Source organism: Corynebacterium sp. MSK019, from assembly GCF_030232425.1.
Taxonomy (GTDB): domain Bacteria; phylum Actinomycetota; class Actinomycetes; order Mycobacteriales; family Mycobacteriaceae; genus Corynebacterium; species Corynebacterium jeikeium_D.
The window spans coordinates 57672-167410 of record NZ_JASPJT010000006.1 but is presented as its reverse complement, the minus strand read 5'-3'; the positions used below and the strand labels follow the sequence as shown (position 1 = coordinate 167410).

101 protein-coding genes, 2 tRNA genes, 1 pseudogene and 1 riboswitch (1 of these 105 only partly in view) are annotated in these 109739 nt (G+C 59.0%); of the genes and pseudogenes, 37 read left to right on the top strand and 67 right to left on the bottom strand.

What is annotated here, in order from left to right; genetic code table 11:
* Positions 1-243 precede the first annotated feature (243 nt).
* The 6 genes from QP982_RS06140 to QP982_RS06115 all read right to left on the bottom strand — a co-directional run bounded on the left by QP982_RS06140 (position 244) and on the right by QP982_RS06115 (position 5965).
* Complete coding sequence (locus QP982_RS06140; RefSeq protein ID WP_016422383.1) at positions 244-1428, bottom strand: acyl-CoA dehydrogenase family protein; 1185 nt, start codon at positions 1426-1428, stop codon at positions 244-246.
* A 107-nt stretch (positions 1429-1535) separates the two neighbouring features.
* Complete coding sequence (locus QP982_RS06135; protein WP_070429526.1) at positions 1536-2381, bottom strand: YdcF family protein; 846 nt, start codon at positions 2379-2381, stop codon at positions 1536-1538.
* The gene (locus tag QP982_RS06130; RefSeq protein WP_070566832.1) at positions 2381-2896 is read right to left on the bottom strand and encodes a nucleoside/nucleotide kinase family protein; all 516 of its coding nucleotides are present in this window, start codon (positions 2894-2896) and stop codon (positions 2381-2383) included. The genes QP982_RS06135 and QP982_RS06130 overlap by 1 nt, the downstream gene beginning before the upstream one ends.
* Before the next feature lie 19 nt (positions 2897-2915).
* Positions 2916-3734 (bottom strand): energy-coupling factor transporter transmembrane component T family protein, encoded by an 819-nt coding sequence (locus QP982_RS06125; RefSeq protein ID WP_070566834.1) that lies wholly within the window; start codon positions 3732-3734, stop codon positions 2916-2918.
* Complete coding sequence (locus QP982_RS06120) at positions 3731-5347, bottom strand: ABC transporter ATP-binding protein (RefSeq protein ID WP_070546454.1); 1617 nt, start codon at positions 5345-5347, stop codon at positions 3731-3733. The genes QP982_RS06125 and QP982_RS06120 overlap by 4 nt, the downstream gene beginning before the upstream one ends.
* Before the next feature lie 9 nt (positions 5348-5356).
* The gene (locus QP982_RS06115) at positions 5357-5965 is read right to left on the bottom strand and encodes an ECF transporter S component (protein WP_069359579.1); all 609 of its coding nucleotides are present in this window, start codon (positions 5963-5965) and stop codon (positions 5357-5359) included.
* A gap of 157 nt (positions 5966-6122) precedes the next feature.
* Between QP982_RS06115 and QP982_RS06110 the strand changes: the two genes are divergently transcribed.
* Both QP982_RS06110 and QP982_RS06105 read left to right on the top strand, forming a co-directional pair.
* Positions 6123-8174 carry a DUF2339 domain-containing protein gene (locus QP982_RS06110; protein WP_070546452.1) on the top strand — a complete coding sequence of 684 codons (2052 nt, stop codon included), beginning with the start codon at positions 6123-6125 and terminating at the stop codon, positions 8172-8174.
* Positions 8175-8262: 88 nt separating this feature from the next.
* Entirely contained in the window at positions 8263-8460 is a 198-nt protein-coding gene (locus QP982_RS06105; protein WP_038628285.1) for a hypothetical protein, read from the top strand.
* 168 nt (positions 8461-8628) lie between these two features.
* On the opposite strand, the gene QP982_RS06100 is transcribed toward QP982_RS06105, so the two are convergent.
* The 3 genes from QP982_RS06100 to QP982_RS06090 form a co-directional block, all read right to left on the bottom strand.
* Positions 8629-9972: an alpha-amylase family protein gene (locus tag QP982_RS06100; protein ID WP_070546451.1), complete on the bottom strand. Its 1344-nt coding sequence runs from the start codon at positions 9970-9972 to the stop codon at positions 8629-8631.
* Between the two features lie 4 nt (positions 9973-9976).
* Positions 9977-11392, bottom strand: coding sequence for a M20 metallopeptidase family protein (locus QP982_RS06095; protein ID WP_049193643.1), 1416 nt, complete (start codon positions 11390-11392; stop codon positions 9977-9979).
* 135 nt (positions 11393-11527) lie between these two features.
* Entirely contained in the window at positions 11528-12910 is a 1383-nt protein-coding gene (locus tag QP982_RS06090) for a M18 family aminopeptidase (protein WP_070595824.1), read from the bottom strand.
* A 282-nt stretch (positions 12911-13192) separates the two neighbouring features.
* Here QP982_RS06090 and QP982_RS06085 point away from each other — a divergent pair, with 282 nt between their 5' ends.
* A complete protein-coding gene (locus QP982_RS06085) occupies positions 13193-13390 on the top strand; it encodes a hypothetical protein (RefSeq protein WP_049180842.1) in 198 nt (65 codons plus the stop codon).
* 2 nt (positions 13391-13392) lie between these two features.
* On the opposite strand, the gene QP982_RS06080 is transcribed toward QP982_RS06085, so the two are convergent.
* The 3 genes from QP982_RS06080 to thiC form a co-directional block, all read right to left on the bottom strand.
* Positions 13393-14868: a glycosyltransferase family 87 protein gene (locus QP982_RS06080; protein ID WP_284870309.1), complete on the bottom strand. Its 1476-nt coding sequence runs from the start codon at positions 14866-14868 to the stop codon at positions 13393-13395.
* Between the two features lie 180 nt (positions 14869-15048).
* The gene (locus tag QP982_RS06075) at positions 15049-16032 is read right to left on the bottom strand and encodes an HtaA protein (RefSeq protein WP_224784255.1); all 984 of its coding nucleotides are present in this window, start codon (positions 16030-16032) and stop codon (positions 15049-15051) included.
* A gap of 380 nt (positions 16033-16412) precedes the next feature.
* Positions 16413-18119: a phosphomethylpyrimidine synthase ThiC gene (gene thiC / locus QP982_RS06070; RefSeq protein ID WP_070595825.1), complete on the bottom strand. Its 1707-nt coding sequence runs from the start codon at positions 18117-18119 to the stop codon at positions 16413-16415.
* A riboswitch (TPP riboswitch) is annotated at positions 18118-18239 on the bottom strand. Its footprint overlaps the gene before it by 2 nt.
* A 383-nt stretch (positions 18240-18622) precedes the next feature.
* Here thiC and QP982_RS06065 point away from each other — a divergent pair.
* Together QP982_RS06065 and QP982_RS06060 are read left to right on the top strand one after the other, a co-directional pair.
* Positions 18623-19153, top strand: coding sequence for a hypothetical protein (locus QP982_RS06065; RefSeq protein ID WP_284870308.1), 531 nt, complete (start codon positions 18623-18625; stop codon positions 19151-19153).
* Entirely contained in the window at positions 19150-20997 is a 1848-nt protein-coding gene (locus QP982_RS06060) for a hypothetical protein (protein WP_070607617.1), read from the top strand. The genes QP982_RS06065 and QP982_RS06060 overlap by 4 nt, the downstream gene beginning before the upstream one ends.
* Here the strand turns inward: QP982_RS06060 and QP982_RS06055 are convergent.
* From QP982_RS06055 to QP982_RS06035, 4 genes and pseudogenes are all read right to left on the bottom strand, one after another.
* Entirely contained in the window at positions 20979-21458 is a 480-nt protein-coding gene (locus QP982_RS06055) for an SDR family oxidoreductase (RefSeq protein WP_070546444.1), read from the bottom strand. The genes QP982_RS06060 and QP982_RS06055 overlap by 19 nt on opposite strands.
* Before the next feature lie 121 nt (positions 21459-21579).
* Entirely contained in the window at positions 21580-22818 is a 1239-nt protein-coding gene (locus QP982_RS10665) for a methyltransferase domain-containing protein (protein ID WP_083280599.1), read from the bottom strand.
* A 249-nt stretch (positions 22819-23067) separates the two neighbouring features.
* Positions 23068-23550: a pirin family protein gene (locus tag QP982_RS06040; protein ID WP_048732946.1), complete on the bottom strand. Its 483-nt coding sequence runs from the start codon at positions 23548-23550 to the stop codon at positions 23068-23070.
* A gap of 125 nt (positions 23551-23675) precedes the next feature.
* A pseudogene (locus QP982_RS06035) lies at positions 23676-24882 on the bottom strand (IS110 family RNA-guided transposase).
* A gap of 385 nt (positions 24883-25267) precedes the next feature.
* Here QP982_RS06035 and QP982_RS06030 point away from each other — a divergent pair.
* Positions 25268-26764 carry an MFS transporter gene (locus tag QP982_RS06030; protein WP_284870307.1) on the top strand — a complete coding sequence of 499 codons (1497 nt, stop codon included), beginning with the start codon at positions 25268-25270 and terminating at the stop codon, positions 26762-26764.
* On the top strand, positions 26751-27296 hold the full coding sequence (locus QP982_RS06025; protein ID WP_070439472.1) for a TetR/AcrR family transcriptional regulator: 546 nt from the start codon (positions 26751-26753) through the stop codon (positions 27294-27296). The genes QP982_RS06030 and QP982_RS06025 overlap by 14 nt, the downstream gene beginning before the upstream one ends.
* A gap of 6 nt (positions 27297-27302) precedes the next feature.
* Here QP982_RS06025 and QP982_RS06020 read toward each other — a convergent pair whose 3' ends face one another.
* Positions 27303-28505 (bottom strand): alpha/beta hydrolase, encoded by a 1203-nt coding sequence (locus tag QP982_RS06020; protein WP_070439467.1) that lies wholly within the window; start codon positions 28503-28505, stop codon positions 27303-27305.
* Positions 28506-28894: 389 nt separating this feature from the next.
* On the opposite strand from QP982_RS06020, the gene QP982_RS06015 reads away from it, so the two are divergent.
* Together QP982_RS06015 and QP982_RS06010 are read left to right on the top strand one after the other, a co-directional pair.
* Positions 28895-30484: a Re/Si-specific NAD(P)(+) transhydrogenase subunit alpha gene (locus QP982_RS06015; RefSeq protein WP_284870306.1), complete on the top strand. Its 1590-nt coding sequence runs from the start codon at positions 28895-28897 to the stop codon at positions 30482-30484.
* Positions 30485-30490: 6 nt separating this feature from the next.
* Positions 30491-31966, top strand: coding sequence for an NAD(P)(+) transhydrogenase (Re/Si-specific) subunit beta (locus tag QP982_RS06010; protein ID WP_049172682.1), 1476 nt, complete (start codon positions 30491-30493; stop codon positions 31964-31966).
* 48 nt (positions 31967-32014) lie between these two features.
* Here QP982_RS06010 and QP982_RS06005 read toward each other — a convergent pair whose 3' ends face one another.
* From QP982_RS06005 to QP982_RS05985, 5 genes are all read right to left on the bottom strand, one after another.
* Positions 32015-32470, bottom strand: a complete 456-nt coding sequence (locus tag QP982_RS06005) for a GNAT family N-acetyltransferase (RefSeq protein WP_069359594.1) — start codon at positions 32468-32470, stop codon at positions 32015-32017.
* 87 nt (positions 32471-32557) lie between these two features.
* A complete protein-coding gene (locus QP982_RS06000; protein WP_049172680.1) occupies positions 32558-33442 on the bottom strand; it encodes a 5-oxoprolinase subunit C family protein in 885 nt (294 codons plus the stop codon).
* An 18-nt stretch (positions 33443-33460) separates the two neighbouring features.
* Positions 33461-34096 (bottom strand): 5-oxoprolinase subunit B family protein, encoded by a 636-nt coding sequence (locus tag QP982_RS05995; RefSeq protein ID WP_240593312.1) that lies wholly within the window; start codon positions 34094-34096, stop codon positions 33461-33463.
* 89 nt (positions 34097-34185) lie between these two features.
* A complete protein-coding gene (locus QP982_RS05990; RefSeq protein ID WP_049172677.1) occupies positions 34186-34959 on the bottom strand; it encodes a LamB/YcsF family protein in 774 nt (257 codons plus the stop codon).
* A gap of 91 nt (positions 34960-35050) precedes the next feature.
* Complete coding sequence (locus QP982_RS05985) at positions 35051-36262, bottom strand: NRAMP family divalent metal transporter (RefSeq protein WP_070862844.1); 1212 nt, start codon at positions 36260-36262, stop codon at positions 35051-35053.
* A gap of 148 nt (positions 36263-36410) precedes the next feature.
* Between QP982_RS05985 and QP982_RS05980 the strand changes: the two genes are divergently transcribed.
* Together QP982_RS05980 and QP982_RS05975 are read left to right on the top strand one after the other, a co-directional pair.
* Complete coding sequence (locus QP982_RS05980) at positions 36411-37097, top strand: GntR family transcriptional regulator (protein WP_070549497.1); 687 nt, start codon at positions 36411-36413, stop codon at positions 37095-37097.
* A 30-nt stretch (positions 37098-37127) separates the two neighbouring features.
* Positions 37128-38093: a quinone oxidoreductase family protein gene (locus QP982_RS05975; protein WP_284870305.1), complete on the top strand. Its 966-nt coding sequence runs from the start codon at positions 37128-37130 to the stop codon at positions 38091-38093.
* Between the two features lie 13 nt (positions 38094-38106).
* Here QP982_RS05975 and QP982_RS05970 read toward each other — a convergent pair whose 3' ends face one another.
* The 7 genes from QP982_RS05970 to QP982_RS05940 all read right to left on the bottom strand — a co-directional run bounded on the left by QP982_RS05970 (position 38107) and on the right by QP982_RS05940 (position 43184).
* Positions 38107-38628 carry a hypothetical protein gene (locus QP982_RS05970; protein ID WP_049172672.1) on the bottom strand — a complete coding sequence of 174 codons (522 nt, stop codon included), beginning with the start codon at positions 38626-38628 and terminating at the stop codon, positions 38107-38109.
* Positions 38625-38942 carry a hypothetical protein gene (locus tag QP982_RS05965; protein ID WP_126107947.1) on the bottom strand — a complete coding sequence of 106 codons (318 nt, stop codon included), beginning with the start codon at positions 38940-38942 and terminating at the stop codon, positions 38625-38627. Before QP982_RS05965 ends, QP982_RS05970 begins: the two co-directional genes overlap by 4 nt.
* A gap of 92 nt (positions 38943-39034) precedes the next feature.
* Entirely contained in the window at positions 39035-39727 is a 693-nt protein-coding gene (locus QP982_RS05960) for a metal-dependent transcriptional regulator (protein ID WP_038628213.1), read from the bottom strand.
* Between the two features lie 3 nt (positions 39728-39730).
* On the bottom strand, positions 39731-40549 hold the full coding sequence (locus tag QP982_RS05955; protein ID WP_070566431.1) for a metal ABC transporter permease: 819 nt from the start codon (positions 40547-40549) through the stop codon (positions 39731-39733).
* Complete coding sequence (locus tag QP982_RS05950; RefSeq protein WP_016422353.1) at positions 40542-41372, bottom strand: metal ABC transporter permease; 831 nt, start codon at positions 41370-41372, stop codon at positions 40542-40544. Before QP982_RS05950 ends, QP982_RS05955 begins: the two co-directional genes overlap by 8 nt.
* On the bottom strand, positions 41362-42057 hold the full coding sequence (locus QP982_RS05945; protein WP_070566429.1) for a metal ABC transporter ATP-binding protein: 696 nt from the start codon (positions 42055-42057) through the stop codon (positions 41362-41364). Before QP982_RS05945 ends, QP982_RS05950 begins: the two co-directional genes overlap by 11 nt.
* Positions 42054-43184 carry a metal ABC transporter substrate-binding protein gene (locus QP982_RS05940; RefSeq protein ID WP_070566427.1) on the bottom strand — a complete coding sequence of 377 codons (1131 nt, stop codon included), beginning with the start codon at positions 43182-43184 and terminating at the stop codon, positions 42054-42056. Before QP982_RS05940 ends, QP982_RS05945 begins: the two co-directional genes overlap by 4 nt.
* 275 nt (positions 43185-43459) lie before the next feature.
* Here QP982_RS05940 and arsC point away from each other — a divergent pair, with 275 nt between their 5' ends.
* The 8 genes from arsC (at position 43460) to QP982_RS05900 (ending at position 52625) form a co-directional block, all read left to right on the top strand.
* The gene (gene arsC / locus QP982_RS05935; protein ID WP_070566425.1) at positions 43460-43804 is read left to right on the top strand and encodes an arsenate reductase (glutaredoxin); all 345 of its coding nucleotides are present in this window, start codon (positions 43460-43462) and stop codon (positions 43802-43804) included.
* Positions 43805-44001: 197 nt separating this feature from the next.
* The gene (locus tag QP982_RS05930) at positions 44002-45399 is read left to right on the top strand and encodes an MFS transporter (protein WP_070566423.1); all 1398 of its coding nucleotides are present in this window, start codon (positions 44002-44004) and stop codon (positions 45397-45399) included.
* Positions 45400-45541: 142 nt separating this feature from the next.
* Positions 45542-45709 (top strand): antitoxin, encoded by a 168-nt coding sequence (locus QP982_RS05925; protein ID WP_101738983.1) that lies wholly within the window; start codon positions 45542-45544, stop codon positions 45707-45709.
* Positions 45710-45958: 249 nt separating this feature from the next.
* Positions 45959-46948 carry a FecCD family ABC transporter permease gene (locus tag QP982_RS05920; protein ID WP_284870304.1) on the top strand — a complete coding sequence of 330 codons (990 nt, stop codon included), beginning with the start codon at positions 45959-45961 and terminating at the stop codon, positions 46946-46948.
* Entirely contained in the window at positions 46945-47805 is an 861-nt protein-coding gene (locus tag QP982_RS05915; RefSeq protein ID WP_284827128.1) for an ABC transporter ATP-binding protein, read from the top strand. Before QP982_RS05920 ends, QP982_RS05915 begins: the two co-directional genes overlap by 4 nt.
* 112 nt (positions 47806-47917) lie before the next feature.
* Positions 47918-48943 carry an ABC transporter substrate-binding protein gene (locus QP982_RS05910; protein WP_284870303.1) on the top strand — a complete coding sequence of 342 codons (1026 nt, stop codon included), beginning with the start codon at positions 47918-47920 and terminating at the stop codon, positions 48941-48943.
* 21 nt (positions 48944-48964) lie between these two features.
* Positions 48965-50797: an ATP-binding cassette domain-containing protein gene (locus QP982_RS05905; protein WP_284870302.1), complete on the top strand. Its 1833-nt coding sequence runs from the start codon at positions 48965-48967 to the stop codon at positions 50795-50797.
* Between the two features lies 1 nt (position 50798).
* Positions 50799-52625 (top strand): amino acid ABC transporter ATP-binding/permease protein, encoded by a 1827-nt coding sequence (locus tag QP982_RS05900; RefSeq protein WP_284870301.1) that lies wholly within the window; start codon positions 50799-50801, stop codon positions 52623-52625.
* A 7-nt stretch (positions 52626-52632) separates the two neighbouring features.
* Here QP982_RS05900 and QP982_RS05895 read toward each other — a convergent pair whose 3' ends face one another.
* The 3 genes from QP982_RS05895 to QP982_RS05885 all read right to left on the bottom strand — a co-directional run bounded on the left by QP982_RS05895 (position 52633) and on the right by QP982_RS05885 (position 55787).
* A complete protein-coding gene (locus tag QP982_RS05895; protein ID WP_284870300.1) occupies positions 52633-53277 on the bottom strand; it encodes a class I SAM-dependent methyltransferase in 645 nt (214 codons plus the stop codon).
* 104 nt (positions 53278-53381) lie between these two features.
* A complete protein-coding gene (locus tag QP982_RS05890) occupies positions 53382-54677 on the bottom strand; it encodes an alpha/beta fold hydrolase (protein WP_284870299.1) in 1296 nt (431 codons plus the stop codon).
* Positions 54678-54692: 15 nt separating this feature from the next.
* A complete protein-coding gene (locus QP982_RS05885) occupies positions 54693-55787 on the bottom strand; it encodes a trimeric intracellular cation channel family protein (RefSeq protein WP_016422340.1) in 1095 nt (364 codons plus the stop codon).
* Positions 55788-55844: 57 nt separating this feature from the next.
* Between QP982_RS05885 and QP982_RS05880 the strand changes: the two genes are divergently transcribed.
* From QP982_RS05880 to QP982_RS05870, 3 genes are all read left to right on the top strand, one after another.
* Complete coding sequence (locus tag QP982_RS05880) at positions 55845-56441, top strand: HD domain-containing protein (protein WP_284870298.1); 597 nt, start codon at positions 55845-55847, stop codon at positions 56439-56441.
* Between the two features lie 170 nt (positions 56442-56611).
* Entirely contained in the window at positions 56612-57646 is a 1035-nt protein-coding gene (locus tag QP982_RS05875) for an NADP-dependent oxidoreductase (RefSeq protein ID WP_016422338.1), read from the top strand.
* Positions 57647-57675: 29 nt separating this feature from the next.
* Positions 57676-58275: an LURP-one-related/scramblase family protein gene (locus tag QP982_RS05870; protein ID WP_016422337.1), complete on the top strand. Its 600-nt coding sequence runs from the start codon at positions 57676-57678 to the stop codon at positions 58273-58275.
* 29 nt (positions 58276-58304) lie between these two features.
* On the opposite strand, the gene QP982_RS05865 is transcribed toward QP982_RS05870, so the two are convergent.
* A complete protein-coding gene (locus QP982_RS05865; protein WP_222865698.1) occupies positions 58305-59630 on the bottom strand; it encodes an MFS transporter in 1326 nt (441 codons plus the stop codon).
* A 141-nt stretch (positions 59631-59771) separates the two neighbouring features.
* Here QP982_RS05865 and QP982_RS05860 point away from each other — a divergent pair, with 141 nt between their 5' ends.
* The 5 genes from QP982_RS05860 to nagB all read left to right on the top strand — a co-directional run bounded on the left by QP982_RS05860 (position 59772) and on the right by nagB (position 64148).
* Entirely contained in the window at positions 59772-61532 is a 1761-nt protein-coding gene (locus QP982_RS05860) for an ABC-ATPase domain-containing protein (protein WP_070767397.1), read from the top strand.
* 107 nt (positions 61533-61639) lie between these two features.
* Positions 61640-62428 carry a MerR family transcriptional regulator gene (locus QP982_RS05855; protein ID WP_070603325.1) on the top strand — a complete coding sequence of 263 codons (789 nt, stop codon included), beginning with the start codon at positions 61640-61642 and terminating at the stop codon, positions 62426-62428.
* A 65-nt stretch (positions 62429-62493) separates the two neighbouring features.
* Entirely contained in the window at positions 62494-62808 is a 315-nt protein-coding gene (locus QP982_RS05850) for a cupin domain-containing protein (RefSeq protein ID WP_069359611.1), read from the top strand.
* An 81-nt stretch (positions 62809-62889) separates the two neighbouring features.
* Positions 62890-63201 carry a hypothetical protein gene (locus QP982_RS05845; protein WP_070643708.1) on the top strand — a complete coding sequence of 104 codons (312 nt, stop codon included), beginning with the start codon at positions 62890-62892 and terminating at the stop codon, positions 63199-63201.
* Positions 63202-63362: 161 nt separating this feature from the next.
* A complete protein-coding gene (nagB, locus tag QP982_RS05840; protein WP_284870297.1) occupies positions 63363-64148 on the top strand; it encodes a glucosamine-6-phosphate deaminase in 786 nt (261 codons plus the stop codon).
* A gap of 55 nt (positions 64149-64203) precedes the next feature.
* Here nagB and QP982_RS05835 read toward each other — a convergent pair whose 3' ends face one another.
* Positions 64204-64785, bottom strand: coding sequence for a cation efflux transmembrane domain-containing protein (locus QP982_RS05835; RefSeq protein ID WP_284870296.1), 582 nt, complete (start codon positions 64783-64785; stop codon positions 64204-64206).
* On the opposite strand from QP982_RS05835, the gene QP982_RS05830 reads away from it, so the two are divergent.
* Positions 64709-65794, top strand: coding sequence for a lipoate--protein ligase family protein (locus tag QP982_RS05830; RefSeq protein ID WP_070549440.1), 1086 nt, complete (start codon positions 64709-64711; stop codon positions 65792-65794). The two genes, QP982_RS05835 and QP982_RS05830, sit on opposite strands and share 77 nt — an antisense overlap.
* 279 nt (positions 65795-66073) lie before the next feature.
* Here the strand turns inward: QP982_RS05830 and QP982_RS05825 are convergent, their stop codons facing one another.
* The 4 genes from QP982_RS05825 to lepA all read right to left on the bottom strand — a co-directional run bounded on the left by QP982_RS05825 (position 66074) and on the right by lepA (position 71275).
* Positions 66074-66646, bottom strand: coding sequence for a histidine phosphatase family protein (locus tag QP982_RS05825; RefSeq protein WP_049189288.1), 573 nt, complete (start codon positions 66644-66646; stop codon positions 66074-66076).
* A 77-nt stretch (positions 66647-66723) separates the two neighbouring features.
* Positions 66724-68307, bottom strand: coding sequence for a cation:proton antiporter domain-containing protein (locus QP982_RS05820; RefSeq protein ID WP_284870295.1), 1584 nt, complete (start codon positions 68305-68307; stop codon positions 66724-66726).
* Positions 68308-68398: 91 nt separating this feature from the next.
* A complete protein-coding gene (locus QP982_RS05815) occupies positions 68399-69415 on the bottom strand; it encodes an ankyrin repeat domain-containing protein (protein ID WP_038628151.1) in 1017 nt (338 codons plus the stop codon).
* Between the two features lie 12 nt (positions 69416-69427).
* Entirely contained in the window at positions 69428-71275 is a 1848-nt protein-coding gene (lepA, locus tag QP982_RS05810; RefSeq protein WP_070429490.1) for a translation elongation factor 4, read from the bottom strand.
* Positions 71276-71437: 162 nt separating this feature from the next.
* Here lepA and QP982_RS05805 point away from each other — a divergent pair, with 162 nt between their 5' ends.
* From QP982_RS05805 to QP982_RS05795, 3 genes are all read left to right on the top strand, one after another.
* Positions 71438-72052 carry a type II toxin-antitoxin system PemK/MazF family toxin gene (locus QP982_RS05805; protein ID WP_069359618.1) on the top strand — a complete coding sequence of 205 codons (615 nt, stop codon included), beginning with the start codon at positions 71438-71440 and terminating at the stop codon, positions 72050-72052.
* A 272-nt stretch (positions 72053-72324) separates the two neighbouring features.
* Positions 72325-72591: a 30S ribosomal protein S20 gene (gene rpsT, locus QP982_RS05800; protein WP_016422323.1), complete on the top strand. Its 267-nt coding sequence runs from the start codon at positions 72325-72327 to the stop codon at positions 72589-72591.
* 578 nt (positions 72592-73169) lie between these two features.
* Positions 73170-73604, top strand: a complete 435-nt coding sequence (locus QP982_RS05795) for an OsmC family protein (RefSeq protein WP_049190829.1) — start codon at positions 73170-73172, stop codon at positions 73602-73604.
* A 37-nt stretch (positions 73605-73641) separates the two neighbouring features.
* Here QP982_RS05795 and holA read toward each other — a convergent pair whose 3' ends face one another.
* The 15 genes from holA to QP982_RS05720 form a co-directional block, all read right to left on the bottom strand.
* Entirely contained in the window at positions 73642-74700 is a 1059-nt protein-coding gene (holA, locus tag QP982_RS05790; protein WP_005511539.1) for a DNA polymerase III subunit delta, read from the bottom strand.
* Positions 74697-76673 (bottom strand): ComEC/Rec2 family competence protein, encoded by a 1977-nt coding sequence (locus QP982_RS05785; RefSeq protein ID WP_284870294.1) that lies wholly within the window; start codon positions 76671-76673, stop codon positions 74697-74699. Before QP982_RS05785 ends, holA begins: the two co-directional genes overlap by 4 nt.
* Positions 76657-77427: a ComEA family DNA-binding protein gene (locus tag QP982_RS05780; protein WP_241482456.1), complete on the bottom strand. Its 771-nt coding sequence runs from the start codon at positions 77425-77427 to the stop codon at positions 76657-76659. Before QP982_RS05780 ends, QP982_RS05785 begins: the two co-directional genes overlap by 17 nt.
* 126 nt (positions 77428-77553) lie before the next feature.
* Positions 77554-78897, bottom strand: coding sequence for a DegV family protein (locus QP982_RS05775; protein WP_070439396.1), 1344 nt, complete (start codon positions 78895-78897; stop codon positions 77554-77556).
* Positions 78887-79594 (bottom strand): histidine phosphatase family protein, encoded by a 708-nt coding sequence (locus QP982_RS05770; protein WP_049193921.1) that lies wholly within the window; start codon positions 79592-79594, stop codon positions 78887-78889. The genes QP982_RS05775 and QP982_RS05770 overlap by 11 nt, the downstream gene beginning before the upstream one ends.
* Positions 79595-79596: 2 nt before the next feature.
* Positions 79597-80055, bottom strand: coding sequence for a ribosome silencing factor (gene rsfS / locus QP982_RS05765; protein ID WP_005511538.1), 459 nt, complete (start codon positions 80053-80055; stop codon positions 79597-79599).
* An 87-nt stretch (positions 80056-80142) separates the two neighbouring features.
* Positions 80143-80898, bottom strand: coding sequence for a nicotinate-nucleotide adenylyltransferase (gene nadD, locus QP982_RS05760; RefSeq protein ID WP_049171017.1), 756 nt, complete (start codon positions 80896-80898; stop codon positions 80143-80145).
* A 21-nt stretch (positions 80899-80919) separates the two neighbouring features.
* On the bottom strand, positions 80920-82263 hold the full coding sequence (locus QP982_RS05755) for a glutamate-5-semialdehyde dehydrogenase (protein WP_284870293.1): 1344 nt from the start codon (positions 82261-82263) through the stop codon (positions 80920-80922).
* Positions 82264-82277: 14 nt separating this feature from the next.
* A complete protein-coding gene (locus QP982_RS05750) occupies positions 82278-82430 on the bottom strand; it encodes a hypothetical protein (protein WP_049190848.1) in 153 nt (50 codons plus the stop codon).
* A complete protein-coding gene (locus QP982_RS05745; RefSeq protein WP_016422315.1) occupies positions 82431-83144 on the bottom strand; it encodes a class E sortase in 714 nt (237 codons plus the stop codon).
* 174 nt (positions 83145-83318) lie between these two features.
* Entirely contained in the window at positions 83319-84668 is a 1350-nt protein-coding gene (gene proB, locus QP982_RS05740; RefSeq protein ID WP_088611434.1) for a glutamate 5-kinase, read from the bottom strand.
* Between the two features lie 98 nt (positions 84669-84766).
* Positions 84767-86281: a GTPase ObgE gene (gene obgE / locus QP982_RS05735; protein WP_049171005.1), complete on the bottom strand. Its 1515-nt coding sequence runs from the start codon at positions 86279-86281 to the stop codon at positions 84767-84769.
* 257 nt (positions 86282-86538) lie between these two features.
* Positions 86539-86796, bottom strand: a complete 258-nt coding sequence (gene rpmA, locus QP982_RS05730; protein ID WP_016422312.1) for a 50S ribosomal protein L27 — start codon at positions 86794-86796, stop codon at positions 86539-86541.
* A gap of 40 nt (positions 86797-86836) precedes the next feature.
* Complete coding sequence (gene rplU, locus QP982_RS05725; protein ID WP_005511541.1) at positions 86837-87145, bottom strand: 50S ribosomal protein L21; 309 nt, start codon at positions 87143-87145, stop codon at positions 86837-86839.
* A 383-nt stretch (positions 87146-87528) separates the two neighbouring features.
* On the bottom strand, positions 87529-91593 hold the full coding sequence (locus tag QP982_RS05720; protein WP_284870292.1) for a translation initiation factor IF-2 N-terminal domain-containing protein: 4065 nt from the start codon (positions 91591-91593) through the stop codon (positions 87529-87531).
* 233 nt (positions 91594-91826) lie between these two features.
* Here QP982_RS05720 and QP982_RS05715 point away from each other — a divergent pair, with 233 nt between their 5' ends.
* On the top strand, positions 91827-91997 hold the full coding sequence (locus QP982_RS05715) for a hypothetical protein (protein WP_284870291.1): 171 nt from the start codon (positions 91827-91829) through the stop codon (positions 91995-91997).
* A gap of 167 nt (positions 91998-92164) precedes the next feature.
* Here the strand turns inward: QP982_RS05715 and ndk are convergent, their stop codons facing one another.
* The 5 genes from ndk to QP982_RS05690 form a co-directional block, all read right to left on the bottom strand.
* Positions 92165-92575: a nucleoside-diphosphate kinase gene (gene ndk, locus QP982_RS05710; RefSeq protein WP_038629458.1), complete on the bottom strand. Its 411-nt coding sequence runs from the start codon at positions 92573-92575 to the stop codon at positions 92165-92167.
* 99 nt (positions 92576-92674) lie between these two features.
* Positions 92675-93190 (bottom strand): DUF4233 domain-containing protein, encoded by a 516-nt coding sequence (locus tag QP982_RS05705; protein WP_049190860.1) that lies wholly within the window; start codon positions 93188-93190, stop codon positions 92675-92677.
* Positions 93187-94692, bottom strand: a complete 1506-nt coding sequence (gene folC, locus QP982_RS05700; protein WP_224784299.1) for a bifunctional tetrahydrofolate synthase/dihydrofolate synthase — start codon at positions 94690-94692, stop codon at positions 93187-93189. Before folC ends, QP982_RS05705 begins: the two co-directional genes overlap by 4 nt.
* 209 nt (positions 94693-94901) lie before the next feature.
* Positions 94902-97637, bottom strand: a complete 2736-nt coding sequence (locus QP982_RS05695; protein WP_239272554.1) for a valine--tRNA ligase — start codon at positions 97635-97637, stop codon at positions 94902-94904.
* Between the two features lie 216 nt (positions 97638-97853).
* Complete coding sequence (locus QP982_RS05690; RefSeq protein WP_038628100.1) at positions 97854-98837, bottom strand: malate dehydrogenase; 984 nt, start codon at positions 98835-98837, stop codon at positions 97854-97856.
* A gap of 230 nt (positions 98838-99067) precedes the next feature.
* Between QP982_RS05690 and QP982_RS05685 the strand changes: the two genes are divergently transcribed.
* Positions 99068-99853 (top strand): TetR/AcrR family transcriptional regulator, encoded by a 786-nt coding sequence (locus tag QP982_RS05685; protein ID WP_038628098.1) that lies wholly within the window; start codon positions 99068-99070, stop codon positions 99851-99853.
* A gap of 62 nt (positions 99854-99915) precedes the next feature.
* Here QP982_RS05685 and clpX read toward each other — a convergent pair whose 3' ends face one another.
* The 5 genes from clpX to QP982_RS05660 all read right to left on the bottom strand — a co-directional run bounded on the left by clpX (position 99916) and on the right by QP982_RS05660 (position 104247).
* Complete coding sequence (gene clpX, locus QP982_RS05680; protein WP_048735141.1) at positions 99916-101178, bottom strand: ATP-dependent Clp protease ATP-binding subunit ClpX; 1263 nt, start codon at positions 101176-101178, stop codon at positions 99916-99918.
* Between the two features lie 173 nt (positions 101179-101351).
* Positions 101352-101975 carry an ATP-dependent Clp protease proteolytic subunit gene (locus QP982_RS05675; protein ID WP_369707172.1) on the bottom strand — a complete coding sequence of 208 codons (624 nt, stop codon included), beginning with the start codon at positions 101973-101975 and terminating at the stop codon, positions 101352-101354.
* Between the two features lie 46 nt (positions 101976-102021).
* Positions 102022-102594, bottom strand: coding sequence for an ATP-dependent Clp protease proteolytic subunit (locus tag QP982_RS05670; RefSeq protein ID WP_016422302.1), 573 nt, complete (start codon positions 102592-102594; stop codon positions 102022-102024).
* 140 nt (positions 102595-102734) lie between these two features.
* Positions 102735-104198, bottom strand: coding sequence for a trigger factor (gene tig, locus QP982_RS05665; protein ID WP_083295680.1), 1464 nt, complete (start codon positions 104196-104198; stop codon positions 102735-102737).
* Positions 104171-104247: transfer RNA gene (locus QP982_RS05660), tRNA-Pro, on the bottom strand. The genes tig and QP982_RS05660 overlap by 28 nt, the downstream gene beginning before the upstream one ends.
* A 563-nt stretch (positions 104248-104810) precedes the next feature.
* Here QP982_RS05660 and QP982_RS05655 point away from each other — a divergent pair.
* The 3 genes from QP982_RS05655 (at position 104811) to QP982_RS05645 (ending at position 106255) form a co-directional block, all read left to right on the top strand.
* Positions 104811-104885 (top strand) — tRNA-Gly (locus tag QP982_RS05655).
* A gap of 109 nt (positions 104886-104994) precedes the next feature.
* The gene (locus tag QP982_RS05650; protein WP_040361601.1) at positions 104995-105228 is read left to right on the top strand and encodes a hypothetical protein; all 234 of its coding nucleotides are present in this window, start codon (positions 104995-104997) and stop codon (positions 105226-105228) included.
* 145 nt (positions 105229-105373) lie between these two features.
* Positions 105374-106255, top strand: coding sequence for a hypothetical protein (locus tag QP982_RS05645; RefSeq protein WP_070603377.1), 882 nt, complete (start codon positions 105374-105376; stop codon positions 106253-106255).
* Positions 106256-106280: 25 nt separating this feature from the next.
* Here QP982_RS05645 and QP982_RS05640 read toward each other — a convergent pair whose 3' ends face one another.
* Positions 106281-106889 (bottom strand): DJ-1/PfpI family protein, encoded by a 609-nt coding sequence (locus tag QP982_RS05640; protein ID WP_088611431.1) that lies wholly within the window; start codon positions 106887-106889, stop codon positions 106281-106283.
* A 107-nt stretch (positions 106890-106996) separates the two neighbouring features.
* Positions 106997-107470, bottom strand: a complete 474-nt coding sequence (locus tag QP982_RS05635) for a ribose-5-phosphate isomerase (RefSeq protein ID WP_005511109.1) — start codon at positions 107468-107470, stop codon at positions 106997-106999.
* A 228-nt stretch (positions 107471-107698) separates the two neighbouring features.
* On the opposite strand from QP982_RS05635, the gene QP982_RS05630 reads away from it, so the two are divergent.
* Positions 107699-108904: a TIGR04053 family radical SAM/SPASM domain-containing protein gene (locus tag QP982_RS05630; RefSeq protein WP_147722507.1), complete on the top strand. Its 1206-nt coding sequence runs from the start codon at positions 107699-107701 to the stop codon at positions 108902-108904.
* A 27-nt stretch (positions 108905-108931) separates the two neighbouring features.
* Here QP982_RS05630 and QP982_RS05625 read toward each other — a convergent pair whose 3' ends face one another.
* Together QP982_RS05625 and QP982_RS05620 are read right to left on the bottom strand one after the other, a co-directional pair.
* The gene (locus tag QP982_RS05625) at positions 108932-109576 is read right to left on the bottom strand and encodes a mycothiol-dependent nitroreductase Rv2466c family protein (RefSeq protein ID WP_070566874.1); all 645 of its coding nucleotides are present in this window, start codon (positions 109574-109576) and stop codon (positions 108932-108934) included.
* 153 nt (positions 109577-109729) lie between these two features.
* A protein-coding gene (locus QP982_RS05620; RefSeq protein ID WP_224433852.1) for an SMI1/KNR4 family protein crosses the window boundary here: on the bottom strand, positions 109730-109739 show its 3' portion. The gene runs 521 nt beyond the window's last position; the window shows 10 of its 531 coding nt (coding positions 522-531); the start codon falls outside the window, past its right edge; its stop codon occupies positions 109730-109732.

Sequence of the window (109739 nt, the reverse complement as noted above, 5' to 3'; positions counted from 1 at the left end):
TGTATTTCGATTGGCGGGTTTGCTTCACTACTTCTCCTGGTCGAAAGTGGTGATGCATTCACCGCCTGACCCTACCGGGCCATTTCTGTCATAAACGCAGTCAGTAACTCGCATCGCCCCACCGCCGCTGGTCATAAATGCAGTCAGTAACTCGCATTGGGGTTAAGCGACAAATCCTGGGTGATGCGGTGGCATGAAAAAGCCCCCGCCTTGGTAGCGAGGGCTTAGCGTTTACGCTGGTGATTAGCGCTTCTGTGCGTCTGCGAGAATCTGGCGACCTGCGACCATGCGGCAAATCTGGTTGGTGCCCTCGTAGATCTGGGTGATCTTGGCGTCACGCATCATGCGCTCAACCGGGAAGTCACGGGTGAAGCCGTAACCGCCGAGCAGCTGCACGGCATCGGTGGTGACCTGCATAGCAACGTCAGAGGCGAAGGTCTTGGCGTTTGCGGCCATCAGACCCAGGCGAGCGCCGCCCTCAGCGGTGCCACGCTCAGCGTTAGCGGCTGCGGTGTAGACCATGAGACGAGCAGCGTCAATCTTCATACGCATGTCAGCCAGCATGAACTGGGTGTTCTGGAAAGCAGCAATCGGCTTGCCGAACTGCTGGCGCTCCTGCACGTAACCAACAGCGTAGTCGTATGCACCCTGCGCGATGCCCAGTGCCTGTGCACCAATAGTCGGGCGGGTGTGGTCCAGGGTCTCCAGGGCAGTCTTGAAACCGGTGCCCTCTTCGCCGATGATGCGGTCAGCCGGGATACGGCAGTTTTCGAAGTACAGCTCCGCAGTCGGGGAACCCTTGATACCCAGCTTGTGCTCCAGGCCACCGACGCGGAAGCCCTCGTCGTCCTTGTGGACCATGAATGCAGAGATGCCGTTGGCACCCTTCTCCGGGTCGGTAACAGCCATGACGGTGTACCAGGTGGAGCGGCCACCGTTAGTGATGAAGCACTTGGAGCCGTTGAGGACCCACTCATCGCCCTCACGGACCGCGCGGGTCTTCATGGAACCGGCATCCGAACCAGCCTCACGCTCAGTCAGTGCGTAGGAAGCCATTTCACCGTTGGCGATGTCCGGCAGGACCTTGCTCTTCAGCTCGTCGGAGCCCTTGAGGATCAAGCCCATGGTGCCCAGCTTGTTCACAGCCGGGATAAGAGAAGCCGAGCCACAGACACGAGCAACTTCCTCAATGACAATGCAGGCCGCAACCGAGTCCGCACCCTGGCCACCGAACTGCTCCGGCACGTGGACGGCGTTGAAGCCGGCCTCGTTGAGAGCCTTCAGGGCCTCCTCCGGGAAACGTTCGTTCTCATCGACGTCCGCTGCGTACGGAGCAATCTGCTTCTCCGCCAGATCACGGATAACGGCGCGGAGCTCCTGGTGCTCCTCTGGCAGCTGGAACAGGTCGAATCCTGGGGTCAAAGCCATGTGGGTGTTCCTCCCGATTTAATGATTCCGATGTCGTGTTCGATATCGCGCTCTACGCATTTCTACGCAGCACTATCACCGCACGACGTATTTATCTTCGTTCGATACTAGTGGCTAACGCTTCGCGCTACCCGCGAAATTCGTAAAATTCTCGCGTTGCCGCTCGGCGCCCACAGAATAAACTGCGCGAGGAATTCCCGCAGCAGCGATGTCGCCCAGTACCTCAACGGCGTATAGGCCCCGACGACACACCAGGATTCCAGCCCCCGTTCGCGCATGAGCTTCGCTACCCGTGGCGCATGAAAATCACTGGTCACAACAACCGTTCCAGCGCTCAACGCACCGTCCATGCCGCGCATCAATTCGCACGCATAGTCAATGTTTTCCGACGTATTCGTCGATTGGTCCTCGGGGATCAACTCGATGTCGCCACGCTTTACGACGTCCCCAGCGTTCGCCTCCAACCACTCCACCATGGCGTCCGCTTCGGAGCAGGTGGCATCTGTCACCGCTTCACTGCCGACCCCACCGGAGCAGATGATTCGCTCGGTTCGCTCATCACACGCTGAGACTGCTCGCTGTAATCTTCTGGCCAGCAGGGCCGAGGGCCGATTGTTCTTCAATCCGCATCCCAGCACAACCACGGTGTGTGGCGGCAGAGTTGGTTTTTTGGCTGCACATCGAAGACGAACGGCCTCGAAAACGATCGCTGCGGCTCCTGGTACTGCGAGGCCGGCGAGCAGGGGCGTCGTCAAGCGATGCGATGCGCGAGCGTAGTAGGCGCGGTAGCTGGCCAGTGTCCACGCGGCACCTACTGTGGGAAGAACCCACCGCGGAGGTCTGCGATTGGGCAGGCGTGGTGGGCGTAGCTCCGAATTAGCGGCGACGCGTAGTCCGCCGACGAGGAGCATGGAACCGAAGCCTGCACCGAGGCACGCGAGTGTTTTTCTCATCAGAGCTTCCACGTTAACTGTTCTGGGACGTTGATGGTCCAGTCGACGAGCTGTTGCGGATTGTGCTTCGCCATATGCTGGGATTCCTGCTCGGCCCACATGTCCCAGTGTTCCTCGAAGTGGTCGTCGCGAGCCATGGCACGGGCAAATCGAGTCTGCGTGTCCAGCTCTACCCAGACTCCCCAGGCGTTGCCGTCGCCGATGGCGCGGGCAGCGGCAAGGTTAGCTTCAGTGACAGCGCCACAGCCTTCAACGATGAGCGAGGAGTCCGGTGGCGTGGGGACCCACTCGGCGAATTCACTGGCGTACCAGTCCCAACGGCGATACCCGCGCTCATCGGCCGGTAGAGCGGGGTTCAAAATGGTCTCCGCAACTGCGGCCGATGCTTTCTGCAGACCGGACCAGCCCGGATATACATCCTCCAAGTGGATAACTGGCCAACCGAGGATACTGTGCAACTTTGCCGAAAGGGTGGTTTTGCCACTGCCGGAACGGCCGTCGATAAGCAGAATCATCGTGATCGAAACACCTTTGCTACGCTACGCCCAGGAAGCGGAACTCCCCGGCCCACACGGAAATACTGATTGCTGCGACGGCGATGGCAAGGCAGGCGGCCATGGTGGCATAGTCACGCGTGGCCAATGTCGAGGTGTGCCACCACGTACGCTTAATCGGTGCGCCAAAGCCGCGGGCTTCCATGGCCGTAGCCAGTTTGGTTCCGCGGCGCAGCGCAAACACCAGCAGAGCGAACACCTGGGAAATAGTGCGGCGGATTGCGCCGTGGTCACCCAAACCGCGTGCTCGACGGGCTCGGGTCAGCGCCTGCCAATCGCTGATGAATAGGCCGACGAGCCGCAAACTCGCCACCGTTGCCAGCACAAACCGGCTGGGCAGCTTGAGAATCTGCGCCAGCCCATTGCCCAGATCGGTGGGGTCGATATTGGCTGTCAACACGACAACTGGAGTACCGATAGCCAGCACACGCAACATAATCGCGATGGCCAGGGAAATAGAATTATCCGTCACATGCGCAAGCAGGAAGGAGAAATACTCTTTGCCCTCCGGGTTGCCGTAGAGCGCCATCGAGATTCCAGAGATGGGCGCGGCGATAAGAAGTGGCAGGCTGCGTCCTAGAAAACGACGAAAACCCAAACCCGACAGCGGCACCAAGAAAAGCGTGCAGACAAGCGCGACCACTGCGGAGACCCAGTCGATGGAAATCAGCAGCGGTGTGGTGAGCAAGAACAGGCCCAGTACTCTCGCTACCGGGTTGACCGTCGCGAGGAAAGGCTGCTTACTCTGCTCGGCGCTCTGCGTACCTTCAGCCGTACCGGCGGAACCGACTTCAGTCACGATGTCCCTCCTGCTTCACCCTGGCCGCGCGAACCTTTACTGCTGCTCGGACCGGCCTGCTCCCCCGAACCACGCTGTCCCGGTGCCGCACGGCCTGACCGCTCCGGATGAAACGCATCCATGTCGACGACGTAGTCCCCCATCGCTTGGACCACCAACGGATCGTGGGTAATCGAAATAACAGTTCGGCCGTCGTCTGCAAGTTGGCGAAGCAAAGTGAGCAGCTCGGTGAATGTCCGGCGGTCTTGGCCGAAGGTCGGTTCGTCGAGAAGCACAATATCCGGCGCTGTCGCCAGCATGGTCGCCACCGACAGACGTCGCTTCTCACCGCCGGAAAGCGAAAATGGGTTCGCCTTGGTCAGCGCCGTCAACCGGAGCCGCTCGAGCAATTCCTCGATGCGCTGATCGGCGTTAACACCGACGAGCTTGGGGCCGAGCTGCAACTCTTCCAGCACGGTGCCGGTGACAAATTGGTGTTCAGGATCCTGGAACACCGTGCCGATACGAGTAGCCAACTTCTTCGACGGCCACTTCCACGGCGCGCTACCGCTGCCTGCCACTTGGACCGTCCCCGCCATCGGCTCAAGCAGACCGCCGAGCGTCAGCGCTAACGTGGACTTGCCGCTGCCATTGTGACCAACAATGCAGGTGGAAGCTTGAGATGGGATTGAAATTGATACACCGCGAGCAATCGGTTCAACAGTTTCGCCACCGCTGAACCACGACTTCTTCGCGCCATAGCCGATGGCCAACTCGCGGGTTTCAATCGCGATGTCACCGCTAGGGTGCCCGTCCTGGTCGCAGGCAACGGAACGCGCGTCCGGCAGCGCGGGCGGTGCATCCGGAATCCACACCCCAGCATCCGTCAGAGCCTGCCCGTGGTCTTCCAAGACTCGATGAGGCGCACCATCGGCAATCACACCTTCGCGGCCCAGCACGATGATGCGGTCGACCACATCGACCCACGCATCCACCCGATGCTCGACCACGATCAGCGCCGCACCGGTTCTCTCCGCCGCGGTAATCGCCGCATCGCGTAGTACCGGCACACCGGCCGGATCGATGTTGGCCGTCGGCTCGTCCAAGCAAATGACCCGTGCGCCCATCGCCAGCACACCCGCCAATGCGAGGCGCTGTTTCTGTCCCCCGGAAAGCCGGTGCGTGGGATGGTCCAGCGGCAAATCCAGTCCCACCACATCCAGGCTGGCGCGTACTCGGTTGCCGATCTCAGCCGGGGCAACGCCAAGGTTTTCCGCACCAAAGGCAACATCGTCGCCAACGCGGGCACTAATCGTCTGCGAGTCAGGGTCTTGCAGCACTAAGCCCACCGCGCCCCTTGCGGAAGCGGGAGTACAACCTTCAATCAGGAGCTCTCCGGTGGCTTCGCCATCGGAGTCGTCGCCAAGCACGCCAGCAATAGCGGCAAGCAGCGTCGACTTCCCCACCCCCGACGCGCCGAGCAACAGCACCTTTTCACCACGCTCGACGTCCAGCGTGATGTCATTCAGTACCGCAGCTTTGCGCCCCGCGTGCCGATATCCGAACCCCCGCGCGCTCACCGCAGGGACATTTCCGCTTGACGACGGCCCCCGCGTCAACTCCTCATCTGTCATCGATTTTTCCTAGACGTCGCCGTGCCGCTCTCGCCCGATGGCAAACCGATCCAGCGCTCCAGTTGCCGCCAGTGCCTTAGCCAGGAAGTAAGCCAGCAGACCGGCGAGGACGGCACCAGACAGCGCCGTGGAGATCAGGTAGATGACGTTGAATTCGAAAGTCTTGGCCAGGTTGCCGGTGAAAAGTTCAAAGGTCCACGCGCCGACACCTGCCATGAGACCGGAGATAACCACGGTGGCCAGGTTGTAGCTCTTGTACGCCAGAACAAGGAACACCAGCTCCGCGCCGAGCCCCTGCGCCAAACCTGAGTACAGGGTGGAGATACCCCACTGGTTACCGATTAGTGCTGAAACTGTCGCTGCGATTACCTCGACGAAGATAGCGGCACCCGGCTTGCGAATGATGTACGCGCCGAGCGGCCCACCGAGGAACCACATACCCGCGACCAAACCGCCAAGGCCAGGAGTAAGCGCGTTGACTGCTTCATAGCCCGCACCGCCGATGATGTTCCAGATAACAAAGATCAGGCCAACGGCCACGCCGATAACAGCTGCAATGATGATGTCAATATTGCGCCACGAGAAGTTAGCGCGTGTTGCACTCGCCGATTGCGTCATCTCACTTGCTCCCATTTTTCTTTAACTCGAGCGATATTGCTCAAAAGATTTTGATGTATTCATTAGCGGCATATGGGGCCTGTGCCGACACGCCCTAAGCACTAACTTTTGCCTACCCTACCGCGCCCAGCAGATGGCCTAGATAACATAAGGAACCATGACTAAAGCCGAGCGGTCATCTACTGGAGATACCCCAACTGCCCAAACCCCTCATCCGCCGACAGTCGGCGATGAGGGGACAGCCGCGGATTCCGCAGTGAAAACTGTCGAGTTCCGTGGTGCTGACAACACCGCTGAGCAGGAAAGTTCTCGCCCATACTACATGCCCACATTGACGTGGGGCGAGAGACTTGACCTGTCTGCGAAGCAGTGGTGGCCACTCATCGGAGTTGTTATTGCGATACAGCTTGTCGCTCGCATTCTGGTTCTGACTAGCCATGGTTTTTACTGGGATGACTTCATCATCGTTGGCCACCTTTACGACACCCCGCTGCTGAGCAAGGACTACCTGCTTCAGGACCACGACGGGCACCTTGCACCACTGGCCTTCCTGGTGCAAGGCCTCTATCACCTCATTGCGCCGTGGAACTGGTGGCTGCCGGCTATCACCATGGCCGTGATGTCGGTAGCGCTGACATACGCCACCACTAAGCTCTTTGAGCTTCTCACTGGCCGCACGCTGGTGTCGCTCTTCCTCATCACGGTCGTCGCCTGGACTCCGCTGATGCTTCCGGGAGACACCTGGTGGTCGGCTGCGGCCAATTCCCAGCCGTTCCACCTGGCATTCGTGGTTTTCATGATTGTCGCTATTCGCACCACTATGCGTCGTTCTTTCGGCCCCCGCCCGTGGGAAGCCGCTGGTCTGTTTGTACTGCTGGCAGTGGCGCTGGGATTCTTTGAGAAGTCCCTGGCTATCGCGCCGATTTCGATGCTGGTTGTCATCACTTTGGCTTACATGGAGCGCAGCAATATCCTGCAGGTTCTCCGTCGCGGCCTAGTCATCTGGATCCCATCGATGCTGCTGACCGGCGCCTGGGCACTGTGGTACTACTTCGGCCCCGCCGAAACTACCGGCTTCATTTCTGACAAGCTACAGCCCGAACTGTTCTTCAACGGCCTCGGCCAGATTTTTGCCGGCATCATCGGCGGGCCAACAAGCTGGGAACGTTGGGCTCCGGGACAGCCGTTTGCCTCCGCTTCGTCTCAGCTGATTACTCTCGGCGGCATTATTCTGTTGATTCTGTCTGCCACCCTCATTGGCCGCGACTACCGTGGCTGGGCTCCGTGGACGCTATCGGTGGCGTACATGTTCACCACCTTGTTCGCCATCACCCTGTTCCGCTCGGGAGAGAACACCTCTGGCGTGCTGGCGCACACTCTGCACTACTACTCTGATGTCGCGCTCGTGATCGCTATCTGTGTCGCGGTCTCCCTGGCGGGACTCCCGCCAAAGGACGAGGCGCCGGCTCTGCTACCGACTCGTACGCACATTCTGATTTGGTCGCTGGGTGTCGCACTGGCTGTCACCTCCTCGATTTCCGTGGTTACTTACCGCAATGCCTGGTCTGATGACATCGCAATGGAGTGGATTGGCAACACCAAGGCGTCGCTGTCCGCGCTGCGCGAGGAGGCCGACGCCGCTGGCCCCGACAAGGCAATCGACTACAACCTCATTGACCAGCCCGTCCCCTTCGAGATTCTCGTGCCCGTCGCCGCTCCGATGAACATGTACTCGCGGGTCTTTGATGCAGTCTCCGATCGCCCTCCGTTTGAGCGCGTCACCGGTCACCCGCGCATGTTCAATACCGACGGTTCGCTTATCGACGCCAAGGTCTCCGAGATCACCCGGGTCACCGATGGCCCTGTCGAGCAGTGTGGCCATCGCATCACAGTTGGTGAGGACGGCACTGCGTCGGAGGACATCAAGCTTGAGAACATCATCAAGCTCGGCGACTGGGTGCTCGAGTTCCCGGCCACCGCCTCTGAGGACATGGATGTGCGCCTGTCGCTACCCAATCCTTTCGAGACTGAAGAGCAAACCCGCGCTGGTTCCACGGTCGTGAAGATGAACAACGATCTGCGGCCGCGCTATGCGTACCTCAACGGTGGCGGAAATACTCTCCGTGTCGATGTGGAGAAAGCGACTCCGGGGGCAACGCTATGCATCGGCGCGGGGGCGATTGGCCCCTTGGTTCCCGCAAGCCGTTAAGAATCCTCTAAGATATTGCTTTAAGATAATGTGAGAAAAGTTCATTAGCCCTTGTAGCTATTGTTTTTCCGACAGAGGAGCCACATCCATGCGTAACCGCATCGCCGGCGCTATCGCCGCATCCGCCATTGCCGCAGCAGCCCTGGTCGCTTGCTCTCCCCCGAACGAGGTTGACTCGGACGTCAAGGTCGGCGACCAGGCCAACCCGTCGGAGACCTTCGAGCAGAAGGCCACCACCCCGGCACCCTCCGACGAGATGACTCCTGCTGAGACCGCAGAGATGTAACTGCAGATTCACTAATTGAAACTGCGAAAACCGGGGTAGTTAGCAAACAGAAACGCAGTCGCTACTCCTTGTGCCCACTCATCGATGGGGCACGAAAGAATTACCGCCCGGCCATGGTGTCCGGGCGGTTTTGGTTCTCTGGGGGCAGCCTAGAGCCACGATGAGAGCTTAGGAAAACTCAAATTCCACGTGGTCACCATCACGGATTACCGCACTCGTTGCGCCATTTTCCAGGTTCAGCTCGACAATGAGCGAGGGCATCTCGCCGGAAGCTCCAGCCTCACCCGAGGCCCCGGCAGCATCGTCCACGAGCGCCGCATCGGTCGCGATCACGCGGTAGCGAAGGAAACCATTGCGCAATTCATCAGTCTCCACGCGAGCGGAGTGCAGCCATGGGAAGCGGCGGCGCAACGCAACGAGCTGCTGATAGGAGCGGTAGAGAGCCTCGCCGAGCGTAGAGAGTTCCTCCGGGCTATCCGGGAACACTGGACGGACCTGGTCGTCACCGCCGATGCGTTCCTCTTTGAGACCGGTATAGCCCTGTTCGTCACCGTAGTAGACCAGTGGCACACCGGCCACGGTAAACAGCACCGCTGCCGCCAGCACGGCCTTGTCGGCCCCTACCTGTGTCGCAATGCGTGAAACATCGTGGTTTCCCACAAACGTCACCGGCACAAAAGACTCCGCGAAGGTGTTATGGCGCTTCAGAGTCCAGTCCAACTCGAAGAAGTTTTCCTCCTTCAGCGCCGACCAGGTCGCTTTCCACAGCTCGTATTCCGTCACCGAGTCCATGCCGGACACCGACACAATCTCCGCATAGTCGCCGTGGATGACCTCCCCGTAGATAAAAGCATGCGGGTGCTCAGCACGCACTCGCGGCAAAACCTTGTGCCAGAACTGTGGATCCACTGCGTAGGCCGCATCCAGGCGCCAGCCATCAATCCCCCGCGCCAGCCAGTAATTCATGACGTTCACGACAAAATCAACAGTCGCGTCACTGGTGTGATCGAATTCGACCAAACTCTCATGTCCCTCAAACACCGGCGCGGTCATGTCGCCATCTGAGTGCGTAAACGCAAAGAGCTGCGCTTCTTCAGAGTCAGGGTTTTCCTTCGCGGTCTTCAGCGCGGGCGCCTCTGCCCCGATGTGGTTGAAGACACCGTCGAAAAGCACTTTGATGCCGCGCTCATGGGCAGCTTCGATGACGGCCTTCATGTCCTCTTCGGTGCCCAGGCGCGAGTCGATGCGGTAGTAGTCCTCGGTATCGTAGCCGTGGCTAGTCGACTCGAATACTGGCGCCAGCTGCAGGACGTTGAGCCCGAGCTCCTGGACGTACGGAAGCCAGTCAATCAGTTTGCGAATTCGATTGACCGGCGCGGCGCCTCGATCCTTCTCACGGATGGGCGCTCCCACAAACCCCAGTGGATAGACGTGCCATCCAATCGCCCACTTCGTCCACTCAGGTGCGGCGCCAGCGAGCGTCTTATCAGGGGCGTTGGGGGTAGTGGACATTGTCCTATGCATCCTCTCTAGGTGCCTGAGGCTGATTGGAATTATCTGGTGCCGTCGCAGCCTCAGGGGTCGGTGAGGTCTCCCCCGCCGATTCGCTTGACGACGCCCGCGCCTGGCCCGCATGCGACTTCGGCGTGCCAAGGCCTGCATTCCGCGGCCGTGGAGGCACGGAACCTGCTGCGGGCATGGTCGGAGATGCGACAGGGCGCTCCGGCGGTTGGCTCTTCGACGGGTTCAGTGCATCCAGCGCGATTTGAATTTCCGTGCGCATGCCGCTGACCATGGCTCTCTCCACAATTTTAAACTTGGAGTTGTGAAGAAAGAAGGGATTACCCGCTTCCGGGCCACCGGTGCCGAGGAACATGTAACAACCCGGCGCTTCACGGGAAAAATACGAGAAATCATCCGAAGGAGCCCACGGATCGGCAGCGAACACCTTGGACTTGCCAACCGCCTTCGTCGCCGCATGCCACGCACGATTGACCGCAATGTCGGCGTTGACCACCATCGGGTACGGAATCTGCCAGTCGAAAGTCGCCTGTGCACCGTGAGCCTGGCAGACGCCGTTGACGACGGCCTCGATACGCTGGCAGACAATCTCCCAGTCGGCCTCATCCACCGAGCGGATGGACACTTCCAGGTTGGCCGTATCCGGAATCACGTTGCCGGCCTCACCTGAATGCAGTGAGCCGACATTGACAATGTTCATGTGCTTCGGATCCACATCGCGGGAGACAATCGTGTTCAGCATGAGAGTCGCCTCGCTGGCGATGAGCACCGGGTCAATCGACAGCTGCGGGTTCGAGGAGTGTCCGCCACGGCCACGAATCGCGATGGAGACGATGCCCGACATAGTTGTCACTCGCCCAGCGCAAATCCCCACATGCCCCACCGGATGCGGCGCGACGTGGAAGGCATAGACCTCATCTAAGTCATCGGCGGCGCCCTTGTCGACCAGCTCACGAGCACCGCCCGGCAGCATTTCTTCGGCGTGCTGGAAGATGCACAGCACCTTGCCGTGCAGTTGATCGCGCATTCCAGAGAGCACCTTCGCCGTGCCCAGCAGCATCGCCGTGTGAACATCATGCCCACAGGCGTGCATCACACCTGGCGTGCGCGAGGCGTACGGCAGTCCCGTTTCCTCCTGAATCGGCAGGGCGTCAATATCCGCGCGGTAGCCAATCACACGGCCAGTGCTGGGGTCGCCCGCTGTTCCCTCGATGACGCCAATTACGGACGTCGGGGTCAACCGGTACGTCGGGATGTCCCACTGATTGAGCAAATCCTCAATCATGTCCGAGGTCCTGTACTCCCGGAAGCTCAGCTCCGGATTCTGGTGCAGTTGGCGACGCCATGCCACCGCCTCTTCGATAGGTACTTCAAGGCGGTGCGACGGCAGGGTGTCGTTAGCATCAGTCATGGTTCATAGCATGACAGAAAATGGACTCCACGACGAGCAACTACGGAAATTCCCTCACCCATTTTCGCTTCACGACGGCCACAGCGCCCCGACATCTCCCCTGCTAGAGGTGACTTAAGCGCTGCCAGCGTGCTGCTAGTTTCCGGCACCCCAAAAATCCACGGTGAGTTCGGCCAACCACCATGGATCAATCGTGCCGCACATCTCACGCGCCGAGTGCATGGAGACCATCGCAGCTCCGATATCGATGGTGTCGATACCCAGTCGCGTTGCAGTGATCGGGCCGATAGTGGAGCCGCATGGCTTGTGGTTCGCAGAGACAAAATACTGCACCGGCACTTCCTGGCCAATGCGCTTAGAGGTTTCCGCTGCAATTCGGACAACCTCGGCCTGACCAGCCGCCGTGGTGGCATAGCGCTGGTTGGCATTGATCTTCAGCACTGGGCCAGCATTGAGTTCCGGCTGGTGCCCCGGCTCGTGTTCACCTGCATAGTTCGGGTGCACACCGTGTGCGCCGTCGGCAGAGAGACAGATGGAACCGCGGTAAAGCTGCTGGGTGCGTTCCAGGTCAGCGCCTGTGGCCGCTGCGATGCGGGACAGAACGTCGGCAAGCAGTGGCCCTGCAGCGCCCGTGGTGGAGGCGGACCCGACTTCCTCGTGGTCAAAAGCCACCATGACGGGGATAGTGGTTGACGTGCTCCAGTCTTGGCGGAGCAAGGCCTCGAAGGCGACCAGGGATGAGTGAACACTGAGCAGGTTGTCGAGTCGACCTGAAGCCAGGAACTCATCGTGAGCACCGAAGGTGCGCGGCTGCTGAGTGTCGAAGGAAATGAGGTCCCAGGCGACGATGTCGTCGATAGACAGTCCCGCAGCATCGGCGATGACCTGGTGCACATCGGTGCCGAAGGTATCCATTCCGATAATCGGTGCAGTGTGATTCTGCTTGTGGAGCTTCAACCCCTCTTCGTTAACCGCACGATTGAGGTGGATAGCCAACTGCGGAATACGCGCGACCGGGCCGGTGCGAGCAAGGTGCTCATTGCCATTTTTATCAATTACACGACCGGCGAACTCAATTTCGCGGTCGGTCCAGCTCCCCAACAGCGCGCCGCCATAGACTTCGACGGCGACCTGTGCATAGCCTGCGGCGGAGGTGCGCGCGTTGGGCTTCACACGAAAACCGGGCGAATCCGTGTGGGAACCCACAATACGGAAACCGGTCAAATCGGCAGCCGGTGCCTCCGGGACGATCCAAGCAACGGCAGCGCCATCGCGACGCAGGACGTAGGCACCGGGTTCGCTTGGCCACTGTTCGTGCTCGTCGACGACCGTGGCACCGGCTGCACTCAGACGGTCAACGACCTGTTGTGCCGCATGAAATGAGCTTGGCGACGCAGCCACAAAATCAATTAGATCCTCAACGTGACTGAGCGCTGCCGCCGGAACGCTGCGCGATGCCGCGTCCGAGGTATCCGCCGAATCCGGAGACTCAGGGGTGAGTGCCGAAGAAATAGCCATAGCCAAACTCCTACTTCAAATTTGATTCCGCATTTCATTGTATTGGAGGGCACAACTGTATTGGAGCCCACAACTGACCGCGACCGAGTATTAAGCCGGTCCACAGTGTGATGCAGCTTTCATGTTGGGAACGGTATCCGCTTAGTCACTTTTGCCCGTTTTAACTCGATATCGGGCATATTCAGACATATAGTGGCAACCGCATCAAAGAAAACCATTTGAATACAGAAACTCTCAAACCGGAGTCCCGACCGGATTCCGACCACAGAAAGGGTTTATACCGTGAGCCTTGAAAACCTGTTCCCCCGTTCTTTCACTACCAAGCGCGCCTTCTTCTCTCAGCCGCTGCGCGAGGCTCTTGCCCGCGACACCAGCAGTGACGCTAACGCAGTCCACTTCGGCCACCAGGTTAAGAGCACCCGGAACGAGATCTACAGCGACATGTCTCCCCGTGACATCGTCTCTATGCTGAGCCGCTAAATCTAGCGCTTCCTCAAGTCGAATAAGACCATTGGCTCTGGCTGAGGAGATTTCAACGTCTCCACAGCAGCTAATTCACTGCCAAAACCAGGTCCAACCTCGCCTGTATCACCATCGCCATACCGATGTACCGCAAACGCGTGGCAGCCACCAATAACTAGCATCAATGCCAGCGTCAAGAGCATCGCGGTAATCCCCGAATACATAAATCCGCCGGTATATGGCGTAGCAGCAATCGGGTTTGTCACAGGAAACGTCAGCAGGACCACTAGCAACGCAATACCGATATACGGCCACTGTCTGGTCAATCGGGTCCGCGCCATGGCGACCAAACCGAACACAGACGTGACCAGCATCAACATGTAATGGGTCCAAAGAATCGATGAGAATGTGGCTGCAATAAGCCACGCGCCCGTGATTAGGAATTCAAACCGGTAGACCGAGTTCAACCACGCAACTGCCGTGACCATCAACACCACGCCAAGCGCAATACACAGTGGAATCGTTTTCACATGACTCGGATAATCACGAACCACTGTTACTAATAAATCAGGTTTTCCCAGGTCTGTGGCTAAAGTCGACGCCAACGACTGATTCGCACCGCCGACCAAGACCGATGAACCAATGTCGCCGATTCGATCAATCCAATCCGAAATCACCGCCATATCAACGCGGATAAACATCCAGACCGCCAGTACCGCCGTGGTGGCCAGCGACCAGAGGGCTGCGCGCCGTCGATAAGCGAAAAAGAGCATCACAGCGATGAGCGCATACGGAGTCAATTTAATGGATGCGACGATGCCGAGCACGATGCCCGCGAGCCAAGGACGAGTGTGCGAGGCAGCAAGACCATAGGCGACACCCGCGACGATCAGCGGTGTCGTCTGACCGATCCAGAACGAATTAATAGTGGTCGGCAGAGCGAATACGCATGCGGTAACCAGCGCTGCGATACCCCAGGGCATGGTGGACCGAAACCACAGGTGGTAGGAAGCTACGACGAGGACCACGACGGCCATTCCGGAGAGAAACAGCAACCAAGCAACCGAGGTTTCAAAGCTCATGACGTGGGATATCACTCCCAGAGCCTTTGCGAACAAAGGGTTTTGCACAAAGGGATGCGTAAATGGCGCAGACACTTCCTGCGCCAGGCGTGGCCAGACCTCTCCACTCATGGCAGTGAAATCGATTGGATCGGCGTCATAAAGATGGGACTCAAGTCCCCTGTCCATAAGTAGCCCGCCTACCCAGAGCGAAGCCCAATCGTCCGGCTGAGTACGACCATTCCAGGCCAACAGCGAGGCAAGACCACCGAGCAGCGAGACCAGAATAAGAGGCCAGCTCATCACAGGCGATTGCGCCAGCGCGGGGGTCTGACTGGGTTTGCGAGCCCGCATTTTTCGCGAGACCTGTGACCGAGACTTCGCAGCAGCACGTTGCGACTCCGCAGCCTGTGACGATGCGCCATCCTGTGACACAGGTCCTTCTGCCTGACTATGCCGTCCCACGTTCCTCCTCATCGCTGGTAAGCGCCTCTATCTAATGTAGTGATTCCAATACGGCAGTGGTTACACCCCGCAAGAACCCACAAGGTATGACGGCTTACTTTGAACAAAGTGCCAGGAGGACGACAGTTGGCGGCCGTGATGGCCGGAGGACTATCGAATCTGTGAAATAGTGCCGATGGTCGTAATCAGCTGATCTCCATCGCTGTCGACCACGGCGGCTATGGGCATGCGCTCCATCTCATCCGGGCCGACATCGTAGCCCTGCGAGACCTCTGCCGTAATAATCTTTCCGGTCGGGCCTTCCTCAATGCGCGGATTACGAACGACCACATGAACCAGACTGAACTTCGCGGTGATGTGAACTTCTCCGCGGTAGCTCTCCCCTTCGACATCACTGTTGTCATTGTCGCGGGTGAATGAGACGACACCGGCCTCAGGCTCTAGGGCACCGTTCTTGGCAGTGACGCCACCACCCAGTGCGCCGAATACCTTCTCCAGCGCAGATACAGAAATTACTAAATCCTCGCTGGAGGGAGCCGGGGCATTCTTGCCCGGAGCATCCGAATAATTCAACGGGATGTAGATTTCCTCGGCCTCATTAATGGAGCCGGCTGCCGGGTAAACATAAATGCCCCAGTTTTCACCAGCTGGGGTCTCTGGCGGGTCAACAACAATGCGAGCCTCAAAGCTGCCGTCATCTGTCATCGGGGTAGCCTGACGAGCGATAGAACGTCGCATGTCGACGCCCTGGTTCGGTATCGCCTCGAGAGTTCCAGCCGGCGTGACCCAGGCAATGTTGTCGTGCGGATGTTTCCGCGACGAGGACGGAGCACCTTCACTTGGCTTCCAGGAGTCTGGGAACGCACTGTAGAGAACGTAAACGCCATTGGGCACACCCGGAGGAATTGGAAGCGGGTAACCACCACGGTTGGCCGACGGATTAAAACCACTGCCGCGAACAATGAGAACATCGCCGCGATGAACTGTGGCGCCTTCAGCTGGTGTGCCGTCCTCAAAAGTGACAGAAACTTCCGGGGATTCGACATACTGCGGATCCTGCGGCTGGAAGTTCTCCGCTGGATTAATCACATTGGGAAAGTTGTCTGGCACGATTGGCTTCGCAGTTTCAGCCATTGCTGGGGACACAAACGCTGAAAGGACCATGGCGCCGGACAGCGAAACCGCAGTAACACCTCTGCGCGCACTCTGCCTCACCGGTCGACGCTTGCCTTCTCCAACGGGCGATGATTCGGAGCCGGACGAAAGGCGAGTTTCGTGAGCCCCCGCAAGATGGCGGTGGGAATGATCGAAAGTCAAGAACTTCAGACTGTGCATACAAGCAATGTACACCTGCATATTAGGCTCACCTAACGCATTTATTAAGGCGCGCCTTATCCACCCCCGTTTGAGTCTCAACGCTGGGATTGGAAGAAATGGTTGAGAGCAAAAGAAAACCGCGGCCAAGCCCAATAGAGCTCGACCGCGGCTTGCTTCAGCAGCTTTGACGCAACCAATTACTCCGCGGTAATCGGCAGGTAGACGCGACCACCCTGATCAGTGAACTCCTGGGACTTCTCAGCCATGCCGGCCTCGATAGCTTCAACGGAGTCCAGGCCGTGTTCCTTCGCGTAGTCCTGCACATCCTTGGAAATACGCATGGAGCAGAACTTCGGACCACACATGGAACAGAAATGCGCGGTCTTTGCCGGCTCTGCGGGCAGGGTCTCATCGTGGTAATCCAGCGCAGTGTCCGGATCCAGAGCCAGTGCAAACTGGTCATGCCAACGGAACTCGAAGCGGGCCTTCGACAGCGCGTCGTCACGCTCCTGAGCGCGCGGCAGCCCCTTTGCCAGGTCAGCGGCATGCGCGGAAATCTTGTAAGTAATCACGCCGACCTTGACGTCGTCGCGGTTCGGCAGACCCAGGTGCTCCTTCGGCGTGACGTAGCAGAGCATGGCGGTACCAGCCTGCGCAATGATTGCCGCGCCGATAGCCGACGTGATGTGGTCATAGCCCGGCGCGATGTCGGTTGCCAGCGGGCCGAGGGTGTAGAACGGAGCTTCCTCACACCACTCCTCTTCCCACTTCACGTTGTCAGCGATCTTGTGCATCGGAACGTGGCCTGGGCCTTCAATCATGACCTGGCAGCCGCGGGACTTGGCGATCCTGGTCAGCTCGCCGAGGGTCCGCAGCTCAGCCAGCTGGGCCTCATCGTTAGCGTCGGCAATGGAGCCCGGACGTAGGCCGTCACCGAGGGAGAACGTGACATCGTACTGTGCCAGAATGTCGCACAGCTCAGCGAAGCGCGTGTAGAGGAAGCTCTCCTGGTGATGCGCGAGGCACCATGCGGCCATAATCGAACCACCGCGGGAGACAATGCCGGTAACGCGGTTGGCGGCCAGTGGCACGTAGCGCAGCAGCACACCCGCGTGAACGGTCATGTAGTCCACGCCCTGTTCGCACTGCTCAATGATGGTTTCGCGGTAGATTTCCCAGGTCAGCTTGGCCGGGTCACCCTTAACCTTCTCCAGCGCCTGGTAAATCGGCACCGTACCAACCGGCACCGGGGAGTTACGCAGAATCCACTCGCGGGTTTCGTGAATGTCCTTACCGGTGGACAGATCCATGATGGTGTCCGCGCCCCAACGGGTCGCCCACACCATCTTCTCCACCTCTTCGGAGATGGACGAAGTCACAGCCGAGTTACCAATGTTGGCGTTGATTTTGGTGGCAAAGCGCTTGCCAATAATCATCGGCTCGGTCTCCGGGTGCTTGTGGTTGGCCGGAATCACGGCACGCCCCGCAGCAACCTCTTCGCGAACAACTTCCGGATCCACATTTTCACGAGCGGCAATGAATGCCATCTCCGGGGTGACAATTCCCGCTCGGGCCCATGCCAGCTGCGTCTTGACCTTCGGGGCCTCCTCAGAGCCTGCAACCGCCGGCACTGCCGGAGCCTTCGGCCAAGAGTCACGAGTCTTAGCCAACCCCTCCTTCAGGTTCAGTTCCGGGTTTTCCTCGGTGTAAATACCCGAGGTGTCGTACGCATCGAAGTGAGTACCGTCCGTCAGGTTGATTCGACGGACTGGAATGCGCAGGTTCGCCTCACCGAAATCGTTGCTGAACGCAACCTCGTCGTAATGCTTGTTGCTGCGGTAAATCGGGCCAGTTGTAACCTCGCCCTCTTTCGGCGGAGCGGATACAGATACACGTGCGGCCATGAAGCAACACATCCCTTTCCTACGCTGGTATTACCCAGATTCAGGTTCGTCCGGTCGACGCTCGATCCCTAGCGTCCTCTCAGTGCCGGAATTTCGGTTGGCACTCCCGTGGTTTTGTAATGCGCCTCATAGTCTAACCAATCGTTCGGATTACTTCGGTCATTACACCCGCGCTGTCCACCAACGCTTAACGACGCCCCGGAGAACGCACCCCAAAGGTGCAGGTGGTGGCTACGCAGAGGCGTCGTTTTGCACGGCAACCGCGTTGTCCACACCCCTAAAAGTTATCCACAGCCGGTCTATTTTTTCGGCTTCTCAGCAAGCGCAATTACGACCGCGGTGTTATATCTTTCTCACACAAATTCTTTGGGGAGGGAAAATTGAAAAAGGCGACTACTGCCGCCCTACTGTCAGCACTTCTATGGGGAATAACGGGGACTAGTTGCGCATCGACCGAGGCATCCGGCGAGGACGTTCAACCTGTCGGCGACAATGCGACAACCATGACTACTGACTCGGGCGTGACGTTACCTGCGGGTGTGCTTCCACCCAACAATCCGCCGGAGCCCGGTGATGCTCCACTTGGTCCCGATGGGCACTACAACTACGACGCACCCGAATTCGTCCTGACCAATCCGTGTGACGACCCTGCGATTATGGGGCGTTTAGACAGGCTGGGGTTCCAGGAGCAGTCTGAGGTTTCAGAGCGAATTAAAGGTGTCAAACAAATAGGTTGCGGGCTTCAAACCAGTCATATTTTGCCACTCGGGCTCTGGCACACATCGGTGGCCCATTCCCGGCTCGAGAACTATGACGCTCACCCCACCACGCACCACTCAGAAGGCCTCCATTGGGTGACTTTCAAACAAACCAACCCGATTGGTCTCTCGTACTGCATTGCATCCGTAGAGACCCCGAAAGGCGCACTGGGTTTTATAACGCACATCTCAGAGGAAGAATCCACTGATTTCGATGAAACCCTCTGCAATCCTGCCAATGAACTCATGACCAATTACCTGGGGGAAATGTCTTGATTTCTGCAAATATTTCGACGATTGATCACGCAATTAGCGGACTAACTGGAGCAATCATGCTTCCCGGCTCGTCTATGACGATGCAGCCAAACCTGGCCGGCTACTCACAGGTTCCGTCACTCCAGCTGGTGGCGACAGAGCACAGTCTGGCAATTTCCGGCAGTTCAGGAAGCTCTGCAGCCGTCGGCTTGTCTCTGGGCAAACAACTCACCTGGGCGCAAACGAATCTCGCTGACTTCCGTCGCGTGATTACTGAACACGAATCCACTATGAACCGGATTCTTCGAAGCATTAACCCGTTCAATGGTGACGGCGCTTCCCTTGCTGAAGTAGCGCGCACAAGTGGTGTATTTCAGCGTCGGCCGATGTTTGAAGCTGGAAGTCTCACTTTCGCGCCAGTCACTCTTTCTGCGGAACTTGGTCTCGATGCGAAGTCCCTACTATCCATGTTTTCCTCGACAAACGATGGTGCCGTAGCCGAGGCGATCGCCTACTGGAACAACTTCGCTGAAACTATGACCACGTTGGCCAGCAATCTAACCTTCATCTCATCCGGCTTGGTGTCGAGCAACAGCGGTGCTGTTTTCTCTGCTGCGGATACGACAATGAAAGGTCTGGCCGCACGCGCTACCAGCATCGCCACCGCATCTGAGGTCATGGCCGGGCACCTTGCCGTATTGCCATCTGTGAAGGCGATGGCCGTCAATGCACTATCAGCGATCGAAGCCGAATCCAAGGCACTCCAAAACCCTGGCGCGCAAAAGGCTTTTGAACAGGCCGAGGTAGCAGCCTTTCTCTCTGGTCCGTATACCGCACAGCTACAGACAGCTATTCCCCGAATTCCTAACCTGGTTTCTGCCGATGCGGGAAGTGGTGTGACTGCCGAGGTGTCCGTTGGAGCCACAGTCGCCGGGCGTTCTGGAACTAGCCAGTTCAGCCTTTCGCCTGCGGGGATGACTGGAAGCATGCAGGCCGCCAGCACACCAGTTGGTGCCACCTCAACTGTTCCGGATTCTCCAACACCACAATCCACAACCGCGAGCCCTTCCGCTCCTTCGCACGTGCAACCGAGCACTTCGACTTTGTCGAACCCCACAAATCCGTCTGCTACCCCTGTGCACCCAGCATCACCTAGCAGCCCAACGAGCTCCACAATCTCGCCAACATCCCCGACCAGCACATCAACCATGGCTCAACCGAGCACGGCGAATCCAGCCATGGTCACCCCTTCGGGAGCGAGCGCCCCACTTCAACGCACATCACCGCAAGGAGTCTCGCCTTACGGAGTTCACGGCAACCGGCCGGCTGGCTCCCTCGGCGCAGGTCGCACTGCGGGGCTCACACCAGCGGGCAATATCCCGGCACTGCCGTCTTCTGGAAACGCAAGCCCCCGTCCACCGGCCTCGGGACTTCCGACTTCGAGTCCCGGTCGTATGCCAGCGCCAACAGCGGGGCGCGGGATGGGAACCGGCTTGGGGCCCGGGGTTGCTGGTTCTGCCTTGCCAAACGCCTCGAATAGCCCTGCACAGCGCGGAAGTGGATTGATGAATTCCCTAATCAGCGCGCGCAACAGTACTGCTACCGGAGCTACGGGTACTGCTGGCGGAACCACGGGCGCCGCTGCTGGAAACCGTGGCGCAGGGGCTTTCGCGGCCACCACAGCGGGCAATCGTGGCGGACTGCTCCAAAAGGGCTCCGCACCGTCGGCACGCAAACTGACAAATGTAGCCACCATCAGGGATAACGATGCCGGCGCTTTCGAGCAGAACGAATACCAGAAGGAGCTTTTCGGGGATGCGCCAATTACTATCCCGGCGGTGATTGGTCACAACGTCCGATCGTAAAGCTCCGACCGTAAGCCTCCGAGCATAAAGTCAGCGCGCAAAAGCTGATCTTTACCCGCTCGGGCGCCACGGGGGATCAGGCTGGCAATCGACGACGTCATCACGATCTTCGCGCCCGGCTCCAACAGTGGCACGAACGCACGGCAGCCGCAGACCGCCCCGAGCAGGTTGATGTCGAGCGCGCGGTGCCACGTGTCCATGGTGACGTTCTCGATCGCCCCGCCGACCGCGATGCCCGCGTTGAGCACGAGCACGTCCACCGCGCCTATCGCCGCGGCCGCCGCCTCCCGGTCCGCGTCGGAGGTGACGTCCAGCTCGCGGTAGGTGCACGCATCGCCGAGCTTGACGACGTCCTCGTTCGCCGAGTCATGCAGATCGGTCGCGATGACCGAATCGCCGCGTGCGACGAAGCGCTTGGCCAGTTCGAGGCCGAAGCCGGAAGCGGCGCCGGTGATGAGCACGCGCCGCAGGCCGCGTGGTTCGGGGGAACGGCCGAAGGGGCCCTCGCCGGATGCGGCGGCGAGGCCGGTCCGGGCCGGCGAAATCGCTCCGCCCGTGCGGCGGTCAACCCCGTGTACGGATCTACGTGAGCATCGACAGCAGGAACACGGAGTCCTCGTCTGCGTCGACCCGGTGTGGGACCATGGTGGGCAGGTGTGCGACGGTCCCCGGCGTGAGGACCTCGGTGCGGTCGCCTACGGTGAAGCGCACCTGGCCCTCGATGCATTGCACCATAATCGGGTGTGCAGCGCGGTGATCGGGCAAGGCCTGGCCGGAGCGGAAACGCATGGCGATGATGTTTACCCCGTCGGCCGTCTGCAGACGTTTCACCGCCGGGCCGTCGCCGTCCTTGGCGGGCGGAGCGGCGGCGACGACGTCATGAAGGCTCAGAGCCTCCGGATCGGCGGTCAATTCAGCTTGCTGGTCGTCGTCGAGGAACTCAATCTCGGGCCCGCGTCGGACGGCGGGCGATGCTTCGCGCCCGCTTTCGGAAGCGTTGGAAACGGCACCCGTCGCATCGGCGGCGTCGGCGGAATCGGCGGTGTCGCGCAGACGGGCCACGATGCCTATCGAGGCGAGGGCGTCGTCGTTCTCGACGAAAACGCTGCGCATGCCGAGAACGCGCTTACGCGCCGCGGGGTGCTTGATCATGTTGCCTGCGATGCGGGCAACTCCGGAGATCCCTTCGTCTTCGATCATCTGGGAGGGCTTGAGCAGGCCCATCTCCGCAATGCGGACGTGCTCGACCTCGAATCCGTGTTCTTCGAGGAGGTTTCGCCACTCCGCGACGGTAAGTGGTCGGGCGTTGACCCGGATGGCCTTGGACATCGCGATGCGAATCTCATCTTTCGTCGCCGCATCCAGGTCGTCGGGGGTCAACGCCAGTTCGTGGATCGCGTAGCGGCCGCCGGGAACGAGAATCCGACGAACCTCGTCGAGAATCGCCGCCTTGCCCTTGTCGCCTTGCATGGTGAGCATCGCCTCGCCCACGACGGCGTCCGCCGAGTCATCGCCGAGCCCCGTCGCTTGGGCCTTGCCTTCGGTGACCCGGCCCCTGTGGCCAACGACCTTGCCGGTCGTCTTGGCGGCGTCGGGGTCCTCGTCGATGCCGACGTAATCCCCCGGTGCGCGATTCAAGATTTCCGTCGCCGTAATCCCCAGTCCCGGTGCGAGTTCGACGACGCGGGCGTCGGTGAGGCGAGCCCGGTCGAGAATCCACTCCGTCATCTTCCGGCCACCGGGTCGAAGGACCTTTTTGCCCAGTCGGGCCAGTAGCCAGTGGCCCTGGAGTTGTTCGAAATCTCTGTCGCGTGCATTCATGGTGCGTCTCACTCGTCGTGTGGCCGGGCCGACGGTGTCGGCGGCTGCGCCGGCCCGTTAACCCGCATGTAAAATACTGCTTTAGCAATTAACTTAGCCTTACCTGGCATATTTGTCGAGGGGTTGGCCCGAAACGCCGAACCGGGCCGTTGCAACGTAGATGTCCGACGACCCGGTCGATCCGAAAAAGGCGAGGTACCTGTCCTTCGGCGTCTGGTCTATACCGTCATCCGGTGTCGTTTGGTGGGCTCAGTCGATGCTGCGGTCCATGGTCCAAGCCAGCACCTCGGCATCGTTGATGGCGGTCATGGGCAGCGAGTCGACCTCGTCCGAATCCGCTGAATTCGATCCGTCGGCCGTGATGCGGGCAACGTCGCCGTCGTAAAGCGTCTCGTCGCCGAAGGATGCCGAGCCGCAGGCGACGAAGAAGTGGGTGAACCGCGACAACGGCACGTCGATGGTGCGGCCTGCGGGAACCCGGCCGATGCGCAACGTCGCGCCGGTGGTGCCGATGGTCAGCGGCGCGAGGCCCGGTGTGCCCGACGCGACCGGGACCAGCGTGCCGTCGGTGAGAGCATCGTTGAGGTCGACCTCGTCGTGGGAGGGAGCGGCACCGAGATCGTCGGGCGGCAACCAGGCCTGGACGACCCGCAACTTCTTGCCGTCGAGGTAACCGGAGGCATTGAGCTCGGAGTGGCGGATCCCGCGCCCGGCGCTGATTCGCTGCGCCATGCCGGGGTCCCTATGTGGATTGTCAATAGTCAGGCGGGACTTTCACGTACATCGCATGGGGGTGTTGTAGCCGTGACTGATCGCCGGGCCGTATCATGCGGGTCGGCGGTGATCAGCGCAGCGGCCTACGCAGCCGTGGCGATGTTTCTAGCAGGGATTTCTCGGAAGAACTCACGCCGAGTCAACAGGGCATAGATGACGTTGCAGCGGCTCCGGGCAAGCCACATCACCGCGGCATTGTGCTTCTGTCCTTCACCCCGTTTACGCAGGTAGTAGTCGCGCGATGCAGGATGGCAGTTCGACGCGATCCACGCCGATTGAAACATCGCGTTTTTCAACTGTTTATTGCCGGCCCTGGTGGGAAACTCGCCGCGGACCGACGTACCCGACTGCCGGGTGGTCGGCGTAAGCGGCTAAGTGTGCGGCGTCGGCGAAGTCCTGGCAATCGCCGATGGACAACACGATGTTAGAGGCGGTCTTGATGCCTACGCCGGGCATCGACATCAAGACCTGGGCAAGAGGGAACGATTCGAGCATCTCCTCGACTTGTCCGGCGATCGTGTCGCGCTGTGCTTGAAGCGCTTTGATGTTCGCCGCCAGCTGGGGAATGACCAATTCTGCTGCCGCAGTGCCGGGTACCGTGACAGTTTGCTCGGCAAGGGCGGCGAAAATTGCGTCAACCAGGGCAGCAGGGGCCTTCTTGGCGCGGTTGCGCATCCACTTCAGGGCCCGGCGTCGACCTGCGGCGGCCAGTTTTGTCGGACCTTCGTAGTGGATGAGCGAGTCCAGCACCAGCGTGCGGGAGAGAATCTCGGCTGCAAAGACGCGCTCGAGTGCGGGGTGAATCTGTGTGAGCATGCTACGAAGGCGGTTTTTCGTTCGGGTGGCGTCTTTGGCGATGTCGTCGTGGAATCCGGCGAGCATCTTCAGCGCTGATAGTGTCTCGTCGTCGCGGTCGACTGCCCGCAGTGTGTGTGGCATGGTGCGGGCGGTGTCGGCGATGATGAATGCATCCCGGCGGTCGGTTTTTGATCGTCCAGGGTAGAGATCGGCTGCTTTTCGCATGGCTAGGTCGGGGAGGTCTCCGACCGTGCAACCGCAGTCGCGGGCCACGGCGATGGGCAGGGCGCCGATGGTGTTGGGTTGATCGACGACCATGAGAACGCCGCCGTGGGCCTGCATGGACGCGAGGATTTCGCGCTGTGCGGCTTCGTCTTGGGGCAGTGGTTTGTCGTAGATTCTCTCGCCGGTGGTGGTCAGCGCGCTGGCATGGTGGTCGGTTTTGCCGACGTCGAGGCCGATGATGATGTCGGGTGTTGTGGACGGTTCCATGGTGGTGTCCTTCTGTTGCGGCTGGTCGCCGGTGTCTTGGACATCCGTTGCAAGCACCCACGTTACGACGAGACCTCTGTTTGGTCCGTGGCCCTATTAGCTGTCAGCGGTTGTCCCCGGTGTCCGGTGGCAACACCCCCGGATTATGGAAATGTTCACGCAGATAAGCCATACCGGGCCCGGTGACCGCGCCCCGTGAGGGGGACACCATCACGGTAACGGATCGAACGGCGGTCGTGAATTCGCACCTCAACAACGCCTGCAACTTAGACACTTTTTCACCGGCTCCTTGGGCGGGATTGGCTTACTTTTCTTGAAGTTTTAGGCCTACATCGGCACTCTCCAGAAGTTGTAACTAAACCGAACGTTCGTTACAGTTACTGGAATGACAAGTACCGACCACGCCGCTTCCACGAGGGCTAATCCGTCCACTCCAGTCACCCACAGGTGGGTCTTCCTCGCTATCATCAGCGCCGGCCTACTACTCATCGGCATAGATAACTCGGTGCTCTACACTGCCCTGCCAGTTCTGCGCGAGCAGCTCCACACAACCGAGCTGGAGGGCCTGTGGATCATCAACGCCTACCCACTGGTAATCTCCGCACTCCTCCTCGGCACAGGCACTCTGGGCGACCGCATCGGTCACCGCAAGATGTTTCTTGTGGGCCTGACGATTTTTGGCTTATCTTCCCTGGCCGCGGCCTTTGCGCCGCACGCCTGGGCGCTGGTCATCGCCCGCGGCTGTCTAGGACTGGGCGCCGCGACCATGATGCAGGCGACCCTCGCACTGCTACGTGAGACCTTCCGCCACCCTCGTGAACTTGCCACAGCTATTGGCATTTGGTCTGCCACGGCAACACTGGGTGCCGCCGCTGGCCCCGTCGTTGGCGGTTTCCTATTGGAGCACTTCTGGTGGGGCTCAATCTTCCTTATCAACATCCCTGTAGTAATTTTCGCAATCATTGGCACGCTGATTTTTGCTCCGCCGAATCAGCCCAACCCAGCCAAGCGCTGGGATTTCCTCACCAGCCTCTACGCGATGCTGGCCATGCTGGGCCTGGTTTCGCTCATTAAGGAACTCGCTGGTCATCGCTCCTCCACCGTCATCGTCGCAGCTATCGCCTGCGGGCTAGTGGGCGCGGTACTGTTTCAGCGTCGTCAGGCACGTCTCACTGAACCCCTCATCGACTTCTCCGTCTTCCGTTCGCGGATGTTTTCCGGTGGCGTGCTGGCAGCCGCGCTTGCCATGTTTGTCCTGGCAGGCGCCGAATTGATGACGACGCAGCGCTTCCAGATTTCCGTCGGATACACACCACTCGACGCGGGCTTGCTAGTTGCCACCGCGGCACTGGCGTCCTTGCCAGTTGGTGTCATCGGCGGCATGGTGCTGCATCGAGTGGGTTTCCGCACACTCATCACCGGCGGATTCCTCCTCAACGCCATCGGCCTGGCAGGCATGTACTACGGTGTTTCCTCGGGCAATTTCCCGCTCATGATCGCAGGATTGATACTGCTCGGCGCGGGCGCAGGTTCTGTGATGTCGGTGTCGTCGACCGCGATTATCGGCTCAGCCCCGAGGTCAAAGGCCGGTATGGCGGCGGCGATGGAATCCGTGTCCTACGAATTTGGCACACTGATCACCGTCGCAATCACAGGCAGCCTCCTACCCATGTTCTACGCCTTGTTCACGCCTGTCGACGCCAGCATCTCACTCACCGATGCACTTCACACGCCAGCGCTTAACGACGGCGCCCGCGCCGGCCTCGACAGTTCCTACCTGGCCATTTTGATTATCCTGGCTGTCGTTGCTGTCATTGCAGCGATTGCGACTGCGGTGGCATTCCGCGGCAACCCGAAGGAGACTGAATATGCGCACGAGTAAGCGCACTGCCATTCTCGACACAATCGTTGAGATTATCGAGACAAATGGCTTTTCCGAGGTCACCTACGAAAATGTCGCAACTCAATGCGGAATGAGTAAATCAGGGTTGATTTACCACTTCCCCTCCCGCGAAGACATGATTCGCAGCGTCCATGAGCACATGGCGCAGTTATGGGAAGAGGAGCTTATCGAAGCCGCGGGTGGGCCCGCAGAGGAGGTATCCCCCGCCAACCGCCTACGCGCAAACCTCCAGGTCTCGCTGGATACAGCAACGAGGGCCGAGCTACTCATGTCCATCGACTCTGCCGCCGACCCGGAGCTGCGCGAGATCTGGACGCGCCTTTTGCGCCGGTGGAATCCGCCGGTAGAACAGATTGCCACCGATGAGGAAGCCTGCATGGCCTACGTTGTCCAAATGATTTCCGATGGACTCTGGGCCAACGACTACCTCAACGGCAATCAGCTCACGAAAGCACAGCGTAAGGCAATCGCCGAGGCCGCGGCAAAGCTGATTCCAGAGTCGATGGAGTAGCCAGCTCTAAACGCCCTTGCGCTGAACGTCCTTGAGCTCGGAGTCAGTAGCCAGGCCGTAGTTAGCACCCTCATAGACGGCCTTTGCTCGACTCGTTCCGCCGAGCACATACTCACTAAAAGACAGCACCAGCGAGCCAAGCACATTCTTGGACGGATCATCCAGGTAGGTACCGTGGTAGGAACCGGTGACTACCGCTTCCCAGGCGGGCCCTTCAGCGTCGCGGTAGCCACGTCGATCCGCATCAAAAGGAACGATGTCCTCGTGCTCCGCAATGGCCACCAGGCTTGGAATCTCCGGCGGTGTGGAGATTAGTCCAGCGTCGGAAGGCCCTGGGGTGATGGCGACCAGACCACGGGTGACCATATCGATACCCGCAGCCTGGAAGGCTTTATCCATCCTGTTGTTCAGGAAGATTGCGGAGCCACCACCCGCAGAGTGCCCGACCAACATCGTGCGGGAGAAATCGATCTTGCCTGCAAGTGGTGTGGACTCATCCCCATTGGCCGCTGCGGCAACTGAAGCTGCCAGCACCATCTGTGGCGCGAACCAGTTGGTGAAGTTGTAGCCAAGAGCCACGACGTATCCGTGGCTTGCATAGAGTCGCGCTTGCGCGTCGTACATACCCGGCTCAGTACCAATGCCAGGGCTGAGAACCATCAGTGGCGCAGACTCCATCGAGTCAATATCCGCCGGGTAGATAAGCTGCGCGCCAACTGGGGAGGCGTTGGCCGATTCAGGCAGTACGTCATAGCAGCCGGTGGTGCCGTGGAGACCGTGGAGGTCCCGCAGTACGCGGTTATAGATGGTGTAGACGACACCATCACATGGCATTGCTTCGCGGGTTGCGGCAACTGGATGGGAGCCCATCGCTCCGAACTCCTTGCGCAGCTGCCCCGCCTCTGGGGCGAACGGCTCGGTGATATGGCCACTTTCGCCACCGGAAATGACACGGTTCACGCCACCCATGACATCCACCAGACCACCGCCAATTTTGTCCACGGTTTCCGAGTTCTGGTAGTCAATAGTGCTTTCGCGTGCAGTGATATCCGGCAGCTGACCAATGCGCGGTGCCGCCTGCGCTGGCACCTGTCCGCCGAGAACTACACCAGCTGCGAGCGAGAGAGCAGCCACCTTCGAGAACGTACGCCCCTGCCCTCGGCGGGATGCCGACACGGCCTTTCCGGCGGCACTTAGTGAACCAATCATCGTTTTTCCTTAACTCTTGCCAAAAGCCTTGGAATACGAATCTACCTAATGCGTAAAGACGTACGTAAAGACAGAATCATCCTCCCCCATACTTCACCCCTCAAACAATCATTCAGGGCGCTACAAATGTTCACTCTCGCCCACAATTAGCACTATTACCCCCATTTCCTACCCCCTTTCTAAGAGTGCGCAAACTCAGAAAAACCCACCTCACCACCGTTACCCACATATTTTTATTACCTTTTTCCACAAACGCCTCCGCTGCCTCCCCACCAGCGCATACCTTATTGACACCAAGGAGAAAGTGGCCACGCCCACACTCACTGTTAACCGACAACCGAGTGTGCATGGCCCTTAATAAAACCCCCGAACAGAAAAGAACTCCCACAATGAGAATCGGCATCCCTTTAGAACCCGATCCCCAGCAAACAATTGTGGCTGCGACCCCGGAGACCGTCGGCAAACTCGTCAAGCTTGGCTACGAGGTCGCCGTGCAGGCTGACGCCGGCCTGGCTGCTAAGTTCACCGACGCGGACTACGAATCCGCCGGTGCCACCATTGTCGACGAGTCTGTCTGGCACAGCGATATCGTCGTAACGCTCGACACTCCGCCGGAGCAGTTCCGTGCACTGCTTAACGACGGTGCCATGCTGATCAGCCGACTTGCGCCAGGCCGAAACGAAGAGCTGGTCGAAGAGCTCGCGCACCGCAACATCACTGCCCTTGCTATGGATGCGGTTCCCCGTATTTCCAGGGCACAGTCGATGGACGTGCTGTCGTCGATGGCCAACATCGGTGGTTACCGCGCAGTAGTCGAAGCGGCTGCTGCGTATGGTCGCCTTTTCACTGGTCAGGTGACTGCCGCAGGCAAGATGCCGCCAGCTACCGTTTACGTCATCGGCGCTGGTGTCGGCGGACTTGCCGCAATCGGTACCGCCAACTCTATGGGCGCGATTGTCAAGGCAACAGACCTGCGCCCTGAAGCCGGTGAACAGGTCGAATCGATGGGTGCAGAGTTCATCCCGATTCCGGCCGCCACTGAGAAGTCCGAAGATGGCTACGCCAAGGAAATGACCAATGATCAGGCTGCCGCTGCCGCGAAGCTCTACTCCGAGCAGTCCGCGCAAGCTGACATTGTCATCACCACCGCGAATATCCCGGGCCGCCGCTCTCCACTGCTGCTGACTGCTGCCGATGTTGCAGCTATGAAACCAGGCAGCGTCATCGTCGACATGGCTGCCGCAGGTGGCGGCAACTGCGAGATGACCGTTCCAGGCAAGACCATTGTCACTGACAACGGTGTGACCATCATCGGTTACACCGACCTTGCAGGACGTCTGCCCGCGCAGGCATCGTCGCTGTACGGACAGAACATTTTCAACCTGTTCAAGCTGATCACGCCGGAAAAGGATGGCTCTCCAGTTCTCAATCTCGAGGACGAGATTATCCGTGGCATCACGGTGACAAAGGCTCGCTCACAAAATGGCGCCGGCGCTACCGGAGCTGAGATTCTCTGGCCACCACCGCCAATCAAGGTCGCTGTCACCCCTGCTGCCCCACTGCAGGAGCAGCAGGCCCACCAGGCCGCATTAGAAGAGAATGCGCCGGAGAAGGTTTCCTTCATGGGATCGGGCCTGGGCTCGAAGATTGCTCTGGGCCTGATGGCACTGCTGGCAATTGTGGTTATGCTCAGCGCACCGCACAGCGTGAGCGCCAACTTCATGGTTCTCACCTTGGCTATCGTGCTTGGCTTCTACGTAATCTCCGCGGTCACGCCGCGCCTACACACACCGCTGATGTCTGAGACCAACGCGATTTCCGGCATTGTTCTGGTGGGTGCGATTCTCCAGGTGGGAAGCTCCAACCTGCTGGTTTCCGGTCTCGCGTTCGCGGCCATCGTGGTTAGCTCCATCAATATCTTCGGCGGTTTCGCCGTCACCGACCGCATGCTTGGCATGTTTGTGAAAGAGGAGGCATAAAGTCTAATGGCTAGCATTGATACTGCTTCGCTTCTGGACTGGACCTACCGCCTGTCCAACGTCGGCTACATTGTCGCCGCCGTCCTGTTCCTCGCTGCCCTCTCGGGCCTGTCCAAGCCGGAGACCGCTCGCCGCGGTAACTCCTTCGGTATCGCCGGTATGGCTGTAGCCGTTGTCATTGCCATCTTCCAGGCACTCGTCACCGCAGACACCAAGCCGGATACTCATTTCTCGCCGCTGATTACCCTGATTCTCATCGCTGTCGCTATCGGCATCGGTGGTGTCATCGGTATCAGTCGCGCACGCCGCGTTGCCATGACTGGCATGCCGCAGCTGATTGCATTGTTCAATGGTCTGGTCGGACTCGGCGCTATCTTCATCGGCTTCAACTCTTACATCTTCGCCGAAGATGTCGCCCCCGATGCCCTGAAGTTCCACTTCGGTGAGGTCTACATTGGCGTCTTCATCGGCGCTGTGACCTTCACTGGCTCCATCGTCGCAGGCCTGAAGCTGTCTGAGAAGATCAAGGGCTCGCCGCTTCTGCTGCCGGGCCGCAACGCTCTGAACATTGCCATTCTGGTGGTCACTCTGGTTCTCCTGGCTGTCTTCATCGCAACCGGCACCGAGGGCGGCGCCATCGCATGGGCATGCATGGTTGCAGTCACTGCTTTGGGCCTGTTCTTGGGCTGGCACCTGGTCATCGCCATCGGTGGCGGCGACATGCCGGTTGTCGTGTCCATCATGAACTCGTACTCCGGCTGGGCCGCCGCTTTCACCGGTCTCATGCTTGGCAACCCGCTGCTCATCATCACTGGTGCGCTGGTTGGTTCCTCCGGCGCCTACCTGTCGTACATCATGTGTGAGGCCATGAACCGCTCCTTTGCCAACGTTATTCTGGGTGGCTTTGGCTCCGAGGCTTCGTCGGGAAGCGCCGTGGAAGGCTCCCACACCGAGGTCAGCCACGAGGACACCTCCGAGATTCTGCGTGATGCAGACAAGATCCTCATCGCTCCGGGTTACGGTATGGCTGTGGCACAGGCTCAGTACGCTGTTGCTGACCTAGTCCGTAACCTGCGTGAGGCCGGCAAGGAAGTGGTCTTCGGTATCCACCCAGTCGCTGGCCGCCTGCCGGGTCACATGAACGTGCTGCTGGCTGAGGCCAAGGTTCCCTACGACATCGTGCTGGAGCTGGACGAGGTCAACGATGACTTCGCTGATGTGGATGTCACCCTGGTCATCGGTGCAAATGACACCGTCAACCCGATGGCAGAGCAGCCGGGCTCCCCGATTGCGGGTATGCCGGTGCTGAAGGTGTGGGAATCTGAGCGCGTGATTGTTCTCAAGCGTTCGATGGGTTCGGGTTACTCAGGCGTGCAGAACCCGTTGTTCTTCAACGAAAACACCGACATGCTTATCGGCGATGCGAAGGCCAGCGTCGACTCTCTGAACCGCATCCTGGCGAGTTCGAAGGTCAACGCTTAAAACTTCAGGCAAGCAACGCCGTACAAATCGGAGCCTAAGTACTTTCCCCTAGGACCCGTCACGAACCATCGTGATGTGCTCAATGCCGGCTTCCATGAAGGTCTCCCCGATCTCATGGAAGCCGGCTTTTGCGTACACAGCCTTCGCCTGCGTCTGGGCATGCAGAATCAGCCCCGTATCCGGGTGGTCAGCGATGACCTGCTGCAGCAGTTTCGAGGACAACCCCCTACCCCGGCTCGCAGCATCGACGACAACTCGGCCGATGGTGCGCGGGTAGCTCGTCGAGAACTCATCGAGCGTGTCAATTACACGCAAGTACGCAATAATCTTGCGGGAGTCATTGTCGTCGCGGATGAAATAGTGCTCCGCGGTAGCTTCCAGGTCGCGCCAATCCATTTCCGGCTCTGTACAGGACTGCTCAAGATAGAACACATCGGTGCGCAGTGCCGAGATGGAATACACATCGGTCGCACTGAGTTGAGAAAAGGAGGCGTGTTCAATCATGGTGGCTGATTTTACTGCGAAGAACGGTGTGACGCTCATAGCTGGCAAACGTAGTGGCGCACCATCGCGCAGAATGAAGCCGCAGACCTATACCGCCCGCACCCGGCGGAATTGTACCTTCGCGCCGGGCACCAATTGCCCGGCCCTCGACAATGACGGCTCCGTCAACACACCAATGACCGGATATCCACCCGTCGCCGGATGATCAGGACCGAAAATAATCGGCTGCCCCGATGCGGGCACTTGTATCGCACCGGGGACCATTCCCTCGCTTGCCAACTCATGGGTGACCTGGCGCTCAAGAGTAGTCCCATTCAGCCGAAGTCCGACGCGGTTGGCCTCTTGCGTCACGGTCCATGTCTCGTGAAAGAAATCACTGACGCTTTCCCGCGTAAACCAGTCCGCCCGAGGGCCAGGAACAACATCTAAGCGCGCAGCCTCGCTCGACCAATGAGGCGCGGGATAAATTGCGATTGACGACCCCGTCGAATACTCCGGGTCGCCGACCTGCAAGACCTGACCGGCCTGCAAAGGCGCTGGGCCGAGCTTGCCGAGCGTATCGTATGACCGCGAGCCCAGCACTTCCGCGACATCGATGCCCCCTCGAATCGCGACGTACCCGCGAAGACCTGCATCGAAGGTACCAAGCCGCACAATTGCCTTCGCCCCGACCACAATTCGACTATTCATCGAGGTCTTGATGACCTTGCCATCCTGCTCGACAGTCACCTCACCGTGGGCTCCTGCGAAGGATATGATTGCTCCCTCCGCTACTTGGAACTCCAACCCGCCGACGACGCACTCAAGCACCGCCAGGCTTTCTTCGTTGACAACCATCCGGTTAGCAGCTGCCGCGGACTCGTGGTCGAACGCACCGGAAGTACTCACGCCCAGGCTGCCTTGCCCTGCACGGCCCAAATCCTGAATCGTCGTCAATATGCCGGGTCGAATAATCTCGATAGAATTCTTCATCTCTTCCGCCCCCTTTTTCTACGCCGCACTCACCGTAGAAGTCGCTTCAAATTGCACCTCAACCCCGGGCTCAAGCAGCGCCGGATTAGGCCGATTCAAGTCCCACATCTCCACATCTGTATGTCCCAAGAGCTGCCAGCCACCGGGCGAATCGATGGGATATACACCTGCGAATTGGCCCGCAAGTCCGACGGAGCCCTTGGGAACTCGAGTGCGCGGCGTCGTAAGGCGGGGAATATCAAGCGGCTCTGGCCACCCCTGACCGCTCCCGCGCACCATGTAATAAAAGCCCGGCGCGAATCCACCGAACGCGGCCGTCCAAGGGCGTTCGCAGTGCCAATCGATCAACGCTTGAGGGCTCATCCCAAGGCTTTGTGCCAAGGACTCAAGGTCCGCGCCGTCATAGTGAACGGGAATCGTCATTGTTTTTCGCTTGTCGACGGTCTGCCTCTGCGCATTGTTGCCCCGCAGCGCGGTTTCTACTGCGCCGAGGTAACGACGAGCCGGTCCGCGAAAGCGAAGAAGGAGCGTTTGGGCTGCAGGTACCCTGTCAACGAGTCCCTCAATCTCAGCCGCAGCAGAGTGTGCACGAAGTACCTTCGCCAACGGATTGGCCGATGATGAATAGTCGATAAGCAGCGCATTTGTTCCCATAGGGCGAATCTCGGCCATGGCGGTGCTGATCCTTTCTTTCTTGCGGGGTTGAAAAACTGCGGTTGATAAGACCGGTGTGCGAGTCCGCGCTATACGTGGGCAGCGACAGTGACTCCGGCGTCGACGAGCCCTTGGCGAATCATACGGGAGAGTTCGACCGCACCAGGGGTGTCTCCGTGCAAACAAATAGAGTCAGCCTGCACGGTCAACGGTGAACCGTCGTAGGCGACGATTGGTTCCCCGCTAGCCATTGCAATGACGCGTTTGACGACGGCATCGGGTTCTACAATGACCGACCCCTCGAGTACTCGGGACACCAGAGTTCCATCGGAGTTATAAGCGCGATCTGCAAAAGCTTCCCTAATCACAGGGAGGTCCGCGTCGAGGCTGAGCCGTTCGATGACCGACCCCGGCTGCGCCATAATGGCAAGCTCATCTCCGCAGGTGGAGCGAGCGAGCAGGAGCGCCTCCACCACTGCAGCGGCCTGATTTTCATCCACTGCGATGCGGTTGTAGAGGGCACCGTGGGGCTTGACGTAGGAAACTTCGGTACCCACCGCCCGTGCACATGCCGAAAGTGCACCAATCTGGTAGACGGTTTCGGCTCGCAATTCTCGATGTGCGTAATCCATGCGACGTCGTCCAAACCCGGGGAGATCGCGGTAGGCGACGTGCGCGCCGATGCGAATTCCGCGCGCAGCAGCTGCCTCACAGGTCTCCATCATGACGCTAGCGTCACCCGCGTGATACCCGCAGGCAATATTGGCACTGGTCACAATGTTCAGCAGAGCGATATCATCACCCATCTTCCACGAGCCGAACGCTTCCCCAAGGTCAGAGTTGAGATCGATAGTGGCGCCCATAAACGTCACCGCTCCTTCCAAGTAATAATGCTGGTCTTTGTACCGTTGTTATGTTGGTTCTCATCTGAGCTGTGCGAGAAACCGGGGGGGATTAGCCGAGCATTTCAAACACACCGCCGAATGAGCGCCACGCCAAGAACCAGGCGACTGCGACACCCAAGATTCCGATAGCCGCCAACCACTTCGGGTACTTGTAACCATTCATGAGATCCGCACGGAACAGCGCGATGTAAATCAGCACACTAACGCCAATTGGAAGAACCAAACCATTGAAGGCTCCGGCGAAAACCAACAGCGTCGCTGGAGCCGTACCGATGACACCGAAGAGCAGCGTGGAGATTGCAATTAGGACAATGGTGATCGTGTTTTGAGTCTTGGCTCCAGCACCCGAGGAACGAGTCAGAAATGTTGCTGAGGTGTAGCTGGCACCCACAATCGACGAGATTCCCGCAGCCCACAGGACAACGCCAAAGAAGCGCATACCCCAATCTCCTGCCGCAGCTTGGAATGCCTCTGCAGCGGGGTTTCCATCCGTATTGAGGACCACGCCACCCGCAACCACTCCCAAGACAGCTAGGAAAAGGAGGAAACGCATGATGGCTGTGACGATGATGCTCGTAACAGATGAGCGAGTGGTCTGTGCGAGGTTCTCTACACCGCCGGCGCCAGCATCAAGCATGCGGTGAGCGCCAGCGTAAGTAATGTAACCGCCAACAGTGCCACCGACGAGCGTGATGATTGCCAACAAATCAATCGTGTCGGGCATGACCGTGTTCTTCAGTGCTTCCCCTACTGGCGGGTTAGAACTGAACGCCACAATTCCAGTGACCAGAATCATCACGACACCGAGCACAACGAGTGCCTTGTCCAGCGCCATACCCGCCCGCCGGGAGAGGAAGAAGCCAATGGCGAGGATTGCAGTAACAATGCCGCCAATCTTTGCGTCCACGCCCAACATCGCGTTCGCACCAAGTCCAGCACCGCCGACGTTGCCAATATTGAAGACCACACCACCGATGACAATGAGAATTGACATTAACCAGCCCAGCCCCGGAAGCACGGCGTTGCCGAGCTCCTGCGCGCGGCGTCCAGAGACAGCAATCACTCGCCACACGTTGAGCTGAATCGCGATATCAAGAAGCACCGAGATCACAATGGCAAAGGCGAAAGCCGCGCCAAGCTTGGCCGTAAAGGTTGCGGTCTGGGTGAGGAAGCCCGGCCCGATAGCACTGGTCGCCATCAGGAATACGGCGCCGAGGAGTGCCGTTCGCCGCGCCTTATGGGCAGATGTTGAAGCGTCCATAGCGTAAGGCCTTTCCCTACAAGTCTGACGATTCCCACGTTGAAGGATTCCTACGTTGAAGATCGCCTGCACAGAGATTGTTGAACAATGTCTCGTATGTTAATTGGTGATGGCCGCCACACAAAAGTGCTTTAGTAGTCTGTATTACATGACTACCCCCGGAAACATCCTCGACGATCAGACCCGCACGTCCTCTGGGGAAAAACAACAAGACGTTTCAGTAGCGGATGTCACCGCAACTGTCCTGCGCCGAGAGATTCTCGCCGGAAAGCACTATAGCGGCGAGCAGCTCCGTGAAACCCAACTTGCTGCGCGACTGCAGGTCAGCCGCAACACCATCCGACAGGTCTACCGCAAGCTGGAATCTGAGGGGTTACTCACTCATATTCCTCATCACGGCGTTTTTATAGCCTCCTTCGACAAACAACGCATCCGCGAACTGTATGCCTTTCGCCATGTCGTCGAATGCGGAACACTGCGATCGCTAAGCAAGAGCCAGGCAAAGCTCCTCGGCGAAGAGATTCTTTCTATTTGTGGTTCACAGTCATCATTGAACCTTCCCGAACGGAATAATGCCTTTCACCTCGCCATCGTCAGAGCTTCCGGGTCCCCCGACCTGTTAGCCACCGCCGAATCAATTCAGGCCCAACTCCGTCTTTGCTTCCTCTCCTACCCCCAAAGCATCGAACTCCATGCCCGATACGCCGATCGCCACATCAGTATCGCCAAAGTTCTCATCGAGGACACCCCAAACCACGCCGCCGACCTCCTCAGCGCCTACCTCAATGAGTCGTTCAGTGCCGTCACCGCTGCCCTCCCGCTTGCCGACCGTTGATAATTAGCTGCTAGGACTACAGTGATGGACATGGCAGCAAATTCAGGCAACGCATACGCAATGACCATTCCGGAGTTCGGCCCCGCTGACATTTTCACCAGGACACTTATCGATCATGCTCAGCCCGGTCCCGGCGAAATCCTGGTCAAAACCACAGCCATCGGCGCGAATCCGCTGGACTACAAGATGCGCGATGGCTCTTCCGGTCTGTGCGCAAAGTTCACCCCTCCCGCCGTCCTCGGACGCGAAGCCGCGGGTGAAGTCGTTGCCGTCGGCGAAGGTGTGGACAGCTTCGTCCCCGGCGACCGTGTCTTCGGCATGCGCGGCTTCGACGACTTCCGCGGCACCTACGCAACGCACAACGTCTTCCCCGCCGACGGTGTGGTCCGAACGCCCGATTCGCTTGACGACGTTACCGCTGCGGGTCTTGCCCTAGTGGGAATCACGGCGACCGTCGCTGTCGAGCAGCTTGCAAAGGTAAAAAGCGGTGACACCGTACTCATCCATGGTGCAGGTGGCGGTGTTGGCCAGCTGATGACACAGCTGGCGGTTGCCCGTGGCGCAACTGTGTTGGCCAGTGCGTCGTCACGCCATCATGAAAAACTAGTGGGCTTTGGCGCGCAGCATATTGATTACACAGCGGAAGATGTATTCGAGGCTGTGCGCCGGCGGTTCCCCGAGGGCGTTGATGTTGTGCTCGATGGCGTGTACTTCGACACTTTCCTCCCCTCGCTGGATGTGTTGGCATCGGATGGTCGGATTGTGGCGCTGCCTTCACTGGCCGACCTGACACCGGCGAGGGAACGTGGCATTGAGGCACACATTCCGGCCATTTCGAATGACACGACTATTTATGCCGACCTGGCCGACCGCGTGGTTGCCGGTGAGATTTCACTTCCTATCGGCCTGACTAAGAATCTCACCGAAGTCGCGGAGGTCCACCGAGTATTGGAAGACGGGCACGCTGACGGCAAGATTGTGATGACCGTCGAGTAAACCAGGCGCGTTACTACAGCTCGCGACGAGCGTTCTGATACGTCTTCGTCAGCGAGCACCACAGCTCGTCGGCATCAGAGATGGCTTCCACCAGCTCCCGGTTGGTCATAGTTTCGCGCTGCTCGCGCAGTCGGTTGTTTAGCTTCCGGGCACGAGAGAGCTCACCGCGTAGCTCGATGAGCTCCGGCGTAGCCTCACCGGAGGCAAATACATCCTTGTAGATGGTGCCGACACCCATTGTGGTGTTCACATTGTCCCAGGCAGTAAGGATTGCGGTGAGCTGGTACTCGGTGTCCATGGCAATCTGCTGCAGCTCCGCGTGATTACGCTCGGCGAGCTCGTGCGCCTCAGCACTACGGCGCACACCGGCCCACGCCTGGTATGCGATGAGAATCGCAAGCACCAAACCCGCCACTGGCAATGCATATTGCAGAATCCACAGCGTGACACCGAAGAGCTGAATAATCAGGCCAAAAAAGAAAAATACGACAATGACCGTCACGCACCCGTTGTCGGAGCCTGAACGTTTACTCACCGCGGTGTCACCTCCGCCGCAGCATTCAAGATCGCATCGGCCCCCAGGTGGCTGGCGTAGCCAAGTCCAATGGCTGCTGCCAGAAGGAGTATTGCCAGCAGCGTATAGACGATTGCCTCTTTGACAGTGCTAGTAACCGCAATGCGCTGCTCTTCGTAGTCAACCAGGGCACGCATGTCTTTGGTCGAGGCATTCAATCGACGTTCGAGGTCAACCATGTGTTCCTGCTGCTCGGCGCGTGAGATAGCGATGGCATTCAACGGCACATCAACACTCTCGACACTGGCATATGCCTGTCGACGAGCACTCTTCACGCTGTCGAACGAAACTGACGGTGCGGGTGGCACTTTAGTTGGCCCAGTGAGATTCCGCGACACCTTATAGTAAGAGCGCGCTGCGGCCCTCGTCAGTTCGTTGTTGGAGTCGCCTTGATTGCCCATAGTGCCGAGTCTGCCACATGAATTTTCTTTGGCTCGGTATCGTCCACCTCATCGAGGATGGCAAAGACATGCATGCCTGCATATGGTGCGGCTTCGGCTCGGAGCACGGTCCCCGGTCCTACCCCTGATGTCGCCAAATAGCGCAGTAGTTCAGGGTCGGAGTCGTTAATGCGATCGACTACCACCATCGCGCCGGCTTCGATATCCGTCAGGTCGGTGCGCACTGCGCTGGCGATGGTACCGCTTGCGCTGGGAATTGGATCGCCATGCGGATCGCGCTCAGGGAATCCCAGCATTGCATCAATGCGACTAATGAAATCATCCGAGACCGCATGTTCAAGCTTTTCGGCTTCCTCGTGAACCTCATCCCAGGTGTATCCCAGAGTCGAAACCAAGAAGCTCTCAATCAGCCGGTGGCGACGCACCATGATTAGCGCAATGTCTCGCCCACGGTCCGACAGGCTAATACCCCGATACGGCTCGTGGTTGACAAGGCCACGTGCAGCTAGCTTCTTTACAGCCTCGCTGGCGGTGGGCTTCTTTTCGCCCATCCGCTCAGCGACGTCGCCAAGTGCCACTTTTTCACCGGTGCGCTCGTGCAAATCCCAAATGACCTTGAGGTAGTCCTGGGTCTTTGCTGGTAAATCCTCCACGTGCATTCTTTAGACTTTAGCGTTATTGCGTGTTGCCGCAATCTTGAGGGGGACATAGAAACAGCCGGCGCACACGCCAATGCAGCCGCCAACTGACAGATTCGCCGCCACCGCAATGAATAGCCCCACCAGGCCGATCGCGATACCCATCAATGGCGCCAACACGAATAGCAAACGGGTATCGTTCACTACCCCAACGAGCGCAGCTGCCGGGGCAGCTAGCAGCGCGATGGATAGAATCGTGCCGACAGCCGGAATCAGCGCCACCAGAGTCAGAACGATTAGCCCGCTGATGACCAGCTGTGCTTTTCTCCTCGAATGCGCGACTCCGAAAGACTCCGGGTCGAAGGTGAAGTAAATCAGCTGACGCCACCGAGCAAGCAGCACCAACGCCACCAGCAGCAAGAGGCCACCGGACAGCACAATATCAATCTTGTTCACGTTAAGTACGCTGCCGACCAGGAAGCTTTCTACCTTCACCGGCAACGGGGCGAACCACTTGTTCAGGAAGTAGCCCAGTGCGAACCCAAATGTCAGCACAATTCCCGCCGCCGAGGACGTTGTTCCCACCTTTGACAGACCGAACAGTGCCCCAATCGGAATACACATCAGAAATGCTCCGATAAAGAGGAACACCGAAATCCACGAGTGGCTCAGGCCGAGCGCTGCCGCAATAACAACGCCCACAACCGCGCCGGGAAAAGTCGCATGTGTAATCGCTTCTGCGAAGAACACTTGTTTTCCCAGCACCGCGAGCACCCCAACTACTCCAGCCAGGGCTCCTACCAGTATCAGTTCGATAATGGGCAAAATCAGGATGCTAGACACGGTCTCCTCCCAGCACGACGCGCAGCCCCAGTGCCATGAAATACAGTCCCACCGAGGTCAGCGCGACGACTGCCTGAGGCGACACCGGCCCCAAAGGCACCAGTGCCAAACCAACGATTCCGCTGAGGCAGCCCACTGCAATCGCAATCGGCACCATCACATGAACTCGGCGAGTCAGCAGTCTCGCCGCCGCTCCCGGCACGACCAGATATCCGACTACCAGCAGCACGCCCACAGCGCTTGCCGACGACACCACGACCGCAGCAATCGCCGCGTTAATGGTGAGGTCGATGCCCCACACATTGACGCCTGCGGCTTTGGCACCAAAGCGATCAAAGGCAACAAACACCTGTCGGCGCCAGGTCACTGCGATAAGAACCAAGGCGATGGCACAGACAATCAGGGCGCTGGTGAGACGGGAGTCAGTGACTTCCAGCAGTCGCCCGAACATGAGCGCTTCCAGCTGTCCTGACTGGTCACCTTTCTTCAGCGAGAGAATCACACCGATGGAAAAGAAGCTGGTCAGTACAACTGCAACTCCAGCTTCCGACATGTGCGAGCGCGATACTAAGGTCAGTGCTACTGCCACTACCACCGCAAATGCTGCAGCCACCGGGATAATCATGTCGATGCCGCCGAATACGGCACCGGCCACAATTCCGGGAAAAATCGAATGCACCATGGCCTCGGCATTGAACTCGAGGCCACGCAGGTTCACGATGACACCGACCAGGCCAGAGACCGCCCCGAGGGCAATCAACAGCACTAGTGGCCTGAACATGAAAGGCGCTACCCCAAGCTCATTCGCAAGCTCAGTCCACATAAGCTGGCACCAACTTCGAGGTTGCACCAAAAGCTGGCTGCTCTGCCACAATTAATGTGTTTTCGCAGGTGTCCTCAGCAAGCACGAGATCATGGGTGGCCGCGATAATTGCCGTGCCACTTTCCTTCAGTTCGTTGAGGAGATTCAGCAGCATCGCCCGATTTTCAGTGTCGAGGCCGTTGAACGGCTCGTCGAGAAGCACGAGTTGCGGACGTGCGACGATGGCACGCGCCAACAGAACGCGTTGCTGCTGACCACCGGAGAGGTTGCCGAAACGTTCACTGGTGCGGTCGGCAAGCCCGACTTTGGCTAGCGCTGCGTGGATGCGTTCTTTGCGGTGTCCAAGCGGTTGGAAGGGGCGCAGTTCGTGCAGCACCCCCATGGCGACGACATCGAACGCCGTGACCGGAAAAGTGCGATCGAGGTCTGCCGACTGCGGGACGTAGGACACAATCTTCGCGTTGTTGTGCATCTCACCAGCGAGAAGACGAGTCCCACCCAGGATTCCGCGCAGCACAGTCGTTTTTCCAGAGCCATTGGCGCCGATGAGTGCAAGCCCGGTACCCGGCGCGACATTGGCGGTGATGTGATTGACGATGGGTACCGCCGTGTAGCCGAATGAGGCATCGCGGAGCGTGACTATGGGCTCGGCAGACATGGGGTTGGCTAAGTGGTTACGGCTCATTTGATGCTCTCTGGCAGGGGCGCGACAGTTCCGTCCCATGCCGTCACAACCTGAGTGACGTTGTGGATGATGGAACCGATGTAGGTCTCGCCATCACTGCCAGCCGGACCAAGGGAGTCGCCGTAGAGTGCGTCCTCACCAACGATGGCCTTGACACCTGCGGCCTTGGCGATCGCCTCAATTGATTTCGAGTTGTTCGAGTTCTCCGCAAACAGCGCGGTTGCACCCGCGTCCTTCACGGTCTTTGCCGCCTCGGCGATATGCGCGGCCGTGGCATCCTGCTGCTCGTTGAAATCAGACAGCGCTGCGCCGATGAAGTTGATATTGAACTCGTGGGAGAAGTATCCAAAGGCATCGTGGCTGGTAAACAGCACAGGGTCCGACACGGTGGCGATGGACTTATTTGCCCACTCATCCAGCTGATTCAGCTTGTCCTGGTAGGCCGCAACGTGGTCGGCGATGGTGGACTTCAGCTCATTGTCGCCACGTTCCTCAGCGACCTGTTCCAGGGCGTAGCCGATATTGGCAACCTGGATCTTGGCGTTCTTCGGCGAGGTCCATACATGCGGATCGAAGCGGAATTCCGCCTCCTCACCGGGTTCTTCCGGCGGGAATGGCCATGGGGCGACATCAATCTTCTCCACCCCTCGGTCAATGGTGTAGTTACCATTCTTCGCCTTCTCTGGTGGCAGCGGCTTTGTTTTGTCCGTGTCCTTGGCTGCCTTCATGGCATCTACGTCACCTGCAGTGAGAACGCCACTGGTTACTGCCATCGTTCCGGAAAAGCCCGAGGACTCAATCGCCTGGTCCAGGAAGTGCTCCAAATCGACTCCGTTGACGAACAAGAGATCGGCGTTACCAGTCTTGGTCAGCTGCTCATGGGTCATTTCCAGCTCATGTGCTGTTGCATTCGGCGCCAACAGGCAGGTCAAATCAACTTCATCGATGTCCAGCTGCTTCACGTAATCACAAATCTGCGTCGTGGAAGCCACGACGTTGATTGGGTTCTCGCCGCTGGCTCCCTCACTGCCATCGCCACACGCTGCAAGGCCAGCGCCCGCTAGCAAGATCGAAAGGCCCGCACACATGGACTTAGCTGATCGCGAAAGTTTTCCGGAAATTGTCATGTTGGTGTCCGCTCTTGATTGTTTGTTCCTGCTTTACGACGGCTACGCTGACCGGCCGCTTCAGTAAATCTGGTCACCTTAGGGGCGGTTGGAGCGCACTTCGCCGTTCATCTATCACATGTGAGAGTAAACCTAACGACAACTATTTTCAACCTATTGAACTTAAGTGTTGTTGGCTTTACAGCCTTTCAGGATAAATAACGAACAAGGTCTCACCCCATACAGTTACACCGCTCCATCAACCGCCACACCACAACATCAGCCATGATGGAGACATGGAAGCGAAGATTTACCACAACCCCCGCTGCTCAAAGTCCCGCCAAGCTCTCGCCGTACTACGCGAAGCCGGAATCGAGCCGGAAATCATCAAGTACCTAGACACTCCTCCAACCAAGACCGAGCTGCGCTCGCTAATCGAGGCGGCAGGCCTGAACGTCATCGATGCCGTGCGCACCAAGGAAGCAGAGTTCAAGGAACTGGAACTCTCCAAGGACTCCAGCGACGAGGAACTGCTGGACGCAATGGTCACACACCCACGCCTGATTGAGCGCCCATTTGTCGTCACCAATAAGGGGGTAAGGATGGCTCGCCCCACCGAGGCTATTAACGACATTCTCTAACCAATGACATGCGTTAATCGCCTTTACATCAACCCCCTCCACAGGCCTCCAAGGCCGGGAGGTTAATGCCCCGTTAATAGAGACTGAAGTCTCTGTAAACTCAACGCTGAAACGATAAAGCTCCCCGCCTGCTGCCCTAACCACCCGCACAGGTTGCATTAGAGGCAACGGCGGCCTTCAGCGAAAGGACTGTCATTATGAGCAGTCAGAGGTTCGGCTGGCTCAGCGCACCCGGCCCAGCAGCTCCCCTCCCCGAGGAAAAAATTGCCCCGACCTACCGAACCTGGCGATTCAACGTGTTCATGGGCATCTTCATCGGCTACGCGGGCTTCTACCTCATCAGAAATAACATCCCCCTGGTGTCCGCCGTACTGGAAAAGCACGACCTACTTGGCGCAGCCGGAATCGGCATCGTAGCCAATGCAGTTCTGTTCTCCTACGGCCTATCCAAATTCTTCATGGCCATGCTCTCCGACAGAGCCAATGCCAGGTACTTCCTCCCGCTTGGCCTAGCACTGTCCGCGGTCGTAAACCTCTTTGTTGCGTTCGTCCCAGCCATCAGCGCCTCTGTTGCAATATTCGCGACAGTCATGTTCATCAATGGTTGGTTCCAAGGCATGGGCTGGCCGCCCTCTGGACGAGTTGTCGTCCACTGGTTCTCGACATCCGAGCGTGGCACTTTGATGTCGATCTGGAACACTGCCCACAATGTCGGCGCCGCCGTCGGCGGTGCTCTGGCAGCCTGGGGCTTGCATTCGTTCGCCACTTCCGACGCCGACTGGACTCCCGCATTCTGGCTACCGGCAATTGTCGCGCTCGTGATTGCCGCCATCGCATTCCTGCTGATTCGAGATAACCCGCAATCCATGGGTCTGCCTCCGGTAGAGGAATACCGGAACGACCCGGACAAGGTCGAAGGAACTAATGACGAGGCACAAGAACCCTGGTTCACAATCGTCAAGAACCATGTTCTTACCAATCCGGTTATCGTCATGCTGGCGCTGGCCAATGTGTTCGTCTACGCACTCCGTTACGGAGTTCTTAACTGGATTCCGATTTACTTGACAAACGAATTGCACAAGACCAACGTCACGGGCGGAATCATCGGATTCATGCTCTACGAGGGCGCAGCAATTGTGGGCACCTTGCTGTGCGGATGGGTCTCCGACAAGGTCTTCAAGGGTTGGCGCTCAGGCGCCGGCATGCTCTTCCTGGTCGGCACCGGCATCACCATTTTCGCGTACTGGCAGCTACCCGCTACGGCACCATTGTGGATGTTCTACGTGCTCATCTCTCTGATCGGCGCACTCATTTACGGTCCAATCATGCTCATCGGACTGCAGGCCATCGACCTCTCGCCTAAGTATGTTGCGGGAACCGCAGCTGGTTTCACTGGATTGTTTGGATACCTTCTCGGCGCAACACTCGCCTCGACTGGTGTCGGCCTCTTGATCGACTTCGCAGGCTGGAATGTTACATTCGCAACCCTCATTGGCGTTGTCGCTATAGCGTTTGTCCTCATGATGTTCGTCGGCAAGTACGAGCGCGATGTCATGCACAAGGCAGATGAAGCCCGCACCAAAACAGCTCAATAACTGTCGGTCACGGTGTTGCTAGTCGAATATCAACTTCACTCCGTGGGGCCAATACGGTCGCAAGGTCGCCAATTCATCGGTACACTCTATGTCACAAACGAAAAAACGCGAGTAGACATTACGAATGGAAGGAGACTTCACCATGGGACTTATGGACAAGGCCAAGGAAGCACTGAGCAACGAAGAGAACACCGATAAGGTTCTGGACAAGGCTGAGCAGCTGGGCAAGGACAAGCTCGGCGAGGACAAGGCCGACCAGATCAAGAAGGCTCGCGACATGGCAGACGAGCGCCTGGGCGACGAGAAGTAAGCTACAGAGCTTTTCACCCCGCATTAGCACCCCACTTTCACAGGGGAGCTGGTGCGGGGTTTTGCTGTCCTTAGGAGATCCCACAGGACCGCTGACACGCCTTTATTGACAATTATTTTCACATTGTCCATCATTAGCCACGTGAAAACTATTGTCGATAGAGCTTCTCTTCCGCGTACTCGAAACCAAAAACTTCGAGCCCGGCTCTTCGGCTTTCTGTTTTTCCTCGCAGTCCCCGCCACAATCCTCTTGGCAATCTCCATCGGCCCCGCGGGAACAGGTTTCAGCAACGGCATCGTCGCACTGCTCACCCCGCTCATCAATACGCTTTCCGACGACCTCCCAGCTCTCAACCACCTCCTGCCAGAGATATCCCCTGCCACGCAATCACTTGTCTGGAGCATCCGGCTGCCCCGCGTCCTGTTGGCGGGGCTGGTCGGTGCCTCGCTCGCTGTCGCAGGCGCAACCATGCAGGCAGTCTTTCGCAATCCACTGGCCGAACCTGGTGTTACCGGTGTCTCCTCCGGTGCAGCAGTGGTAGCCGTTATTCTCATCGTCACTGGCGTGGCCGCGAAAGCGCCGTGGGTCCTCTCGGCAGGCGCGTTCATAGGCGCGTTGCTGGCTGTCATATTTGTCCAGATCGTCGCCGGTCTCAATGGCGGCAGTGGAGCCACCCTGTTGCTCGTCGGCATTGCGCTCAATGCGTTCCTCGGCGCAGTCATCGCCGCCACCATCGCGAACGCGCCACACAGTGATGACGCACAACAGGCCATGTTCTGGCTCAACGGCGATTTAACTGCTGCCAATTGGCAGGACATTGCGCTGGCAGTCGGCCCCATTACCGTCGGCACGGTTATCCTGATGATGCTCATTCCCGAACTCAACCTGCTCCTCCTCGGCGAAGAACAGGCCGCTGCCACTGGTATGCGCACAGTCTGGATCCGGCAACTGCTACTCGCCCTGGCTGCTTTAGTCACGGCAGCGGGCGTCGCTGTCACTGGCGTTATTTCCTTTGTCGGATTGGTCGTCCCTCACCTGATTCGCCTTGCCATCGGCCCCGATCACCGCAGCCTGCTGCCCATTTCTATGTGCCTCGGCGCAGTGTTTCTCATTCTCGCCGACCTCGTCGCCCGCAGTCTCTTTTCCCCAGTTGCACTGCAAACTGGCACAGTCACCGCGTTCCTTGGCGCACCTGCGCTACTCGCGTTGATTCTTCGGCAAGGTGGTCGCCAACCATGAGTCAGCAGACACAAAACCTCACCGACCACGTCACTAAGCCAGACACCGACAGCACCGCGCTGCTGCGGGCTACCGACCTCAGTGTCGGTTACCGCAATCGGACCGTCGTAAGTGGCGTGAACCTTGCTATTCGCCCCGGCGAAGTCCACGGCATCATCGGCTCCAACGGCACCGGAAAATCCTCCTTGCTCCGTGCTATGGCTGGCATTGTGACACCGAGTTCGGGGCAGGTTGAGCTCCTCGGCGCGCCGCTGACGAAGCTTCGTGCCCACGAACGCGCCACTCGATTGGCGTACCTGCCGCAGCACACACCGGCCGATGCTGCTATTGACGTTCGAACTGTCGTGGCACTCGGCAGGTACGCGCACCACCGTCGGCGTGACCGTTTCCGCAGCTCACTAAACTCCACGGACCACGACATCGTCGCCTACGCACTCGACCGCGTTGGTGTCACCGCACTCGCCGACCGTCCTATCACGGCTCTGTCCGGCGGGCAGCGGCAATTGGTGTTCATCGCAAAGCTATTGGCACAACAGGCCAAGGTCATGCTTTTCGACGAACCCACTGCGGCCTTGGACATCGGGTTTCAGCTGGAAATCCTCGAGCTGCTCGGCGAGCTAGCCGACGAGGGCCACGGTATCGGAGTTGTTCTTCATGACCTCAACCTCGCGGCCCGCAGCTGTCACCGGCTCAGTGTGATTCACAACGGCGGATTGGAAGTCACTGGTTCCGCTGAAGCAGTGCTGACGCCTCCCCGAATAGATGCGATTTATCGCATCTCCAGTGCTGTCGATACCGATCCACATACCGGTTCACTGCGAGTGACGGCGTTGGCTCGGGCTCGGCCGGCTGACTGATTGCGGCTAACTGATTCAGAGTGTCTGATTCGGGCTGACTGATTCCAGCTAGCGAAAATGCAACCGAAAACTTTCCCAACAATCAAAACTCAACAAGCAAGGAAGTACTTTCATGTTTTCACCAACTTCTCCTATCTCGGCCTTGAAGCGAAACTCTAAAAAGACCTTCGCGCTGCCGTTGATTGCAGCGCTCCCACTCGCTGCGGTGGTCGCCTGTTCTTCTTCGGAGGAGGCGTCGCAGCAGCCGTCGTCAAGCGAAACTGCGACGAACAAGCAGGCGCAGTGGCCGCGGACTGTGACCGTCGGCGACCACGACGTTACGGTGCAGAGCCAGCCGAAGCGCATCGTTGCACTGTCGACCGAAGTTGCGGATCTGGCGCTGGAACTGGTTGGGCCAGAGCGTGTCGTCGCGGTGACGAAGAACGCGCTCGATGAGACCTCTGGTAATCAGGTTGAGCTGGCGCGTAAGGTGCCTAATGCAATTGCCAACTCCACGAAGCCGGATCCGGAGCAGATTCTGTCCTATGAGCCGGACATGGTGTTGATGACTAGCCGCCATGATCAGGAGCAGTCGGCAAGCAAGCTGCTGGGCGCCAGCGATGTTCCGACCGCTGCGTTTTCCAGCAGTGATTTCGCTTCGCCGAAGGCGCTGGCAGAATCGGTGACCACGCTCGGCAAGTTGCTGGGAGCCGAGGACAAGGCGGCCGAAATGGTTGCCAAGATTGAATCGGAAACCGAAGAGATTCTCTCGGGAATTGATTCCACAACTAAGCCAAAAACGCTGGTCCTGTTTGCCCGCGGTGGTCAGAAGATGATTATGGGCATGCAGTCGGCGACGACGAATCTCGTTGAGCTGGCCGGTGGCGAGCCGATCTCGCCAAAGGGCAAGCGTCCGGGTGCCGTTCCCGCTGATCCGGAGACAATTGTGCAGCTGAATCCGGATGTCATTCTGATTCAGGATTTCCACGGCCAGGGCAAGGCTCCATTCCAGGAGTTGCTGGATAACCCGGCGCTTGCCGACGTCGCTGCGGTCAAGAATGATCGAGTGCAACTAATTGATGCGAAGACGACCTCTGGCACCGCCGGAATGCACATGCCCGATGGACTGCGTGAGATCGCTGACGCACTGGCTAAATAGAAAATAGGTTTTCACGTCGCTATGTGGATTCATGAAGCACTGACTTCCCCACCCCGCGGAATGCACTGGGTTTTGTTATCCAGCTGGGGGCGCAGCTTTTTCTTCGCTCTCAGCGCCGTGTCTCTTGGATACACGCTCGATGCTCTCAGCAGTTTGCACGGCGGTGTCACAGACACCAGTGGCGGCAACTGGTTTGGGCAGTGGGGACTTCATGAATCCCTGGCCGCTGCAATTGTGGCGGTCATTCTGGGAAGCCTCTGTGCTTATGTCACGGAGGCATTGCCACCACGGCTTGCTGGTGAGCAGGAAAGGCTGTGGCGCTCGCATGTGGTTGGCAGTGTGCTGAAGCCGGAGTTTTCTGCTCCTGCACAGGCCCCGAAGCGTGCGCATGGACGAGGGCACGGCTCCGGGAAAGCTGGTCACGCACACCGAAGCGCCTCCAACACTGGCGAGGGCCTACTCTTCGATGCCGCGACCACAAGCGTCGAACAGACCGCGAATTACCGAGCAACATTTCTCGCTCCCACGTTGGCCTCGTTTAGTGCTCCACTGATTATTTTGGCAGTCTGGGCTTTGTGGGTGGATACGAAAACCGCCTTGTGGCTGGCACTATTTTTCATTTCCACGCCGTTGATCATTATTGGTGCTGGAAAACTCCTGCGGAAATCCAATGCGACGTATCGCCGAAAGCAAGCGAAGGCCACACATGCGTATTTGGAAATGCTCGAAGGGCTGGGCACATTCAAAGTTCTTGGAGCAATTGACCGGGTCATGGCACGTTTTGCCAGCCAAACTCGCACTGCGATGGCTGAGCTCACTGCCCTGCTCGCCCGCAATCAGCTGATGATTATTGTCAACGATGCGGTTTTTGGAATTGCAATGTCGACTACAGCAATCGGCCTTGTCCTGCTGCGTTTACAGGCCGGCGCAATCAGCGTAGGCACTGCTCTCGCAGGTGTTTTTCTATCCGTTCTGCTCTACGAGCCCGTTAATCGTGTCGGCCGAACCTTCTACATCGGACTCGGTGGACGCACCCATCGAAATGGAATTGTGGAGATGTTCGGTGAACCTCCAGCTGAAGCGTCCACGGCCGCAACAGCGCATTCCACCGATGCCTCCGCGCCGCAGGCACCGCACGCACAGCACGCACCGGAGATTTCCTTTCGCGATGTGACCGTTGACATCGGCGAAAAGCGCATTCTCTCCGATATCAACCTGACAATTCCAGCCGGCAGCAGAGTCGGCATCGTGGGCCCCAGCGGTTCCGGAAAAAGCACACTCTTGCGTGTACTCGCAGGCCTGCAGCCGCATTCCGGGGAAGTCTCCCTCGACGGCCACGCGCTTTCAACCCCGGAGTTGCTCGCCAACTCGCTACTCATCTCCCAGCAACCAGCCATTTTCGGCACCACCGTCGCGGACAATCTTCGCATCGCATGCCCGGACGCAACGGCCGTCGATATGCGAAAAGCACTTCGCGACGTGCACTTACTCACCGAAATCGAGCAGCGCCCTGGTGGTCTCGATTCGGAGGTCGGCGATCAGGGCAATTGGCTCTCGGGCGGGCAACGACGCCGCCTAGCCATTGCGCGTGGTCTGCTCGGTACTGCTCCGATTGTGCTTCTCGACGAGCCGACAGCGGACATCGATCGTCGGACGGAAGGTCTCATCAAGGAGTCCTTGACCCGCCTCGCTGAAGGTCGCACGAGCATCATGGTGGCTCACCGAATGGAGGCACTATCGGACGTTGACCTGGTCATTGTCGTCGCTGAAGGCCGGATTGTGGCTACGGGCAAACCCGACCAACTGAGCACAAGCAATGAGTATTACGCACGAGCGCTGACCGAGGAGAGCTGACATGAACAACATCATCTGGTTGCTGCGCTTTTCCGCACAGGCTCGCGGAGCGCTCAGTGCATCTATCCTCGCACGCGTGGCTGGGCACATTCTGGGTGCATTGATGCTGGCTGTGCCCGCCTGGGCAATTGCCACAATTGCGCTGTCGAAGTGGGACGCAACCGACTCATCGCAAAGCTTGAGCATGCAGCGGACGTGGGCGGTCATTGGCGTGGTTGCAGGGCTGGCGCTGTTGAAAGCGATTCTGCGGTATGTCGAGCAGTACCTCGGGCATCTGGCTGCATTTCGGCTGCTTGGTGAGCTGCGGTTGTGGATCGTCGAGCGTCTTATCCCGCAGGCGCCCGCGGTAACCGATGGGCTGGGTACTGCCAGAATCCACACGATTGCGATTCGTGATGTTGACCGTGTGGAAGTCTTCTTCGCGCACACAATTGCGCCCGCGGTGACGGCCGTACTAATTCCGCTGATGGCGGTCATGACAGCGGCATTGACTGCTGGAGCCCTGCCTGCGATTGCTCTGACGCTGACCTTCGCGGTTGGCTTTGTGATTGCACTCGCGGGCTCTAAGAAGGCGACTGCGGAGGCTTCCGCAACGAACTCCACACGCACGGACATTGCGCAGTACATTGCCGATACGCTGCGCCTTCGGGAGGAAATCCTCATCTACGGCGCAGCCGAGCAGCGGCTGCGGGGATTGCGTGAGCTCGATGAACAGCTTGCTCAAAAAATGCGTGCAGGCGGCAAGCGGGCTGGACTGCGCTCTGGCGCGACCGGACTTCGGATTTGGGGTGGCAGCATTGCCGTCTTTTGTGCTGGTATCCCGGCGCTTTCAGCCGACTACCGTATGCTCCCTGCTGTTTTGGTGACGACGTCCCTGGTGGCGGGAACTGCTTCATCAATGGATTCGATCGAGCGCCTGGCATCTTCTCTGCCAGCAGGACTCAATGCAGTCACTCGGATCAGGGAGCTGGCCGCGCAGCCGCCGACTGTGGAAGAGCCGAAGCAGCCGGAGTCGCTGGACCTGCACCACGCGCAGACCGCGAGGGCCAACTCCGGCGACTCAGTCCCTGCCCTCGAACTGAGCGATGTCAGCTACCGCTACCCTGGCGCCGATAACCCTGCACTGACCAATATCAATCTGCGTATTGCCTCAGGCCAGTTCATCGGTGTGGTCGGCCCAACTGGTTCGGGCAAGTCCACACTCTCCCGGCTAATCCAGCGGCATGTCGATCCGGATGTCGGCGAGGTCATCATCAATGGCCACAATGCCCGTGACCTCGGCTCAACCAATGTCTGCCGAACGGTTGTTGTCGCAGATCAGAATCCCTTTCTCATGGAGGCCACCATCGCTGAGAATCTATGTCTCGGCGCGCCTGATGGCTGCGAGGTTCCCGAATCACTGATGCACTGGGCGCTCGAACTCGCCGCCATCAACCCTGCTGAGATGCCGTTGGACAGGCCCATTGGCCGCCGCGCGCAGCGGCTCAGCGGTGGTCAGCGTCAACGTCTGGCGCTGGCCCGCACCTACTTACGCGCGGTACTAGCCGACGGCACTAAGCCCAATGACCTCGCTGCACACCTCGCCGGAAAGATTGTTATTTTCGACGAAGCCACCAGCCACCAGGATCCACTGACGCAGGCTCGTATCGTGGACAATGCCCGCGCATGTGGAGCGACCTGCATCTTTATTGCGCACCGACTTCAGACACTGGCCGAGGCCGATGACATCCTGGTCATCGAAAACGGCCAGCTCATCGAACGCGGCACGTATGACAACCTCCTGAACGCAGACGGCGCATTTGCTCGACTTGCGCGCGCCGAGGTCTAGGCCCCTTCTAGCTCTCCGCGCAGGTCTTCCGCAACACCACCACGGTGTCGACAACGTTCTTGCCATCGATTTGCTTGACGACGTCACGCTGCGCCACCACCGCTTCGAGACTCTGCGGCTCGTGCACAAAGAAATCTGTGACCTCATCCGCGCTGTAGAGCAGCTCGGGGTCTCCCGGGCCGTGGACTTCGTTGTCCGGGTGGTGTGAGACTGAGACAAAGTAGCCACCCGGAGTGAGAGCCTCAGCGACGGCTCGCCAGAGGTTCTCCCTGTCCCTGCGCGGCAGGTGAATAAATGCGGCGACTACCAGCTCAAAGCTTCCTGCTTCCGGCTGCCAGTCTGTTAAGTCTTGCTGGACCAGGTTCGCAGAGAGCCCTTCAGCTGCCAACGCGGCTCCAGTGTGTTCGAGCCCGACGCTGGAGAAATCCATGCCGGTGACATCCCAGCCCTGGCTGGCTAACCACACCGTGTGACGGCCACGGCCACAGCCTAGGTCGAGCGCACGTGAGGGGTCGGAGAAACCTTTCCGGATTACCTCAACATGCTGCGCGATTGTCGGATTCGGTTCGCCGCCAAAGAAAGAGGGCGAACCGTCACTTGCGGCCTCGCGATCTGCGGTGAATTTCCCATCCCAGAACTCTGCTGTCGACATGCTCACCAGGATAGACGGCACCGAGAGGCAATGCTGGACTACATGAGGTTCTGCGGAGGTTTGAAGTTCTACGGGGAGAGAATCTCCACCGGCAAACTGGCATCCTAGTGATCCTCGACGAGCTCGCGGAGCCGCGCAAAGATTGCCGCGCCATCGTGGCGAATACCGTCATGCTGGAATGCATTGGTCACATGTGGTCGCAGATCTCGGTAGCAGTTGGCTGTCCCCATCGAGTAATCGAACGGTACGAAAATGTCGTCAAGATAAACCGCGGCTGCCGAGGTCGGAGCGTCGGCAAGCAAGCGCGCGGAATCATACGGCGAGTTTTCCCAGGTGTGCTGCGCCAATTCTCCGGCCTTTTCCTTGAACGGAATGAGCGCAGGGTCTTCGTCGAATTGCCAGGGGAAAATGTGCTCGCCGGTGAGGTAAAACAGCTCGTCACCTGCAGGATTGGCCTTTTCTTCAAAACCTGGGATTTCCTCGCGAATACGGTGAGCTGCCCAATTAGTTGTGGGCTGGTTTCCGACGCCACCATAAATGGATTCGTGAATCGCGGCATATAACGGGCCATCGGCGAAACTCACGCGGGCCCCTACATCGGCCAGAAAATCGGTGCGCAATTGCTTTTCGCCATTGCGAATGTGGAATGGCTCTTCCAATAAATACGCCAGATTGTGGAATCCATCTCCGCGGCCCAATTCAATTCCGATGGTGCGGAATCGGCGAGAACTCAGTCGCTCACCGGTAGGGAGAGTTTCTGCAGATTGCTCGAGGTGCGCGCAGATTTCTCGAATTCGGTTTTCGGCCCACGGATACTCGCGATAAAAACGCTCGTGACGGGTGCGCAGCTTCGCATATGTCGTGCGATAAAGGTCGTCAGCACCACGGTCCAGAACAGGTAAACCACCTGTGAGGTAGGCGTGCTCCACGGATTCCGGATAGCGGCTGAGATACGAAGTAATACAAAACCCGCCAAAGGACTGCCCATACAGTGACCATTTGGCAATGCCCAAATGCTTTCGCAATGCTTCCGCGTCTTCGACGATGTATTCCTGACGCAATTGGGCAAGCCGTTCGGCCGGAGCATCTGCAATATTGGCCGCATCAATTCGATGCGAGCGCCCAGTGCCGCGCTGATCCAGCAGGATGACGCGGAATTCCTTCAGCGCCTCACCGATTACTCCGCTGGCACCTACCGGACGCGGTGCCGGAAATCCCGGGCCGCCCTGCAAATAGACAATTGCCGGCGCATCCTCATTTCCTGGCGCATAGATTTCCCTGGCGAAAAGCTCAAATGTCGCGGCATTCGCAGCTTCGGTAAAAGGATCCCAGGGCACCTCAACGGTGTGTTCCTTAATAATGTACCCAAAATGCCTGCTTGCAGTACTCGTCGATGCCATGTCTCTGCCGCTCCTCTAATCCCGCTGCTCGTATTTCTTCATCAGCTTTGCGACGAGTAAATCGGTCGCCTCATCGTCCGCAAGAATTTGATCCAACATCTCCCGGTATTCCCGCTGCCGCAGTGCCGTATCTTCTCCGTAGTCATCATAGGAATCACCGGATAGGTCCACACCGAAATCGGATTCGTCGCTGTCATCCTGCACTGTCTCCTGCTGCGCCGTCGGCATGTGCAGATCCGCTGGGAAGTCCGCATTGAACTCCTCCAGGAATTCCTCCGCGTTGGCCTCGGCGTCGGAACGCGACACTCCCCTATCAACCTCAGCCTGAATGCGACGCTGCAGCGCTTTTTCCATCTGTCGGTGACGCCAGCTGCGGAGGCGTGCGGGCTCGAAACGTCGACCAACCTCGCGGCTCTTGCCCTCTGCTCGACGTGCGAGGACCGCAATCTGCGCCGCGGTGTCGTTCAGTGGCGCCCACTCCGAGTGTGCCGACACTCGCCAATTACCCCAGTACCCCAGCAGCGACAGCAGGATGCTGACGATAGGACCAATGACCATGGACACGGCCATAAATCCCAAATGGTGGCCTCCGATGACAATGACCGCGCAAGCCACGGCCGGGATGACCGTGGGCTGGTTGCCGCCGAAAACAGCGGGTACTCGCCCGGTCACAATGTCGCGGATCATGGAACCACCAGTGGCGGTGAAAACGCCCATCATGATGCACGGCAGAATGGGCAGACCATACGTGACGCCTTTGACCGTTCCCGTAGCTGCCCAGAGTCCCGAGACCACAGCGTCACCGTGGACCTGAACGTATTCCCAGGTCTTTCCTTTGAAATAGAAAAATCGCGCAATGAGCGCACCAGTAAACGCCAGGATTAGGTACTCCGGCTGGCTCATTGCGGCGACGGTGCCCTGGTTAATCAGAACATCGCGAATCATGCCGCCGCCCAGTGCGGAGAACAGCGCAATAAAGAAGAACCCGATGATGTCGTAGCCTCGTTGCCGGGCGATGGTGCCACCAATGATGCCCATGAGCAGGACACCACTGACATCGGACCACCGGTACATCGACTCGATGAGCGGATCTACTTCTGCGACGTTCATGATGTTCAAGCTTAGACGCTGCTATTTTTCAAGCATCAACGAAAGGTCGGGATACCCATGGAAAACGCTGACACCTTTGCTTCGGCACGCCCTAGCGACAGGCTCATGCGCGGCATCGCAACTGCTTCCCGCGCGCACGATGGGCACTACCGAAAGGGCTCTGGCGTTCCCTATATCAGCCATCCAATGGCGGTAATGCTGATTGCGGCGAGCGTGACTAACGACGAAGACGTGCTGTTGGCAGCCCTCTTCCACGACATTTTGGAAGACGTGCCGGCAAACTACTCACGTGCCGAGATGGAAGATGAGTTCGGGTCTCGCGTGGTTGAAATCGTCGCGGGTGTCACCAAAGACCCTTCCCTGCCCTCGTGGCAGGACCGCGCCGATGCCTATCTGGGGCAGCTTTCCCGTGGCAGCGAGGAGTCCCTCATCGTGGCCGGCGCGGATAAGTTCCACAATCTCAGCCAGACTCTGGAGGATTTAGACCGCGACGGCCACGCCCTGTGGGAACGGTTTCGTTCAACTCCGAGCCAGCAACTGTGGTGGTACACAAGCGTCCGCAACGTGATCGCCGAACGACTGCCCGGCATGCCTCTGCTGGACGATTTGGACGTTCTAATTGAGCGCCTCGATTCCTGGGTACAAGCGGCATAACCTGCGTTTTTCCAATCGCTTTAAGTTATAAAAACATGTCTAGGCATAGCCTGAACCACTCCGGCAACGGTACAGTGGCAGCCTACGTGGCTCGGATATCTATCACGATATAGAGGCCACGCAACAACAATCTGACAATAGATCCAGGAATACGCAACAGGAGAAAAACAGTGACTTCCACTGATGCATCGTCCACAACCGAACTGCCCACCACCACTCAGCAGTGGGTTCTAGCTTCCCGACCGACCGGCCTGCCGACTGACGAGAATTTCCGCCTCGAGACCGTCGATTTGCCAGAGCTTAACGACGGCGACATTTTGGTAGCCAACTCGGTCGCTACCGTCGATCCCTACATGCGTGGCCGTATGAACGACACCAAGTCGTACGTTCCTCCTTTTCAGCTTGACCAGCCAATGACTGGCGGCGCTGTGGGCACTGTCCTTGCGTCCAAGTCGGATAAGTTCCAGGTTGGCGACGCTGTCCGCCACTCTTATGGCTGGCAGACCAATGCTGTTATTGCCGATTCCGAGGCAACACCGGTTGACCTGAACGTTGCACCGGCTGCTGCCTACCTGGGCATCCTTGGTCTTACTGGCCTTACTGCTTACGTTGGCCTGACTGCTGTCGGAGAGATGAAGGAAGGCGACGTCGTCTTTATCTCTGGCGCTGCTGGTGCGGTCGGCTCGGCTGCTGGTCAGTTTGCCAAGCAGATGGGCGCATCCCGTGTCATTGGTTCCGCCGGCTCGGACGAAAAGGTTGAGCGCCTACTCGAACTCGGCTTTGATGCCGCCTTCAACTACAACGACGGCCCGGTTGCAGAACAGCTGGCACAGGCAGCGCCGGAGGGCATCGACTTCTACTTCGACAACGTCGGTGGCGACCATCTCGAGGCAGCCATCGGCGCGATGCGCACCTTTGGCCGCGTTGCTATGTGTGGCGCAATCTCCCAGTACAACAACACTGGAGCGCCGACCGGACCACGTAACTTGGCTCTGGCGATTGGCAAGTGCATTACGCTGCGCGGCTTCGTCTTGGGCAAGTACCTGCACCTGGCAGGTGAATTCCAGGAGCGAATGGCTCCGCTGGTCGTCAGCGGTAAGGTCGCCTACGATGTCACCACTCGCCACGGTATCGAGAACATGCCAGCTGCATTCCTCGAACTGTTTAGCGGAGGCAATACCGGCAAGATGGTCGTAGAGTTCTAAATAACTGTCATCGAGTTTGGAGCTAATTCGTGAACACACAGAAACCTCGACTGCTTACGACCGACACACTGCTGATTCAAGAAACACGCAACGTTATGCGCAGTGAATACTCCATTTTCGATGACAACGGCACCCAGATTGCCCAAATTGCCCAAGCGGGATCACTGGGTCGCCGCATGTTGGGCATCGGTGTCAAGTACGACATCTTCGATGTGGACGAGGATGGCAAAGAGGGCGACAAGCTCCTCACCATCACCGACCCCGCGAACGTTTTCGGCGACACATACAAGGTTCTCACACCCAACGGCGCTAAGATCGCCACAGCCAAGACCAAACGATTCAGCCTAAAATCACGGCTAACTTTGTCCGTCAAAGGGCTTTCCGACGTCGATGTTGACGGCGGCTTCCGCGGTAAAAATTACGCACTGACCAGCAAGGGACGCCCGATTGCGAAGATTGACCGGAAGTACCGTGGTCTCAAAGGCGCTATTACCGGCAAGGACACGTACGCTCTGCATTTGGAGCCGAACTTGAACGAGGAAACGCGGGCTGCGGTGATCGGTACTGCGCTGGTTATTGACATTGTCAGGCGCAAGAACGATGAGGCTGTAGCGGTTAGTGTGAGCTAGTGCTTCCGCCTTGTTAAAGAACTGCCCTGCTAAGGCGTCACCTTGTGCGGCGCCGAGACTTCCTTCAGCCTGCTGGACATAGCGACACCAACCAGTCCCATTAGTGCCAGGAAGATTAAAGCTGCCGCAGGGCCGAAGCTGGCGATAACACCCGAAAGCGCACCGACGATGAGCAGGACAACGCCCATGATGGTGTTGGCTGCTCCGACATACTCGGTGCGCTTGTCGCCTTCTGCCATGTCCACAACATAGGTCGAACGAGCCACGCGAACACCGGCGTGGACGACGGACATCGCGAAGAAGCCGAGCGGGAAAATCCAAGCGTTCGCACCGGCGGAAAGCCAGTGAGCACTTGCGACCAACAAAAAGAGAACAATAGAACCGACCAGCGAAGAGTAGGTCAACACCTTCTTCGAGGATTTATCCGACCAGATTCCGGCGACTTTTCCACCAACCAAAGAGGCGAAGCCTGCGGCGAGCATGAAGATACCGACATTGGCGCTTACTCCCCCGCCGCTACCGTCAGAGGCTTCCAGATCAGCTCCCACCTGTGCACTTAGGGTTACGATGAACGACGTGGATAATGCTGTGACCAGCAACAAACTACGGACGATCACAAAGTCGCGGAAGTTCTTATCCTCTTTAAAGAGCCGCCAGGTGTCCTGCCACCAGGTTTTATTCGGTTCTTCCTTGTCCCCCTCGTTGGTGGGCTCAACAATCCCACGGAAAATCAAAACTGCTGCTACCCACGACAGTGCCGCAACAAAGATGAGCCCCGCCACGATTGGTTTGGTGACGTTGTCGCGGATAATCCACAACACTGCACCAACAATAATTGCGGCGACACCGCCCAACATCGCAGCTCGGCCACTAATCTGCCCGCGCTGCCCCTTCGGAATCGTGCGGCCCTGGACATCCTTTGAGGCCATCGAGCACAGGGCTCGGGCCGTCGCAAAGCCTGCAAGCGCGACGATGACAGCGACGCCGAGCGCGGTGCCTTCTAGGAACAACGCAGCCAGACCAATCAGCGCTGCTGCGATGGCTTGCCCCAAAGCACCAGCGATCCAGACGGTTGTGCGGCGCGGGCGAGATTTCACCCAAGGTGTGAGGGCGGCCTGCGGAAGCATCGAACCGGACTCGCGCACCGGCACAAGCATGGCGATGAAGAAGCCCGGCGCGCCAGCCGAATGCAGCAGCCATGGCAGCAGCGTCTTGGCAGCAACAATCTGGTCGCCGATATTCTGTAGTCCGTTCGCCCAGACGTAGCGCTTGGCATTCGCGCGGGCGTGTTTTTGCACCGACTCTGGGTTGTTCCCTGCGTCCGTGGGTTTGTCAGCTTCCGAGCTATCAGTCATGCCTCTCACGCTACCTTCCTGCAGCAACGGCGCTACCGCACACGGTCATTTGCCCCAGGCCGTTCCAGGAGCGAATCGCGCTGTCTCATCTGCCGCTACACTCGCGGGAAGAGCACCCAACTTCTCAACGAAAGTAGAAATATGCCCGCTGACCTTTATCGGCGTCTCTCCAACCTCGATGGCAAGAGCTACGGTGCATACAAGTCTTTGCGTGGCTCCCACGACCTGCCGGATCTGGACGCGACGCTGTTTATCGACAAGGTCCAATCCGACCCCTATGCCCCGGCATCACGGGCACGCGTCCATATTCCGCTGTCCGTACTGGACTATCGCGGCGCCTCCCGGTCACAGCCCGGCAGGTTCAGCACGGCGGAGCTCGATTTGCTGAACCGCCGTCTCGTGCGCGCTTTGAAGAAGTATGGTCGCGGGCTATTCATTGATTCTCCAGGTCAGCAGGTCTTGCGCCGAGCAGCTGTCGCTGAGCTCCGTGCGGATGCGCACGACGTCGATAAGCATGGCGATGCCCTACAGATCAGCCTAGAAATCCAACTGCCCGCCCGCGGCCGACGCATTCTCGGGCGTGAGGCGGCGCGCTTGATCTGTGAGGATCTGTTTGACGCGCTTGACGACGCCATCGTGAACGCACCCATCGATGCGCTCGAGGCAGCCGCGGAATTGGAGTATGACCAGCTCTTTTTGCGCCGTGCAGTGGCGGACGCGGACCTGATTGGGTTTGTGGCAGACAGTGCGGTGTTGCCTCGTCAGGCGGGCAATAGCCAGCTTCCGAAGCCCGGCGCGACTGCGTTTACCTCGCCGGAATCGCTGCAGCACAGTTTTCAGCTGCCGTCGGGCAAAACCGTGCACGGCATGGGTATTCCGCGGGGCGTGACGTTGATTGTTGGTGGCGGTTATCACGGCAAGTCCACGTTGTTGTCTTCCCTGGTCACGGGTGTTTATAACCATGTCGCTGGCGATGGCCGCGAGTTTGTAGTCGCCGACGAGACTGCGGTTGCGCTGCGTGCCGAGGACGGCCGAGCCATCACTGGTGTGGATATCTCGCCGTTTATCAACGGCCTTCCCTCCGGTGATGACACGACCCGGTTTTCCACGGCGAACGCATCGGGGTCGACGTCCCAAGCTGCTGGTCTGATGGAGGCGCTGGGTTCCGGTGCGCGAGTGCTGCTCATCGATGAGGACACCTCCGCGACCAACTTCATGATTCGCGATGAGCGCATGCGCCGCCTCATCCCCGATGACCGGGAGCCGATTACTCCACTGGTCGCACGGGTCCGCGAGCTCTGGGAAAACCACGGAATCTCCACGGTCATCGTCGCTGGTGGTTCTGGTGCATTCATCGATGTCGCGGACACCGTGATTGCTATGGATGCGTACACGCCTTACGACGTCACCAAGCGCGCCCGTGAGCTCCGCGAATCGGCTACTCCGGCCGAGCCTTCGCCTGCTTTTGCGCAGATCGGTGAGCGTTTTCTGCAGGCTGACTTCCCCGCCGGCGAGAGCCGCGGACGTGGCGGTCACGGTGGCCGTGGTGGACACGGTGGTCGCGGTGGTCGCGGTGGTCGTGGCCGAGGCTCGAAACCACCTAAGCCACCGCGTGCGCGTGGTCTCGAGCTGATTCAGGTGGGCAAGGACAATCTTGACTTGCGTGCTGTCGGCCAATTGATGGATTCCTCCCAAACAGAAGCCATTGCCCGAATTCTGGGGGCCGTCGTCAAGCAGCTCGATGGGCGTACTGACCTCACCGAGCTGATCCAGCGCGAATACGACAACTTTTGTCATTCGCTCTTCGATGCGACAGCTGCGTCCACCAACTCTGGTCATCTCGCGGAACCGCGTTTCCAGGAGGTTGCGGCGGCAATCAACAGGCTTCGGCTCTTGCGGTAGCGGCTCGAAGGTTCGTGGACCAGCCCCGCCCCTGCGGCTGCCGCGGCTAACTTCCTCAATTGATTTCGGCGTCAGGGCTTGACCTTGACGCGACGTCAAACAGAAAGATGATTCCCGTGAGCAACAACGACAACGAGTACACCATCGGTGAAACGGCCGAACTCCTGGGCGTTACCACGCGCACGCTGCGACATTGGGACGCCATCGGACTACTCAGCCCGCAGTATCGCACGTGGTCCGACTACCGCCTCTACACCGACGAGGACATCGACACCGCGCTGGAGATTCTGGTCTACCGCGCCGCTGGTGTGCCGTTGAAGACTATCGAGGAGTTCATCCACGGCGATTCCTCCCCGAGAAGTCGAAAAGATCGTTTGCTCGCACAGCGAACTGTTCTCACCGAAAAGATCGCTGACCTGCACCACATGGTGCAGTCTTTGGACAAACTGATTGAGGAAGGACACACGATGGAAGCAAAGACGAAGGCAGAGCTTTTGGGCCGTGACTGGCAGAAACTCGAAGCCGAAGCTGAGGAGCGCTGGGGCGACACTACTGAGTGGGAGCAGTCTCAGCAGGCTCAGGAAAAGATGAAGGACAGCGACTGGGCCGAGCTTGAAGCAGAGGCTAAGGATTTTGCCGATGCGCTTGCCGACGCCGCCGAGCGCCACGTCGAGCCAGGCTCCACCGAGGCGGCCGAGCTAGTTGACCGTCACTTAGCCACTATTACCCGCTTCTACGAGGCTGGCCGAGAAAAGCAGATTCTGCTGGCTCGCATGTACGTCGCTGATTCCCGGTTTGATCGGTACTACCGCGGCAATGCTGGCTACCTGCTGGAGCTGATTGAAGCTCAGGCTCGTAAGGAAGGCATTGACCCGGCTACTGCCGAGTGGCGGTAAATACAGGGAAGCAGCCGTTCAGCCCGGCCTTCCCATCCGGGACTGAATCGGCATAGAATTGCTTCATGAAATTCATCGAAGCCGCAGACTTCACCGCTGATCACCCGTGGGGCGCACTGGATGTGGTCACTATGACTGGAGCCACAAGCGTCCGGCTCCACTGGAGCGATCAGCCATACAAGTGGCACATCAATGATGGCGAAGAGGTCTTTGTGGTTGTCGACGGAGCCGTCGATATGCACTACCGCGATGCGGGACAGGAATGCGTACGCACATTAACGCCTGGCACTATCTGTTTCGCAGAAGCCGGCGACGAACATGTCGCGCACCCGCAAGGCGAGGCGCGCATGCTTGTCATTGAAAAAGAAGGCTCAGTCTAGCCCACAGCAACAGCAGCCGACAGTGCACACTTCGGCATCCCCATAACTCCGTCATACCCCAGACTCGGGAAGGAATTAACCATGAAATTCTCTCGCTCTATCGCCGCTGTCGCCATCGGTGCCGCTACTGTGCTGGGCGCTGTTGCTGCCTCTCCAGCTGTCGCACAGGCTATTGGTTGCCCCTTTGCACCAGTGCACAAGTATGAAGAACACCGTTTCTCCGGTTCTTCGACTTCAGCAGATGCTTTCAAGGTTTGGTTTAACGGTGGCGTCTACATTGAACCAATCGTCGAAACGCTGGATTTGGTTGAGCTTCAGGTTAACGACACCCAGGTCGCTCAGGCTGGCGACATCATCTACAAGGATGAAAACGGCAACTTCTGGGTGAAGTAGCCTACGCAGGAACAACAGGGCTCAATTACAGGTCTAACCCCATGGCAGATTAACCTCATCTGAATAGGGCTATAGCGCTTAGCGTTGTGGAGTCACTGGTACTCTGTCTCGCACCTTTTGCAATTTCTGCCACGAGCCCTCGTTTTCAGGAGTGTTCCACCATGGAAATCATCATCGTCGATTCTGAGGCCGAAATCGCGAGCATCGCTTCGGACTACCTCGCTCACTACGCCAACAAAGGTGGAAACCTCGGTGTAGCAACAGGATCGACCCCGCTTGCGACGTATCGGGAACTGATTCGTCGCCATCGGGCTGGTGAAGTCACCTTCAAAGACTGCAGTTTCTTCGCACTCGACGAGTACGTGGGCCTGCCGATCGAGCATGAGCAGAGCTACTACCACGTGATTCACAATGAGTTTTCCGATCACGTGGATGTTGACCCGGCGAGGGTCCATATTCCCGATGGCCTCGCGGACGATATCGGCGCGGCCTGCGAGGATTACGAGCGAAAGATTATCGAGGCCGGCGGCATTGACATTCAGTTGCTGGGCATCGGCACCAATGGGCATGTTGGTTTTAACGAGCCCGCCAGCTCTTTTGGCTCTCTGACTCGCATTAAGACGCTGCACCCGCAGACCGTGCTGGATAACGCCCGGTTCTTCGACTCTGCAGAAGACGTGCCGTACCACGTGGTCACCCAAGGGCTTGGCACCATTTCACGTGCGGGGCACCTCCTGCTGCTGGCCACCGGCACCGCAAAGGCGCACGCTATTGCCGCCTCCATCGAGGGCCCACTGAGCGCTTCCATGCCGGCTTCCGTGTTGCAGCTGCACCCGCGAGCCACGGTTGTCATTAACCAAGCTGCAGCCAGTGAGCTGAAGAACAAGGAATACTACGAGTTCACCTACGCTCATAAGCCGCAGTGGCAGAAGGATATGTGGAAGTAGGCCCCGGCCCTCCCCGGCCCCTTCCCAACCTTCGCTCCCCCCGGACTAGCCAGCGCTAGTCGTCATCATCCATCTCTAGCTCGGGGTCTTCGGCACGCGCCTGCTCGTAAACTTCCTTCGCGGCCGTCAGGTTGATGACGCCGATGACAAGTCCCACGACGATGTCCGGCCATGCGCTGAACCAGAAAATGGTGACCACTCCGGCGGCGAGAATGAGCAGGTTCGCCAGGACGTCGTTACGCGCCGCCAACCATGCGCCCCGCATAAGCGCACTGTCGGCCTTGCGCAGGTTCATCAGCAAAATCGCGCAAACCAGGTTGATAACCATCGCGATAATCGCCGTCACCGACAGTGTTAGCGGCTCTGGCGGCTCACCGCTGATCATCTTCCAGATGGCAGTGCCGAACGCCGCGATTGCCGGAATCAGGATCAATCCGGCGAGGCCGAAGCTCGCTTTACGACGGCTCGCCAGCGACCAACCCAATGCGGTGAGAACCAGCAGGTTGATGACGTAAACACGGGGGACATCGTAACGCTCGGCGCGAGTACCATCGAATCCTATGACGCACCCGCAGAAGTTCCACTCAGAAATGAAGGTTCCCGGCGGCAAATTGGTTGTTGCCGATTGTGAGACCACCGGTGACACGATTTCGTCGATAAGCATTTCGGGCGATTTTTTCCTCGAGCCCGATGAAGCCTACGACATTATTAATGACGCTCTGCTCGGTGCACCTGCGGGAGACCATACGGAGCGTTTACAGGTTCGCCTCGATGCGGCGCTGAAGGATTTTGAGGATCAGTCTGGTCGCGAGGTGCGACTGCACGGTTTTGATACCCACATCATTGCGCAGGTCGTTCGACGTGCACTGACACAGGCTGTCGACTTCACTGATTTGGAGTGGGAGGTTTTGCAGCCGGGAGTCCTGCCGACGGTGATGAATGTTGCTCTCGACGAACTCCTCCTTGACCAAGTCAATTCCGGACAGCGCGGACCAACTCTGCGCTTCTGGGATTGGGATGATCGTGCCACCGTCATCGGTTCCTACCAGTCCTATGTTAATGAACTCGAACCCGAGGGCGTAGAGAAGCACGATGTGCAAGTGGTGCGTCGTCTCTCCGGCGGTGGCGCGATGTTCATGGAGGGTGGCAACTGCGTCACCTACTCGATCTATGTTCCGGAGAAGCTGGTCGCCGGCCTCAGCTACGTCGAATCCTATGAGTTCCTCGACCGCTGGGTCATCGCTGCGCTCGCGCAGCTCGGCGTCAATGCGTGGTATGTCCCCATCAATGACATCACCTCCGATGGCGGCAAGATTGGTGGTGCCGCGCAGAAGCGCCGTGGTTCGACGGTGCTCCACCATGTCACCATGAGCTACGACATCGACGCTGACAAGATGATGGAAGTCCTGCGCATTGGCAAGGCCAAGATTGCCGACAAGGGCTTGCGCAGCGCAAAGAAGCGCGTCGATCCGCTCCGCCGCCAGACGGGTGCCAGCCGCGCCGAAGTCATTGACGCGATGAAGCAGACATTCATCAACCGCTACGGCGCCGCCGAGGTATCGCTTTCCGACGAGGACTTCGCTGCGGCGCAGCATCTTATTGACACCAAATACGGCACGGAGGGCTGGACTCACCGAGTCCCCTAAACGTCGCACTGCTTACTTGTATACGACAGCTGGTCGGGAAAAGGAGTTAACTAAAGGAGACAAGTAAACAAAGGAGAGTCGACGTGAGCGGCGAGCGTGCAATTGGGTCCTATCCTGCGAATATGCACCAAAACCTGGTGAAGGGTTCGGCGCGCGCCGTAACAACACCGCCGTGGTGGTCTCCCCGATATCGAAGGCACCGGAATTGTGATTCACGGGCGCCCACTACAGAGCTTGAACGGTGTCGGCGAATTCACTGAGGCACCGGCCACAACGCCGCTACAGCCCCCGCGAGAGGTTCCAGCGCAGAACCGCAGGCCGGTCATGGTAGCGACCAAGCACTGACAGGGACGCAGTATTCAATGGGAAGGACTGGCCAAGTTCAATGGGCAGTTCCAACCAGGCCGTAGTGAGCGCACGCAGCGAGTGACCGTGTGCGAACAAAATCGCCTTGTCTTCACCCGATTCACGAACCCTTTTGACCACGCGCTCAACGCGCTCACGGACTTCCTCCGCGGTTTCGCCATTGGGCACACCGTGAGTCCAAATCTGCCAGTCGGGAACAGTCTTCTGCACTTCCTTCGAGGTAATCCCCTCGTAGTCGCCGTAGAACCATTCCGCGAGATCCTCTTCGACTTCGAAGTCGTGGAATCCTGCCAATCGAGCGGTCTCTTGGGCACGCTGGCGGGGTGATGCCAGCACTAGCCCAAAGTCCTTCGGATCCAGCCAGCCGTTGAGGGCCTTGGCTTCTTCCCTACCGTTGTCAGTCAGAGGAAGATCAGTTACCGATGTGTGCTGCCCAGTGCGCGACCACTCAGTTTCGCCGTGCCGCACGAGATATAAATCAGTCATAGTTCCAGCTTAGGCTTATCTGAAAGTGCGGTTAGCCGCGGCAGCCCTGCTAGCCCATCACGGGGTCACGGATCCGACTACGAACGCTGCTGAAGTGTTTCCACTGCGCGGTCGGCAAGCTCCTCGCCAGCACCGTCATAAAGGTAGACGGCCATGTCGGCACCAACGTTGAGAAGCTGATCCTTAAACCTCTGCACCTTAGTGGTGGTAGCAACCACGGCTTCGGTGTCCTGCTTACGGATGTTCTGAATCATCGCGTAGGTCTCAGCGTGCTCAGACAGCGCCAACACGTACAGCGCTGGTTTCTTCTCCAGCTCGATGTGGTGCCAGAGCTCTGGGTCTGTCACATCGCCTGGGATGACCTGGTAGCCCTGCTCGCGCAGCTCTTCGATGCGATCCTCGTCGAAATCAACACCGAAGACGTTCATGCCGTACTCGTTGACCAACCTGCCGTAGACACCAACGCCGACTCGCCCCATACCCATGATGAGAGCATCGGCGCTATCAATAATGACCTTTGCCTCTTCTGGCACCAGGCGGTCCTCTGGGGTTTCTGGGACGAACTTCTGCAGGAAGCTGACAATCTTGTCTTCGTGCGGGGCCATCAGCGAGCTGGCAATGAAGCTACCCGCCACGGCGACTGCCATAATCGAGGTCCATTCTTCCGGCAGAATGTCCTGTTGCGTCGCCGCCGCCATCACAATTAGGCCGAACTCCGAGTAGTTACTCAACGTCAGCCCCGCCAGCGCACTCGTGCGCAGCGACAGTCCCATGCGCTTGAGAATCCAGATGAAGATAGTGGCCTTGAGCACCAGGAACAGCACCATAATCGCAGCGATGACGTAGCCGCCCGCGCTTGGCAGACCACCGAGACCAATCTCGATAAAGAACGCGACCAGCAGTAGCTCACGAATACTAATCAGTGCTTCCGACAGACGGTCAGAAATTGGGTGCGAAGACAGCAGAATACCGGCGACCAGGGACCCCAGCGAGCCAGAGAGCCCTGCCAGTTCGAAAGCCGAGTAAGAAGCCACTGCAATACCAATACCGGTGAGAACCAGCAGCTCAGTGCGGAACATGCGGTTGGGAAGCCGCGCCGCCAGCGGGCGAATGAAGAACAATAGTGGCAGCGCCAGCGCCCACAGCTCCGGGGTCTTACCCGACGATGCCACCAGCACGCCGACCGCAATGATGTCCTGCAGAATGAGTACACCAATCGCGATACGTCCGATGGCCGAAGCACCGCGGTTCTGCTCCTCCAAGTGGCTCATCACAAACACCGTCGACGAAAATGAAGTCGCGATGCCGATGTAAATTAGCGCGGTCACCGACAGTCCCGTGAGCTCACGCAGCGGCAAGAAACTGGCGACACCGAACAGCACGGCAAAAACTACCGTGTTTAAAAACGCGTGGCCAAGCCCCGAAAAGACCACTCGTGGCGCCACGATATCCTTCGGATTTAGCTTCAGACCGATTGTGAACAGCAAGGTGGTAACACCAAGCTCGGCCAGCGAATCAATGAACGGGATTTCCTCAAGCCCCATTGCATGAACGGCAAAACCGGCCCCAAGGAAACCAATCAGCGGCGGCAGCCGAAGCAACGACGCACCGAGTCCGCCGATAATCGAAAACAGTATTGCTGTTAGGTATACGGATTCCACCCATCAAAGATATCAGCTGACACTACCGATTGATGCAGTGGCTAACCATTAACAGATTTTTAACACCAAACCGGGGTTAGCTTCTTGGGAGTTAGCGCCGGTACGGGACCTCGCCCAACGCAATCGGCTGCGGGTGCTCTGTAACCCACTCGATTGTCGCCTCCGTCAGCGCATCAATGTCCGCCTCACCAGCTTTGCGCTGCTTTACGACGGCCATGGCATCCTCGGCGGCCCCAACCGTCTCCAGCCAGAAGTCGATCATCTTGGCATAGTCTTCGTCCCAGTTGACGTAGCCCATCTCCAGCGCTTCGTACCCGAGCCGGCCCACGATGCGGATAACTTCGCCCTGCACAGTCGCGGCTGGGCCACCACCCGGCACCAGGTAGTTCCAGAGGTATCGGAACTGGCCGTTGATCGACTTGTCTGCGGGGACAATAATGTCGCTGTGGCCGTCGTGAGGCGTGATTTCCTGCGGGCGGTCAGCACCGATGCGCTCATATAGTCGATCCATGACTGGCTGGTACTTGTCGCGCTGCTTGTCTGACAGGCGGTTGTAGCGGCGACCGAACTTAGTGAACTCTTCGCGAGCTTCGTCGTCGATTTCCGAACCCGCGTCCAGGAGCACCTCGATACTCGCTAGGACTCGACTGAGGGAATCGATATCGGCGGTAGCGACGGCCTCTTTGAACGCTGTCCGGCCGTGACCGAGGCGGTTCTCGCGGTGAAGGTCAGCGCCATTTTCCAACAGCAACGCAATGGCCTTGGGCTGATGGCTCTTCGCTGCCTGGAATAGAGGCCAGTGTTTGCCAGCTTCGATGTCAGCACCGCATTCGAGCAGGACTTTCATCTTGTCGGTATCGCCCCGGCTTGCGTGCTCTGCCAGGGCGGTTTTACCGAAGCGGTTCTCGGTGTTGACGTCGATTCCCTGGTCGATTAGCCAGCGCATGAGCTCCGGCGGGGTGCCACGGAGCGCTAGTGCAGTGTCCTTGCTGTATCCGAAAACTGCGTTGAGTGCGCAAGCGTCATAGACGGCCTTCAGCGCATCCATGTCACCGGCTTCGAGCAGCTCTTCGAAGTCCTCGACCAGTTTCTTCCGCTTCCGTGGCATGCAGTTTCCCCTTTACTTACCGCCCTCATCGGTGGACAGCGCAGCCACGAATGCCTCCTGCGGCACCGAGACCGAACCGATGTTCTTCATGCGCTTCTTACCGGCCTTCTGCTTCTCCAGCAGCTTGCGCTTACGGGAGATGTCACCGCCGTAGCACTTAGCAAGGACGTCCTTGCGCAGTGCACGGATGTTCTCGCGGGCGATAATCTTCGAACCGATTGCGGCCTGAACTGGGACCTCGAACTGCTGGCGAGGGATTAGCTCACGCAGCTTCTTGGTCATCTTGTTGCCGTACCACTGCGCGTTGTCGCGGTGGACGATAGCGGAGAACGCATCGACGGCCTCGCCCTGCAAGAGGATGTCCACCTTGACCAGATCCGCAATCTGCTCGCCGGCGTCTTCGTAGTTCAGCGAAGCATAACCCCTGGTGCGGGACTTCAGCATGTCGAAGAAGTCGAAGATAATCTCGCCCAGCGGCATCTTGTAGCGCAGTTCCACGCGGTCCTCAGACAGGTAGTCCATACCACCCATCTCACCGCGCTTCTGCTGGCACAGCTCCATGGTGGGGCCAACGAACTCGCTTGGCACGACGATGGTGCACTTAACCATCGGCTCGTAAATCTCGCGGAGCTTCCCCTCCGGCCAGTCACTCGGATTGTGAACAGTGACCTCGGTGCCATCCTCAGTGACCACGCGGTAGACAACGTTCGGGGCCGTCGAAATGAGATCCAGGTCGAACTCGCGCTCCAGTCGGGCGCGGGTGATCTCCATGTGCAACAGGCCCAGGAAGCCCCCGCGGAAACCGAATCCGAGGGCCACCGAAGTCTCAGGTTCGAATGTCAACGAAGCGTCGTTAAGCTGGAGCTTTTCCAACGCATCACGCAGGTCAGGATAGTCCTGCTGAGAGATTGGGAACAGACCGGAGTAGACCATCGGCTTTGGCTCTGCGTAGCCTTCCAGCGGCTCCTCCGCCGGTGTGGCGTTCAGCGTGACGGTGTCACCGACCTTGGACTGACGGACGTCCTTCACACCGGTGATGAGGTAACCGACCTCGCCGACGCCGAGGCCCTTACACTTCTTCGGCTGCGGCGAGACGATGCCGATTTCCAACAGCTCGTGCTTAGTTCCGGTGGACATCATCTGAATGACTTCACGCGGCTTGAGCTGCCCATCAACAACACGGATGTACGTGACCACACCACGGTAGGTGTCGTAGACCGAGTCAAAAATCAGCGCACGAGCAGGTGCCTCCGGATCGCCGACCGGTGCCGGGACGAGCTCACAGACTCGGTCGAGCATTTCCGCAACGCCCTCACCGGTCTTGCCCGACACACGCATGACATCCTCCGGCTCACAGCCGATGATGTGCGCGATTTCCTCCGCGTACTTATCCGGATCCGCGGCCGGCAGGTCAATCTTGTTCAGAACCGGAATGATCTCCAGGTCGTTTTCCATGGCCAGGTACAGGTTGGCCAGCGTCTGCGCTTCGATGCCCTGAGCAGCGTCGACAAGCAGAATCGCGCCTTCACACGCCTCTAGCGCACGCGAGACTTCGTAGGTGAAGTCGACGTGACCAGGCGTATCAATCAGATGCAGGACAATCTCTTCGCCCGCGTGCTCGCCGGTGCGCGGAACCCACGGCAGGCGCACGTTCTGAGCCTTAATGGTGATGCCGCGCTCGCGCTCAATATCCATGTTGTCGAGGTACTGATCGCGCATATCGCGTGCTTCAACAACGCCCGAGAGCTGCAGAATTCGGTCCGCCAGGGTGGACTTACCGTGGTCAATGTGCGCAATAATGCAGAAATTTCGAATCCGTGAGGGGTCCGTAAAAGTCTGCTCCGCAAAATTCTTGGTCACGTTGGGTCTACTCCGAAAAATAAAGACGTTATGGGCATTGGGGCGCGGCGTTGGCCGACCCATATGCGCCGGCCTCGAAAACCGACCAGCCGGGCTTAAATACAATCACGCACAATCTTACCTATCGATTCCCTCCGCACTAAACCTCTAGACTTAGATTCCATGAGCTCCACTTCGTCCACCGATAAAAATGAACGCGAAAGCTGGCCACGCCGCCTGCGCAATCGCATCAGCGCGCGTCTTTTCGCCGGTACCGAGTGGTTCCGCGGCCCCGACACCCTCGATGAGGCACTGTTTAAGCTCAACACGCAACTTGGGCTCGCTCAGGACACCTCGCTTTCCGACGAGTCCAAGGAGGCTCTACTTCGACTGCGAGATTCGGTGACCATCGCGCGCCCAACCGCGGAGTTGGCCCGCACAATCGTCTACAGCCCCGACATGGATGGTCAGGCCGACCCCGGCGAAGTGGTATGGATTCCGCTGCAGCTCGAAGGTGAAAATGCTGCCCTGCGCGAGCGCGCTGTGGTCGTGGTTGGGCGCCATGACCAGTACCTATTGGGCATGCTGATTTCCACCCGCAGCGAGCACAGTGAGCACCCGGAGTGGCTGTTTATCGGCAGCGGGTTCTGGAATGAAGACCCCAAGCCATCGTGGGTTCGCATGGACCGTATCTTGCTCATCCCAGAATCGGGTATTCGCCGCGCAGGTGCGATGATGCCCCGTAGGCGCTTTGAGCTCATCGCCGCCCGACTTCGCGGAGATTACGGCTGGAATTAGGCAGTAGCTGGAGTTAGGCAGCGGCTGGTATTAGGCAGCGCTGTTTGCTAGAATTCTGCAAGTTGTTTACCGTTGCGTTCCTTTGCGGCGAGCGCGGGCAGGACCTTGGGTTCGCGTTTTCATCGTCGTATAAGCGCAGTGGGCGGTTTTAACTCGCTGGTTAATTAGTTTGACCAGCAGAGGTTCGACCCGAAATTTGCACTGTGATCAGGACTTTTCTTGGTGGCGGGCGGTAACAATTCCAACTACTACGGATACAAGAGGTATTCACGATGGCAAACATCAAGTCCCAGATCAAGCGCAACAAGACCAACGAGAAGGCTCGCCTGCGTAACCAGGCTATCCGCTCCGCAGTCCGCACTGAGATCCGCAAGTTCCAGGCTGCTGTTGAGGCTGGCGACAAGGCTGCTGCTGAGGCTCAGCTGCGCGTTGCTTCCCGCAAGCTGGACAAGGCTGTCACCAAGGGCGTCTTCCACCGCAACACTGCGGCTAACAAGAAGTCCGGTATGGCTAAGGCTTTCAACAAGCTGGAGGGCTAATTCCCTTTTGGCGCTGTGCCGTTCTTGTGGCGCTTGTGCCGTGAAATTAACCGCTTCCTGCTATTTTCCGATTTCATTTCGGATGTGGCGGGAGGCGGTTTTTATTATTTAACCCCAACGCGAGTTAGTGACTGCGTTTATGGCTGGCGGCGGTGGGGCGATGCGAGTTACTGACTACGTTTATGACAAAAATGGCCTGAAAAATGGCTTGAAAGTGTCATAAACTCACACAGTTTCACATTTGCAGCCCTTTGAGCAGGGCCTGGGCCCCGCCGCCCACACTGTTGGTTGTTGATTTCCATCGCTTCGGTTCCAGCACACCGACATGCAGCCACCAACACACGGCCAGCGAATGCGGTTGCGACTCCGGTGGATTGACCGGAAAACGGGTTTGAATCAGGCCCAGACACGTATTCGCAGAACCGAGCCCCTATTCAAGCGCGATTTACATAACGTGACCTGCTGGAATGTCTTGAATCTGACAGACTTCTTGTCTATTAACCCTAAAATTGCTGCGCATTATCTGAGTATCCACGAGAATCGACTACGCCAGCACAATTTCTACAGGAAGGAACGTCATGCCGAAGACAACTTTCACAACGGTCGCGCATGCCCCAACCAACCTCGAAACCACGGTGACCTCTCGAGACATGAGCTTCACTTTGGACGAGCCTACTGACCTCGGGGGAACCAACGCGGGCATGAACCCGGTCGAGGCGCTGCTCGGAGCCCTCGGCGCCTGCAAGTGCATCGTTGTCCGCTCATTCGCCGCTGCCCACGGCATCAAGCTCAACGATGTCAAGGTTGAGTGCTCCGGTGTGCTCGATCCAGACGGTTTCATGGGGAAAAACCCGGAAGCAAAGATCGGTTTCTCCGAGATTCACACCCGCTTCCACATTGATGCAGACAACACGAGGGAGGAACTGGTCGCATTCCTCGGCTTTGTTGAATCCCACTGCCCGGTTCAGGACACGCTGTCTAACCCTGCGGCCTCGTCCTTCGAACTCGCATAGCGGAAAATCGCTGGTTTTCGCCACGGCCTCTCAAGGCTTAACGCCTATGGGACGAATGGGCCAGCTCCGCGATACGAAGCACCGACTGTTCCAGCGATAGTTCCGGCGTCGATGAGGCTCCCTTGGTGTCCGCATCCAGCTGTGCCGCAACAACCACAGCGCGAGCGACCGCCGGAGTTGACCAGGCCGAAGCCAACCGCTGAGTTTTCTCCAACTTCCACGGCGGCATGCCATAGCGGTGGGCATCCCTGCGAGCATTAACGCCACGTGCGCCGTGGAGCCGAGCTACATCACCGACCATTCCCGTGATTGCAGCCGACAGCAGTGCCGGTGCCATTCCCAGCTGCAAAGCACGGCGCATCTTCGCCAACGCTTCCCCACCCCGGCCGCGCAGTGCGAGCTCGGCAATCTCAAAGCCCGAAACCTCCGCCGAAGCACCGTAGTAGGTGCGCACTGCTTCCGAGGTGACCTTGCCCGCGGTATCCGCACACAGCTGGGAAATGGCGGTGGCCAGCTCGCGGAGGTCTGAACCGACCGCATCCAGGACGGTATCGATGACGTCGCGACGCACCTTAACCCCGTGTGAGGCGAACTCTTCGCCAACAAAACCGGGCAAGTCGTTTCGCTTGAGCGGTTGAGCTTCGAAAAAGCGGACCCCCAACTTGCGCAGGTCAGCGACCATCTTTTTCTGACGCCCCTCACCGCTGTGAAGGAGAATCAACGTGATGCCCGGCGCGGGATCCTTAACCGAATCCATCAACAGCTTGGCAGGCTCTTTGCCGGCGTCTTGGCAGTCGGTGACAACCACGATCCGGTCATCTCCAAACAACGAAGGGCTGAAGAGCTCCACGGCATCGACAGTGGTCATGTCCCCTGCGCGGATGGTGGTCACAGGCACCGAGCGTCCACCCGGATCGGACTCCGTTGCTGCCTGCGCGCGGACGGCAGCGACAATGGCGAGGCGGGCGCGGTCTTTCAGCAGCTCCTCTTTGCCCACAATCAAATTCACGGGTGCGACGGCGCTCAATCCCGACCTCTTTTCCGCGTTAATTCCTGCGACTGTTGTTTCTAGCCTACGGGACAGCCCGGATTTCACCTTCCTCGCCAGACTTCACCATTGGAATACAGGGCTTGCGGCCCATCTCGCTGCGGGCACACCACAGGAATCTGCTCGGGTGTCATTACGGTTTCTCGCACGCGCGGACCACACTCGCGAGCGATAAACCACTGGGGTGAGCGGCCTGATTGGGACGGTTGGCCGCTCACGGATTCAGCGATGTACGACGGGGACTCCACCGCCACGGTTTCTGTCGTGGGGTTGTTGGTGGTGTCATCGAGCACCTGGACGTACCCCGCCTCTTCCTCGGTGAGTCCGAGTGCAATTCGGCACTGCCGGCTGAGCGAGGTCGGTGCAGGGTAACCAACCGATGCCACATGGTTGGCGGGTTCTCCGACAGCCTCCGCGTGAATGAGAACAATCTGGGTCTTCTCCGCACAGGCCGCAACCTTCCACCCCTGTGGGGCACGCGCAATGTCCAGCCCGAACACCCAAATAACCGCGTAACTACCGGCTGCCAAGACAGCAGCGAAGGCCCCAGCGCGGAGCGCAAGACGGGGCCACGCCCAGAGCGCCGTCAAGCATGCGAACGTGAGCGTGCAGGAGATGACCAACGTGACCGTCCCAGTGGCGGGCGCGACGATTCCCGCAGCGAGGCGTGCGACCTGATGAATCCACCATGCGCACGGCGCGGCGCACCAGAGCAGCGCACTGACCAGCCAATTGAGATGCAGTGCGGCGGCAACGGCAGCGAGCGAACCAGCGATAGTAACCGGTGCGACGGCGGGCGCGGCGAGGAGATTGGCGAGCAGTGAGACGTGACTAATTTCGCCGATGAGAAGCGCCAATACGGGCATGGTGACCACGTGTGCGGCAATCGATACGGCGACGGCGCGGACTACTGGGGCGGGCCAGGTACCCATAACGGTGGTGGCGGACAGGCGTCTGGCAAGGGGCTCGGCAAGAAGGACTAACCCAGCGGTGGCTGCGACCGACAGGGCGAAGCCCACTGATACCGATAGGTCTGGTGCCAGGAGAATCAACCCAATAATGCCAGCCGATAGCGCCGCGATGGCTTGGCCAGCTCGTCCTACGAGAATCGCCAACAGCCCAATGCAACCGGTGACCACTGCGCGTAGCACTGACGGTTCTGTGCCCACAATTGCCACGAAGCCGTACAGGGCAAGTGCGGCGACTGCGACCCGCACCCGCGGCCCAGCCCACGAGAACACGGTTACAACAGCCCCGATAACAAGCGCAACGTTCGCTCCAGAGACTGCTGATAGATGTGAAAGCCCAGAGGCAGTCATCATGTCGCCGTCGTTGAGGCTAAAGCCGCGCTCATCGCCGATGGCCATGGCGGGAATCAGGCGGTCGGGACCAACGGGAAGATTCTGCGCCGAGTCAAAGAGCTGCTGGCGCACCTGAGCTGCCAGCCCCTGCGGTGGCGCGATGACCTCAATATCGCCGCGCAGATTCAGCTGGATACCACTAATGCAGGGTTTGCTGGCCACACGTATACCGGCTGTGGATTCAACTACGGCGTCTCTCGTGACCGCCAACAGTTGCTCGTCTCCGAAAACCGACACCTGCCCCGGAAGGCCCTCGATGCGGGCCTTCGCGCTGGCCCCGAACTCGGTAGCTTTCGGCTCGGTGACGAGGCGCAATTGCACTTTCGACATCCCGCCAATGTCGTCATAGAGCTCGTGGGCTCGGGCTTGCGCTATGCGGATTCGCGTGGCCACCGCAACACTGGCCACCGCCACAGCTGGCACCACGATAGTGACGATTGCTCGCCAGCCGGAGGTCACCGCACCTCTTCCCCATCGCCACGACCAACGCTGCCACGCCCACGGCAACACCACCGCAGTCACGATTGCGGTTGGTGCCACAACTATCGCCCATTCTGGGCGCATGATCACTGCCACCGCAGTCGCCCACGCCAACACCGCTGCTGGCACTAGCCGCACGTCGAGCCCAGCACGAGCGCGCAGGTCAGACGGTGGCGGCATCGCGCAGAGCCTCTACCTTAGCCGGGCCGATTCCCGGAACCTCCTCAAGTGCGTCGATACTCGCAAAAGGCCCGTTCTTTTCACGAAAGTCGATGATTTTGGTCGCCGTTGCGGGTCCAATTCCGGGCAATTCCTCCAGCTGCGTAGCAGTGGCGGTGTTGATGTTGATCTTTCCGTCAGAGCCACCCGGGCCAGCCCCGCCTGCAGCACCGGCGCCAGAACCGCCAGAAACATCGGAACCGCCCTCCGCCGTCCCTGCTGGCAGCGCCTCTGTCCCAACCACAATCTGTTGACCATCTACCAACGGTGCCGCCAGGTTCACGCTGGCAGGATTAGCCTCCGGCAAAAGCCCACCCGCACGCTCAATTGCCTCCACCACCCGCGCACCCACTGGCACCTCCACCACGCCTGGATTCACAACCAATCCCACCACCGACACAATCAACGGCCCCATCTGTGCCTGAGCGTTAGTCTCCTTTCCCGCACCGGCTGGCGTCTCCGCTGGGGTTTCGGTCGTCTCCGGTGTCGTCCCCGCGACAGCCGCGTCCTGCACCGCAGGCATCTCCACCTGCGGCGTCGACGGCCACACCACCGCAGCGATTACTCCCAAGGCCAACACCGCAATCACAATGCACGCAGCCATCGCCACCCGCGGCGTCACCACCGCCCGGCGCGTGGAAAAGTCCACCGCCATGCGCTTGTCTTGATCAATCGGTTCCAGATAGTCCGCCAGCCGATTCCGCAAATTCGTCACGATGCGCACACTAGCGCCCCGCCCCACATGCCACCTCGACGAAAGCACTCATCGAGGCGCCATCTGTGGATAAAAATTGGCCTGTGGGGGTTATCCACAGGCCACATCATCTTCGCAGTTCAGCAACTACTTCTTCTTCTCGTCGCCGTCATCATCACGCTTGTTGCTTGACGACGACTCCCGCGATTTCTCCCCTTCGGTGCCAAATACAGCTCCCTCGGGATCGGACTTATCGCGCAGCGCCAAATCAGAGATAGCCTTCGCCAGACGCTCAGCTTTATCCAGAGCTGCTTGGCGATTCTCACTCCACGTTGGCAATTTAGAAACCGCCGTGGTGAAAAGCGGAATTCCCTGTTCATTAGTCACGACTGTGCGATGGATTCGTTTATTGCGGTTGCGACTGGCAGCCGGATTCTCAACTACTTTCACCGCAGCCTGGTCGGTGATTGGCTCACCTGGGTCCGTGGTGCCAGCGTTTTCAGCCGAACCATCCGTGTCAGCAGAGTCACCGGAATCGACTAAGTTCCCGGAATCGTGTTCCACCGTGTCCGCAGCCTCAGCATCAACAGCAGGCGCGTCACTCTCCTCCACACTGTGGAGCAGCGCTGTCACGCCCATCTCTGTTTCAAAATCCATGGCATCCGAATCAATCGAGCCACCGGAGACCATGCCAACTGCATAGGCTCCCTGTCCGACATGAGCGGTAAGAGACTCCGGCAAATCGAGGATTCTAAACCGGGTATCGTCGGGTAGCTCTTCGGCAAGCATGGCCTGGAGCTCGTGAACGTCGTCAAGCGCGTCGGAATGATGCAGCAATACCGCAGGCGGACGGTTCGCCGATGACGCGGACCGCACCATCTTCGTGGCGAAATCCACCATGCGCTGCTTGACCTTCGCTTCTGTCCGGCACTTGGCGACGAGCGCCAGTGAGCCATCTTTGATGCCGACGATGGGCTTGATAGCGAGAGCCGTGGAAAGCATCGCTTGGCCCGCGGAGATGCGACCACCACGGCGCAGCGAATCAAGCTTTGGTACGAACAACCAGAGTCGATAGCGCTGCAGCACATCACGAGCAACATCGGCAACCTCATCACGACTGGCCCCGGCCCTCGCAGCCTTGGCCGCCGCGATGGCAGCGGCACCGACTCCGGCTCCGACTGTGTCGGTATCGATGACGGTCACACGGTCAAGCGCACCAGCAGCTGTGACAGCGTTAGACCAGGTCGCGGACATTCCCTTGCCAAGATGCAGGGCGACAACGCCAGCGTCAGAACCATCCTTGTTGGAGCGTTCCAGCGCACGCGCATATGCGGCGCACAACTTCAGTGGACTGACTGCCGACGTGGTGACGGCGTCTTCATTGATGTCATGGCCGATGGGAACCACGGTGATGTCGAGCTTGCGGGCAACCTCGGGCATCAGGCACGCGGTGTCATCAACAACAATGCGAACGCGACCGTCACCGGGCATGGCGGCCTCCTGAAGAATCAGAAACCTGCGACTCCCGCTCACGGACCTTCGCGTTAAAAGCATTCAGGTACCAGGAGGTCTCACCATTGACGCGCGTGCGCTGCTCCATTTCGACCCACGCAGTGTTGCCCAGGCCGTTGAACGTGCTGAAGTAGTCGCGCGGCATCTGCAGCAGGGCTGCGGTAGCGGCAGCAATGGCACCACCGTGGGATACGAGCACAAAGGTATCCAACTCCCAATCGGGGTTGGCCGCTAGCTCAGCAATGACCGCCAGCATTCGGTTGGAAACCTCAAAGCGGGTCTCGCCGCCCTTGGGAGCCCAGTTGAGATTATGGCGCCAGTGGTCACGCATACCGGGAAACGCGGAGTCAATCTCGTCGTAGGTGCGCTCTTGCCATTCACCGAGGTTGGTCTCACGCAGGCGCTTATCAAAACTCAACTCTGCACCGGTGGCCTCGGCTAGCGCGCGGGCGGTGTCGGCTGCCCGGGTCAGGTCAGAGGACACGATTTTTGTGATTCGCGGTTCAGCCTCCGCCAGGTACTGCGCCGCAGTACGGGCTTGCTCGCGACCAACGTCGGAAAGCTGCGTGTCCAGCTGTCCCTGAATGCGGCCGGTAGCGTTATACGAGGTCTGCCCGTGCCGCAGCATAATCAGGCGACGTCGAGCGGCAACATGTGCCTCGCGTGAGCCCGCCACAATTAAAACTCGTCCGTGTCCGGGTTTTCGGCAGCCAGCGGAATCTCGTCGATAGAACGAGCATTGCGGGCGGAATCTTCGCCGTCCTCGTTGCTCGGCTGCTCGATGCCCTCGACCTCGATGCGCGGGCAATCGCGCCACAGTCGATCCAGGCCGTAGAAGTCGCGTTCTTCACTGCGGAAGACATGCACGACAATGTCGCCGTAATCCAGCAGCGCCCAACGTCCCTCACGGACACCTTCGCGGCGAACCGGCTTTGCGCCGAGGTCACGCAGATCGTCCTCAATTTCGTCGACGATTGCGGCAACCAGACGCTCATTGTCAGCACTGACCAGGACGAATGCGTCCGTAATCACCACCGGGCCAGAGACATCGAGAACAACGACGTCCTCACCCTTTTTGCTATCGGCGGCCTTCGCCGCGGCGGTCGCCAGCTCAATGGCGCGTGGTTGTGCAGTCACGAAAGACTTCAGCTCCTTGTGATTAAAAGTCGTGAAAAACAGCGTTTGTACTTGTAACTTACCGTCTCAGCGGGATTTTGCTAACTTTCAGTCCGCGGTATCGGACTTCGCATCCACCGATGCCGCATCCTCGGAGGTCGAGTTCACCGATGCGGGGCCCACAGAACCAACCGTGCCCTCAGCAGACTGGTACAGACCCCGCTTAGCGATGTACTGCACCACGCCATCCGGCACCAAGTACCAAACAGGGCGTCCTGCCTCCGCACGCTTTCGACAATCGGTAGAAGAAATAGCCATGGCGGGAATCTCGATGAGGTGCAACCGTGAAGCGTCGATTCCTTCCAGGTCCTCTGCCCGCAGGTGAACCCCTGGACGAGTGACACCGACGAACGTTGCTGCGTCGAACATCTCCTCCCAGTCCCGCCACGTCATAATCTTCTGCAGCGCATCGGCACCGGTAATGAAGAACAGATCCGCGTTGGGATAGATGACCTTCAAATCCCGCAGCGTATCGACGGTATAGGTCGCACCCGGCCGATCAATATCAACCCGCGAGACCGAAAACTGCGGGTTCGACGCAGTGGCAATGACCGTCATCAGGTAGCGGTCTTCGCTGTGAGAGACCTTCCGGCCGCGCTTTTGCCACGGTTCACCCGTGGGCACGAAAAGCACAAAGTCGAGGTCAAAACGGTCTGCCACCTCGCTGGCGGCAACCAGGTGACCATTGTGAATGGGGTCAAAAGTGCCACCCATTACGCCAATGCGCTGCCGGGGCGCTTCCGCCGACTTCGCTGTCAACGCGGCGTGTACTCGCGACCGCACACTTTTCTTGCGCTTAATCATGACTGGCACTTTACCTGGGCACTACGGACGAGTCTGTCCACGACCAGCCAGAACCCACTTGCTGCTGGTCAGCTCCGGCAGCCCCATGGGCCCACGGGCGTGCAGTTTCTGAGTGGAAATACCAATCTCTGCGCCGAAACCGTACTGCTCACCATCGGTGAATGCAGTGGAGGCATTGACGCTGACGGCAGCAGCATCAACACGGTCGACGAACTCCTGGCACACGCCCCAGTCACGTGCAGAGATAGCTTCCGTGTGGCCCGAGGAGTACTCAGTGATGTGATCCGTCGCGGCCACCACACCGTCGACGATGCGCGCTGCAATGTCTAGCGAGAGGTACTCATCCGACCAGTCTTCCGCCGTCGCAGGAATGACCTCACCGGTCCACCCAGAGGCCGCCAGATTATCGACATCGCCGTGGACCGCAATGCCCGCGTCGGCAAGCGCGTCCAAAATGCAGACCTGATCCTGCGCGGACAGCGACGAGTCAATGAGAACCGTTTCAGTGGCGTTACAGACGCTCGGACGGCGGGTCTTGCCGTTAATCATCAGCGCAATCGCTTCGTCGATATCGGCGGAAGCATCGATGTAGATGTGGCAGTTACCGGTACCGGTCTCAATGGTCGGCACCGTTGCCTTCGTCACGACGGCCTCAATCAGACCGGCACCGCCGCGCGGAATCACTACGTCAACCAGGCCGCGGGCAGTTATGAGATCTTGCACGGAATCGTGGGTCTCACACGGCAGCAGCTGAACAAGGTCCTCCGGTGCATCGTGGTTGGCCAGCACCTCACGCAAAACCGCGACCAGCTGCGTGTTGGAGTGGACGGCGGACTTGGAGCCACGCAGCAAGGCCACGTTGCCCGACTTCAGCGCCAGACCAAAGGCATCGACAGTAACGTTCGGGCGAGCCTCGTAGACCATGCCCATCACGCCCAGCGGAACGCTGACCTGGGAAAGCTTAATGCCGTTGGGAAGAGTGCTGCCCCGCAGCACCTCGCCTACCGGATCCGGCAGGGCCGCAACCTGGCGCAGCCCACCGGCAATACCCTCAACACGATCGGCGTCAAGACGCAGGCGATCCAGCAGGGAGTCACTAAAACCACGGGCCTTACCGGCCTCGATGTCCTTGGCGTTGGCTACCAGAATCTCTTCAGTACGGGCGACCAGCGCATCTGCTGCGGCCAGCAGGAGCTCGTTCTTGCGTGCCGACGTAAAGCGAGCCAGCTCTCCCGCGACAGCCTTGGCACGCTGTGCCTTATCTAAAACCTCGGCGCGCTCAGCAGCACGCTCCGGACTAAGAGCCGAATCCTCGGCAATGCCCTGTTGATTGGTGTTAGCAGTTTCGTTCGTTTGAGCAGTCATGCCTACCAGCATAACTAGAGTGAGACATCATTTGAGGGAATTAGCTCAGCAACCCAAGGAAAGATGTAATTCATCAACAGCAGGAACACGATGACGGCAATCACGATGGTGATGGTCGCTTTCACCCACCACGGACCCGGCAGGGATCGCCAAAAAGCTGCGTACATCTAGTTGACCTCCTTGGTCTCAACACCGGCGAGAACCGCGTGAATAATGAGCCGATGAGTGTTGTCCCACTGCGGATGGCAGGTAGTCAGCGTAAGTAGAGTCGCGTTACCGACCGGATTGAGGACATCGGCGCGGTCTGGAGTGACAATGTGCTGGCCGGGAATCTCGGGGACGTTAGTTCCTTCTGGCACGCAGTCGAAGCTTTCCCCTGCGCCAGCCATACCGTCGACCGGTAATACCTTGTAGCGGTAAATAGCATCACGCGTCTCTACAGTGATGTCATCGCACGTCTGCAGGCGGTCAATGTTGTCAAAGGGAGCTCCGTGGCCGTCACGATGGGCGGCATAAGAACTGTTGCCCACCTGCCCCGGAAGGGCTGTGCTCGGATAATGGCCGGGGCCACCGCGCAAAACTTCCTGAGAGACACCTTCGAATACGACCAAATCGCTAAAACCGGCCTTTGGAGCGGAAATCATCGCCACCGCAGAGCCAGGCACCCAAGAGCCCTCAACAGCTGGCTCCGTGCCTTCTGGCGCCTGAGCTGAGGCCGATGCCGGTGCGGACCATGCCTGCTGCAGCTCATCACGAGCCTGCTGCTGAGCTTTCCCGGTTTCAAGACCAGACCAGTACAGCAGATAAAAGGCGAAGAGCGCCACCATCACTCCAGCGGTCAAGAGCAACTCGCCGATGACGCCAATAATTTTCGATAACACACTTAGGATTATGCCCGAAAGTTCCTCATCCAGGCAGTCCGCGCTCAGGCACTCCTCCCCCAGCCAGTCCGCACTCAGCTAGTCCCCACTCAGCCGGTCTTTGCCGAGGCACCTCTGTCCGGGCGCGCCCAGGTGCGCGTCTTTAAGCGCTGCAGCTCTCAGCGCAACGCTCTCCTAAGCGCGGGAGGCGAAATCCGACAGGTAGTCGGCATGGACGACAGGCTTCTGCATGTCATTCGGCAATTCCTCGGTGTGGTAGCCGATCATGCCCAGCAGTTCTTCAGAGTCATAGTTGACCTCGCCGCGTCCGATGACCTCACCGCTCGGGCCAATCAGGTCGACGATGTCACCAGCGGAGAACTCACCGTCAACCGAGGTGATACCGACCGGGAGCAGCGACTTGCGCATGCGGGTCACAGCGTCGACCGCGCCGGCATCCAGGCGAAGCAGGCCCGAGCTATCCGCTGCGTAGAGCATCCAGAACTTCCAGGCGCTCAGGCGGTTGTCCTTCGCGGCGAAAGCGGTTCCCACGTCTGCCTGGTCAAGTGCTCGCTCAATGTTGGACGCAGAAGTCAGCAGCACCGGCACCCCAGCACGCGAAGCCAGGCGTGCGGCAGACACCTTCGAGGCCATTCCACCGGTGCCCAGTGCCCCACCGTCACCGGCGATAACACCACGTAGGTCGTTACCGCTGCGCACCTCTGGCACAAAGGTCGCACCTGGATCGGCCGGGTTGCGGTCGTAGAGGCCGTCGACGTCGGAAAGCAGAATCAGTGCATCGCAGTACGCCAGGTGACTGACCAGGGCGGCCAGGCGGTCGTTGTCGCCGAAGCGGAACTCCGAGGTCGCGACCGTGTCATTTTCGTTGACAATTGGCACTGCACCCAGCTGGCGCAGGCGGTCGATAGTGCGCTGAGCGTTGCGGGCACGCGAACGCACACCTGCATCGTCCGAGGTCAAAAGCACCTGCGCAGAAGTGCGGCCATAGCGCAGGAAGGAGCGTCCCCACTCCTGTGCCAGGCGCACCTGCCCCACCGCTGCAGCCGCCTGCTTGGTCGCCAAATCAGTGGGACGCGAAGTCAGCCCCAGCGGCCCCATTCCGGATGCCACCGCGCCGGAGGACACGACAATGACATCGCTAAAGCCCATACGCTTTTCCAGGGCATCGGCAATGAAGTCGATGCGTTCGGGATCGGTACGACCGTCAGATCCGGTCAACGAGGAAGAACCAATCTTCACCACGACACGCTTCGCGGTCCGAATTGCCTCACGAGTCTCGGAATCGAAACCGCCTTTGGTTCCCGGAGATAAATTCTCAGTCGCCTTTTCAATCTCAGCGACGGTGGATTCGGGATTGTCGTGAAGCAGCTCGTCGACCTCCTCACGGGAAATCGGCGCGTCCGATTCAGACTTCGGCGCGGTAGCTACCGGGGCATCTAATGCATCTGCTCCAGTGACGTCAACATCGTTGGCAACGGTGTCGGAAGGGATAACTGACTCACTCATTTCACTAATGGAAAACATGACGGTCTAATGTAATTCTGACTATATAATTGTTTAAACAATCAGTGACAAAATGCAAGTTTGAAGTCTTCGCTTGCCGACGACGCTGGCGCCCGCGACTATGAGTACCGGTCGCGAATAGCCTCTTCGCCATCTCCGAAATCGTACTCGTCAATCAGACCACGGCGGGCCTGCGATGCACGCTTACGCTGCTCAGCGCTAGTGCGCTCGTTGACGTAGAGACGATCGTCGGTACCACGGCCACTCGGCACGAAGTCATCGGTGCCCGCGACCTGCTGCGGGTACCACTCGAAGGTGAGATAGGAAATCGTCACCGGGCAGCCAACCGTTGCCCCAGCCTTTGCCAGGGCATCTTCTACACCAAGCTTGGCCAGGCGGTCAGCCAAGTAGCCGACTGCCTCGTCGTTTTCGAAGTCCGTCTGGTTAATCCAGCGTTCCGGCTTACGGCCACGCACAATGAACCCATCTGGGGTATTCGGATCGCGCTCGATGGTGAAGTCCGCGCCTTCGCGCTTCTTGCCACGCACACCTTCCGGACGGATGACCGCACGGGGCTCCTGCTCTGTTGGCAACGGATGCGCCTTGCGGTAGGCGGCAATCTGATCCTTCAGGCCGTAGGTCAGCTCCTTGAGTCCCTCGTGCGTCACCGTAGAGATCTCATAAATCGGCCAGCGGAACTTCTCCAACTCCTCGCGCTGCATGTCAATCATCTCGCGAGCATCGGGCAGGTCAATCTTGTTCAGCACGATGACGCGCGGACGCTCTGCGAGGTCCCCAAGCCCCACGTCGGCCTTCAGCACCGACTGGTAGTTGGCGAGTTCCGCCTCCAACGCCTTGATGTCAGAGACCGGATCGCGGTCGCCCTCCAGCGCAGCAGCGTCCACCACATGCACCAGCACAGCACAGCGCTCAATGTGACGCAGGAAATCCAACCCAAGACCACGGCCTTCAGACGCCCCCGGGATAAGGCCCGGCACATCTGCGATGGTGAAGGACTCGTAGCCAACGTTGACCACACCCAGGTTCGGCTGCAGCGTGGTAAATGGGTAGTCACCAATCTTCGGCTTAGCAGCGCTCAAGGTGCTGACCAGCGAGGACTTTCCGGCTGACGGGAAGCCCACCAGTCCAACGTCTGCCATGGATTTGAGCTCCAAGACAAGATCCTTGGCCTCGCCAGGCTCACCGAGGAGAGCGAAGCCCGGCGCACGGCGGTTCTTGTTCGCCAGCGCTGCGTTGCCCAGGCCACCGTAACCGCCTTCAGCGGCGATGAAGCGGTCCCCCTTACCGGTCATGTCCGCCAGCACTTCCCCATCCTCGGTCATCACAACCGTGCCCTCCGGCACTCCGAGAACCAGGTCCTCGCCGCGAGCACCATTGCGGTGATCACCCGCGCCGGGCTTACCGTTGGCAGCCTTGATGTGGGGATGGAAGTGGAAGTCCATCAGAGTGTGAATCTGCGGGTCGACGACCAGCACAATGTCGCCACCGTGGCCACCGTTGCCGCCATCGGGCCCGCCGAGTGGCTTGAACTTTTCACGCAGCACCGAGTTACAGCCGTGACCACCGTCGCCGGCCTGCAAATGCAGTACGACACGATCTACAAAACGAGACATAAAATCACACACACTTCCGAGCGGAGAGCCATCATCTAGTGCCTGGAGTAATGCCCTAATTTAAGCGAGCCGACGGGCAGAAGTCTAGGCGGTAACAAAACGCTGCCTCGCAACCTAAAAGCGCGAAACAGTACATAAACAACAAAAGAGCCGATTACCTTTCGCAGTGGGAAAGGAATCGGCTCTTCTGCAAGGCAGTTAAACCTGCCTCAAATTCAACGTTGCAGTAATCCTATGTGGACAACCGAGGGTTGTTCTTAGGAGTTATTCTCAACGATGCTGACAATGCGGCGGTTACGGCGGGTACCGAACTCGACTGCGCCTGCCTTCAGAGCGAAGAGAGTGTCGTCGCCGCCACGGCCAACGTTCTCACCCGGGTGGAACGAGGTACCGCGCTGACGAACGAGAATCTCGCCTGCCTTAACCTGCTGGCCGCCGAAGCGCTTCACGCCGAGGCGCTTAGCTTCGGAGTCGCGGCCGTTGCTGGTGCTGGATGCACCCTTCTTAGTAGCCATGATTTTCTCCTAGGGAAAAGCTAATTGGAATTTCGGCGGTTTACTTGGAGACGCCGGTAATCTTCAGAACAGTGAGCGGCTGACGGTGGCCGTAGCGGCGCTTGTAGCCAGTCTTGTTCTTGTAGTGCATGCCGCGGATCTTCGGGCCCTTAGCGGCCTCGACAATCTCTGCGTTAACGGTAACGTTGGCAAGCTTGTCGGCATCCGCAATGACATCTGCGCCATCGACGAGCAGAACCGGGGTGAGAGCCACGGACGAACCCGGCTCACCCTCGATCTTCTCGACCTTGACGAGGTCACCTTCGGCAACCTTGTACTGCTTGCCGCCGGTCTTGACGATCGCGTACATAGGAGGGCTACCCCTTTATCTGAGAAACTCGACTCAAGGAATCTTTGTAATTCCTTGACTGGACAATGGAATTGCGATTAGTTGCGTGTGCAGAACACTTCAGGGACATACCCGAAAGCCAAATCCGAGTAGATTTCCCCGCTCTGGCCGTTTCCTTACCACCAGCGCCTCAAGCACCAGTGGGCATGACCAGATACGCCTACTAATCAGCGACTGGTCAAGAGTAGCGAAAAATCCCCCTAAATTACAAACTGCCCGAGTAAGACCCTGTCCCCCATCGGTTTTCACGGTCTTCCCGGGCAGTTTCCGAAGCCACTTTCCACCCCCTGCTTTAGGGAACGGAAAACAACCTTCTATCTGGCCTTATTTCAGATTTCCAATCTCTAGTTCTGGCCACTTCGGCGCACCGCACGACGCACGCGGCGACGACGATTGGCCGGTTTCGTCTCCGGCGCCGCAGCACCGCGATTAGCCTGCTTCTGCTCTGGCTTAGTAGCGCGGTTTGAAGCGCCCTGTCGCTGCTTCGGCGCAGTCGCTTCGGCATCGCTTTGCGACGAGACCCTGCGCACCGCCCGACGGCGATTACGGCGAGCTCCCGTGCCCTGGACCGCTACGACCTCAACCCGTGACTTGCCCGAGCGGCGTCCACCGCCACTGCGGTTGGCGCTGCGGTTGGTGCTGCGGTTGCTGTCATCGCGGTTGTCTTTCGCACGATCTCCACCCTTGCTGCCTTCAGCGTCGGCCTTTGGCTTAGTGGGCTCGAAGTCCTCGCGACGCGGTGCGCGATCCGAGCGGGAGTTACCGCGCGTCGGACGACGACGGCGTGGAGAACGCTCGAACGCCTCCTTCGCCTCCTCATAGGTCTGGGACTCCTCGGCCACAGCCTTACCGGTCTTGTTAGCGTTGCCGCCCTTGCCATCCTTGGCTGGCTCCCTCACATCTGTGGTGGAAGCTGCCTGAGACTCAGCCTGAGGCGCAGTGGTTTCATCCACAGCAGTACGACGCACAGCGCGACGACGGCGACGTCGAGCGCTAGCGCTGCTGGAGCGTTCAGCCTCGCCACGGCCTCCACCGTTATCGGTGCGCTCGGCACGCTCAGCACGGGTCGGGCGCTCCGAACGCTTGCGACGATCACCATATTCTTCGTCGCGGTCATCAGCGTCGCGTGCAGCCGAATCAACGGCAACATGCTCCGCTACACGGCGACGCGTAGCCCGACGGCGGCGGCGCTGCCCCTCCTGCGGCATGTAACGGTCATCCGACGGCTCCTCTGGGTCCTTCTCACGGGCTTCCGCAACAGCTGCGGCAGCCAGAGCAGCCAGGTCATTGGAGTTCTCCGATTGCTCAGTACGCTCGCGGCGCTCCTGACGGCCACGGCCGTTCTGTCGCTGCTCATCGTTTCGGCCCTGGCTCTTACGAACCCGGCGACGACGCGGCGGCTTCGGCTCATCGTTCTCAGAAGAGACGATGACAGCTTCGACAGCAGCTGCGACACGCTTGTCGGCTGCGTCCTTATCGCGCTGGTTGGTCTCCGTGTCGTCGTCACGCGTTGCCTTGGAAGAGCCTGCCTGGTCGCTCTGATCGCGGTGCATGGCCAGCGCGGCCGGGTGGTTGGCCGGATTGTGCTCCGAGCGCGACTTGTTGCGGCGCTTGGACTTGTCCTGCTCGTCGTTGCGACGGCCATTCTTGTGGCCACGGCCCTGATTGTCCTGCTCAACCGGATCGATGTGGATAATCAGACCGCGGCCATTGCAGCAGCTACACGGCGTGGAGAAGGTCTCCAGCAGGCCTGTGCCCAGACGCTTGCGAGTCATCTGGACGAGGCCGAGCGAGGTGACCTCGGAGACCTCGTGACGCGAGCGGTCGCGGCCCAGGGCCTCCTTCAGACGGCGCAGCACCAAATCCTGGTTTTCCGGCAGCACCATGTCGATAAAATCGACGACAATCATGCCGCCCAGATCGCGCAGACGCATCTGGCGGACGATTTCCTCAGCGGCCTCCAGGTTGTTGCGAGTGACCGTCTCTTCCAGGTTTCCGCCAGCGCCGGTGAACTTACCGGTGTTGACGTCGATGACCGTCATGGCCTCGGTGCGGTCGATGACCAGCGTGCCGCCCGAAGGCAGCCAGACCTTGCGGTCGAGTGCCTTGGCCAGCTGCTCATCGATGCGGAAGTGCTCGAAGACATCGGCGCCGCCGTGCTCCTTGGCGAAGTAGCGCTGCAGTCGCGGCTCCAGCTCCGGTGCCAGGTCGCCGATGTAGTCCGTCACTGTGTTCCACGGGCGATCGCCCTCCACCACGAGGCGCGAGAAATCCTCGTTGAAGACGTCGCGGACGACCTTGACCAGCATGTCCGGCTCTTCGTACAGCGCGATTGGCTTTGCTCCGCGCTTGGCCTTCGCCGCCTCGGAGGCTTCCCAGATCTCCTGCCACTGCGTCTCCAAGCGCTTGATGTCGGCCTCGATGGCCTCCTTGGACACACCCTCGGCTGCGGTACGGATAATCGTGCCCGAGCCCTCCGGCGTAACCTCGCTCAGAATCGACTTCAGGCGCTTGCGCTCCGGCTCCGGCAGCTTGCGGGAAATACCCGCGCTACGGCCGCCCGGCACGTACACCAGGAATCGACCAGCCATCGAAATGTGGGTGGTCAGACGCGCACCCTTGTGACCAATCGGGTCCTTGGACACCTGGACGAGAATCTGGTCGCCGGCCTTCAGCGCATGTTCAATCTTGCGCGAACGCGACTTCGTGCCCAGCAGCTTCCAGTTCAGGTCACCTACGTAAATGACACCGTTGCGGTCGGTTCCGATATCAATGAACGCCGCTTCCATGCTGGGTAGGACGTTCTGCACGCGACCGAGGTAGATATTGCCGATCTGCGTGGTCTGCGTGTCAGAGGTAACGAAGTGCTCGACCAACAGGTCATCTTCCAGCACACCCACCTCAGTGACAATGCCCGCGTGGTCATGGCGCTTGCGCTCACGCACCACCATCGTGCGCTCCACCGACTCACGGCGAGCCAGGAACTCAGCCTCCGAGATCACGTGGCGCTTGCGCGACTCCTCACGACGCTCAATACGGCGACGGCGCTGCGCCTCCAGGCGAGTCGAGCCCTTGATCGCCTGCGGCTCTTCGACCGCCTCGCGGGTTTCCGCCTCCTCGCGCTCTGCGTTTTCGGTGGTCTTCTCCGCCTGCTGAGCATCATCATTACGACGCCCACGTCCACGACGGCGACGGCGCGGCCGCGGCTGACGCTCCGTTTCGCTTGACGACGAGCCGTCCTGCCCCTCCCCCGCGTTGTCATCGGAATCCTGGTTGGAGGCACCGCTGTCAGCCGAAGCTGCATCCTCGGTGGCCGAATTCTTGGCCGTGGCCGGTACAGCCTGCGGAGCCAGGAAGATAGGCGCAAACGCGGTCTGCTCTTCCGCAACCGGCGGCTCCGGGACTACCGGCGGCTCGATGTCTTGCAGGGCTTCGCTCTGAGTTGCCTGCGTATCCTGCGGCTCTTGCGTTTTCTGCGGCTCTTGCGCTTCCTGAGCTTCCTCTGCCACTGGAGCGCTGGTCGTGCGGACCGCACGGCGAACTCGGCGGCCACGACGTGTGGTCACTGCAGCGCTCTTTGCAGCAGGTGCTTCGGCGGAAGCTTCCTCAGCGGAGGTTTTCTCAGCGGTCTCGGCTACGGTGTCGGCAGCCTTCTTATCGGAAGCATTCTTGTCTGCAGCCTTCTTCGACGACGACTGAACGACAGCCTCAACAGCTTCCTCGACGACCGAGTTCGAGTCCTTCTGCTCGTCCTTCGCAGCGGTTTCTTCCGGAGCACCAGCGGTCTTCTTCACAGCCCGCTTACGCGTTGCTCGCTTCTTAGTCGTGCTCTTCTTCTCTGCGCTCTTCTTCTCTGCGCTCTGCTTCTCTGCGCTCTGCTTTGCCGAGGATTTTCTAGCCGAGGCCTTCTTGGTGTCCTTCTTCTCGGTCACTTCCTCGGCAGGCGCTGCGTCCGACTCCGCTTCGCTCTTGGCTGCCTTCGGCGCAGCCTTCTTTGTGTCCTTCTTCGCAGCCGACTTCTTGCCGCTCTTCTTCGCAGCTGGCTTCTTCTCGGACTTAGCTGCAGTTTGCTCGTCCGACTTCTCATCCGCCGCGTTCGGCTTACCTGCCGACTGTTTTTCCTTCGCGGCCGGCTTTTCGCCGGTTGGCTTGGTCGCAGCAGATCCGTCGTCAAGCGAGGCATCCTCTGGATGATCGCCGATGAAATTCAGCACTGCGTCGAGCTGATTTTGATTAATGGTGGACGCAGCGGACTTTACGACGATCCCCGCGTGCCCCAGTGCTTCGATGGTTTCCTTCGAGGTCAACCCCAAGCTCTTGGCCAGGTGGTGGACTCGGGTTTTCAGAGCCGCTGACTCACGATCAAATTCGCGTGCCTTAGCGACAACATCCTGGCTGAAATTTGCCACTGTATTTGTTTCTCCTTGACACCCCACCACGCAAAACCCGACAACAGGAAGCACACTCTTTGTCATTCCATGTGCGCCTACATCCGTTGTGGCCTTGGAAACCAGGCGGAGCAACGATGTTGCGACAGCCACTTCATTTGCGCCAAATGCGCAGATAGAGGACCGAAAACGATGAACAATTATGAAAGTCTTATTGGCAGGCCTACCGGCTGACTCGGGGATTCAGCGATCACATGCGGAATATCTCATCCACCGGAGCGAACTCCCGAGCACTACTGCTGCTGTCCATTGTCGCACATATCGAGCAGGTGGCGCGCACCGACATTGGCGGCGGCGGGCCAATCCGAGTTACTGACTGCGTTTATGACAAAAATGGCCTGAAAAATTGCCGGAAAGTGTCATAAACTCCTACAGTTTCACATTTGCAGCCCGTGCCCGCATTCACACGTGCAGCCCGCTGAAGGGCCGCCCCACGGTCGTCGACAAGCAAAAAGCGCCGAACCGGCAAACAATTGCTTGCTCAGTTCGGCGCCAGTTCAACGCTCACGGGTCAATGCTGAACCGTCAACGTTTAGAGGTTCGGGAACCAAATACCAATCTCGCGCTCAGCGGACTCCGGAGAATCGGAACCGTGAACAACGTTGTTAGCAACCTCAAGTGCGAAGTCACCGCGGATGGAGCCCGGAGTTGCGGCCTCAACCGGGTTGGTGCCGCCAGCGAGCTGACGCCACGCAGCGATTGCGTTCGGGCCCTCGATAACACCAGCGACCAGCGGTGCAGAGGTGATGAAATCAACCAGCTCACCAAAGAACGGCTTATCGACGTGCTCTGCGTAGTGCTCCTTCGCAGTTGCCTCGTCAGCAACACGGAGGTCAAGCGCGACCAGCTTCAGGCCCTTGCGCTCGATGCGGGAGATAACTTCGCCGACCAGACCGCGGGAAACGCCGTCCGGCTTGATCAGAATAAGAGTACGTTCAGTCATGGTGAGCATCATACTATGACAAACCCCGCTGCACCGGAGTGGTGGTGCAGCGGGGTGAAATGTGCAGCGTAACCCAGCGCGACTACGAGCGCGGGAGACTTACGAGTGCTGGGTGGTCAACAGACCGCGCTCCATACGCTGGAGGAGGTTCTTCCGCAGATGCAGAATGTAGGCCCACACCAGGGCGAAGAAAATACCCACCACGCCCATAGACACGTGCGTGAAGATAGCCAGCACACCAAAGACCTGCAGCACAATGTTCGCCTTCAGTGCCCAAGGCTGCTTCTGCAGGAAGGCCATCGCAATCAGAGCCAAGCCCAGGATGGTGATGTACGTAACCGAGAAGGTCTGGTTAATCTGGCCGTCGGGAATGCGCGTGACCACAGTCAGACCAAGCAGCACCGAAATAGCCTGCATAATCAGCGTGCCGGACATAACACCGCGCAGACCCTTCAGCGGGTCCTTAGCCGGATCGTGTCCCGCACCGAGCGGGCCATACTTGCCGCCCTCACTCAGGTCACGCCCCTCGCGGTAGGCGCGCAGGGCCTCGCGGTCGGCAGCGGTGTAATCCTCCGCGCCATTGCCCTGTGGCTGGCTCGCCTGAGATTCGCTCATTGCGGGTCCTTTCCAAATAGTGTCCGGGCTTCGCCCGCAGTGACAACAGATCCAGTGACGATCACACCGGAACCAGAGACAATACCGTCTCCGGTGTCGGTTTCCTCAGCCAGCGCTACAGCTAGCTCAACGGCGGACGGCAGAGTCGGTACGCGATGCACGCGCTCCTCGCCGAAAATCTCCTCCGCGAGGTCAGCCAGGTCGTCGTAGTGCAGCGCACGCGGCGATGTGTTCTGGGTAATAACCACTTCTTCGAAGTAAGGCTCCAGCTCCACCAGCAGCCCACGAGCATCCTTCTCCCCCAGCACCGACAGCACACCAATCACACGGCGGAAGTCGAACTCAGCGGAGAGGGCCGTGCGTAGCGCACGGGCACCGTGCGGATTGTGGGCGGCATCGATAAACACCGTCGGGGTCGAGCGCACGCGCTCCAGACGGCCGGGCGATGCGACCGTCGCAAAGCCTTCGCGAACCGCATCAATGTTGAGCGGACGCCCCGGACCTGCGCCGAAGAACGCCTCCACCGCAGCCAGTGCTGTGGCTGCGTTACGCGCCTGATGCGGACCGTGCAGCGGCAGATGGATATCGTCATACTCGCCGGCCAGGCCCTTGAGCGTCAGGTTCTGCCCGCCGACCGCCAGCTGATGACTGACGACGCCGTACTCAACTCCGGCGCGGGCGACGGAGGCGTCCATTTCCACGGCACGTCGCAAAACGACGTCCATTGCTTCCGGCTCTTGCTCGCCGACAATGGCGACATTGTCCGGTGGCGTGAGCAAGTCGTCCTTATTCCACCGCGACTTGATGATGCCGGCCTTCTCAGCAGCGATTTCAACCAGGGTATCGCCGAGGTACTCCGTGTGATCGAGACCAATTGGGCAGATGACTGCCACGTCGGCCTCCACCACGTTGGTCGCATCCCATGTGCCACCCATGCCGACTTCCACCACGGCGACATCGACAGGAGCGTCGGCGAAGGCAGCGTAGGCCATGGCCGTGAGGACCTCGAACTTACTCATCTGCGGGCCGCCCTTTTCGGCGGACTTGGCGTCAACCATTTCCACGTAGGGCTGAATCTCGCGCCAGATGCGCACGTAATCGCGTGGATGAATGGGCTGGCCATCGATGGCGATGCGCTCGGTAACCAGCTGCAGATGCGGACTGGTGGTGCGGCCGGTGCGACGACCGAGAGCGCGCACCAGCGACTCAATCATGCGCACAGTGGAAGTCTTGCCATTCGTGCCGGCAACGTGAATGACCGGAGTGGCACGCTCAGGATGGCCAAGGATGTCCATCAGCATCTCGATCCGCTCGAGCGACGGGTCAATCTTGGTCTCCGGCCAGCGCTGATCCAGCTCGGCTTCCACCTCTGCGAGCTCGCGCAGTTCCTCTGCGGTGGCCTCCAGCGGAGCCGGCTCGTTGACTGGGCGATCCACATCGACGGGCAGGCTCAGGCCCTCCTCGGACACGGAGACCTCACCGAGGCGCATGTCATCGGGCATGCGGCCATCGGCCATCACACCGGCGATTTCGCGAGGTTCAAGGTCCTCGACGATCTGAGAGTCAGCCGGATCGAATTCAAACTCAGGCGCTGCAGTGGACTCCTCTCGCACCGCAGACTCTTCCTGCGTCACCGAATCGTCCTCGCCGCCAAGATTCAAACGAATCTCGCCTGCGGCCTCATCACGTGGTTCAGCATCCCGTGGATCGGTCATGCCTGCGGAAGTCCCTCCAAACGAGCCTTAATACGGTCAATCTCCTCCAGTGCGAACTGGTGGCGAGTCTTAATCTTCTCCACGACCTGCTCCGGAGCCTTGGACAGGAAGGCCTCGTTGCCGAGCTTCTTCTCGGTGCCGGCCAGTTCCTTCTCTGCCTTGGCCAGGTCCTTTTCCAGACGCTTGCGTTCAGCGGCCACGTCGACGGTGCCGGAGGTATCCAGCTCGATCAGGACCGTGGCCTGAGACAGGCGCACCTCAATGGAAGCGGTAGCGGTGAAGCCGTCCTCCGGTGCCTCAGCACGAGCCAGCGAACGAATCATCTCTTCCTGAGCAGTCAGATCAGCATCCGCCAGGTTCATGCGTGCCGGCACGCGCTGCGACGGCTTCACACCCTGGTCATTGCGGAAACGACGCAGCTCGGTGACCAACTTCTGGGCATCGGCAATACGACGTGCGGCAACCTCATCGACAGCAGCGCCGTCGGTGGTCATGGTGGCATCCGGCCAGGCGGAAATAACCAGAGAATCCTCGAAGCCCTCCGCGCCGTCGGTAAGCGCCTTCCACAGCGTCTCCGTGACGAACGGCATGGACGGGTGCAGCAGACGCAGCAGCGTATCCAGCACGCGGCCGAGAACCAGACGAGTGGAGGCGGCGCGGGCGGCCTGGTCCTCGGTCATGGTCTCGCCGTCGTTCAGGCGCGGGAAGTCAACCTTGGTCATCTCCAGGTACCAGTCACAGACCTCGTCCCATGCGAAGTGGTAGAGGGCCTCGTTGGCCTTGGAGAACTCGTACTTATCCAGCGCAGCGTCAACCTCGGCGCGGACCTGTTCCAGGCGGTCCAGGATCCAGCGGTCGGTGTCGGTGAGCTGGTCGCGGTCCGGCAGCTCGCCCACGTGGGCCCCGTTCATCAGCGCAAAGCGGGTGGCGTTGAACAGCTTGGTGGCGAAGTTACGGGAGCTCTGAGCGGCGTCATTACCGACCGGCAGGTCAGAGCCTGGGTTAGCGCCACGCGCCAGCGTGAAGCGAAGTGCGTCCGCACCGTAGTCACGGACCCAGTCCAGCGGGTCAATGCCATTGCCGAGGGACTTCGACATCTTGCGACCCTGCTCATCGCGGACCAGACCGTGCAGGAAGACATCCTTAAACGGCACCTGCGGACGACCGTCGCGCCCCTTACCCAGCGGTGAATCAGCCAGGGTGGCAGCAAAGGTCGAGAACATCATCATGCGCGCGACCCAGAAGAACAGAATGTCATAGCCGGTAACCAGTACGGATGTCGGGTAGAACTTCTCCAGCTCTGGGGTGGCTTCCGGCCAACCCATCGTGGAAAACGGCCACAGCGCAGACGAGAACCAGGTATCCAGCACGTCCGGATCCTGCGTCCAGCCCTCGCCCGTCGGAACCTCATCATCCGGGCCGACACAGACGACCTCGCCATTCGGGCCGTACCAAATCGGGATGCGGTGGCCCCACCACAGCTGGCGGGAAATACACCAGTCGTGCATGTCATCGACCCAATCGAACCAGCGCGGCTCCTGCGAAGCTGGGTGAATAACCGTGTCGCCCTCGCGAACAGCATCGCCGGACATCTTGGCCAGCTCATCGACCTTAACGAACCACTGCAGGCTCAGCAGCGGCTCAATCGGCTCACCCGAGCGCTCCGAGTGGCCGACCGAGTGAACGTACGGGCGGACCTCCTTGACAATGCGCCCCTGCTCACGCAGCGCCTCCGTCAGCGCAGTACGGGCTTCCGCACGATCCATGCCGTCGAAACGCGTGCCAGTGTTGAAGATACGGCCAGTGGTGTCAATGACCTCCGGCATATCCAGGTCGTGGCGCTGGCCCATGGCGAAGTCATTCGGATCGTGTGCCGGCGTGATCTTCACCGCACCGGTACCGAACTCGCGGTCCACATAGTCATCGGCGATGACCTGAATCTTCAGGTCCTCGCGGAACGGGTGGTCCAAAACCTTGCCCACCAGGTGCGTGTAGCGCTCATCCTCCGGGTGCACGGCAATTGCCACGTCGCCCAGCATCGTCTCCACACGAGTCGTCGCCACAACAATGGAGTCTTCCCCATCGCCGTAGCGGAAGGAGACGAGCTCGCCTTCAGCGTCCTCGTACTTGACCTCAATATCCGAGATTGCAGTCTGCAGCACCGGAGACCAGTTAACCATGCGCTTGGCGCGGTAAATCAGGCCGCGGTCAAACAGTTCCTTAAAAATCGTCTGAACCGCACGGGACAGGCCCTCGTCCAGAGTGAAGCGCTCACGGGACCAATCCAGGGAGTCACCAATCTGGCGCATCTGGTTGCCGATACGTCCGCCGTAATCGTGCTTCCACTCCCAGACCTTCTCCACGAACTCCTCGCGGCCATAATCGAAGCGGTCCTTGCCTTCGGACTCCTTCAGCATCGCCTCGACCTTGGTCTGCGTTGCGATACCCGCGTGGTCCATACCCGGCAGCCACAGCACCTCGTAGCCCTGCATGCGCTTACGGCGCACCAGCGCATCCATCAAAGTGTGGTCCAATGCGTGGCCCATGTGCAGCTGACCCGTCACATTCGGCGGGGGCAGCACAATAGAGTAAGCCGGCTTGGAGCTAGACGGATCAGCCTCGAAATAGCCAGCGTCTACCCAGCCCTGGTACAGGTCCGACTCCACGTCAGCCGGGTTCCACGACTTGGGCAACTTATCTGCTCTGTTTAGGTCCACGTTGTTCTCAGTCACGCGTCACATCTTAGCGCCTTGCCCGGATTTGTTTTTCCAGGGGCTTTACGACGACCCTTGCGCCCCAACCCATATCTGCTATCGGCGACTTACGCACCGCCGAATTCAAGCTTTACTCACGCCCCGAGCCAATCTGCGATTACCGCAGTAAATGAAAAGGTGCCCTCTTGTGAAACCATCACAAGAGGGCACCTTTAAACAGGCGTTAAGCGACCCTTAGACCAGCAGGTCCTTAACTGCGTCGCGCTCTTCGCGCAGTGCCTTGACGTTGCGCTCGATGCCAGCGCGCTGCACCTCGGAGAGATCCAGGCCCTCAACGCGAACCCACTCGCCGTCCTTGGCGTAGCACGGAACACCAGCAACCAGGCCCTCGTCGATGCCGTAGGAGCCATCGGACGGAAGTGCGACAGAGACCCACTCGCCCTCTGGGGTACCCGTCACCCAGTCACGCATGTGGTCAACTGCGGCAGCTGCAGCGGAAGCTGCGGAGGAAGAACCGCGGACCTCGATGATTTCTGCGCCACGCTTCGCGACACGCGGGATGAAGTCCTGCTCGACCCATGCAGCGTCAACCTTGTCGGAGACCTTCTCGCCTGCAATGGTGGCGTAGGTGATGTCCGGGAACTGGTCTGCGGAGTGGTTACCCCAGACGATCATGTTCTTGATCTCAGTGGTCGGAACACCAATCTTTTGCGACAGCTGGGACAGGGAACGGTTGTGGTCCAGGCGCATCATGGCAGTGAAGCGCTCTGCCGGGATGTCCTTAGCGTGGGAAGCGGCAATCATGGTGTTGGTGTTAGCCGGGTTGCCGACAACCAGAACCTTGATGTCGTCTGCTGCGTGATCGTTCAGTGCGGCACCCTGCGGACCGAAGATCTTGCCGTTGGCGCCCAGCAGTGCGGAGCGCTCCTCGCCCTTGCCACGCGGCTTCGCACCGACCAGGAATGCGGCGTTGGCGCCGTCGAATGCCTTTGCCGGATCATCGGTGATGTTGATGCCAGTCAGAAGCGGGAAGGCGGAGTCAAACAGCTCCATGGCGACGCCTTCGGTGGCGTGCAGCGCCGGAGTAATCTCCAGCAGGTTCAACTCAACCGGGGTCTCAGGGCCGAAAACCGAACCGCTGGCAATGCGGAAGAGCAGGGAGTAAGCGATCTGTCCGGCGGCGCCGGTAACTGCAACCTTTACGGGAGTCTTGTTCACTACAGGCCTTTCTCGAGAGAGAATCAATTCGCTGCCCACTCTAATGCGACTGCAGAATTGGCGCAGACGGGGGCGATGCGCTCAGGCCATTTCTGAAAAACGGATAGCATTAGGCATGACTTACGGTCGTGTACTCATTTCACTAGAAAGAAGTCCGCGACTGACCAATTTCACCCCCGTTAGATAGCCAAAACCCCGTAGTCGCTCTCTAGTCCAAGCAAAGGATTTTCATGAAGTCTCCAGGCTCCTCTGATGCAATCCCCCATGCAGTCTTGGTGGCAGCACTTCAAGAATTCACCGCAAAGGGGTATGCAGATGCCCGTTTGGATGCCATTGCTGCCGCCTCTGGTGTCTCCAAGCGCATGCTTCACTACCACTGTGGTGACAAGATGGGACTCTACAGGGCGACGTGGGCACATGTGCTGGAGACCGTAAGGCCTGACGACGACGCCCTGCGTCCACACTCCAATGTGCCGGTGGAAGCCCTGCAGCATGTAGTCGGCGTTATCTACGACTATTTCTCGGCGAACCCGCTCGCCGTGCGGTTCATCATCCAGGAAAACCTACACCCAGTCCTGCCGCTTGAAGGCGTGACTGGGCTTGGTGGTCAGAGCCCAATTGTTTTGGAGTTTGACCGCATCTTGTTGCTCGGCCGCGATTACGGTGCATTCCGCACTGACATTTCCGCACTTGATCTTTATATTCTCGTGCTCTCACTGGCCACCTTCCCCACCCTGCACCAACGGACTTTTGAAAACCTCTACGGCATTGAAATGCAGTCGACGGTGCTGTCGGACAAGCTGCGTGAGTTCGCACAGGACACCGTGACCAGCCTGTTGACATCCTCGCCTCGCAACGAACCGGGAAGCTCGTACACTTCCTTGCTGGCCTCCCATGGCGCGAACTCGTCCGCGCTTGGCGCAGAGGTCTATGGCGATCAGCCCAACCCAGAGACTCAGGACTTGGCTGCTGATGATGCCCCGGATTACCGCGACATCTACGGCATGGACGACTAGGGCTCCACACAGACATCAAAACCCGGTTAGAGCAGGCGCTCTAACCGGGTTTTTAGCTACCTTTACGCAGTCTTCTTGTCCGCGCTGCGTTCAACGAGTTCTGGCGCTGCACCGTCCGTGATGCATTCCTTGTGAACGATGACCTCCGCAACGTCGTCACGCTCTGGTACGTCGAACATCACGGGAACCAAGATTTCTTCCATGATGCCGCGCAGACCACGGGCGCCGGTATTGCGACTAATCGCCTTGGCGGCAATGGCGCGCAGTGCCTCATCGTCGATGGTGAGGCGCACACCGTCCATGTCGAACAGGTGCTGGTACTGGCGAACCAGGGAGTTCTTGGGCTCAGTGAGTACGCGAACCAGCGCGTCCTCATCGAGGTTGGTGACCGATGCGATGACGGGCAGGCGACCAATGAACTCAGGGATCAGGCCGAATCGAACGAGGTCCTCCGGCAGCACGTCGCGGAATGGATCCTTCATATCCGCGTCGTTAGCCGAGGTGACATCTGCGCCGAAGCCCAGCCCCTTCTTACCGACACGCTCCTGCACGACCTTCTCCAGACCGGCAAACGCACCGGCGACGATGAACAGGACATTGGAGGTGTCGAACTGAATGAACTCCTGGTTTGGCAGCTTGCGCCCACCCTGCGGGGGCACGGCGGCTACGGTTCCCTCGAGAATCTTCAGCAGCGCCTGCTGCACACCTTCACCGGAGACATCGCGAGTGATAGAGGTGTTTTCAGACTTACGCGAGATCTTGTCAATCTCATCGACGTAAATGATGCCGCGCTGCGCCTTCTCGACGTCGAAATCAGTAGCCTGCAGCAACTTCAGCAGGATGTTCTCCACATCTTCACCGACATAGCCGGCCTCGGTCAGGCTGGTGGCGTCAGCGATTGCGAACGGCACATCCAGCTTGCGAGCCAGCGTCTGTGCCAGGTAGGTCTTGCCACAGCCTGTCGGCCCCAGCAAGAGAATGTTCGACTTCTGTAGCTCGACGTCGTTGTCCGACTTGGTCTCTGCAGCACGAAGGCGCTTGTAGTGGTTGTAGACCGCGACGGCTAGGGTGCGCTTTGCCATGTCCTGGCCGATGACGTACTCATCGAGGAAGTCGCGAATTTCCATCGGACGCGGCAGGCGGTCGTCGTTGCCAGTTGCCTCGCCGCCGGTGTTGAGCTCCTCTTCAATAATCTCGTTGCAGAGCTCGATGCACTCATTACAGATGTACACACCAGGTCCGGCAATCAGCTTTTTGACCTGCTTCTGACTCTTTCCACAGAAAGAGCACTTCAGCAAATCCGCACTTTCTTGCATACGCGCCATGAGGCTCCCGCCGCCGCCTTTCCGCTTCGTTGCCAATAACTGCTTCAGACCAGCCTACCGTGAGTGTGCGCAAATACCGGCTTCCACGCCAGGGGCGAGGCGAATTTCACGCGATCTCGCCCGGTGCTTTACGACGGCCAGTGCGCAGCACTCCAAAGAGACCATGTCCCCATTTAGGCGTTGTGCTTGCGGTACTCGAAGACCTGGTCGATGATGCCGTACTCGACGGCCTCTTCAGCGGTCAGGATCTTGTCACGGTCGGTGTCCTTGCGGATCTGCTCTGCAGTGCGACCGGAGTGGCGAGCCAACGTCTCCTCCATCAGCTTGCGCATGCGCTCGATTTCGTTCGCCTGAATCTCCAGGTCGGAAACCTGGCCCTGGATTCCCTGGGTAGCCGGCTGATGAATGAGAACGCGCGCATTCGGCAGAGCTGCACGCTTACCCGGTGCACCCGCAGCGAGCAGCACGGCTGCCGCGGAGGCAGCCTGGCCCAGGCACACGGTCTGCACGTCGGGACGCACGTACTGCATCGTGTCGTAGATGGCCATCAGCGAGGTGAAGGAGCCGCCTGGGGAATTGATGTACATCGTGATGTCACGATCCGGGTCCAGGCCCTCAAGCACCAGCAACTGCGCCATGATGTCGTTAGCGGCGGTGTCATCGACCTGGGAGCCGAGGAAGATAATGCGCTCTTCGAAGAGCTTGTTGTATGGGTTGGATTCCTTAGCACCAAAGCTGGAGTGCTCCACGAAAGAAGGAAGCACGTAGCGCGACTGCGGCATCTGCATATTGTTCATCTCCATGTTGATTAAATCGCCTCTAATTATTCGCTACTGTCCGCTTTTAGCGTGCGGTGTCCTTGAGAGCGGTCACGACGTGGTCAACCAGGCCGTATTCCTTAGCCTCAGCTGCGGTAAACCAGCGGTCGCGGTCCGAGTCTTCCTCAATGCGCTCGACCGGCTGACCGGTGTGCTGCGCAATCAGACGAGCCATCTCCTTCTTGGTGGCAGCGAACTGCTCAGCCTGAATGGTGATGTCGGATGCGGTACCGCCAATACCTGCAGATGGCTGGTGCATCATAATGCGGGCGTGCGGCAGTGCGTAACGCTTGCCCTTAGCACCTGCGGCGAGCAGGAACTGACCCATGGAAGCTGCCAAGCCCATGCCGTAGGTAGCCACGTCGCACGGAACAAACTGCATGGTGTCGTAAATGGCCATGCCGGCGGTGACGGAGCCACCCGGGGAGTTAATGTACAGCGAGATATCCGCCTCCGGGTCCTCAGCTGCCAGGAGCAGCATCTGACCGCAGAGCTTGTTGGCAATCTCGTCGTCGACCTGCTCACCCAGCCAAATAATGCGCTCCTTGAGCAGCTTGTCGAAAACCGTGTTCGTCGACATCTGGGCGTTATCGCTCATCTGTGTACTCCTTCTTCGTACGTGTGCGAGTTTGTCGTTCACTAGAGGGTAACGAAAAGGGCCGTCCCTTTGTTTCAGGAACGGCCCTTGTTCGCTATAAGCGTTGCAGCATAAGGAATGCGTCGCGCTAACGGCGGGGCTTACTCAGCCGAGTTGTCCTCAGCCTTGTCGGACTCAGCCTTCTCAGCCTCAGCTTCGACCTCACCGAAGTACTCGTTCAGATCGATTTCGTTGCCCTCAGTGTCCTTGGCGGAAGCCTTCAGGATCGAGGTGGCCAGAGCCTTGCCGCGGCGAACGTCTGCAAACAGGTTGCCGAGCTGGCCGGACTGCTGAATCTGCTGGATGAACTGGTTCGGGTCCATGCCGTAGGACTGAGCAGTGAACAGGATGTGGTCGGTGAGCTCCTGCTGGGAAACGTCCGGCTGGATCTCCTCAGCCAGTGCATCCAGGAACAGCTGGGTGCGAACAGCTTCCTCAGCGGACTTCTTGGAGTCCTCGTCGAACTGCTCACGAGTGGTGCCCTGGGCCTCCAGCATGGAGTTCAGAACCTTCTCGTCGCCGCCGAACTGACCCAGCAGCTGCTGCAGCTGGCCCTCGACCTGCTCCTTGACAACACCCTCCGGAAGAGCGATTGTGGTCTGCTCCATTGCGGCAGCCAGGACCTTGTCGCGGACCTGCTGAGCCTGTTCGCCCTTCTTGGTGTTCTCGACCTGGCGTGCCAGGTCTTCCTTCAGCTCCTCGATGGTGTCGAACTCGGAAGCCATCTGAGCGAAGTCGTCGTCAGCTTCCGGCAGCTCGCGGACCTTGACGGACTGAACGGTAACGGTGACCTGAGCGTCCTCGCCCTCGTGCTCGCCAGCAACCAGCTTGGTGGTGAATTCCTTGGACTCGCCCTGGGACAGGCCAACAACAGCCTCATCCAGGCCGTCAATCAGATCGTCGGAGCCAACCTGGTAGGACAGTCCCTCGGTGGAAGCCTCTTCCAGCTCTTCACCGTCGATAGTGGCGGACAGGTCGATGGAGACGAAGTCATCCTTCTCAACTGCGCGCTCAACGCCGGTCAGGGTGCCGAAGCGAGCGAGCAGGTTCTGCAGCTCAGCCTCAACAGCTTCCTCGTCGGCGACCAGCGGGTCAACCTCAACTGCGATGTCCTCGAACTTCGGCAGCCCAATCTCCGGACGGACGTCGACCTCAGCGGTGAACTCGACGAGCTCGCCGTCTTCCAGCTTGGTGATGTCAACCTCAGGCTGACCGATAACCTTCAGCTCCTCCTCGCGAACGACCTCGTCGTAGCGGGACGGAACCATGTCGTTGAGCACCTGCTCCAGGATTGGGCCGCGGCCGAAGCGGGCCTCAATCAGCTTTGCCGGTGCCTTGCCCTTACGGAAGCCCGGAATCTGGACCTGCTGAGCCAGTGCCTTGTAGGCATTGTCGAACTCTGGCTTCAGCTCGTCAAACGGGACCTCGACGGTAATCTTCACTCGGGTCTCATTGAGCTTCTCAACGGAAGACTTCACTGGTGCACTCTCCTGCAACTCGATGATTAATTCATAGACCACGGGAGTGCCCGTGATACTGGTCGGGGTAGCGGGATTTGAACCCACGGCCTTCCGCTCCCAAAGCGGACGCGCTACCAAGCTGCGCCATACCCCGTATGCGTCATTCGAAACCTAGCAGAAACCCCTTTGGAGCATCTGCACCGGGGTCCTCATAGTCGCGAAATCGCGTTTCCACAACGGACCCGTATAGATTTACCTGACGATTAACGAAATCACAAAACCACGCGTTCAACCAGGCCATTACTCTGTCTGAAAACGCTTTACGACGCCATCGAGAGCCAACCTGCCAACTACTACTGGTTTCATGAAATCCATGCATATCACAGGGCGTTTGCATCACCTCGGCACTGCTTTTGGCGGCCTCGTTTACTGCAAACACTCCATTCGTCGGCCGACCCTCCAAAGAAGCCGCCTAAAACGACTGCCCCTTTGTTGAGTCGTGTGACAGTGTAATCAACGGCTATACGCCTGTTTCATATACCCCATATTGCTTTAGTTTCATTTTCTGTTTTTCCCGGCCACAGCCACTTTTCTTTAAATCCTTCGAGAAAAACCTGGCATCGATTTTTGTATGTGCGCTTTAACGAGTTAATATGCCTTGTACCAAGACACGGTCTGGTTGAGGCGAGTGCGCATCTAAACCGGATTTCTGTCTATGGGGATGTCGTATAGTGGCTAATACCTCAGCCTTCCAAGCTGAAGACGCGGGTTCGATTCCCGTCATCCCCTCCACGTAACCGGGAGCGTTGCTCCCGGTTTTTGTTTTTCCGAGCCGATGTCCGGGGCCAGAAATTCTTCTGCCCTCTGTTCAGGATCCAGTGCCGCGGGTACTCTGGGCACCATGAAGCCCACCATTATCGATGCCGATACTGGACACGAACTATGGACCGCGGTCGAATGCGCTGCTTTTTCCGGCACCGCACGTGGCACTTTCACCAGCTACGCTGGCCGCAAGAAGGCTCCTGAGCCCGTCGCGAAGCTTCATGGGTTGACCCTGTGGGATTCCGAAGAAGTTCGCGCATGGCACGCTAATCGAAAGAGCCGCACCAAGCGCACCGACTCCGCCGAGTCATAGATACCTACCCATACCCAATCTTTTCCTGGTTCCCGAGCTGCCTCTGTCGCACAGAGATGTTAGCTCGGGAACTTTTTGCGCTCTACGTGCGTTATTTCAAGTAATTACTAGCAATACTCGCAATTTCCTTTTGGAGGCCTAGCCCATGGGGGCTTTAATCCTGATCGCTATCACCGTCGGCGGTGCGATTATCATCGCGTCGATGGCTCAAAACCGCTCTAACAGGGCTTTTGATGCCCGCCAGAACAATCAATTGGAAGACGCCGTCGCAGACGCCCGCCGTTGGATTGAGCGGCTGGGCTCACAGGTGCTGAATCTCGCTGGCACCGATTCGGCTTCCACGCAGGCTCTTGCTGACGCATCCGAGCGTTACAACGCCGCTTCCTCGCAGATTTCTACTGCTCGGACCCCGGCACAGGCCCGAATGGCGCGCGAATCGGCGCTGGAGGGCCTGCACTACATCAATGCTGCTCGCGAAATTATGGGCCTGCCGGCGGGGCCGACACTGCCACCGCTGGAGGGGCAGAAGGCCGCTGGTTCTGTGACCGAAACTCGCACCATTGAGCACGAAGGCCACTCGGTTACCGCCTCGCCATACGCCACCCCGGAAACTCCGAACTACTACCCCGGCGGCCGTGTCGCTGGCCGTCCGGTTCCAGCCGGTTGGTACTCCGAGCCCTGGTGGAAGTCCGCGCTCCGCACCGGTGTCTGGACCGCTGGCTCGATGCTGCTGTTCTCTACTCTCTTCCACGGTATGGCCGGTGTTGCCTACGGCGCTGATGAGTTCGCCAGCGGCATGGGCACCGGTGCTGACGACTTCGGCGGCACCGAGGACTTTGGTTCCGATGACTTTGGTTCCGATGACTTCGGTGGCGATGACCTTGACGGCGGCGACTTCGGTGGCGGCGCTGCCGATGCTGGTGACGCAGGCGACGGCGGTGGCTTCTTCGACGGCCTCTTCGGCGGCGACGGTGGCAACGACGGTGGCGGATTCTTCGACGGCGGATTCGACGGTTTCGATATTTAGAAGAAGCCCGGCGCCGCTATTTCGCTCAATTCGCAAAAGGGTCGACAGTGGCGTCTGCCTGGGGCCGATACTCAATTTTTCTGGCGGCCAATCGACCAGCTTCCTCGCCAAGGATGCTGCTAATTAAAGCAACAGCCATATCCATACCTGCTGCGACCCCTGATGAGCTCCACCGATTACCGTCTTCGACCCATCGGGCTTCTTTCACCCACATCACTTCGTTTCCGAACGAGGTGGCCCAATCAAAAGCCAACTTATTACTAGTTGCCCGCTTTCCTTCAAGTAGCCCAGCCGCAGCAAGCAGCGCCGAACCCGTGCAGACCGACGCCACTAACCGCGCCTGGGATCCGATGCGCTTAAGCCACTCCAAAAACTCTGCATCTTCAACTAGTGTTCTGCTCCCTGCTCCACCGGGCACCAGGAGAATATCGACTGCCTCAAGTTCAGCGATGCAGCGCGTGGCGATAACCTCCGTCCCCTGAGCGCTGGTTATCGGACCGGCAATGTTGGCGACATATTCGACCTCAATCTCTGGGACATGGCCAAAAAGGCCAACCGGTCCAAATACGTCCAAGAGCTCGAACCCGGGGAATAGCACAACAGTTACTCGGCGATGCGCTTCTTGATTTGTCATACGACAATTCCTACTCCGTCTACACATGAAAAAGGGCCTGGTCCCAGAGTTTTCTGGAACCAGACCCCTTTTTTATTCCTATCAACAGATAGCGAACAGCAACCCCTTTAAGCTTCTGGCAGCTCCGGGGCAACGCCAGTCTTTTCGTACTCTGCCAGAATGTCGATGCGGCGCTGGTGACGCTCCTCCTCGCTCCACGGCTGGGAGACGAAAGCATCGACGATGGCCAGAGCCTCTTCCTCAGAGTGCATACGACCGCCGAGGCCAATCAGCTGAGCATTGTTGTGCTCGCGGGCGAGCTTTGCGGTCTCCACCGACCAAGCCAGCGCACAACGAGCGCCCTTGACCTTGTTAGCGGCAATCTGCTCGCCGTTGCCGGAACCGCCGAGCACGATGCCCAGGCTGCCCGGATCAGCGACGGTACGGGACGCCGCCTCAATGCAGAATGCTGGGTAGTCATCTGCAGGGTCGTAGGTGTGAGCGCCGCAGTCAACGACGTCGTGGCCAGCCTTCTCCAGGTGGGCCTTAATCAGGTTCTTCATCTCAAAACCGGCGTGGTCTGCACCAAGGTAAATACGCATGGCAGCAAGTTTAGCGGTTCCCACGGATTCCACGGCGTCTGCACCCGTTTTAGGTATTGCTTGACGACGTCTCCTGCGCAGCCGAATAGGGTGAAAAGTGACTGTATTTGCGTTTCAGCACGTCTTCGAAACCGGAAATTGGGTGCTTTTACCGTGTCTCCTGCGCCGCAAGCTCACTTCCAAGTCGATCCTGAAGCCCATGGCTCCCATGGGAATCATCACGCACCGGTGGTGCGAACGGTTCGGCATGACATCAACAAGAAACCATTTATTGTCATTTGGGAGGTCACGCGGGCTTGTGGCTTAGTCTGCAAGCACTGCCGTGCAGATGCGCAGCACGAGCCGCATCCTCACCAGCTTTCGACCACCGAGGGCAAGATGCTGCTGGAGACCTTGGCGTCGTATAGCAAGCCGAAGCCGCTTGTAGTGCTCACCGGCGGTGATCCTTTTGAGCGTGATGACCTGGAAGAATTGGTGCGATTCGGCACGGAGCAGGGCCTGAATATGTCGCTATCTCCATCGGTGACGCCGCGGCTCACGCCAGAGCGGATTCAGTCACTGCGTGAGGCCGGTGGCAAGGCGATGTCCATGTCGCTCGATGGCGCGACTGCCCAGACCCATGACAAGTTCCGTGGATTTTCGGGCACTTTTGAAAAGACGCTCGAAATGGCTCCGCACATCAACGAGGCCGGTTACCGGCTGCAGATTAACTCGACCCTGACCAAGGGAAATATTCATGAGGCGCCAGCGCTGCTGAAGACCGTCATGGAGATGCAGGCCAAGATGTGGTACGTCTTTTTCCTCGTTCCCACTGGTCGCGGTGCGGATTTGGGCGCTTTGTCGCCGGAGGAACGCGAGGACGTTCTGCACTGGCTATCGGATGTGTCCAACCGAATTGCCATTAAAACGACGGAGGCGCCGCAGTATCGGCGCGTCGTCATGCAGCAGGAGGAAGCGAAGGAAAAGGGGCTGCCACCCTATGAAGGTGGCGAGCTCTACCGCTACTTGACCGAGGAAACGACAAAGCTGCTCGGCGCTGTGCCGGAGAAGCCACGTCGGCCGCGCTCTCCGATGGCCGTCAATTCCGGGTCAGGATTTGCCTTCATTGACCACATCGGCGATGTTTACCCCAATGGTTTCCTGCCACTGCACTGCGGAAACGTCAAAGCTACGCCGTTCCAGGAGATTTACTCGAACTCGCCGGCGTTCAAGGCCCTTCGCGATCCGGACAATTGGCATGGAAAGTGCAGCGTCTGTGAATACCACAGCGTATGCGGTGGGTCCCGGTCGACCGCGTACGCGTTGACCGGGGATTACACCGCATCCGACCCGACCTGCATCTACATCCCGCCACGGTGGGCTGCCATGAGCGAAGAAGAACGGCAGGCCTCTACCGGGAAGAATGCTGGAGCCGGAGCGGGTCAGCTCTCCTAACTGCGCGCCCCAGCTGCTACTGCTTTCTTAGTCGAAGCGCGGGTCCTCAGTCCGGGAGCGCTTAATTTCGAAGAAGTACGGGTAGCTGGCGACGGCAACCGCGCCATCAAAAATCTTGCCCGCTTCTTCGCCGCGTGGGATACGGGTAAGCACTGGACCGAAGAAGGCAACGTCGTTGAGCTTGACCACCGGAGTGCCGACGTCGTTGCCGACCTCCTTCATGGCCTCTGCGTGGTTTTCACGCATGAGCTCATCGAACTCAGTGGTCAAGGCCTGGGCCAGCCGCTCTTCCGGCAGTCCAACCTCTGCGAGGGCTTCCTTAATCAGCTCGTCGAATGCGTGCTCCGGCTCGTCGACATGCGCGTGGCGATCGATGCGGTTTTCGTTGTGGACCTTCGTGCCCAGCGCGGTGTAGAGCTTGTCGACGGCCTCCTGGCCATCCTGGGAGAACACGGCGTTGAACAGGCGTGCCGGGGTCCAGTTGCACTGCATCATGAACTTGTAATCTTCCGGCAGTTCATCGCGGCCTTCATTGAGCACCGACAGGCTCATCGGCTTCCACTCGATCTCGATGTCGCGGACCTTTTCGACTTCCTTAATCCAGCGCGACGTCACCCAGCAAAACGGGCAGGAAACGTCGAAGTAAAAAGTGACCTTGTCTCGATTGCTCATGTGAAAGTCCTCCTAAAGCATTGATTGACTTATCAACGACTATAGGGCGGAATTTTTCGGTTCGCATTCATGAATTCGGATGGGTCCGAAGTTCTACCGGCCCCGGCGTTAACTGGCTTCCCCCCCCCATCGGACGCCGTCCAGATTGCTTACCTAGCCGTTC

What these genes read in the sequence shown, in the direction of transcription:
- QP982_RS06030 (WP_284870307.1), top strand. Translation starts at nt 25,268, where the DNA reads ATGACAAGTACCGACCACGCCGCTTCCACGAGGGCTAATCCGTCCACT.
- QP982_RS06105 (WP_038628285.1), top strand. Translation starts at nt 8,263, where the DNA reads ATGCGTAACCGCATCGCCGGCGCTATCGCCGCATCCGCCATTGCCGCA.
- QP982_RS06135 (WP_070429526.1), bottom strand. Translation starts at nt 2,381, where the DNA reads ATGAGAAAAACACTCGCGTGCCTCGGTGCAGGCTTCGGTTCCATGCTC.
- QP982_RS05910 (WP_284870303.1), top strand. Translation starts at nt 47,918, where the DNA reads ATGTTTTCACCAACTTCTCCTATCTCGGCCTTGAAGCGAAACTCTAAA.
- QP982_RS06020 (WP_070439467.1), bottom strand. Translation starts at nt 28,505, where the DNA reads ATGATTGGTTCACTAAGTGCCGCCGGAAAGGCCGTGTCGGCATCCCGC.
- QP982_RS05795 (WP_049190829.1), top strand. Translation starts at nt 73,170, where the DNA reads ATGCCGAAGACAACTTTCACAACGGTCGCGCATGCCCCAACCAACCTC.
- QP982_RS05650 (WP_040361601.1), top strand. Translation starts at nt 104,995, where the DNA reads ATGAAGCCCACCATTATCGATGCCGATACTGGACACGAACTATGGACC.
- QP982_RS05975 (WP_284870305.1), top strand. Translation starts at nt 37,128, where the DNA reads ATGGCAGCAAATTCAGGCAACGCATACGCAATGACCATTCCGGAGTTC.
- QP982_RS06005 (WP_069359594.1), bottom strand. Translation starts at nt 32,470, where the DNA reads ATGATTGAACACGCCTCCTTTTCTCAACTCAGTGCGACCGATGTGTAT.
- QP982_RS05845 (WP_070643708.1), top strand. Translation starts at nt 62,890, where the DNA reads ATGAAATTCTCTCGCTCTATCGCCGCTGTCGCCATCGGTGCCGCTACT.
- QP982_RS05865 (WP_222865698.1), bottom strand. Translation starts at nt 59,630, where the DNA reads ATGACTGATAGCTCGGAAGCTGACAAACCCACGGACGCAGGGAACAAC.
- QP982_RS06015 (WP_284870306.1), top strand. Translation starts at nt 28,895, where the DNA reads ATGAGAATCGGCATCCCTTTAGAACCCGATCCCCAGCAAACAATTGTG.
- QP982_RS05805 (WP_069359618.1), top strand. Translation starts at nt 71,438, where the DNA reads ATGAGCTCCACTTCGTCCACCGATAAAAATGAACGCGAAAGCTGGCCA.
- QP982_RS05815 (WP_038628151.1), bottom strand. Translation starts at nt 69,415, where the DNA reads ATGCCACGGAAGCGGAAGAAACTGGTCGAGGACTTCGAAGAGCTGCTC.
- QP982_RS05860 (WP_070767397.1), top strand. Translation starts at nt 59,772, where the DNA reads ATGCCCGCTGACCTTTATCGGCGTCTCTCCAACCTCGATGGCAAGAGC.
- thiC (WP_070595825.1), bottom strand. Translation starts at nt 18,119, where the DNA reads ATGGCCGCACGTGTATCTGTATCCGCTCCGCCGAAAGAGGGCGAGGTT.
- QP982_RS05940 (WP_070566427.1), bottom strand. Translation starts at nt 43,184, where the DNA reads ATGACAATTTCCGGAAAACTTTCGCGATCAGCTAAGTCCATGTGTGCG.
- QP982_RS05750 (WP_049190848.1), bottom strand. Translation starts at nt 82,430, where the DNA reads ATGTACGCAGCTTTTTGGCGATCCCTGCCGGGTCCGTGGTGGGTGAAA.
- QP982_RS06100 (WP_070546451.1), bottom strand. Translation starts at nt 9,972, where the DNA reads ATGTCCACTACCCCCAACGCCCCTGATAAGACGCTCGCTGGCGCCGCA.
- QP982_RS05715 (WP_284870291.1), top strand. Translation starts at nt 91,827, where the DNA reads ATGCGGAATATCTCATCCACCGGAGCGAACTCCCGAGCACTACTGCTG.
- nadD (WP_049171017.1), bottom strand. Translation starts at nt 80,898, where the DNA reads ATGATTAAGCGCAAGAAAAGTGTGCGGTCGCGAGTACACGCCGCGTTG.
- QP982_RS05785 (WP_284870294.1), bottom strand. Translation starts at nt 76,673, where the DNA reads ATGCCGCCACCGTCTGACCTGCGCGCTCGTGCTGGGCTCGACGTGCGG.
- rplU (WP_005511541.1), bottom strand. Translation starts at nt 87,145, where the DNA reads ATGTACGCGATCGTCAAGACCGGCGGCAAGCAGTACAAGGTTGCCGAA.
- QP982_RS05775 (WP_070439396.1), bottom strand. Translation starts at nt 78,897, where the DNA reads ATGCCCGGTGACGGTCGCGTTCGCATTGTTGTTGATGACACCGCGTGC.
- QP982_RS06075 (WP_224784255.1), bottom strand. Translation starts at nt 16,032, where the DNA reads ATGGCTGAAACTGCGAAGCCAATCGTGCCAGACAACTTTCCCAATGTG.
- QP982_RS05960 (WP_038628213.1), bottom strand. Translation starts at nt 39,727, where the DNA reads ATGCACGTGGAGGATTTACCAGCAAAGACCCAGGACTACCTCAAGGTC.
- QP982_RS05930 (WP_070566423.1), top strand. Translation starts at nt 44,002, where the DNA reads ATGAGCAGTCAGAGGTTCGGCTGGCTCAGCGCACCCGGCCCAGCAGCT.
- QP982_RS05850 (WP_069359611.1), top strand. Translation starts at nt 62,494, where the DNA reads ATGAAATTCATCGAAGCCGCAGACTTCACCGCTGATCACCCGTGGGGC.
- QP982_RS05685 (WP_038628098.1), top strand. Translation starts at nt 99,068, where the DNA reads ATGAAGTCTCCAGGCTCCTCTGATGCAATCCCCCATGCAGTCTTGGTG.
- QP982_RS05625 (WP_070566874.1), bottom strand. Translation starts at nt 109,576, where the DNA reads ATGAGCAATCGAGACAAGGTCACTTTTTACTTCGACGTTTCCTGCCCG.
- QP982_RS05885 (WP_016422340.1), bottom strand. Translation starts at nt 55,787, where the DNA reads ATGAACGTCGCAGAAGTAGATCCGCTCATCGAGTCGATGTACCGGTGG.
- QP982_RS05705 (WP_049190860.1), bottom strand. Translation starts at nt 93,190, where the DNA reads ATGAGCGAATCTCAGGCGAGCCAGCCACAGGGCAATGGCGCGGAGGAT.
- QP982_RS05985 (WP_070862844.1), bottom strand. Translation starts at nt 36,262, where the DNA reads ATGGACGCTTCAACATCTGCCCATAAGGCGCGGCGAACGGCACTCCTC.
- clpX (WP_048735141.1), bottom strand. Translation starts at nt 101,178, where the DNA reads ATGGCGCGTATGCAAGAAAGTGCGGATTTGCTGAAGTGCTCTTTCTGT.
- obgE (WP_049171005.1), bottom strand. Translation starts at nt 86,281, where the DNA reads ATGTCTCGTTTTGTAGATCGTGTCGTACTGCATTTGCAGGCCGGCGAC.
- QP982_RS06115 (WP_069359579.1), bottom strand. Translation starts at nt 5,965, where the DNA reads ATGACGCAATCGGCGAGTGCAACACGCGCTAACTTCTCGTGGCGCAAT.
- QP982_RS06025 (WP_070439472.1), top strand. Translation starts at nt 26,751, where the DNA reads ATGCGCACGAGTAAGCGCACTGCCATTCTCGACACAATCGTTGAGATT.
- QP982_RS06120 (WP_070546454.1), bottom strand. Translation starts at nt 5,347, where the DNA reads ATGACAGATGAGGAGTTGACGCGGGGGCCGTCGTCAAGCGGAAATGTC.
- QP982_RS05945 (WP_070566429.1), bottom strand. Translation starts at nt 42,057, where the DNA reads ATGAGCCGTAACCACTTAGCCAACCCCATGTCTGCCGAGCCCATAGTC.
- QP982_RS05980 (WP_070549497.1), top strand. Translation starts at nt 36,411, where the DNA reads ATGACTACCCCCGGAAACATCCTCGACGATCAGACCCGCACGTCCTCT.
- QP982_RS06090 (WP_070595824.1), bottom strand. Translation starts at nt 12,910, where the DNA reads ATGGCTATTTCTTCGGCACTCACCCCTGAGTCTCCGGATTCGGCGGAT.
- QP982_RS05755 (WP_284870293.1), bottom strand. Translation starts at nt 82,263, where the DNA reads ATGACTGCTCAAACGAACGAAACTGCTAACACCAATCAACAGGGCATT.
- folC (WP_224784299.1), bottom strand. Translation starts at nt 94,692, where the DNA reads ATGCCCGATGACATGCGCCTCGGTGAGGTCTCCGTGTCCGAGGAGGGC.
- QP982_RS05890 (WP_284870299.1), bottom strand. Translation starts at nt 54,677, where the DNA reads ATGGCATCGACGAGTACTGCAAGCAGGCATTTTGGGTACATTATTAAG.
- QP982_RS05915 (WP_284827128.1), top strand. Translation starts at nt 46,945, where the DNA reads ATGAGTCAGCAGACACAAAACCTCACCGACCACGTCACTAAGCCAGAC.
- QP982_RS05925 (WP_101738983.1), top strand. Translation starts at nt 45,542, where the DNA reads ATGGGACTTATGGACAAGGCCAAGGAAGCACTGAGCAACGAAGAGAAC.
- QP982_RS05880 (WP_284870298.1), top strand. Translation starts at nt 55,845, where the DNA reads ATGGAAAACGCTGACACCTTTGCTTCGGCACGCCCTAGCGACAGGCTC.
- QP982_RS06130 (WP_070566832.1), bottom strand. Translation starts at nt 2,896, where the DNA reads ATGATTCTGCTTATCGACGGCCGTTCCGGCAGTGGCAAAACCACCCTT.
- QP982_RS05905 (WP_284870302.1), top strand. Translation starts at nt 48,965, where the DNA reads ATGTGGATTCATGAAGCACTGACTTCCCCACCCCGCGGAATGCACTGG.
- QP982_RS05645 (WP_070603377.1), top strand. Translation starts at nt 105,374, where the DNA reads ATGGGGGCTTTAATCCTGATCGCTATCACCGTCGGCGGTGCGATTATC.
- QP982_RS06010 (WP_049172682.1), top strand. Translation starts at nt 30,491, where the DNA reads ATGGCTAGCATTGATACTGCTTCGCTTCTGGACTGGACCTACCGCCTG.
- QP982_RS05830 (WP_070549440.1), top strand. Translation starts at nt 64,709, where the DNA reads ATGACGCACCCGCAGAAGTTCCACTCAGAAATGAAGGTTCCCGGCGGC.
- proB (WP_088611434.1), bottom strand. Translation starts at nt 84,668, where the DNA reads ATGTTTTCCATTAGTGAAATGAGTGAGTCAGTTATCCCTTCCGACACC.
- QP982_RS06110 (WP_070546452.1), top strand. Translation starts at nt 6,123, where the DNA reads ATGACTAAAGCCGAGCGGTCATCTACTGGAGATACCCCAACTGCCCAA.
- QP982_RS05855 (WP_070603325.1), top strand. Translation starts at nt 61,640, where the DNA reads ATGATTCCCGTGAGCAACAACGACAACGAGTACACCATCGGTGAAACG.
- QP982_RS05635 (WP_005511109.1), bottom strand. Translation starts at nt 107,470, where the DNA reads ATGCGTATTTACCTTGGTGCAGACCACGCCGGTTTTGAGATGAAGAAC.
- QP982_RS06140 (WP_016422383.1), bottom strand. Translation starts at nt 1,428, where the DNA reads ATGGCTTTGACCCCAGGATTCGACCTGTTCCAGCTGCCAGAGGAGCAC.
- QP982_RS05825 (WP_049189288.1), bottom strand. Translation starts at nt 66,646, where the DNA reads ATGACTGATTTATATCTCGTGCGGCACGGCGAAACTGAGTGGTCGCGC.
- QP982_RS05995 (WP_240593312.1), bottom strand. Translation starts at nt 34,096, where the DNA reads ATGGGAACAAATGCGCTGCTTATCGACTATTCATCATCGGCCAATCCG.
- QP982_RS06095 (WP_049193643.1), bottom strand. Translation starts at nt 11,392, where the DNA reads ATGACTGATGCTAACGACACCCTGCCGTCGCACCGCCTTGAAGTACCT.
- QP982_RS06065 (WP_284870308.1), top strand. Translation starts at nt 18,623, where the DNA reads ATGACTACTGACTCGGGCGTGACGTTACCTGCGGGTGTGCTTCCACCC.
- QP982_RS05990 (WP_049172677.1), bottom strand. Translation starts at nt 34,959, where the DNA reads ATGGGCGCCACTATCGATCTCAACTCTGACCTTGGGGAAGCGTTCGGC.
- rpmA (WP_016422312.1), bottom strand. Translation starts at nt 86,796, where the DNA reads ATGGCTACTAAGAAGGGTGCATCCAGCACCAGCAACGGCCGCGACTCC.
- arsC (WP_070566425.1), top strand. Translation starts at nt 43,460, where the DNA reads ATGGAAGCGAAGATTTACCACAACCCCCGCTGCTCAAAGTCCCGCCAA.
- QP982_RS05950 (WP_016422353.1), bottom strand. Translation starts at nt 41,372, where the DNA reads ATGTGGACTGAGCTTGCGAATGAGCTTGGGGTAGCGCCTTTCATGTTC.
- QP982_RS05895 (WP_284870300.1), bottom strand. Translation starts at nt 53,277, where the DNA reads ATGTCGACAGCAGAGTTCTGGGATGGGAAATTCACCGCAGATCGCGAG.
- QP982_RS05900 (WP_284870301.1), top strand. Translation starts at nt 50,799, where the DNA reads ATGAACAACATCATCTGGTTGCTGCGCTTTTCCGCACAGGCTCGCGGA.
- rpsT (WP_016422323.1), top strand. Translation starts at nt 72,325, where the DNA reads ATGGCAAACATCAAGTCCCAGATCAAGCGCAACAAGACCAACGAGAAG.
- QP982_RS05675 (WP_369707172.1), bottom strand. Translation starts at nt 101,975, where the DNA reads ATGAACAATATGCAGATGCCGCAGTCGCGCTACGTGCTTCCTTCTTTC.
- QP982_RS10665 (WP_083280599.1), bottom strand. Translation starts at nt 22,818, where the DNA reads ATGAATGCACGCGACAGAGATTTCGAACAACTCCAGGGCCACTGGCTA.
- QP982_RS06000 (WP_049172680.1), bottom strand. Translation starts at nt 33,442, where the DNA reads ATGAAGAATTCTATCGAGATTATTCGACCCGGCATATTGACGACGATT.
- QP982_RS06040 (WP_048732946.1), bottom strand. Translation starts at nt 23,550, where the DNA reads ATGGCGCAGCGAATCAGCGCCGGGCGCGGGATCCGCCACTCCGAGCTC.
- nagB (WP_284870297.1), top strand. Translation starts at nt 63,363, where the DNA reads ATGGAAATCATCATCGTCGATTCTGAGGCCGAAATCGCGAGCATCGCT.
- QP982_RS05640 (WP_088611431.1), bottom strand. Translation starts at nt 106,889, where the DNA reads ATGACAAATCAAGAAGCGCATCGCCGAGTAACTGTTGTGCTATTCCCC.
- QP982_RS05670 (WP_016422302.1), bottom strand. Translation starts at nt 102,594, where the DNA reads ATGAGCGATAACGCCCAGATGTCGACGAACACGGTTTTCGACAAGCTG.
- ndk (WP_038629458.1), bottom strand. Translation starts at nt 92,575, where the DNA reads ATGACTGAACGTACTCTTATTCTGATCAAGCCGGACGGCGTTTCCCGC.